The 111543-nt window shown below is 59.6% G+C and carries 109 protein-coding genes and 2 tRNA genes (2 of these 111 only partly in view); 53 read left to right on the top strand and 58 right to left on the bottom strand.

Annotation, left to right across the window (positions count from 1 at the left end; translation table 11 throughout):
* Positions 1 to 184, bottom strand: the 5' end (the start) of a protein-coding gene (gene rimA / locus PMI24_RS08125; RefSeq protein WP_007952688.1) for a S6 modification regulatory phosphodiesterase RimA. Its footprint begins 596 nt before the window's first position; the window shows 184 of its 780 coding nt (coding positions 1–184); the start codon lies at positions 182 to 184; its stop codon lies off the left edge, out of view.
* A 116-nt stretch (positions 185 to 300) separates the two neighbouring features.
* Between rimA and PMI24_RS08120 the strand changes: the two genes are divergently transcribed.
* On the top strand, positions 301 to 708 hold the full coding sequence (locus PMI24_RS08120) for an RNA-binding S4 domain-containing protein (RefSeq protein WP_007952687.1): 408 nt from the start codon (positions 301 to 303) through the stop codon (positions 706 to 708).
* Between the two features lie 68 nt (positions 709 to 776).
* On the opposite strand, the gene PMI24_RS08115 is transcribed toward PMI24_RS08120, so the two are convergent.
* The gene (locus PMI24_RS08115) at positions 777 to 1577 is read right to left on the bottom strand and encodes a phosphatase PAP2 family protein (protein ID WP_007952685.1); all 801 of its coding nucleotides are present in this window, start codon (positions 1575 to 1577) and stop codon (positions 777 to 779) included.
* A 104-nt stretch (positions 1578 to 1681) separates the two neighbouring features.
* Between PMI24_RS08115 and hslO the strand changes: the two genes are divergently transcribed.
* Together hslO and PMI24_RS08105 are read left to right on the top strand one after the other, a co-directional pair.
* Positions 1682 to 2584: an Hsp33 family molecular chaperone HslO gene (gene hslO, locus PMI24_RS08110; protein WP_007952683.1), complete on the top strand. Its 903-nt coding sequence runs from the start codon at positions 1682 to 1684 to the stop codon at positions 2582 to 2584.
* Positions 2585 to 2765: 181 nt separating this feature from the next.
* Entirely contained in the window at positions 2766 to 4307 is a 1542-nt protein-coding gene (locus tag PMI24_RS08105; RefSeq protein ID WP_007952682.1) for a phosphoenolpyruvate carboxykinase, read from the top strand.
* A gap of 170 nt (positions 4308 to 4477) precedes the next feature.
* On the opposite strand, the gene PMI24_RS08100 is transcribed toward PMI24_RS08105, so the two are convergent.
* The 5 genes from PMI24_RS08100 to PMI24_RS08080 form a co-directional block, all read right to left on the bottom strand.
* Complete coding sequence (locus tag PMI24_RS08100) at positions 4478 to 4750, bottom strand: type II toxin-antitoxin system RelE/ParE family toxin (protein ID WP_007952681.1); 273 nt, start codon at positions 4748 to 4750, stop codon at positions 4478 to 4480.
* The gene (locus PMI24_RS08095; RefSeq protein ID WP_007952680.1) at positions 4750 to 5193 is read right to left on the bottom strand and encodes a hypothetical protein; all 444 of its coding nucleotides are present in this window, start codon (positions 5191 to 5193) and stop codon (positions 4750 to 4752) included. Before PMI24_RS08095 ends, PMI24_RS08100 begins: the two co-directional genes overlap by 1 nt.
* A gap of 157 nt (positions 5194 to 5350) precedes the next feature.
* Positions 5351 to 5650, bottom strand: coding sequence for a hypothetical protein (locus PMI24_RS08090; protein ID WP_007952679.1), 300 nt, complete (start codon positions 5648 to 5650; stop codon positions 5351 to 5353).
* Positions 5651 to 5997: 347 nt separating this feature from the next.
* Entirely contained in the window at positions 5998 to 7125 is a 1128-nt protein-coding gene (locus PMI24_RS08085; RefSeq protein ID WP_007952678.1) for a hypothetical protein, read from the bottom strand.
* A gap of 102 nt (positions 7126 to 7227) precedes the next feature.
* Positions 7228 to 7509 carry a hypothetical protein gene (locus PMI24_RS08080; RefSeq protein ID WP_007952677.1) on the bottom strand — a complete coding sequence of 94 codons (282 nt, stop codon included), beginning with the start codon at positions 7507 to 7509 and terminating at the stop codon, positions 7228 to 7230.
* 304 nt (positions 7510 to 7813) lie between these two features.
* On the opposite strand from PMI24_RS08080, the gene PMI24_RS08075 reads away from it, so the two are divergent.
* From PMI24_RS08075 to PMI24_RS08060, 4 genes are all read left to right on the top strand, one after another.
* Positions 7814 to 8317: a hypothetical protein gene (locus PMI24_RS08075; protein ID WP_007952668.1), complete on the top strand. Its 504-nt coding sequence runs from the start codon at positions 7814 to 7816 to the stop codon at positions 8315 to 8317.
* A gap of 153 nt (positions 8318 to 8470) precedes the next feature.
* Positions 8471 to 10399 (top strand): RecQ family ATP-dependent DNA helicase, encoded by a 1929-nt coding sequence (locus PMI24_RS08070; protein ID WP_007952666.1) that lies wholly within the window; start codon positions 8471 to 8473, stop codon positions 10397 to 10399.
* A 108-nt stretch (positions 10400 to 10507) separates the two neighbouring features.
* Positions 10508 to 11731, top strand: coding sequence for a 3-hydroxyacyl-CoA dehydrogenase (locus PMI24_RS08065; protein ID WP_007952664.1), 1224 nt, complete (start codon positions 10508 to 10510; stop codon positions 11729 to 11731).
* Positions 11732 to 11762: 31 nt separating this feature from the next.
* Positions 11763 to 12194: an acyl-CoA thioesterase gene (locus PMI24_RS08060; RefSeq protein WP_007952662.1), complete on the top strand. Its 432-nt coding sequence runs from the start codon at positions 11763 to 11765 to the stop codon at positions 12192 to 12194.
* Positions 12195 to 12249: 55 nt separating this feature from the next.
* Here the strand turns inward: PMI24_RS08060 and PMI24_RS08055 are convergent, their stop codons facing one another.
* The 4 genes from PMI24_RS08055 to PMI24_RS08040 form a co-directional block, all read right to left on the bottom strand.
* Positions 12250 to 12732, bottom strand: a complete 483-nt coding sequence (locus PMI24_RS08055; protein ID WP_007952660.1) for a YMGG-like glycine zipper-containing protein — start codon at positions 12730 to 12732, stop codon at positions 12250 to 12252.
* A gap of 242 nt (positions 12733 to 12974) precedes the next feature.
* A complete protein-coding gene (locus PMI24_RS08050) occupies positions 12975 to 15323 on the bottom strand; it encodes an FdhF/YdeP family oxidoreductase (protein WP_007952652.1) in 2349 nt (782 codons plus the stop codon).
* Positions 15320 to 16159, bottom strand: a complete 840-nt coding sequence (fdhD, locus tag PMI24_RS08045) for a formate dehydrogenase accessory sulfurtransferase FdhD (protein WP_007952649.1) — start codon at positions 16157 to 16159, stop codon at positions 15320 to 15322. The genes PMI24_RS08050 and fdhD overlap by 4 nt, the downstream gene beginning before the upstream one ends.
* 92 nt (positions 16160 to 16251) lie before the next feature.
* Positions 16252 to 17139 (bottom strand): LysR family transcriptional regulator, encoded by an 888-nt coding sequence (locus tag PMI24_RS08040; protein ID WP_007952647.1) that lies wholly within the window; start codon positions 17137 to 17139, stop codon positions 16252 to 16254.
* Between the two features lie 139 nt (positions 17140 to 17278).
* On the opposite strand from PMI24_RS08040, the gene lysM reads away from it, so the two are divergent.
* Positions 17279 to 17728 carry a peptidoglycan-binding protein LysM gene (gene lysM, locus PMI24_RS08035; protein WP_007952645.1) on the top strand — a complete coding sequence of 150 codons (450 nt, stop codon included), beginning with the start codon at positions 17279 to 17281 and terminating at the stop codon, positions 17726 to 17728.
* Positions 17729 to 17821: 93 nt separating this feature from the next.
* On the opposite strand, the gene yrfG is transcribed toward lysM, so the two are convergent.
* Positions 17822 to 18484, bottom strand: coding sequence for a GMP/IMP nucleotidase (gene yrfG / locus PMI24_RS08030; RefSeq protein ID WP_007952643.1), 663 nt, complete (start codon positions 18482 to 18484; stop codon positions 17822 to 17824).
* Positions 18485 to 18572: 88 nt separating this feature from the next.
* On the opposite strand from yrfG, the gene nudE reads away from it, so the two are divergent.
* Positions 18573 to 19139: an ADP compounds hydrolase NudE gene (gene nudE, locus PMI24_RS08025; RefSeq protein ID WP_007952641.1), complete on the top strand. Its 567-nt coding sequence runs from the start codon at positions 18573 to 18575 to the stop codon at positions 19137 to 19139.
* A 5-nt stretch (positions 19140 to 19144) separates the two neighbouring features.
* A complete protein-coding gene (gene cysQ, locus PMI24_RS08020; protein ID WP_045121693.1) occupies positions 19145 to 19978 on the top strand; it encodes a 3'(2'),5'-bisphosphate nucleotidase CysQ in 834 nt (277 codons plus the stop codon).
* Positions 19979 to 19991: 13 nt separating this feature from the next.
* Here the strand turns inward: cysQ and PMI24_RS08015 are convergent, their stop codons facing one another.
* The 4 genes from PMI24_RS08015 to rfbC all read right to left on the bottom strand — a co-directional run bounded on the left by PMI24_RS08015 (position 19992) and on the right by rfbC (position 24333).
* A complete protein-coding gene (locus PMI24_RS08015; RefSeq protein ID WP_007952639.1) occupies positions 19992 to 20447 on the bottom strand; it encodes a thioesterase domain-containing protein in 456 nt (151 codons plus the stop codon).
* Positions 20448 to 20487: 40 nt separating this feature from the next.
* Complete coding sequence (locus PMI24_RS08010) at positions 20488 to 21876, bottom strand: sigma-54-dependent transcriptional regulator (protein ID WP_007952638.1); 1389 nt, start codon at positions 21874 to 21876, stop codon at positions 20488 to 20490.
* Positions 21873 to 23681: a sensor histidine kinase gene (locus PMI24_RS08005; protein ID WP_045121692.1), complete on the bottom strand. Its 1809-nt coding sequence runs from the start codon at positions 23679 to 23681 to the stop codon at positions 21873 to 21875. The genes PMI24_RS08010 and PMI24_RS08005 overlap by 4 nt, the downstream gene beginning before the upstream one ends.
* A 106-nt stretch (positions 23682 to 23787) precedes the next feature.
* The gene (gene rfbC / locus PMI24_RS08000; protein ID WP_007952636.1) at positions 23788 to 24333 is read right to left on the bottom strand and encodes a dTDP-4-dehydrorhamnose 3,5-epimerase; all 546 of its coding nucleotides are present in this window, start codon (positions 24331 to 24333) and stop codon (positions 23788 to 23790) included.
* Positions 24334 to 24512: 179 nt separating this feature from the next.
* Between rfbC and PMI24_RS07995 the strand changes: the two genes are divergently transcribed.
* The 3 genes from PMI24_RS07995 (at position 24513) to PMI24_RS07985 (ending at position 29168) form a co-directional block, all read left to right on the top strand.
* The gene (locus PMI24_RS07995; RefSeq protein ID WP_007952635.1) at positions 24513 to 27425 is read left to right on the top strand and encodes an aminotransferase; all 2913 of its coding nucleotides are present in this window, start codon (positions 24513 to 24515) and stop codon (positions 27423 to 27425) included.
* A 178-nt stretch (positions 27426 to 27603) separates the two neighbouring features.
* The gene (gene aguA / locus PMI24_RS07990; RefSeq protein ID WP_007952634.1) at positions 27604 to 28710 is read left to right on the top strand and encodes an agmatine deiminase; all 1107 of its coding nucleotides are present in this window, start codon (positions 27604 to 27606) and stop codon (positions 28708 to 28710) included.
* A 245-nt stretch (positions 28711 to 28955) separates the two neighbouring features.
* Positions 28956 to 29168 (top strand): hypothetical protein, encoded by a 213-nt coding sequence (locus PMI24_RS07985; RefSeq protein ID WP_007952633.1) that lies wholly within the window; start codon positions 28956 to 28958, stop codon positions 29166 to 29168.
* Between the two features lie 64 nt (positions 29169 to 29232).
* Here the strand turns inward: PMI24_RS07985 and PMI24_RS07980 are convergent, their stop codons facing one another.
* Entirely contained in the window at positions 29233 to 31320 is a 2088-nt protein-coding gene (locus PMI24_RS07980; protein WP_007952627.1) for a TonB-dependent receptor, read from the bottom strand.
* A gap of 255 nt (positions 31321 to 31575) precedes the next feature.
* Between PMI24_RS07980 and PMI24_RS07975 the strand changes: the two genes are divergently transcribed.
* The 6 genes from PMI24_RS07975 to PMI24_RS28770 all read left to right on the top strand — a co-directional run bounded on the left by PMI24_RS07975 (position 31576) and on the right by PMI24_RS28770 (position 36276).
* Positions 31576 to 32244 carry a DsbA family protein gene (locus tag PMI24_RS07975; RefSeq protein ID WP_007952625.1) on the top strand — a complete coding sequence of 223 codons (669 nt, stop codon included), beginning with the start codon at positions 31576 to 31578 and terminating at the stop codon, positions 32242 to 32244.
* 299 nt (positions 32245 to 32543) lie between these two features.
* Entirely contained in the window at positions 32544 to 33830 is a 1287-nt protein-coding gene (locus tag PMI24_RS07970; RefSeq protein WP_007952623.1) for an OprD family porin, read from the top strand.
* A gap of 233 nt (positions 33831 to 34063) precedes the next feature.
* Positions 34064 to 34810 carry a 2OG-Fe dioxygenase family protein gene (locus PMI24_RS07965; protein WP_007952620.1) on the top strand — a complete coding sequence of 249 codons (747 nt, stop codon included), beginning with the start codon at positions 34064 to 34066 and terminating at the stop codon, positions 34808 to 34810.
* A gap of 79 nt (positions 34811 to 34889) precedes the next feature.
* Positions 34890 to 35267, top strand: coding sequence for a GNAT family N-acetyltransferase (locus tag PMI24_RS07960; protein WP_007952618.1), 378 nt, complete (start codon positions 34890 to 34892; stop codon positions 35265 to 35267).
* On the top strand, positions 35264 to 35980 hold the full coding sequence (locus PMI24_RS07955) for an AzlC family ABC transporter permease (protein WP_007952616.1): 717 nt from the start codon (positions 35264 to 35266) through the stop codon (positions 35978 to 35980). Before PMI24_RS07960 ends, PMI24_RS07955 begins: the two co-directional genes overlap by 4 nt.
* Positions 35959 to 36276, top strand: a complete 318-nt coding sequence (locus PMI24_RS28770; RefSeq protein ID WP_007952614.1) for an AzlD domain-containing protein — start codon at positions 35959 to 35961, stop codon at positions 36274 to 36276. Before PMI24_RS07955 ends, PMI24_RS28770 begins: the two co-directional genes overlap by 22 nt.
* Here PMI24_RS28770 and PMI24_RS07950 read toward each other — a convergent pair.
* Positions 36193 to 37119, bottom strand: a complete 927-nt coding sequence (locus PMI24_RS07950) for a LysR family transcriptional regulator (protein WP_007952612.1) — start codon at positions 37117 to 37119, stop codon at positions 36193 to 36195. The two genes, PMI24_RS28770 and PMI24_RS07950, sit on opposite strands and share 84 nt — an antisense overlap.
* 627 nt (positions 37120 to 37746) lie before the next feature.
* Here PMI24_RS07950 and PMI24_RS07945 point away from each other — a divergent pair.
* The 3 genes from PMI24_RS07945 to PMI24_RS07935 are packed head-to-tail and all read left to right on the top strand — an operon-like array spanning position 37747 to position 39350.
* Positions 37747 to 37965, top strand: a complete 219-nt coding sequence (locus tag PMI24_RS07945; protein ID WP_007952610.1) for a tautomerase family protein — start codon at positions 37747 to 37749, stop codon at positions 37963 to 37965.
* A complete protein-coding gene (locus tag PMI24_RS07940; protein WP_007952609.1) occupies positions 37962 to 38606 on the top strand; it encodes a DsbA family oxidoreductase in 645 nt (214 codons plus the stop codon). The genes PMI24_RS07945 and PMI24_RS07940 overlap by 4 nt, the downstream gene beginning before the upstream one ends.
* A 33-nt stretch (positions 38607 to 38639) precedes the next feature.
* Positions 38640 to 39350: an SDR family NAD(P)-dependent oxidoreductase gene (locus PMI24_RS07935; protein ID WP_007952608.1), complete on the top strand. Its 711-nt coding sequence runs from the start codon at positions 38640 to 38642 to the stop codon at positions 39348 to 39350.
* 58 nt (positions 39351 to 39408) lie between these two features.
* Here the strand turns inward: PMI24_RS07935 and PMI24_RS07930 are convergent, their stop codons facing one another.
* A complete protein-coding gene (locus PMI24_RS07930) occupies positions 39409 to 39675 on the bottom strand; it encodes a DUF3077 domain-containing protein (RefSeq protein ID WP_007952607.1) in 267 nt (88 codons plus the stop codon).
* 515 nt (positions 39676 to 40190) lie between these two features.
* Here PMI24_RS07930 and PMI24_RS07925 point away from each other — a divergent pair.
* Positions 40191 to 40616, top strand: coding sequence for a type II toxin-antitoxin system HicB family antitoxin (locus PMI24_RS07925; RefSeq protein ID WP_007952606.1), 426 nt, complete (start codon positions 40191 to 40193; stop codon positions 40614 to 40616).
* Between the two features lie 317 nt (positions 40617 to 40933).
* Here PMI24_RS07925 and PMI24_RS07920 read toward each other — a convergent pair whose 3' ends face one another.
* A complete protein-coding gene (locus PMI24_RS07920) occupies positions 40934 to 41791 on the bottom strand; it encodes a DUF5677 domain-containing protein (protein ID WP_007952605.1) in 858 nt (285 codons plus the stop codon).
* 339 nt (positions 41792 to 42130) lie between these two features.
* Here PMI24_RS07920 and PMI24_RS07915 point away from each other — a divergent pair, with 339 nt between their 5' ends.
* From PMI24_RS07915 to PMI24_RS29205, 5 genes are all read left to right on the top strand, one after another.
* On the top strand, positions 42131 to 42448 hold the full coding sequence (locus PMI24_RS07915) for a hypothetical protein (protein ID WP_007952604.1): 318 nt from the start codon (positions 42131 to 42133) through the stop codon (positions 42446 to 42448).
* On the top strand, positions 42438 to 42722 hold the full coding sequence (locus tag PMI24_RS07910) for a helix-turn-helix domain-containing protein (RefSeq protein WP_007952602.1): 285 nt from the start codon (positions 42438 to 42440) through the stop codon (positions 42720 to 42722). Before PMI24_RS07915 ends, PMI24_RS07910 begins: the two co-directional genes overlap by 11 nt.
* Before the next feature lie 551 nt (positions 42723 to 43273).
* Positions 43274 to 43645 carry a helix-turn-helix domain-containing protein gene (locus PMI24_RS28555; protein ID WP_052026225.1) on the top strand — a complete coding sequence of 124 codons (372 nt, stop codon included), beginning with the start codon at positions 43274 to 43276 and terminating at the stop codon, positions 43643 to 43645.
* Entirely contained in the window at positions 43645 to 44202 is a 558-nt protein-coding gene (locus PMI24_RS28765; RefSeq protein WP_007952593.1) for an ImmA/IrrE family metallo-endopeptidase, read from the top strand. The genes PMI24_RS28555 and PMI24_RS28765 overlap by 1 nt, the downstream gene beginning before the upstream one ends.
* Positions 44203 to 44678: 476 nt before the next feature.
* Positions 44679 to 45263: a hypothetical protein gene (locus PMI24_RS29205; RefSeq protein ID WP_007952591.1), complete on the top strand. Its 585-nt coding sequence runs from the start codon at positions 44679 to 44681 to the stop codon at positions 45261 to 45263.
* Positions 45264 to 45364: 101 nt separating this feature from the next.
* Here PMI24_RS29205 and PMI24_RS29760 read toward each other — a convergent pair whose 3' ends face one another.
* The 15 genes from PMI24_RS29760 to PMI24_RS07835 all read right to left on the bottom strand — a co-directional run bounded on the left by PMI24_RS29760 (position 45365) and on the right by PMI24_RS07835 (position 59534).
* Entirely contained in the window at positions 45365 to 45943 is a 579-nt protein-coding gene (locus PMI24_RS29760) for an AAA family ATPase (protein WP_007952581.1), read from the bottom strand.
* A gap of 11 nt (positions 45944 to 45954) precedes the next feature.
* A complete protein-coding gene (locus PMI24_RS07895) occupies positions 45955 to 46608 on the bottom strand; it encodes a DUF7002 family protein (RefSeq protein WP_007952580.1) in 654 nt (217 codons plus the stop codon).
* Positions 46609 to 46626: 18 nt separating this feature from the next.
* The gene (locus PMI24_RS07890) at positions 46627 to 48237 is read right to left on the bottom strand and encodes an adenylosuccinate synthetase (RefSeq protein WP_007952579.1); all 1611 of its coding nucleotides are present in this window, start codon (positions 48235 to 48237) and stop codon (positions 46627 to 46629) included.
* A 30-nt stretch (positions 48238 to 48267) separates the two neighbouring features.
* The gene (locus tag PMI24_RS28755) at positions 48268 to 49575 is read right to left on the bottom strand and encodes an ImmA/IrrE family metallo-endopeptidase (RefSeq protein WP_007952578.1); all 1308 of its coding nucleotides are present in this window, start codon (positions 49573 to 49575) and stop codon (positions 48268 to 48270) included.
* A gap of 452 nt (positions 49576 to 50027) precedes the next feature.
* The gene (locus tag PMI24_RS07885) at positions 50028 to 50300 is read right to left on the bottom strand and encodes a hypothetical protein (protein WP_045121690.1); all 273 of its coding nucleotides are present in this window, start codon (positions 50298 to 50300) and stop codon (positions 50028 to 50030) included.
* Positions 50297 to 51277 carry an integrase domain-containing protein gene (locus tag PMI24_RS07880; protein WP_007952575.1) on the bottom strand — a complete coding sequence of 327 codons (981 nt, stop codon included), beginning with the start codon at positions 51275 to 51277 and terminating at the stop codon, positions 50297 to 50299. Before PMI24_RS07880 ends, PMI24_RS07885 begins: the two co-directional genes overlap by 4 nt.
* A gap of 894 nt (positions 51278 to 52171) precedes the next feature.
* Entirely contained in the window at positions 52172 to 52501 is a 330-nt protein-coding gene (locus PMI24_RS07875; protein ID WP_007952573.1) for a hypothetical protein, read from the bottom strand.
* A gap of 1 nt (position 52502) precedes the next feature.
* Positions 52503 to 53837 (bottom strand): tyrosine-type recombinase/integrase, encoded by a 1335-nt coding sequence (locus PMI24_RS07870; protein WP_007952572.1) that lies wholly within the window; start codon positions 53835 to 53837, stop codon positions 52503 to 52505.
* A gap of 172 nt (positions 53838 to 54009) precedes the next feature.
* Positions 54010 to 54085: transfer RNA gene (locus PMI24_RS07865), tRNA-Thr, on the bottom strand.
* 76 nt (positions 54086 to 54161) lie between these two features.
* On the bottom strand, positions 54162 to 54977 hold the full coding sequence (locus tag PMI24_RS07860; RefSeq protein WP_007952570.1) for an FkbM family methyltransferase: 816 nt from the start codon (positions 54975 to 54977) through the stop codon (positions 54162 to 54164).
* 344 nt (positions 54978 to 55321) lie between these two features.
* The gene (locus PMI24_RS07855; protein ID WP_007952569.1) at positions 55322 to 56557 is read right to left on the bottom strand and encodes a methyltransferase; all 1236 of its coding nucleotides are present in this window, start codon (positions 56555 to 56557) and stop codon (positions 55322 to 55324) included.
* A complete protein-coding gene (locus PMI24_RS07850; RefSeq protein WP_007952568.1) occupies positions 56538 to 57227 on the bottom strand; it encodes an ABC transporter permease in 690 nt (229 codons plus the stop codon). Before PMI24_RS07850 ends, PMI24_RS07855 begins: the two co-directional genes overlap by 20 nt.
* Positions 57224 to 57919: an ABC transporter permease gene (locus PMI24_RS07845; protein ID WP_007952567.1), complete on the bottom strand. Its 696-nt coding sequence runs from the start codon at positions 57917 to 57919 to the stop codon at positions 57224 to 57226. The genes PMI24_RS07850 and PMI24_RS07845 overlap by 4 nt, the downstream gene beginning before the upstream one ends.
* Positions 57920 to 57997: 78 nt before the next feature.
* Positions 57998 to 58747: an ABC transporter substrate-binding protein gene (locus tag PMI24_RS07840; RefSeq protein WP_007952563.1), complete on the bottom strand. Its 750-nt coding sequence runs from the start codon at positions 58745 to 58747 to the stop codon at positions 57998 to 58000.
* A 13-nt stretch (positions 58748 to 58760) separates the two neighbouring features.
* Complete coding sequence (locus tag PMI24_RS07835) at positions 58761 to 59534, bottom strand: ABC transporter ATP-binding protein (RefSeq protein WP_007897462.1); 774 nt, start codon at positions 59532 to 59534, stop codon at positions 58761 to 58763.
* 552 nt (positions 59535 to 60086) lie between these two features.
* Here PMI24_RS07835 and gabP point away from each other — a divergent pair.
* Positions 60087 to 61478, top strand: coding sequence for a GABA permease (gene gabP, locus PMI24_RS07830; RefSeq protein ID WP_007952562.1), 1392 nt, complete (start codon positions 60087 to 60089; stop codon positions 61476 to 61478).
* Positions 61479 to 61548: 70 nt separating this feature from the next.
* Here gabP and PMI24_RS07825 read toward each other — a convergent pair whose 3' ends face one another.
* From PMI24_RS07825 to PMI24_RS07815, 3 genes are read right to left on the bottom strand one after another with little or no spacing between them, the layout of a single operon-like run.
* Positions 61549 to 62001: a hypothetical protein gene (locus PMI24_RS07825; protein WP_007952561.1), complete on the bottom strand. Its 453-nt coding sequence runs from the start codon at positions 61999 to 62001 to the stop codon at positions 61549 to 61551.
* Between the two features lie 6 nt (positions 62002 to 62007).
* A complete protein-coding gene (locus PMI24_RS07820; RefSeq protein WP_007952560.1) occupies positions 62008 to 62421 on the bottom strand; it encodes a hypothetical protein in 414 nt (137 codons plus the stop codon).
* 20 nt (positions 62422 to 62441) lie between these two features.
* Entirely contained in the window at positions 62442 to 63392 is a 951-nt protein-coding gene (locus tag PMI24_RS07815) for an alpha/beta hydrolase family protein (protein WP_007952559.1), read from the bottom strand.
* Between the two features lie 263 nt (positions 63393 to 63655).
* Here PMI24_RS07815 and PMI24_RS07810 point away from each other — a divergent pair, with 263 nt between their 5' ends.
* Positions 63656 to 64105, top strand: coding sequence for a hypothetical protein (locus PMI24_RS07810; protein ID WP_007952558.1), 450 nt, complete (start codon positions 63656 to 63658; stop codon positions 64103 to 64105).
* Positions 64106 to 64110: 5 nt separating this feature from the next.
* Here PMI24_RS07810 and PMI24_RS07805 read toward each other — a convergent pair whose 3' ends face one another.
* From PMI24_RS07805 to PMI24_RS07785, 5 genes are all read right to left on the bottom strand, one after another.
* Positions 64111 to 64440 carry a hypothetical protein gene (locus PMI24_RS07805; RefSeq protein WP_007952553.1) on the bottom strand — a complete coding sequence of 110 codons (330 nt, stop codon included), beginning with the start codon at positions 64438 to 64440 and terminating at the stop codon, positions 64111 to 64113.
* Between the two features lie 136 nt (positions 64441 to 64576).
* Positions 64577 to 64652 (bottom strand) — tRNA-Phe (locus tag PMI24_RS07800).
* Between the two features lie 104 nt (positions 64653 to 64756).
* Positions 64757 to 65029, bottom strand: coding sequence for an oxidative damage protection protein (locus PMI24_RS07795; RefSeq protein WP_007952551.1), 273 nt, complete (start codon positions 65027 to 65029; stop codon positions 64757 to 64759).
* Positions 65026 to 66093 (bottom strand): A/G-specific adenine glycosylase, encoded by a 1068-nt coding sequence (gene mutY / locus PMI24_RS07790; protein WP_007952550.1) that lies wholly within the window; start codon positions 66091 to 66093, stop codon positions 65026 to 65028. Before mutY ends, PMI24_RS07795 begins: the two co-directional genes overlap by 4 nt.
* On the bottom strand, positions 66090 to 68315 hold the full coding sequence (locus PMI24_RS07785) for an AsmA family protein (protein WP_007952549.1): 2226 nt from the start codon (positions 68313 to 68315) through the stop codon (positions 66090 to 66092). The genes mutY and PMI24_RS07785 overlap by 4 nt, the downstream gene beginning before the upstream one ends.
* 355 nt (positions 68316 to 68670) lie before the next feature.
* On the opposite strand from PMI24_RS07785, the gene PMI24_RS07780 reads away from it, so the two are divergent.
* The 7 genes from PMI24_RS07780 to PMI24_RS07750 all read left to right on the top strand — a co-directional run bounded on the left by PMI24_RS07780 (position 68671) and on the right by PMI24_RS07750 (position 74667).
* Complete coding sequence (locus PMI24_RS07780; RefSeq protein ID WP_007952548.1) at positions 68671 to 70335, top strand: OFA family MFS transporter; 1665 nt, start codon at positions 68671 to 68673, stop codon at positions 70333 to 70335.
* A gap of 292 nt (positions 70336 to 70627) precedes the next feature.
* Positions 70628 to 71221, top strand: coding sequence for an imidazoleglycerol-phosphate dehydratase HisB (gene hisB / locus PMI24_RS07775; protein ID WP_007952547.1), 594 nt, complete (start codon positions 70628 to 70630; stop codon positions 71219 to 71221).
* A complete protein-coding gene (hisH, locus tag PMI24_RS07770) occupies positions 71221 to 71859 on the top strand; it encodes an imidazole glycerol phosphate synthase subunit HisH (RefSeq protein WP_007952546.1) in 639 nt (212 codons plus the stop codon). The genes hisB and hisH overlap by 1 nt, the downstream gene beginning before the upstream one ends.
* Positions 71860 to 72120, top strand: coding sequence for a DUF2164 domain-containing protein (locus PMI24_RS07765; RefSeq protein ID WP_007952545.1), 261 nt, complete (start codon positions 71860 to 71862; stop codon positions 72118 to 72120).
* 42 nt (positions 72121 to 72162) lie between these two features.
* Positions 72163 to 72900, top strand: coding sequence for a 1-(5-phosphoribosyl)-5-[(5-phosphoribosylamino)methylideneamino]imidazole-4-carboxamide isomerase (gene hisA, locus PMI24_RS07760; RefSeq protein ID WP_003220753.1), 738 nt, complete (start codon positions 72163 to 72165; stop codon positions 72898 to 72900).
* A gap of 9 nt (positions 72901 to 72909) precedes the next feature.
* Complete coding sequence (gene hisF / locus PMI24_RS07755) at positions 72910 to 73680, top strand: imidazole glycerol phosphate synthase subunit HisF (RefSeq protein WP_007909211.1); 771 nt, start codon at positions 72910 to 72912, stop codon at positions 73678 to 73680.
* Between the two features lie 231 nt (positions 73681 to 73911).
* Positions 73912 to 74667 carry a substrate-binding periplasmic protein gene (locus tag PMI24_RS07750; RefSeq protein ID WP_007952542.1) on the top strand — a complete coding sequence of 252 codons (756 nt, stop codon included), beginning with the start codon at positions 73912 to 73914 and terminating at the stop codon, positions 74665 to 74667.
* Here the strand turns inward: PMI24_RS07750 and PMI24_RS07745 are convergent.
* From PMI24_RS07745 to gpmI, 5 genes are all read right to left on the bottom strand, one after another.
* Positions 74648 to 76048, bottom strand: coding sequence for a Vps62-related protein (locus tag PMI24_RS07745; RefSeq protein ID WP_007952541.1), 1401 nt, complete (start codon positions 76046 to 76048; stop codon positions 74648 to 74650). The two genes, PMI24_RS07750 and PMI24_RS07745, sit on opposite strands and share 20 nt — an antisense overlap.
* Before the next feature lie 106 nt (positions 76049 to 76154).
* Positions 76155 to 76931 carry a divergent polysaccharide deacetylase family protein gene (locus tag PMI24_RS07740; protein ID WP_045121689.1) on the bottom strand — a complete coding sequence of 259 codons (777 nt, stop codon included), beginning with the start codon at positions 76929 to 76931 and terminating at the stop codon, positions 76155 to 76157.
* Between the two features lie 2 nt (positions 76932 to 76933).
* Entirely contained in the window at positions 76934 to 78253 is a 1320-nt protein-coding gene (locus PMI24_RS07735; protein WP_007952532.1) for a S41 family peptidase, read from the bottom strand.
* Between the two features lie 33 nt (positions 78254 to 78286).
* A complete protein-coding gene (locus tag PMI24_RS07730) occupies positions 78287 to 79573 on the bottom strand; it encodes a murein hydrolase activator EnvC family protein (protein ID WP_007952530.1) in 1287 nt (428 codons plus the stop codon).
* Positions 79574 to 79709: 136 nt separating this feature from the next.
* On the bottom strand, positions 79710 to 81236 hold the full coding sequence (gene gpmI, locus PMI24_RS07725) for a 2,3-bisphosphoglycerate-independent phosphoglycerate mutase (RefSeq protein WP_007952529.1): 1527 nt from the start codon (positions 81234 to 81236) through the stop codon (positions 79710 to 79712).
* Positions 81237 to 81388: 152 nt separating this feature from the next.
* Between gpmI and PMI24_RS07720 the strand changes: the two genes are divergently transcribed.
* From PMI24_RS07720 to secB, 3 genes are read left to right on the top strand one after another with little or no spacing between them, the layout of a single operon-like run.
* The gene (locus tag PMI24_RS07720; RefSeq protein ID WP_007952524.1) at positions 81389 to 81802 is read left to right on the top strand and encodes a rhodanese-like domain-containing protein; all 414 of its coding nucleotides are present in this window, start codon (positions 81389 to 81391) and stop codon (positions 81800 to 81802) included.
* A gap of 1 nt (position 81803) precedes the next feature.
* A complete protein-coding gene (gene grxC, locus PMI24_RS07715; RefSeq protein WP_007952522.1) occupies positions 81804 to 82058 on the top strand; it encodes a glutaredoxin 3 in 255 nt (84 codons plus the stop codon).
* Positions 82059 to 82115: 57 nt separating this feature from the next.
* Positions 82116 to 82601 carry a protein-export chaperone SecB gene (secB, locus tag PMI24_RS07710; protein ID WP_007952521.1) on the top strand — a complete coding sequence of 162 codons (486 nt, stop codon included), beginning with the start codon at positions 82116 to 82118 and terminating at the stop codon, positions 82599 to 82601.
* A gap of 65 nt (positions 82602 to 82666) precedes the next feature.
* Here secB and PMI24_RS07705 read toward each other — a convergent pair whose 3' ends face one another.
* Entirely contained in the window at positions 82667 to 83122 is a 456-nt protein-coding gene (locus PMI24_RS07705; protein WP_007952520.1) for a tRNA (cytidine(34)-2'-O)-methyltransferase, read from the bottom strand.
* Here PMI24_RS07705 and PMI24_RS07700 point away from each other — a divergent pair.
* On the top strand, positions 83121 to 83561 hold the full coding sequence (locus PMI24_RS07700; RefSeq protein WP_045121688.1) for a hypothetical protein: 441 nt from the start codon (positions 83121 to 83123) through the stop codon (positions 83559 to 83561). The two genes, PMI24_RS07705 and PMI24_RS07700, sit on opposite strands and share 2 nt — an antisense overlap.
* Before the next feature lie 410 nt (positions 83562 to 83971).
* Here the strand turns inward: PMI24_RS07700 and ntrC are convergent, their stop codons facing one another.
* The 6 genes from ntrC to glnA form a co-directional block, all read right to left on the bottom strand.
* Positions 83972 to 85408 (bottom strand): nitrogen regulation protein NR(I), encoded by a 1437-nt coding sequence (ntrC, locus tag PMI24_RS07695; protein ID WP_007952518.1) that lies wholly within the window; start codon positions 85406 to 85408, stop codon positions 83972 to 83974.
* Positions 85405 to 86490, bottom strand: coding sequence for a nitrogen regulation protein NR(II) (gene glnL / locus PMI24_RS07690; protein WP_007952516.1), 1086 nt, complete (start codon positions 86488 to 86490; stop codon positions 85405 to 85407). Before glnL ends, ntrC begins: the two co-directional genes overlap by 4 nt.
* 230 nt (positions 86491 to 86720) lie before the next feature.
* Entirely contained in the window at positions 86721 to 87344 is a 624-nt protein-coding gene (locus tag PMI24_RS07685; RefSeq protein ID WP_007952513.1) for a DUF4124 domain-containing protein, read from the bottom strand.
* Positions 87341 to 87850 (bottom strand): DUF4124 domain-containing protein, encoded by a 510-nt coding sequence (locus PMI24_RS07680; protein ID WP_007952511.1) that lies wholly within the window; start codon positions 87848 to 87850, stop codon positions 87341 to 87343. Before PMI24_RS07680 ends, PMI24_RS07685 begins: the two co-directional genes overlap by 4 nt.
* A gap of 25 nt (positions 87851 to 87875) precedes the next feature.
* Positions 87876 to 88298, bottom strand: a complete 423-nt coding sequence (locus tag PMI24_RS07675; protein WP_007952509.1) for a cupin domain-containing protein — start codon at positions 88296 to 88298, stop codon at positions 87876 to 87878.
* Between the two features lie 182 nt (positions 88299 to 88480).
* Entirely contained in the window at positions 88481 to 89887 is a 1407-nt protein-coding gene (gene glnA / locus PMI24_RS07670; RefSeq protein WP_007952507.1) for a glutamate--ammonia ligase, read from the bottom strand.
* A 327-nt stretch (positions 89888 to 90214) separates the two neighbouring features.
* Between glnA and thiI the strand changes: the two genes are divergently transcribed.
* Entirely contained in the window at positions 90215 to 91669 is a 1455-nt protein-coding gene (thiI, locus tag PMI24_RS07665; RefSeq protein WP_007952504.1) for a tRNA uracil 4-sulfurtransferase ThiI, read from the top strand.
* A gap of 139 nt (positions 91670 to 91808) precedes the next feature.
* Entirely contained in the window at positions 91809 to 93629 is a 1821-nt protein-coding gene (gene typA / locus PMI24_RS07660; protein ID WP_007952502.1) for a translational GTPase TypA, read from the top strand.
* A gap of 113 nt (positions 93630 to 93742) precedes the next feature.
* Here the strand turns inward: typA and PMI24_RS07655 are convergent, their stop codons facing one another.
* Complete coding sequence (locus tag PMI24_RS07655) at positions 93743 to 94180, bottom strand: YkgJ family cysteine cluster protein (protein WP_007952500.1); 438 nt, start codon at positions 94178 to 94180, stop codon at positions 93743 to 93745.
* A gap of 258 nt (positions 94181 to 94438) precedes the next feature.
* Here PMI24_RS07655 and PMI24_RS07650 point away from each other — a divergent pair, with 258 nt between their 5' ends.
* The 5 genes from PMI24_RS07650 (at position 94439) to PMI24_RS07630 (ending at position 103755) form a co-directional block, all read left to right on the top strand.
* Positions 94439 to 96889 carry a glycogen/starch/alpha-glucan phosphorylase gene (locus PMI24_RS07650; protein WP_007952498.1) on the top strand — a complete coding sequence of 817 codons (2451 nt, stop codon included), beginning with the start codon at positions 94439 to 94441 and terminating at the stop codon, positions 96887 to 96889.
* A gap of 102 nt (positions 96890 to 96991) precedes the next feature.
* A complete protein-coding gene (locus PMI24_RS07645) occupies positions 96992 to 100582 on the top strand; it encodes a DUF2339 domain-containing protein (RefSeq protein WP_007952496.1) in 3591 nt (1196 codons plus the stop codon).
* Positions 100579 to 101943, top strand: a complete 1365-nt coding sequence (locus PMI24_RS07640; RefSeq protein WP_007952494.1) for a DUF3999 domain-containing protein — start codon at positions 100579 to 100581, stop codon at positions 101941 to 101943. Before PMI24_RS07645 ends, PMI24_RS07640 begins: the two co-directional genes overlap by 4 nt.
* Positions 101944 to 102138: 195 nt before the next feature.
* Positions 102139 to 103149 (top strand): class 1 fructose-bisphosphatase, encoded by a 1011-nt coding sequence (locus tag PMI24_RS07635; protein ID WP_007952492.1) that lies wholly within the window; start codon positions 102139 to 102141, stop codon positions 103147 to 103149.
* A gap of 3 nt (positions 103150 to 103152) precedes the next feature.
* Positions 103153 to 103755: a DUF924 family protein gene (locus tag PMI24_RS07630; RefSeq protein WP_007952490.1), complete on the top strand. Its 603-nt coding sequence runs from the start codon at positions 103153 to 103155 to the stop codon at positions 103753 to 103755.
* Between the two features lie 62 nt (positions 103756 to 103817).
* On the opposite strand, the gene PMI24_RS07625 is transcribed toward PMI24_RS07630, so the two are convergent.
* A complete protein-coding gene (locus PMI24_RS07625) occupies positions 103818 to 105710 on the bottom strand; it encodes a methyl-accepting chemotaxis protein (RefSeq protein WP_202949242.1) in 1893 nt (630 codons plus the stop codon).
* Positions 105711 to 105992: 282 nt separating this feature from the next.
* On the opposite strand from PMI24_RS07625, the gene PMI24_RS07620 reads away from it, so the two are divergent.
* Together PMI24_RS07620 and PMI24_RS07615 are read left to right on the top strand one after the other, a co-directional pair.
* Positions 105993 to 106247 (top strand): hypothetical protein, encoded by a 255-nt coding sequence (locus PMI24_RS07620; RefSeq protein WP_007952486.1) that lies wholly within the window; start codon positions 105993 to 105995, stop codon positions 106245 to 106247.
* A gap of 31 nt (positions 106248 to 106278) precedes the next feature.
* Positions 106279 to 106848, top strand: coding sequence for a lipocalin family protein (locus PMI24_RS07615; protein ID WP_007952485.1), 570 nt, complete (start codon positions 106279 to 106281; stop codon positions 106846 to 106848).
* Positions 106849 to 106896: 48 nt separating this feature from the next.
* On the opposite strand, the gene PMI24_RS07610 is transcribed toward PMI24_RS07615, so the two are convergent.
* Entirely contained in the window at positions 106897 to 108261 is a 1365-nt protein-coding gene (locus PMI24_RS07610) for a formimidoylglutamate deiminase (RefSeq protein ID WP_007952482.1), read from the bottom strand.
* 146 nt (positions 108262 to 108407) lie between these two features.
* Here PMI24_RS07610 and hutC point away from each other — a divergent pair, with 146 nt between their 5' ends.
* From hutC to hutU, 3 genes are all read left to right on the top strand, one after another.
* Complete coding sequence (gene hutC, locus PMI24_RS07605) at positions 108408 to 109118, top strand: histidine utilization repressor (protein ID WP_170844914.1); 711 nt, start codon at positions 108408 to 108410, stop codon at positions 109116 to 109118.
* A 9-nt stretch (positions 109119 to 109127) separates the two neighbouring features.
* Positions 109128 to 109697 carry a HutD/Ves family protein gene (locus tag PMI24_RS07600; protein WP_007952479.1) on the top strand — a complete coding sequence of 190 codons (570 nt, stop codon included), beginning with the start codon at positions 109128 to 109130 and terminating at the stop codon, positions 109695 to 109697.
* A gap of 420 nt (positions 109698 to 110117) precedes the next feature.
* Positions 110118 to 111543, top strand: partial view of a urocanate hydratase gene (gene hutU / locus PMI24_RS07595; RefSeq protein WP_007952478.1) — the 5' portion only. 257 nt of this gene lie beyond the right edge of the window; the window shows 1426 of its 1683 coding nt (coding positions 1–1426); it begins with the start codon at positions 110118 to 110120; its stop codon lies off the right edge, out of view.

Raw genomic sequence — 111543 nt, 5'->3', positions numbered from 1 at the left:
ACACGGTTAAAGCGCCTTCACCAGCCGCACCACGAACCAGTGCCTCGTAGGCGTACACCGACTCGTCACGCAGATCCACGATGGGCTGATACGCGAAGGAAAAGTCGAAGCCCAGCGGCTCGCTTTGCTGGCAGCCCAGGCACCCGGATTTGGGCGAGGTCAATGAAGACGGAAATTTGGTCACTCGATCACTCCATGCCGTTGAACCGGCGAAGATCACAGTTTATCTGGAGGGCTGGATTCTTGCGCCCGACAGAATCGGTAGTACAGTTCCGACTACTGGCTGAACGAGGAATTCATATGGCGCAAAAACAGGAAGAGGACGACAAGGTCCGTCTCGACAAGTGGCTGTGGGCCGCGCGTTTTTTCAAGACTCGCGCCTTGGCTAAAGCTGCCATCGAGAGCGGCAAGGTGCATTGTCGGGGAGAGCGCTGCAAGCCTGGCAAAGAGCCACGCATTGGCGATGAGTTCGAGATTCGCACCGGCTTCGACGAGAAGACCGTTGTGGTTCAGGCCCTGTCGATCGTGCGTCGCGGTGCACCTGAGGCGCAGACGCTGTATGCCGAGACCGAGGCGAGTATTGCCAAACGTGAAGCGGCTGCGGCGATGCGCAAGGCGGGCGCTCTGGGCGTGACCACCGATGGCAAACCGAGCAAGAAGCAGCGTCGGGATCTGTTTAAATTTCGTGGGAACAGTAGCGGCGAATAAAAAAAACGCAGCCTGCCGGCCTGGGTTCAAGACCCGCCGGCGGCTGCGTTTTTTTCAGTAACCGTTGATTACTGCGCGGACACCACACTCATCCGCGAAACCATCGGGAGTTTGCCCAGCAGCCGGAAAACCGGCGCTGTGACCTTCAGCCAGAAGTTCGCCGCGTGATAAGCAAACGGCGTGTAGTAACCCCAGCCCAGTGCCCACACTGCCAGCAGCATGCCGCCGATGTAATCGTCCTGGCCCCAATGTGCACCGGCGACCAGGCGCGGCAGCATGAACAGCAGCGCCAGGCCCCAGATCACCAGGAACTGGCCGACCGTGCGGCTGAACACGCCCATGAACAGCGCCCAGATCAGCAGCACCGAAGCATGGTCACCAGGAAAGCTCTGGCTCGAGCGATCCTTCAGTTCCCAGGTCTTCTCCAGATGCGGGAAGTAATCGCTGATATGCACCGCGCCTTCAAGCACCATCGACGGGCTGCTGTGCTGCCAGCCCATGTGATCGGCGAACTTGGAAAACAGCGCGCGGATCACCACCATCAGCAGCAGGATCGAAAAAAATCCGAAAAAGGCGCGACGCACGTCAATCGCCCTGAACACCCAGTCGCCCTTGATCAGCAGCGTCAGCAGAATCAGGCCGACGACGATGTCGAACGGTCGCAGACTTGCAATTGCCCAGATGTGGAGCCATATGGGGTTGCTGGCCAGCGGTGCATTGAGTGTGCGGAACAGCCACTCGTCGAAAATCACACACAGCATCTGACCCGTAGGCCATAACCAGAAAGCCAGTAGTGCCAATGGCACGATGTTGCACAGAACCAGCCGGCCGAGGTTCCACCTTGATTGGAACAAACCCGGATTGTTCATAAAATGCCTCCCGTGGCTGAACATCGGCATCAAAAAGGATGCCAGAAGCGCGGGATTTTCATTCTTTGTAACCATTTTGTCATCACATTCAGATACCCAGACCTATGACCGATTTCCTCGATACCGATTACACCCAACGCTTCATCTTCGATGACAGCGACACGCGCGGCGAACTGGTGTCGCTGGAGCGCAGCTATGCCGAAGTGCTCGCCAAGCACCCGTACCCGGAGCCGGTTGCGCAATTGCTGGGCGAACTGATGGCTGCCGCGTCGTTGCTGGTGGGCACCCTGAAATTCGATGGCTTGCTGATTCTTCAGGCGCGCTCCGAAGGCCCGATCCCGCTGCTGATGATCGAATGCTCCAGCGAGCGCGAAATCCGTGGCCTGGCGCGCTATCACGCCGAGCAGATTCCGGCCGACGCGACCCTCGGCGACCTGATGCCGAACGGTGTCCTGGCCTTGACCGTCGACCCGATCGCCGGACAGCGTTATCAGGGCATCGTCGACCTCGACGGCGAAACCCTGTCCGACTGCTTCACCAACTATTTCGTCATGTCCCAGCAGGTCGGCACCCGCTTCAAGCTCTGCGCCGACGGCCGTCGTGCCCGTGGTCTGTTGCTGCAGCAACTGCCGGCCGATCGCCTGAAAGACGAAGAAGAACGCGCCGCCAGCTGGCAGCACATCACCGCGCTGGGCACCACCCTGACCGCTGATGAACTGTTGAGCCTGGACAACGAAACGGTTCTGCATCGCCTCTACCATGAAGAGCAGGTTCGTCTGTTCGATGTGCAGAAACTGCGCTTCCACTGCAGTTGCTCCCGCGAGCGTTCGGGCAATGCACTGGTCAGCCTGGGTCTGGAAGATGCGCAGGCGCTCGTGGCCGAGCAAGGTGGAAAAGTCGAGATCGATTGCCAGTTCTGCAACCAGCGCTACCTGTTCGATGCGGCAGATATCGCTCAATTGTTCGCTGGCGCGGGCGTCGAGACGCCGTCAGATACCCGGCACTAAAACGGTTCAGCGCAGGTAAATTCACTGCTCAACGACGGAATAACGCCGTTACGACGGGAGGGCCCTACTCTTTTTGGGCTTTTCTGGCATAATCCGGCCCACTTTTTTCGCGGTAGTAGTGCACGACTTTCTACTACAAAACGTTTGGAGCACACTCGGCCACTGGCCGACGGGGAACCTCATGACGCAAGCCAATAACGCCGTGTACACCGATCTGAGTGTTGATGATCTGGTAAAAGAAGCCCTGAACCGCGGTGAAGGCGAGCTTGCCGATACCGGCGCTCTGGTAGTTCGCACCGGTCACCGCACCGGCCGTTCGCCAGTCGACCGTTTCATCGTTGAAGAGCCTTCCACCCAGGCTGCCATTGCCTGGGGCCCGATCAACCGCAAGTTCCCGGCCGACAAGTTCGACGCGCTGTGGGCTCGTGTTGAAGCATTCAACAACGCGCAAGAGCATTTCGTTTCCCACGTGCATGTAGGCGCGGCCGAAGATCACTACCTGGCCGTGAAGATGACCACCCAGACTGCCTGGCAGAACCTGTTCGGTCGTTGCCTGTTCATCAACCCGGCTCAGTACAACCCGGCCGGTCGCGAAGAGTGGCAAGTGCTGAACGTCGCCAACTTCGAGTGCGTGCCTGAGCGTGACGGCACCAACTCCGACGGTTGCGTGATCATCAACTTCGCTCAGAAGAAAGTGCTGATCGCCGGCATGCGTTACGCCGGTGAAATGAAGAAAGCCATGTTCTCCGTGCAGAACTTCCTGTTGCCGGCCGCTGACGTGCTGCCAATGCACTGCGCTGCCAACATCGGCGAAGAAGGCGACGTGACCCTGTTCTTCGGTCTGTCGGGCACCGGCAAGACAACCCTGTCCGCCGACGAAAGCCGTTACCTGATCGGTGACGACGAACACGGCTGGGGCGAAGGCGTTGTCTTCAACATCGAAGGCGGCTGCTACGCCAAGTGCATCGACTTGTCCGAGAAGAACGAGCCGGTCATCTGGAAAGCCATCAAGCACGGCGCGGTACTGGAAAACGTCGTGATCGACGATGCCAAGCACGCCGACTACGCCGATGTCAGCCTGACCCAGAACAGCCGCGCGGCCTACCCGCTGGAGCACGTTGCCAAGCGTTCCGAGAAGAACCTGGGCGGCGAGCCTAACGCTGTGATCTTCCTGACCTGCGACCTGACCGGCGTCCTGCCGCCAGTATCGATCCTCAACGAAGAACAAGCGGCCTACCACTTCCTGTCCGGCTACACCGCTCTGGTGGGCTCGACTGAAATGGGTTCGGGCAGCGGCATCAAGTCGACCTTCTCCACCTGCTTCGGCGCACCGTTCTTCCCGCGTCCGGCCGGCGAATACGCTGAACTGCTGATCAAACGCATCCGCGGCTTCGGCTCCAAGGTCTACCTGGTCAACACCGGCTGGACCGGCGGCGGCTACGGCGTCGGCAAACGCTTCAACATCCCGACCACTCGTGCAGTGATCGCAGCGATCCAGAGCGGCGCGCTGATCGGTGCAGCCACCGAGCACCTGGACACCATCAACCTGGACGTGCCACTGGCCGTACCGGGCGTCGAAACCAACCTGCTCAACCCACGCAACACCTGGGCTGACAAGGCTGCGTACGACGAAGCTGCAAAAGCACTGGCCGGTCTGTTCATCGAGAACTTCAAGAAGTTCGAAGTGAGCGACGCGATCAAGGCTGCCGGGCCTAAGTTGTAAGACTTAGTTCTGGTGAATGAAAAGCCGCCTCTTGAGGGCGGCTTTTTTGTGGGTGACGGGTTGGATTTCATTGTCAGATCAACTGCCATTATTCCCGCACAATCCGCGTTAAACAGCCAGAATAATGCTACTTAAGGAGGCGCGAACTCCTAGCATTTTCTCTCCAGCCATCATGGCCATTGCCGTCTGGTATGCAGCACTCGTAGCATTTCCACAACATCAACTTTGACTGTGTAGATGATGACGTAGTTTGGAGTGACGACGATTTCGCGGGTACCTCCCGCGATACCTTTTCGGTACAGGGCTGGGTGGTGCCGAGCGCTTTCTCCTTTCAGTTCGAAGGCCTCATCTAGTTCAATCGCTGCAGCGGGATTTTCCTGGCCGATACGCTCCATGATGTTGTCTCGGTCATCCAGCGCCTCTTGGCGCCAGACCAACCTCATCAACGTACTCGCTGACGCAGGGCATCCCGCTTGGCGGCAAATATCCTGCGAGCGTCTTCATCGCTGACGCTGGGTCTTGGGTCATCAATGCTGATTTGTACCTGTTGCTTGACCCATTCCTCATACGCAGCTGCTTCATGAGCTTGTTTCATCGCTTCGGCGCGATCAGGGCGGGCATAGGTTTTTATCTGAAGAGGGTCATAACTGGAGGTGTCCACATCGAAGTGATTGATGCCCACTCCTTGCAGGTAGGTCACCAGTGTTTCGAACCGCTTGAACAGACGTACCTGGCCACTGCGTTGTGCGGTCAGTGAGTATTCTTTGCTTCCTTGCTGAATCTGAATTGACCAGCCACCGGGTTTGGCGACGATATGTGCGCTACTGATCGAACCGTTCTCAAACAGTCGCGTGAGAGTGCTGTGATCAATGGTTTCAGTGGTCATGAAGGCAAGCCCTTGGTTGAACAATGGCTCCCATCGTACGCAATCAATAATAGTTTGCAAAATTCTGATCCTTAAGTTTCGCGCCGGAGATGTCAGCGTCAGTGTTCGAGATAGGGGCAGGCAGTTCTAGCTGTGAACACGCCTGCCGAGGAGTTCGTCAGGCCGGCGCTTTCCAGTTGAGCATTCGTTGCTGGGCGACCTGGAGCAGGTCATAACCGTCTTTGGTGAGAAGGTAGAGCGCGTGGGTGATGTGCGGGATGTCTTCGACATCAGCGTGTTTGAAGCAGAGGCAGTAGAGGGTTTGCAGCAGGTCGCTTGAGGCGCGCAGGCGCTGGACGGCGCATTCGAGGATGTCTTGCGGGTTGGCTTCGGTGTCGATGACGAGGGGCTTGGTGTCGGTGAGGTTGGAGTCGAGTGGGCGGTAGCGATCGGAGTGGAGCTCGTTCCATGATTTCATTTTTTAGATCCTCAATTGCTTCGAATGAAGCCACCACATCGTGACCAAGCGACTGGAGGCGACTGTGTTCGGGTTGGTCAACCGGTGAGGATCATGCACATACCCGGCACGCTCGAAAGCGTCCCAAACACAGCCACCATAACGCTGCTGGCAATTGAGTGCCGGCAGCATACAGCGGACGCGAATGCATGATCCATTCGGGTGACCAAGCCCGAGCCGCTGAATTGGCAGCGACAGTCACAACTATAGGTTTTGGCCCACCGGCGCCGATAGAAGACAAGGCGCCGCTGCGTGTAGGAACGGGATGCAGATTCCGGCAGGTCGTTCCTACAGATCAATCACGGTTTTCAACGAATCGCCCGATACCCCTCAACATCCAGCACACTCGTGGTCAGCCCTGTCGCCGGGCTGAAGATCGTGCCTTTCACCGTCGAAAACGGAACGCCTTTGCTGCCCAGCGAAACGTAGCGTTCGCCCTGATCCAGCTCGGTGAACCAGGTGTAGGAGCACTTCTCCATCGCCTTGTATTTCGCTGCCGCGTTGACGATGGCGGCGGTGTGGTTGCGAAGGTCGGCGTCGGTGAGGTTGAGGTTTTTGTCGAGTACGGTGCCCCAGCGTTTCAGGCAGACCTCGGCAAAGTGGCGGACGATGAGGCCGGGTTCTGCCAGCACTTTTGGACCACTGTTGCCGTCGGCGGAGGCGTTGCCGACCAGGGTGGCGTGACGGCCGGGCATGGGGAAGATGCTGGTCTTGGTGCCGGTCGCAGTTTGTGGGATGGCGCAGCTGAAGCCCTTGGAGCGCTCATCCCGCGCATAGAAACCCACATACTCTTTTACGTTGGCGTTGAGCTTTACCCGTTGTTCCTGAAAGTTACCGATGCCCGGCACCGGGTCGATGGCAAAGATATTCACTGGAATGTTTTTCAGTGCACTGTCGCTGAACATGGCATTGGCCAGCATATGACAACTGATACCGCCGCGGCTCCAACCCACCAGATTGACTTTTGTTGGAATAACACCGTCCTTGCGAAAGGTTTTAATAATCTGTTCCTGTAACTTCTGTTGCGTGACGCTGCGATCGCCATAGTTATATTTACGCCACAGCCAGGAGCCTTCGACTTTTACTTCTTCAATCGGGATGCCGGCGGCTTTGAGGCGGTTGTATTCCGCTTCGGTCAGTTGCTCGCGCTGCCAGTCGCACTTGCCTTTGATGATGTTCATCGCGTGCAGGACGTTTTCCTCCCAGCCCTTGCCGAACAAGGTCCCGCTGAGGCCGTAGTCCTTGGATTGGGTGAACAGTTCATCGGCTTGCAGGTTGCTGGTGCCGGGGCCATCGACCACGATCCATTCGGCGAACTCGCGACCGACGTGATGAGAGGCAAGTGTGGAGACCAATTCACCGTCCCAATAGTTTTCGTGGGCGTTATCAAACTTTGTCGAACCTGTACCGCAAAAGAAAATAGTCAGCGTAGTCATGTTATTGCTCTTGGTTGATGTAAGAGCAAACAGGCTAGTTCCAATCTTTGTTGTAATGGAAGTGAGGGGTTGTTGCGAACTTTGTAAGTTGGTCAGCTGGCGTTAACTATTTATTCGTTGTCTGGCAACTTCCAGCAAGTCACAGCCGTCCTGCGTCAACAAATAAAGCGCATTGACGATGTTGGGGATATCTTTCACGTCGGCCTGTTTGAAACACAAACAGTAAAGAGTTTCCAGCAGATCACTGGCGGCACGCAGGCGTTGATCGGCGGCATTGAGCAAATCACCCGGTGCTGCTGCGGTGTCGATGACCATTACCGGGTTGTCGCCGTCGCAGGTCTTGAGAGGGCGAAAACGAGTATTCAGCGGTGTGAACATGTTCATGATTGAGGCGTGTCCTTTACGAAGTCGCTTCGGCGGGCCGACACAGTGTTTTCAGTCGCGCCGGCCACTATAGAAGGGTGCCGTCGAGTGGGACAAGACAGCCACAATGGACAGAATTCGTAGGGGTTTTTCCGGGGTCCGGGCATTTGCCCTACGCGTTTTTGCGGCTTTTTCACAGCCAAACCCTGATGGGCGAAATTTCCTACGTGTTTGTCGGGCGATTCCCGTTAAAGATCTGTATGGTGCGCGCCAGAATCCGTGGGGTGTTTCCAAACGTCCGACACAGACTTAAAGGGAATTAGGTATGCAGTGGCTACGAATGGCCTCGATCGTTTTGCTATGGGCCAGTGGTTGTCGTTTGGCGTTGGCCTCCGAGGCGGGCAATGGACTGGTGCTCACCCAAGTGGAGCGCACCGAATGGCCGGATGCACTCACGACCCAGGCCAGCATCGACACGGCGTCCCGCGCCGAAGTGCTGATGTTCGGCAAGGCACTGCTGGCCAGCGAAGGCCTGGATGAATCCGGGCTGAAACAACGTCTGGGTGTGCCGCATGTGCAGCTCAAGTCGATCCGCCAGGTGCGTGACGGCCTATGGGATCGTTTGCTCACCACCTATCGCAACGCCAGCCAGAACTGCGATGAGCAAGCGTTCTGTCCACGGGTGCGCAGTGTCGCCGACCTGCGTCAGTTGGCGGCGGCATTCACCGGTGATATCAGCCCGGCCCATGCGCTGTGGGCCAGCAAAAGCCAGGGCGTGCATGAGCAGCTATTGAACGAGCAATTGCGAGTGGCGGTGTTGCAGCCGTAGCCCCACTGTTACAGTCCCGCCGTCACGACGTTGGCCAAAGGCTGGAGGTCGTCGGGTATCATCCCGTATCGATTTGACCCCCGACCTTTTCTCGACTCGCTGCGATCGCCCGCTAGGCTGTTGGCATCACAGCGGTCAACGGAGTGACAGCGAATGCACAACACCCTGGAACAGGTTTTCGGTTATCCACAGTTTCGACCCGGCCAGGAGACCGCAATCAGCGCCGTTCTCGCCGGGCGCTCGGCCGCCGCGATATTTCCCACCGGCTCCGGCAAGTCCCTTTGTTACCAGGTCCCGGCACTCTTGCTGCCACACCTGACTTTGGTGGTCTCGCCGCTGCTGGCGCTGATGCAGGATCAGCTCGAGTTTTTGCGACGACACGGGATTTCGGCAGGCAGCATCGATTCGGCGCAGAGCCGCGAAGACGCCAACGATGTGATGGCTCGCGCCCGTTCGGGCGAACTGAAGATCCTGATGATTTCCGTGGAGCGCTTGAAGAACGAGCGCTTTCGCAACTTTTTGCAGCAGGTGCCGATCTCGCTGCTGGTGGTGGACGAGGCGCACTGCATCTCCGAATGGGGCCACAACTTCCGCCCCGACTACCTCAAGCTGCCGGACTACCAGCGCCAGTTCAACATCCCGCAGACCCTGCTGCTGACCGCCACGGCAACGCCGAAGGTCATCGCCGACATGCAGGCGAAATTCGCCATCGCGGCAGAAGATGTGGTGACCACCGGTTTCTATCGACCCAACCTCAATCTGCTGGTCGAGCCGGTGCGTGGGCAGGACAAGCGCCGACGGCTGGTGGAGTGGATGAGCGAGCGCGCGGGGCAGCCGAGTATTGTCTACGTCACCCTGCAGAAAACCGCCGAGCAGATTGCCGAACATCTTGAGCGCAATGGCATTCAGGCGGAGGCTTATCACGCCGGTTTTCCCCATGAGCAACGGGACGGGATCCAGAAGCGCTTCATGGGCGGGCAGTCCAATTGCATCGTCGCCACCATCGCGTTCGGCATGGGCATCGACAAGAGCGACATCCGCAACGTGGTGCATTTCGACCTGCCCAAATCCATCGAAAACTACAGCCAGGAAATCGGCCGCGCCGGGCGTGACGGACAGCCGTCCGACTGCCTGGTGCTGGCCAACCGCGACAGCCTCAATGTGCTGGAAAACTTCGTGTATGGCGACACGCCGGAACAGGACGGCATTCGTCATGTGCTGGACGAGTTGCAGGCCGCCGCGCCCGAAGGCCAATGGGAATTTCTGCTCGGGCCGCTGGCAGACCAGAGCAACATTCGTTCGTTGCCTTTGAAGACGTTACTGGTGCAGCTGGAGCTGCGAGGGCTGATTGCCCCGCGCTACGCGTACTACGCCGAATACCGTTTCAAATACTTGCTGGAGCCCGAGGCGTTGCTTGAGCGTTTCGAGGGCGAGCGAAGGGATTTCGTTACCGCGATCATCCAGACCTCAAGCCGCGCGCGCACCTGGGCCACGGTGAATTTCGAGGCGATGTACGAGCAGTATTCCGCCGAGCGCAATCGGGTGGTGAAGGCGCTGGATTACTTTCAGGAAAAGGGCTGGGTCGAGCTTGAGAGCAAGCAGATGACCGAGGTCTACAACGTCCTGCGCGGCGATTTCGACAGCCAAGCCCTGAGCGCTGAACTGCATGGGTATTTCACCCGCCATGAGCAAGCCGAAGTGGCGCGGATTCACGCCATGCTCGAGCTGTTCGCCACCGAGCGATGCCTCGGATATCGGCTGGCCGAATATTTTGGCGATCACAATGCGCCGCAGCAGTGCGGACATTGCTCGGTGTGTCACGGGCACGTCGCCCGGTTGCCGGCGCCTCCGGAACTGCCGGCGCTTGTGGATAAAAATTTTGCGGCGTTGTGTGGCGATTTTATCCACAGGCATCAGCAGCACGCTGGCAGTGCTCCGTCGGCGGAGCGATTGACCCGATTCCTGTGCGGAATCAGTGTGCCGTTGTTTACCAAGCTCAAGGCGCGGGCCATTTCCGGGTTTGCGGCGCTGGAGGAATATCCTTACGCCGAGGTTCGGGCCTGGGCTCAGGCGCATCTTTGAGCCTCGAATCCATCTGCTGAATGTCGATCATCACGGCAATGAACTTCAAAAATGCCCGATGGCTGACTATGGTGATGGCTGTCTTCGGATCGCCAACAAGAGAACAACATGAGCCAGACATCCTTCGCTATTCAGCAGGCCGCCGTGATCGGCGCCGGCACCATGGGCCGCGGCATCGTCATGTGCCTGGCCAACGCCGGCGTGTCAGTGCAGTGGGTCGATAACAATCCACAGATGCTCGAGCAGGCGCTGTCCACCGTGGCCGATACCTACGCGCACAACGTGCGGCAGGGGCGGATCGACCAGGCCGAGGCCGATGCGCGGATTGCCCGTGTCAGTGCGGCGGCAGACTATGTGGCGATCCGCAACGTCGACCTGGTGATCGAAGCGGTGTACGAAAACCTCGAGCTCAAGCAGAAGATCTTCCGCGAACTCGATGGCGTGCTGAAGCCCGAAGCGCTGCTGGCGAGCAATACCTCGGCGCTGGACATCGACGCCATTGCCGCCGCGACACGACGCCCGACTCAAGTGCTGGGTCTGCATTTCTTCAGCCCGGCGCACATCATGAAGTTGCTGGAAATAGTCCGTGGCGCGCAGACCTCGCCGGCGGTGCTCGAAGCCGCGCTTGAGCTGGGCAAGCGCATGGGCAAGGTCAGTGTGGTGTCGGGCAACTGCCACGGTTTTATCGGCAACCGCATGCTCCATCCGTATGTGCTCGAAGCACGCAAGATGTTGCTCGAAGGGGCGTATCCGCATCAGGTCGATGCGGCGTTGCAGAGTTTCGGTTTCGCCATGGGGCCGTTTCGCATGTACGACGTGGTCGGCATCGATCTCGAGTGGCGTGCCCGCGAACTGGCCGGCAAGGGGCAGGACGCGCCCGAGGTTCAGGTGGATAACCGTTTGTGCGAAATGGGTCGGTTCGGTCAGAAATCCGGCAACGGTTATTACCACTACGAGCCGGGCAGCCGTCAGGCCGAGCATGATCCCGAGGTCGATGCGCTGGTGTTGAGCGTCAGCGAAGGGTTGGGGTTTCATCGGCGGGATATCGGCTCGGAGGAGATCCTTGAGCGGTGCTTGCTGGCGTTGGTCAACGAGGGCGCGAAGATCCTGCAGGAAGGGATTGCAGAATCGGCGCATGACATCGATCAGGTCTATCTGAATGGCTATGGCTTCCCGGCGGAGCGAGGCGGGCCGATGGCCTGGGCGGACGATCAGGGGCTGGCCGACATTCATAAACGGTTGCTGGCGCTGGAGACCCGGCAGGGCGATCACTGGCGTCCGGCGCCATTGATCGGCGAGCTGGCGACGCGAGGCAAGGGTTTTTACCTTTAGACTGGGCAGATTACTCCAGGAATCGACACTGATGTCCAACCCGATGCCGCAACGCAGCGATTACCCGCACTTCCAGCCGATCACCACGCGCTGGCATGACAACGACGCCTACGGCCACGTCAACAACGTCACCTATTACAACTACTTCGACACGGCGGTGAACACGTACCTGATCCAGGTCGGAGGGCTGGATATCCATGACGGCGAGGTGGTGGGGTTTGTGGTGAGTTCGTCCTGCGACTATTTCGCGTCGATCGCTTTTCCGGATCGAATCGAGATCGGTCTGCGGGTCGGCAAGCTGGGCAACAGTTCGGTGCAATACGAACTGGCGGTGTTCAAGGAAGGAGAGGTGGAAGCCTGTGCCGCCGGACGTTTCGTGCATGTATTCGTCGACCGGGCATCCAATCAGCCGGTGTCGATTCCGGCCCCATTGCGTGATGCGCTGGAACGCCTGACGGTGTGACAGGCAAAAAAAATCGCAGCCCGGGGGAGCTGCGATTTTTCTTCAAGCCTTCGCCTCAGCGGTGGCGATAGTACTTGTGATGCTTGCGATGGCCGTAGGCATGACCGCGACCACGGTGGTCGTCACGGTAGTAGCGACGGTCATCATGGCGACGATCGTAACGACGATCATCGTCATCGCTCTTGTTACCCATGTAGTTGCCCAGCGCGCCACCCGCGCCGCCGCCGGCTGCTGCGCCGATCAGGCTGCCGGTGGTACCGCCCATGCTGCGGCCAACCACGTTGCCGCCAGCTGCGCCCAGCGCACCGCCGATGGCTGCTTCGCCACGGCTGCGCTTGTCGGCGCCGACCGCACTACCACCCGCGCCGCCAAGGGCTGCGCCAATGGTTGAACCTGTACTGCCGCCTAACGATTGACCGACGACCGAGCCAAGAACCCCGCCCAATGCGCCGCCCACACCTGCTTCGGTGGTGCCTCCGGCAGAAGCGAAGCCACTGACCAGGCCAAGGGACAACAAGAGAATCGAGGAGAACTTCATAGAGGAGCCTCAAAGGGATGACGGCGCGATCCTGAGGCTCTGGAATGGGTGTGACAATCGAAATCCGACGAATAACACGACTTGTATACAATTCTGCAAGTTACTGATTTTTGGGCGGAACTTAACGGTTTTTCGCCGGTCTTTAGCTACTTCGGACAGGCCGCTTTGATCACAAAGCGGCCTTTTTTGTGGGCGTTTGAAAAGTGTCTGCGCTCCCACGCAGAGCGTGGAAGCGATCAGGATCAGGCCGACCTGGCCATGATCAGTCCCGTCTCACTCGCCGCTTCCAGGCGAATGGCAATGAACTTCGATGTCGGCGTATGGCTGCCATCGCCGGTGCTTTCCAGCGGCACCAACGGGTTCACCTCAGGGTAATAAGCCGCCGCCTGCCCCGCCGGAATATCGAACGCCAGCAGCGTGAAGCCCTTCACCCGACGCTCGCGGCCGTCGTCCCACAGGGACACGATGTCAGCCTTCTGCCCCGGCTTGAAGCCCAGGCGGATGATGTCTGCCTCGTTGGCGAACAGCACATCTCGTTGCCCCTTCACGCCGCGATAACGATCGTCGAGACCATAAATCGTGGTGTTGTACTGATCGTGGGAACGCATCGATTGCAGAATCAGATCCGGCAGTTTGCCAGTAGCGCGAGTGCGCTCGTGGATCAGATCCTTGGGCAGCATGTTCGGCTTGAAGTTGGCCCGGCCTGACGTGGTGTTCCACTTGCGCGCGCCGGCGCTGTTGCCGAGGTAGAAACCGCCCGGGTTCTTGACCTTCTCGTTGAAATCCTTGAAGCCCGGGATGGTGTCGGCGATCAGCTCGCGGATGCGCCGGTAGTCGGCCACCAGCCAGTTCCAGTCCACCGGTTTGCTGCCCAGGGTCGCGGCGGCGATGCCGGCGATGATCGACGGCTCCGAGCGCATCTGGTTCGACAGCGGCTGCAACTGACCGTTGGAGGCGTGCACCATGCTGAACGAGTCTTCCACGGTGACGGCTTGCGGGCCTTCGGTCTGGATGTCGATGTCGGTACGGCCCAGGCACGGCAGGATCAACGCGTCCTTGCCGTGAGCCAGGTGGCTGCGGTTGAGCTTGGTGCTGATCTGTACGGTCAGGTCGCAGTTGCTCAGGGCCTGGAAGGTGCGCGGGCTGTCCGGCGTGGCTTGGGCGAAGTTGCCGCCCAGACCGATGAACACCTTGGCGCGACCTTCAGCCATCGCGTGAATCGCTTCGACCACGTTGTGCCCGTTGTGACGCGGCACCTTGAACTGGAAGCGACGCTCCAGGGAATCGAGGAACGCCACCGGCGGACGCTCGTTGATGCCCATGGTGCGGTCGCCCTGCACGTTACTGTGGCCACGCACCGGGCACAGACCGGCGCCGGGTTTGCCGATGTTGCCGCGCAGCAGCATCAGGTTGGCGATTTCCTGGATGGTCGGCACCGAGTGGCGATGCTGAGTAATGCCCATCGCCCAGCACATGATCACGTTCTTGCCTTTGGCGTACATGCGCGCCGCTTGCTCGATTTCCACCAGGGTCAGGCCGGACTGCGCGACGATCTGCTCCCACGGCGTGTCATCGACGACGCCCAGATACTCGAGCACGTTGACGCTGTGTTCATTGAGGAAGTCGTGATCGAACACTGCCGGCGCACCGGCCTTCTGCGCATCGCGTTCCCATTGCAACAGGAATTTGGCCATGCCACGTAGCACTGCCATGTCACCGCCCAGCGCCGGGCGGAAGTACGCGGTGTTGGTCGGCTTGTCGCCGTTGGTGAGCATTTCGATCGGGTGCTGCGGATGCTGGAAGCGTTCCAGACCACGCTCTTTCAGCGGGTTGATGCACACCACCTGGGCCCCGCGTTTCACCGCTTCACGCAGCGGCTCGAGCATGCGCGGGTGGTTGGTGCCCGGGTTCTGGCCCCAGACGAAAATCGCATCGGCGTGTTCGAAATCGTCGAAGGTCACGGTGCCTTTGCCGACGCCGACACTTTGCGCCAGCGCCACACCGCTGGCCTCGTGGCACATGTTCGAGCAGTCGGGGAAGTTGTTGGTGCCGAAGGCGCGCACGAACAGTTGATAGAGGTACGCCGCTTCGTTGCTGGCGCGGCCCGAGGTGTAGAACTCGGCCTGATCCGGACTCGACAGCGCTTGCAGGTGTTTGCCGACCAGCGCGTACGCATCGTCCCAGCTGATCGGTTTGTAGCGATCGGTTTCCGCGTCATACACGACCGGCTCGGTCAGGCGACCCTGATATTCCAGCCAGTAGTCGCTCTGCTCCAGCAACGCAGTGACGCTGTGTTTGGCGAAGAATTTGCCGTCGACCCGACGCTTGGTCGCTTCCCAGTTCACCGCTTTGGCGCCGTTCTCGCAGAACTTGACCATGCCGCTTTCCGGCGAATCGCCCCAGGCGCAGCCCGGGCAGTCGAAGCCGCCGTTCTGGTTGGTCTTGAGCATCATGCGCAGGTTTTTCAGCGCGTTGTCGCTGGTCAGCCAGGCCTGGGCCACGCTGATCAGTGCGCCCCAGCCGCCGGCTGCGCCCTTGTAAGGCTTGTAGCGCGGGACGGGCTTCTGGTCGGCTTGATGGTGTTGGCTCACGAGTGTTTCTCCATTTCTGGGCTATACACCCGCGGCGCGTTTTTCTGCGGCAGGTGGATGAGATTGAGGTTGTGGCGCCGGGCCCATTGCACGGCGAGGCCGGTGGGCGCGGACAGGCTGACCAGGGTCTGAATCCCGGCCCGCAAAACTTTCTGGATCAATTCGAGGCTGCAACGGCTGGTGACAATCGCCAGCCCGCCGGCTGTGGATATCTTTTGCCGGATCAGGCCGCCGATCAGCTTGTCGAGGGCGTTGTGCCGGCCGATGTCTTCGCGGCCCAGCAGCAATTCACCGCTGGCGTTCATGAACACCGCCGCGTGCACCGCGCCGCAGTGTTGGCCCAGCGGCTGGAACGCGCCGATGCGCTGACGCAGACCGTCGAGCCATTCGATGGGCGGCAAAGGGGCGCCGGGCAAGACCTTGAGATCAGGCAGCGCCTGCTCGACTGCTTCCACGCCGCACAATCCGCAACCGCTGGTGCCGGCCAGTTGCCGACGCTGCTGTTTGAGGTTCCAGAAGGCGCGGTTGGCGATGGTCACTTGCGCGTATTGCGCCGAACCCGAACCGGTCAGTTGCAGGTCGTAGATGTCCGAGGCGTCTTCGATGATGCCGCTGCCGAGGCTGAAGCCGACGATGAAGTCTTCAAGGTCGGTCGGGGTGACCAGCATCACGGCCTGGCTGATGCCGTTGTAGGCAATCGCCAACGCGACTTCTTCGGCCAGCGCGGTGCTGGCCGATTCCGCGAGGGGAAGATCGCTGTAGCTGTAGGTCTGACTGGCGGCAGGCGCGGGCGTTTCGAGAGCAGGCGCCGCGCAGGCCGGGCGCTTGGCGTTCATGGCATCACCGACGGATTGATCAACGTTAAGACTAGGCGCGGCAAGTTGTCGCGTCTAATCGCTAGTGTCGATCCCTCGATAGATGCCGTCGATCAAGCGTCCGTTGGTGATTTCTGATAAAGCGCGAAACAGGCCTCGGCCAGCGCCGAACGTGGTGCCCCGCGACGCATGATCAGCCCCAGTCGGGCGAGGGTCTGGGCGTTTTCGATGGGTTGCAGGCGCAGGTTATCGGTGAGGTTTTCCAGGCCGCCATCCAGCGGCATCACCGCGCAGCACAGCCCGCCGTGCACAGCTTGCAACAATTGGTGAACGGCGTCGGTTTGCAGCAAGGGTTGCGGGGTCAGACCACGGCTGTGGAAGTTATGGTCGATGGACTGGCGAAAGTGCATGCCGCTGGTGAGCATGCCCAGGGGCAGTTCGATCAGTGATTCCCAGCTCAGCGGCGCTTCGCCAAAGCTGAAGAACCGCTGGTCGTAGAGCAGGCCCATCTGCGTTTCACTGAACGCCAGGGATTCGAAACGCTCGCCGTCGAGGCGATCCAGGTAAGACACGCCAATATCGATGCGATTGTTCGCCAGTTGCTCCAGAACCTGTTCCGAGCTCAGCGAGGACAGTTCGAAACGCAGGTTCGGGTGTTGCCCGTGCAGGCGTTGCATCAAAGGCAGGGCATCGAAACTCGACAGCGGCACCACGCCCAGCCGCAGGGTGCCGATCAGATTGCCGCGACAGGCCGCCGCTTCCGCCTGCAAACCGTCATAAGCCGCCAGCACCGTGCGCGCCCAGGCCAGCACCCGTTCGCCCGGCGCAGTGAATCCTTCGAAGCGCTGGCCACGGTTGACCAGCGGCAGGTCGAGTTCTTCTTCTAGGCTGCGCAGGCGCATCGACAAGGTCGGCTGGGTGATGTGGCAGCGGGCCGCGGCCTGGCCGAAATGGCGGGTTTCGTCGAGGGCGATGAGGAATTTCAGCTGCTTGATGTCCATCTTCGCTCCGGGGCGCTGGCAGGGGTGGGCGATTCTACCGCTTGCGCGGGGGCAGGGTCATTGGTCGGGCCGGAACCGGGGTTGTCCGGGGTGGTCTAGGCTTTGTCGACTGACCCTTTATTCCATGGAGAGAAACGCAATGAGCCTTTTCAGCTTTCTGAAAGAAGCAGGTGAAAAAATCCTCGATGCGCTGACGCCGGACAAGGCTGAAGCCAATGGCGAGGCATTGACCAAGCACGTGCAGGACGCGCTGACCGGCATCGACACCTCGAAGATCCAGGTCAAGGTTGAAGGCGAGAAGGTCATCGCCACTGGCGAGGCGGCTACTCAGGAGGAAAAAGAAAAAATCCTCCTGGCGCTGGGCAACGTGGCCGGCGTCAGCGGCGTGGACGATCAGATCACCGTGACCGGTGGCGTTGCCGCTGCTGCAAAATTTGTCACGGTCGAGAAGGGCGATACGCTAAGCGCGATTTCCAAGCGTGTGTACGGCGACGCCAACAAGTACAACAAGATTTTCGAGGCCAACAAGCCTCAGCTCAAGCATCCGGACAAAATCTATCCGGGGCAGGTGCTGCGTATTCCTGAGTAATCGCAGATACCGCTACCGCGAGCAGGCTCGCTCCCACATTGGAATGCATTTCAGTTGTGGGAGCGAGCCTGCTCACGATGGGGACGATGCGGTCTACAGGCCCGCAATCAAATCCCGATAATCCTCGACCGCCGCAAACTCCCCGGTGTCCTTCGGCCCTTTGCGGCTGTCCGGTTCCTTCACGGCCAACAGATGCGCCACGCCGAAATTCCGCGCACTGCGCAGGATCGGCAAGGTGTCGTCGATGAACAGGCTGCGTGCCGGGTCAAAACCGATGTCGGCCTGCAAGGCGTCCCAGAATTGCGGGTTTTCCTTGGGGAAACCGTAATCGTGGGAACTGATCAGCCGTTCGAAGTACGGCGCGAGTTCGATTCGTTCCAGTTTCAGCGACAGTGAATCGCGGTGCGCGTTGGTGATCATCACCACGCGTTTGCCGGCTCGCTTGATCGCCTCCAGAAAGGTGTCGGCGTCCGGGCGCAGGGCGATCAGGTGGGCGGTTTCCAGTTTCAGTTCACGCACCGACAGCTTCAGTTCCGCGCTCCAGAAGTCCAGGCAGTACCACTGCAATTGACCGGCATGGCGCTCGAACAGCGGCTGCAATTCCATTTCCGCCATGGCCCGGCTCACGCCATGCAGTTCGGCGTAGCGTTGCGGCAGGTGTTCCAGCCAGAAGTGGTTGTCGAAGTGCAGGTCCAGCAACGTGCCGTCCATGTCGAGCAGAACGGTATCGATGTCGGACCACGGTAATGAAGGCATGGCAACGTCTCGAACGGTAGAAAGATATCCGACGCAAACAATCGGAAAAGCCGCGTTATAGTAGCGCGTTCACGCCAAGGAGCTTTGCATGCGCCAGAAACCCACCGTACTCGCCCGCGAGATCGTCGCCACCAGCCGGCTGTTCTGCGTCGAAGAGCTGAAGCTGCGTTTCTCCAACGGCGTGGAACGCACCTACGAGCGGCTGGTCGGCAAGGGCGCCGGCTATGGCGCGGTCATGATCGTGGCGATGCTCGATGCCGAGCACGCGGTGCTGGTCGAGGAATACTGCGGTGGCACCGACGAGTATGAACTGTCGCTGCCCAAAGGCCTGATCGAACCCGGCGAAGACGTGCTGGCTGCCGCCGAACGCGAACTCAAGGAAGAAGCCGGTTATGGCGCGCGACAGCTGGAGCATCTGACCGAGCTGTCGTTGTCCCCCGGTTACATGAGCCAGAAGATCCAGGTGGTGCTGGCCACCGACCTGTACGAAGAGCGCCTCGAAGGCGATGAGCCCGAGCCGATGCGCGTGGACAAGGTCAACCTGCGAGAACTGTCGACGCTTGCGCAAAATCCGAATTTCAGTGAGGGACGCGCCCTGGCGGCGTTGTACCTGACCCGCGACCTGCTGACCCAGCGCGGATTTTTCCAGTCATGAGTGAGATGCCGATGAATTTTCCCCATCCGTTGATGGCGCCGGTGGTCGAGCTGGCATTGCGAGCAGGTGAGGCGATCCTGCCGTTCTGGCGTGCCGATGTGGCGGTCACCGCCAAGTCCGATGATTCGCCGGTGACGGCGGCGGACATGGCCGCGCATCACGTGATCTTGGCCGGCCTGACAGCGCTGGATCCGAGCATTCCGGTGCTGTCCGAAGAGGACGCCAACATCCCGCAAAGCGTGCGCGCCGGCTGGCAGCGCTGGTGGCTGGTGGACCCGCTGGATGGCACCAAAGAGTTCATCAGCGGCAGCGAAGAGTTCACCGTCAACATCGCGCTGATCGAGAACGGCCGGGTGGTGTTCGGTGTGGTGACGATGCCGACCAACGGTCGCTTATACGTCGGCGGAGCGGGGCTCGGTGCCTGGCGCGGCGACACGGGCGGCACGCCGGTGGCGATTCAGGTTCGTGACGTACCGGGGCCGGGCGAAGCATTTACCGTGGTCGCCAGCCGTCGTCATTCGAGCCCGGAGCAGGAACGCTTGCTGGCTGGATTGAGTGCCAGCCTTGGCGAGTTGCAGCTGGCCAACATCGGCAGTTCGCTGAAGTTCTGTCTGCTGGCCGAAGGGGCGGCCGATTGTTACCCGCGACTGGCGCCGACTTCGCAGTGGGACACGGCAGCCGCGCAGGGTGTTCTAGAAGGGGCCGGCGGCGAGGTGCTCGACCTGAGTGGCGAAGCGTTCTGTTATCCACCACGAGAGTCGTTGTTGAACGGTTTCTTCCTGGCGTTGCCAGCGAAAGCCGCGTGGCGGGCGAAGCTGCTCGAACTCGCCCGCTCGTAAGCTCCCTCAGTCTTCAGCGGTGCAGGACGTACTGCCCGCTGAACGTCACTGCATCCTCATCGCTTCCCGTATTGACGACCCGCGTGTGCAGGGTCAGCCGCGCCCGCCCGTAGCGTTGATACATCGCCAGAAATTTCTTCCACACCGCAGCGCTCGGTGACGGGCAGATCGCAATGGCATCGCCGGTGACCGGCAGTGGATAACTGATCTGCCCTTCCTGAATCACGATGTGCCCGTCTTCGATGCCTTCTTCTTTCAAACGCAAATGCAGCCAGCCCCAACCCGCCAGCACCGCGCCGCAATACAGGCTGCCGCCGAACATGGTGCTCTTGTGATTGACGTTGGCGTCCAGCGGCAGGTGCAGGCGTAGTTGCTGTTCCTGCCAGTCGAGCACCTTGAGGCCCATGTCCCGGGTCAGCGGGATGTCGTGGTGAAGAACGGATTCCAGATAACGACTGTCGTGCTTCATGCCCGGACCTCTTGCGGCAGAAAAGTGAATTGAGCGTGCTTCATTCGGATTCGTCGGAATGGCCGCCGCTGCCAGCGAAATTCAGCCCGTGCTTGCGCAGTTTGTCGTGCAGGGTCTTGCGCGGAATGCCCAGGGCTTCGGCGAGACTGCGCACGGAACCGTGAGAGCGGGCCAGTTCGGCGGCGATCAGGGATTTCTCGAAGTTTTCCACTTGCTCGCTGAGCCCGCCCGCCGTGATTTCGACGGTGGTGCCGGGGCTGCCATCGGGCTGCGTGTTGTCCAGTGCCAGTTCCAGGCCGAGGGCAAAACGCTCCGCCGCGTTCTGCAATTCCCGCACGTTGCCCGGCCATGAATGCCGCAGCAGCAACGCCCGTTGCGCCGGTTGCAGTTCATGCGGTGGCAGACCATGTCGCGCGCTGGCTTCGTCGGCGTAATGCTGGAACAGCATCAACGCATCTTCGCCCCGTTCACGCAGTGGCGGAATGCGCAGCGGCGCCACGTTGAGACGGTAATACAAGTCCGCCCGGAAACGTCCCTGATCGGCGGCCTGGCGCAAGTCTTCCTTGGTGGCGGCGATGACGCGGATGTCCAGCGGGATCAACTGATTGCCGCCCAGGCGCTCGACCACGCGCTCCTGCAGCATGCGCAGCAGTTTGACCTGCACATCCATGCTCATGCTTTCGATTTCGTCGAGGAACAGCGTGCCGCCATTGGCAAATTCAAACTTGCCGATCCGGCGCTTTTGCGCGCCGGTGAAAGCGCCGGGCTCATGGCCGAACAGTTCGCTTTCGACCACCGACTCGGCCAGCGCTCCGGCGTTGATCGCCACGAACGGGCCGTTACGCCGGCTCGACAGATCGTGCAGGGCGCGGGCGACGACTTCCTTGCCGGCGCCGGTTTCGCCGAGGATCAGCACGTCGGCTTTGGTCGCCGCCAGTGCGCCGATCTGCTCGCGCAGGCGTGACATCGGCGCCGACTGACCGACCAGCCGCGCGCTCAGTTCGTTGCGGTCACTCAGGGCCATGCGCAGGCTGCGGTTGTCCAGCACCAGACGGCGCAGGGCCAGGGCGCGGCGCACGCTGTCGAGCAGGGCGTCGCTGGCGAAGGGTTTTTCAAGGAAGTCATACGCACCGGCGCGCATGGCCTGCACGGCCAGTGGCACGTCGCCGTGGCCGGTGATCAGCAGCACCGGCAGTTCCGGATCCTGGGCGTGCAGTTCGCTCAGCAGTTCCAGGCCATCCATGCCGGGCATGCGGATGTCGCTGACCACCACGCCCGGCCAGTCGCGCTCCAGTTGCGCGGCCAGGCCCTTGGCTTCGGACAGCGGAAGAATTTTCAGGCCGGCCAGATCCAGGGTCTGGCCGAGGGCCTGACGCAGGTGCGGATCGTCGTCGATCAGCACCACCTGAATGCGGTTGTCGATGGTCATGCGCTTCGATCCTCGGACGGTTGCAGGCTGACCCCGGGCGCGCCGGCGCGCAGCCGCAGGGTGATCAAGGCGCCACCTTGCTTGTGGTTGGCGAACGACAGTTCACCGCCGAAGGCGCGCATCAGGGTTTCGCAGATGGCCAACCCCAGACCCAGACCCTGAGTGCGGGTCTTGGTCGTGTAAAACGGTTCGCTGGCGCGGCCCAGGGCTTCCATGCAGAAACCCGGGCCATTGTCGCGAATGTACAGGTTGACGCCTTCGTCGGTGGATTCGGCACTCAGCCACAATTTGCGCGGCGGGCCTTTCTCGGTCAGGGCGTCGAGGGCGTTGGCCAGCAGATTACCCAGCACCTGGCGCAGACGGGTTTCCCCGGCCTCGACCCACAGGGTGGCGGCGGGCAGGTCACGGATCAGTTCGACGTCCATGCTGCGGCGACGTTTGGCCAGCAAGGCGAGCGCGTCGTCCAGTGCCGGTTGCAGGGCAACGCTTTCCGGAGCGTGGCGGTCGCGGCGGGCGAAGGCGCGCAGGTGGGCGATGATCGAGGCCATGCGCCCGGTCAGCTCGCTGATCAGCTTGAGGTTGCCTCGGGCGTCTTCGGTACGCTCATGGTCGAGCAGCACTTCGGCGTTCTCGGCATAGCTGCGGATCGCCGCCAGCGGCTGGTTGAGTTCGTGACTGATGCTCGCCGACATTGTCCCCAGCGCCGACAGTTTGCCGGCCTGCACCAGATCGTCCTGGGCGCGCACCAGTTCCTGTTGGGCCTGTTCGCGTTCAAGCACTTCCTGTTTCAGGCGGCGGTTGAGGCCTTCGAGATCGCTGGTGCGTTCGGCGACCCGTCCTTCGAGTTCCCGTCGGGCCTTGGCTTCGAAGGCGATCCGTTCCAGGTAATGACGACGACGCTGCATCATCAGGCCCAGCAATAGCATCACCACCAGCAAGGTGGCGCCGCCGATCGCCACCACCGTGCGCACCGGTCGGTCGATCAACGTGCGCGGGGCAAGAATGCTGACGCTCCAGCCGGTTTCCGCGATGTCCTGGGTCTGCGGCAGCCACGCGGTCGGGCTCAGGTTCAAGGGGCGTGGCTCGCGGGTCGGGTAGGGCTGAATTGCGGTGATCGCCGCGCGCTCGGCATCACTCAGGGTGCGGGTCGCGCGAAAGCGCCATTCCGGGCGCGAGGTAAGGATGACCACGCCGTTGTGGTCGGTCACCAGCAGTTGTTCCGGGGTTTTGCCCCACAGGCTTTCGGTGTGGTCGAGATCAACCTTGATCACCAGCACGCCGATGATTTTTTCGCCGCTGCGCACGGCAGCGGCGAAGAAGTAGCCGCGCTTGGCGGAGGTGGTGCCCAACCCGAAGAAGCGGCCGAGGCGGCCGGCCATGGCCTCGCTGAAGTACGGCCGGAAAGAGAAATTGCGCCCGACGAAACTGTCGTGCTTGTCCCAGTTCGACGCCGCGAGCGTCTGGCCGCTGGTGTCCATCAGGTACATGACTTCGGCGCCGGTCTGCGCGGCGATGTTCTTCAACAGGCGGTTGGCGTTGCCTTGGGTCACGCCGTCGTCCGGCGCCCCGAGCACCGCGCGCAGGGCCGGCAGGTCGCCGAGGATTTGCGGCAGCACTTCATAGCGATGCAGCGTGCCCAGCAGGTTGGCGACGTAGAGGTCGAGGGTCTGGCGGTTCTGGCCGGCCAGTTCGCTGCGGTAATAGCGCTCGGCCAGATGTTCCAGCGGCCACAGCAGCGGTGCCAGGCACAGAGCCAGCAGGGCAAGACTGCGCCAGCGGGGGCGGCGGGGAAGGGTCGGAGTCATGAGCATCGAGCGCCTGTGGGTACAGGCGCATTATGCCTAGGCTTGCCGGCGCAGTCTGCGCACCCGTGGCCGGGTGTGCAGCGGCGCTGAAAATTCACACAGGACTTCAGGAAAAGACGTCGGCGTCCTTGAAGAAGGCGGCTGCCTGATCCTTGGCCGACAGTTTTGGCGCTTCGTCCAGCTGCCAGTCGATAGCCAGATCCGGGTCATCCCAGCGAATGCTGCGCTCGGCCGACGGGGTGTAGTAGTCAGTAGTCTTGTAGAGGAATTCGGCGAACTCGCTCAGCACCACGAAACCGTGGGCGAAACCTTCCGGTACCCACAGTTGGCGATGGTTGTCGGCGGACAGGCGCACGGCCACCCACTTGCCGAAATGCGGCGAGCTGCGACGGATATCCACGGCGACATCGAGGACTTCGCCGACGGTGACGCGGACCAGTTTGCCCTGGGTGTTTTCCAACTGGTAATGCAGCCCACGCAGAACGCCTTTCTGCGAGCGCGAATGGTTGTCCTGCACAAACTGCGTGTCGAGGCCGGTCGCGTCCTGAAACGCCTTGGCATTGAAGCTTTCGTAAAAGAACCCGCGCTCATCACCAAACACCTTGGGTTCGATGATCAGGACACCAGGCAGGTCAGTGGGGATTACATTCATGGGGATATTCCAGTGGCAGGTTTGAATGGCCGACATTCTTGCGCAAAGTGCCGGAGGGTGCGAGGGGGGCATGCAAATCCACTTGCCTCGCAGGGCGTCGGGGGACGGATGGTCGGGGGTTGCTTATCGCCCGTAGCAATGGCGATATAGGCGCCTAATAAAATTTCAGGGGTCGTTCCATGTCGTTCGCCACGTTGATTCATCGCGCCAGTTTGCCCAGCCCTCAGGTTTCGCTGGAGCAGGCCCGGCATCTGCTGGCGCAGCATTACGGCTTGAACGGCACGTTGCAGGCCCTGGGCAGCCAGCAGGATCTCAATTACCGGGTCGACAGCGAGCGTGGGCGGTTCGTGCTGAAGATCTGTCGGGGCGACTATTCGCTGGTCGAACTGCAAGCCCAGCATGCTGGCCTGAAATATTTGGCTGAACACTGCGATGTCCACGTTCCCCGGGTCATCCCGGCCAATGACGGCCAAGACCTGCTGACCCTGGACGTCGGTGGAGAATCGGTGCATGTGCGGCTGCTCGATTACATCGAGGGGCAGCCACTGACGGCTCTCGATCATCTTGGCCATGAGGTTGTTGCCGGGTTCGGCCGGCTCTGCGGCGAAATGGATCTGGCCCTGGCCGGGTTCGACCATCCGGGGCTCGAGCGCACGTTGCAGTGGGACGCGCGCCACGCCAGCGCACTGATCGAGCACCTGCTGCCGGTCATCGAAGACGAACGCCAACGCACGCTGATCGCCGAGTCTGCCGAACAGGCCAGGCTTCGTTTGCAGCCGCTGCTGGAAAAACTGCCGGTGCAGGCGATCCACATGGATATCACCGATGACAACGTGGTCTGGCAGCGTGACGTCCGGCGGCACTGGCAATTGCAGGGCGTTATCGATTTCGGCGATCTGGTGCGCACCTGGCGCATCACCGATCTGTCGGTCACCTGCGCCGCGCTGCTGCATCACGCCGCAGGCGACCCGTTCGTGATTCTGCCGGCCGTGCAGGCCTATCACGCGGTCAATCCGCTGCAACACGAAGAACTGCTGGCGCTGTGGCCGCTGATCGTGGCACGGGCGGCGGTGCTGGTGCTCAGTGGCGAGCAACAGGTCAGCATCGACCCGGGCAATACCTACAGCCGCGATAACCTGACCCACGAGTGGGAGATCTTCCGGGTCGCCACTTCGGTGCCGCTGGCATTGATGGAAGCGGCAATTCTCACGGTGGTCAGCCAGACATTGCCAGCCATCGACAGTGAAGGCTTTGCGCCGTTGTTGCCCGATCTGGTCGGGCGCGAATTCGCGTTGATCGATCTGGGGGTGTTGAGCGCGCACTTCGAGGCGGGCAACTGGGAGCAACCTGGCATCGATCAGCGCCTGTTGAACGAGGCCGCCGCGATCCACGGTCTGGCGGCCAGCCGATACGGGCAATACCGGTTGTCGCGCACCCGGCCTGACAGCGCCGATGAGCCAGAGACATTCCCGCTGCACGTCGAATTGCACGTGCCCCAGGGTTCGACGGTGGAAGCGCCGTTTGCTGGCGTACTTCACCTGTCGGCCGACGGCGCGCTGCGACTCGACGGCCCGCAACTGAGCCTGCGCTTGCTGGGTGTGAAACCTTCGTTGCACAGCGGTGCAGCGCTGGTCAAAGGTCAGGTGCTCGGCTCGGTGGACGGTCCGTTGATCGTGCAATTGACTCGTGGCGCACAGCTTGAAGCGCCGCTGTTCTGCACGCCGACCCGCGCGGCTGCTTGGCAAGCACTTTCCCCATCACCGGCCGCGCTGCTGGGCCTGGCCTGCGACGCCGAACCCGAGCTGGACGCGGCAACCCTGCTGGCGCGCCGCGACGCCAGTTTCGCCCGCACCCAGAAACACTATTACGTCGACCCGCCGCGCATCGAGCGCGGCTGGCGCAATCACCTGATCGACATGCAGGGCCGCTCCTATCTCGACATGCTCAACAACGTCGCGGTGCTCGGTCACGGCCATCCGCGCATGGCAGCGGTGGCGAGCCGGCAGTGGTCGTTGCTCAACACCAACTCGCGATTCAACTATGCGGCGGTCGCCGAGTTTTCCGAACGCTTGCTGAAACTGGCGCCGGAGGGCATGGATCGGGTGTTCCTGGTCAACAGCGGCAGCGAAGCCAACGATCTGGCGATTCGCCTGGCGTGGGCTGCCAGCGGTGGACGCGACATGATCAGCGTGCTGGAGGCCTATCACGGTTGGACGGTGGGTGCGGATGCGGTCTCGACCTCGATTGCCGATAACCCGAAAGCCCTGAGCAGCCGTCCGGACTGGGTGCATGCGGTGACCGCTCCCAACACTTATCGCGGCGAATTTCGCGGCCCGGATTCGGCGCCGGATTATGTACGCAGCGTCGAACATCATCTGGCGAAGATCGATGAGCAGAAACGCCAACTGGCCGGGTTCATTTGCGAGCCGGTCTACGGTAACGCGGGCGGGATCTCGCTGCCGCCGGGTTACCTGAAAAAGGTCTATGAAATGGTGCGCGCCCGTGGCGGCGTGTGCATTGCCGATGAGGTACAGGTCGGTTACGGGCGCATGGGCCACTTCTTCTGGGGTTTCGAGGAGCAAGGCGTGGTGCCGGACATCATCACCATGGCCAAAGGCATGGGCAACGGCCAGCCGTTGGGCGCCGTGATCACCCGCCGGGAAATCGCCGAGGCGCTGGAAGCCGAGGGCTATTTCTTCTCGTCCGCCGGCGGTAGTCCCGTGAGCTGCCAGATCGGCATGGCGGTGCTCGATGTCATGGAAGAAGAAAAACTCTGGGAAAACGCTCAGGTGGTCGGCGCTCATTTCAAGGCCCGGCTGGAGGCGTTGATCGATCAATATCCGCTGGTCGGCGCGGTGCACGGTTCCGGGTTCTATCTGGGGGTCGAGCTGATCCGCAATCGGGAAACCCTGGAACCGGCGACCGAGGAAACCACGCTGCTGTGTGATCGCCTGCGGGAGCTGGGGATTTTCATGCAGCCGACCGGCGATTACCTGAACGTCCTGAAGATCAAACCGCCGATGGTCACCTCGCGTCAGAGCGTGGATTTCTTTGTCGACATGCTGGCGAAGGTGCTGGAAGAAGGGCTCTGAGGCGATCCGGAACCGACAAATGTCGATTTGTATCGGTATTTTCCGCGTTAAATTGAGAATGTTTTTTCTTTATGGCTTCTAAAGCCGATATTTATCGTTTATAAAGTCGCCATAGTCCGTCGTCCAACCCTGTACGGCGCGTTGAAAACCCTCGACGGTTCCCTGGAGTCTGATCGACATGACCACATTGAAAAGTACACCACGCGCCGATGGCTTCTACATGCCGGCCGAATGGGCACCGCAAACCCAGACCTGGATGATCTGGCCGGAACGTCCGGACAACTGGCGCCTGGGCGGCAAGCCGGCGCAGGCCGCTCACGCCGCCGTGGCCAAAGCCATTGCGCGTTTCGAACCGGTAACCGTGGCGGTCTCCGCCGGCCAGTATGAAAACGCTCGCGCTCGCCTCGACGTGCCGAATATCCGCGTGGTCGAGATGTCCAGCGATGACGCCTGGGTTCGCGACAGCGGCCCGACTTTCGTGATCAACAACAGCGGCGAAGTGCGTGGTGTGAACTGGGACTTCAACGCCTGGGGCGGCTTTGACGGCGGTCTGTATTCGCCGTGGAACCGCGACTCCCAGGTCGGCGGCAAGATCCTCGAAATCGAACGCAGCCCGCGCTACCGCACCGAAGGCTTCGTGCTCGAAGGCGGTTCGATTCACGTCGACGGCGAAGGCACCCTGATCACCACCGAAGAATGCCTGCTCAACCGCAATCGCAACCCGCACCTGGGCCGCGAAGAAATCGAAGCGGTGCTCAGCGAAAACCTGTCGGTGGACAAGATCATCTGGCTGCCGGATGGCCTGTTCAACGACGAAACCGACGGCCATGTGGATAACTTCTGCTGCTACGTGCGTCCGGGCGAAGTGCTGCTGGCGTGGACCGACGATCCGCAGGATCCGAACTACCCGCGCTGCCAGGCCGCGATGAAAGTGCTGGAAAGCAGCACCGACGCCAAGGGCCGCCCGTTCACGGTGCACAAGATGCCGATTCCGGGGCCGCTGTTTGCCACTGAAGAAGAGTGCGCGGGCGTGGATCCGGTGGACGGTACTCAGGAACGTAACCCTAGCGTGCGTCTGGCCGGTTCCTACGTGAACTTCCTGATCGTCAACGGCGGCATCATCGCGCCGAGCTTCGACGATCCGATGGACGCTCCGGCCCGGGAGATCCTGCAGAACCTGTTCCCGCAACACGAAGTGGTAATGGTGCCGGGTCGCGAACTGTTACTGGGGGGCGGCAACATTCACTGCCTTACCCAACAGCAACCCGCGCCGCACAAAGAGTGAGTGCGGATGTAACAGCTTGAGTTGATTGGAAAATCGACCGGGCAGTCATTTGTTGCCCACGCTTGAAGAGAAACCCGCAGCCCGTCAGGACTGCGGGTTTCTTTATGTCCGCCGGTCGACAATTTCACGACATTGGCATAGCTCTTGTATCGCTCATGGCGCACTAGGGAGGGGGGAGAACTTCAACAGTTCTGTCATAAACCTTGGATAACGTAGCCGCTCACGAACGGGGAGAGAGCGCTGAAATGAACGCCGAAGTGAACGTAATCAGCGAGCGGACGTTGCATCCCATGGCTGTAAATAGTGAGTCGCTCCAGATTGTCGCGCACTGGTTGAAGTCCAATGGAACGCGTCAGATCAGGGAACCTGATCCGCGCCGGATGATGATCGAGCGTTACCCCGCTGGCCTGTTCAGCGAGGCCGAACTGGAAGCACTTTGGGATGTGATGGAAGGATAAGAAGAACAAACAAGGATTGTAAAAAGCGCTGCCGGGATGGCAGCGCTTTTTTTATGGGCGCGAATCAGAAGCTGTAGGTGCCGGTGACCACCAGGCTGCGCGGAGCGCCCGGCTGGATCTGGAACGCGCTGGTGGCCGACGAGTAATACTCGCGGTCGGTGATGTTGTTCAGGGCGCCACGCAGGTCCCAGTCCTTGTGGCGGTAGCCGACCAGTGCGTCCCAGCGACCGTAGCCCGGCAGCACGGTGGTGTTGGCGTTGTCGGCATAACGCTGGCCGACCAGGGTCAGGCCGGTTTCGGCGTACCAGCCCATTTCCGGTTTCCAGGTCAGGAACAGGCTGCCGTTGCGCTTGGCCACGTTGTTCACGCGTTTGCCTTCCAGGCCGTTGTTGTCCTTCTCGATGGTCGCGTCCTGCACACCGACGCCGCCGCGCACATACCAGTTGCCGACGATCTTGCCGGTACCGGTCAACTCGATCCCGCGCGAGCGTTGCAGACCGCTGAGCACGGTCAGGGTCGGATCGTTCGGATCGGTGGTGCGACGGTTGTAGAGTTCCAGCTCATAGACGGCGAGGGTGGTGCTCAGGCGATCGTCGAGCCAGTCGCTCTTCACGCCGATTTCTTTCTGCTTGGTCAGCTCCGGGCTCAGGTCATTGGTGTTGCCGGCCGCGCCCGGGGTGATGCCGATCAGACCGCCGCCGACCGGCGAGAAAGTCTTGGTCCACGAGGCGTAGAACGAGTGGTTCTGCAGCGGCGTCCAGACCACGCCGAAACGCGGGCTGGTGCTATGGCTGTCACGGTCTTCGGAGATGTTGCGCAGCTTGTTGGTCGACTCGATATCGAAGGTGTCGTAGCGCAGACCGGCGAGCAGTTGCCATTGATCGTTGAGGCGCAGTTGATCCTGAACGTAGATTGCGCGGCTTTCGACTTCGGTGTGGCTGCTGCTCGACACCTGCATGCGCCCGGTGTGGCGCAGGTCGCGGTTGGGGTTGTACAGATCCAGCGACGGAACCGGTTGAGTACCACGGCCGGTGGCGGCGTTGTACAGCGTCGGGTCGCGGCGCTGGCTGCCGGTTTCGAGGCCGGTCAGCAGGCGGTGCTCGAGGCCGAAGGTTTCGAATCCGCCTTCCAGCTCAACGTTGTTGAACACGTTGCGGGTGGTCAGATCCTGTTGCCAGTGCTGGCGGGTGACCTTCTTGGTCGCCGGGGTGTAACCGGTGAGGTAGGTGTTGTCGAAATCGCTGTCGAGCTTGAACACGCCGAGTGTGTGGCGCAGCTGCCAGTTGTCGTTGATTTCATAAGCCAGTTTCGAGCGCAGGGATTGCGTCTTGTCGTCGATGAAATCGTGATCGTTGCCGTAGGTCGTGTCCCGGCCGACATCTGCCGGACGTCCATTGACGCCGGGAATGCCGCGATCCGGCGTGCGGTTGTAGCGGCTGTATTCGTATTGCACCAGCCAATTCAGGTCAGGGGTGAGTTGCCAGCTCATCGACGGTGCGAACAGCTGGCGATTGCCGCTGACGCCGTCGCGGAAGCTGTTTTCGTCCATGTTGCCCATGTTCAGGCGCAGGCTGATGTTGTCGCTCGGGTCGGTGCTGAGGTCGGCGTACAGGCTGCGCAGATCTTCGCTGCCACCCTGGGCCTCGATGGTCGAGCGGCGACCGAACTCGGGTGCCTTGCTCACGCGGTTGACGATCCCGCCCTGGCTGCCACGGCCGTACAGCACAGCGGCTGGGCCCTTGAGCACTTCGACGCGTTCGATGTTGTGCAGGTCGCGCTTGTACTGGCTGTCGTCGCGGATGCCGTCCAGATAGAAGTCATTGCTGGCGTCGAAGCCGCGGATGCGCAGGCTGTCGAAGCGCGTGTCGCCGCCGCTGCTGACGTTGGGCATGCCGCTCAAGGCGTCGCCCAGGTCATTGGTGCCGTAGTTGGCGAAGTTGGCGGTCTTGACCGAGTCGATTGCCTGGGGCACGTAACGCACGGGTGTTGAAGTACGGGTCGCGGTATTGCTGACCTTCACACGCGGGTCGTCGGCCTGGGTTTCGGCACTGATCGAGGTGGCGGGCAGTTCGGTCGCGGAGTAAGCGAAACCGGAAGACAAAAAGGCAGAAAGCCCAAGCGTGACGGGCGTGAGACGGAACGGGGCAGGCATTGAAAAGCGCATCCGAAAGGGTAGAAGAATTCGAGCGCGCGAATGGTAATGCTTTGCATTTGCTTCCGTTAATTATTCCTGAAAGGTTCCGTGGTTTGATTGTGTCAATTTATTTCAGATTTGTATCGGAGCGGACAACGAGTGCATTTGACCGATTGCCGAAACAGACTGAAAGCCATTCCGGCGTTTTTCCGCAACGACCGAGGGACTAATGTGCCGACATCATTTTTCCCACCTTCCGAGCGGAGTTTTCCGATGACACTTCATTACATTTACGACCCGCTGTGCGGCTGGTGCTATGGCGCCAAACCACTGGTGCAAGCCGCACAGCAAGTGCTGCCGGTGATCGCCCACGCAGGCGGCATGATGACCGGTGCCAACCGCCAGAACGTTTCACCGCAACTGCGCAATTACGTAATGCCACATGATCGGCGCATTGCCGAATACACCGGTCAGCCATTCGGCGACGCCTACTTCGAAGGCTTGTTGCGCGATCACTCGGCGGTGTTTGATTCGGCACCACCGATTGCTGCTGTGATGGCAGCGGAAAAAATCGACGGTCGTGGCCTGGAACTGCTTGGGCGTTTGCAGACTGCGCACTATGTCGAAGGGCGGCGAATTGCCGACGAAAGTGTGCTGTTGGAATGTGCGGTGGAGTTGGGCTACAACGCCGATATTTTCTTGAACACCGTGCAGTCCGTCGACACCGAACAACATATAAAGAACAGCCGCGCCCTGTTGGCAAAAGTTGGTGGGCAGGGTTTTCCAACTTTTGCACTGGAACAGGACGGTCAGTTCACACTGGTTGATATCGGGCCGTGGCTGGGCAAGTCCGAAGCCTTCGCTCAATGGCTGAGCGAGTCGTTTACACCCGCGCCAGGGACTGAAACCCTGCAGGTCTGTGGCCTCGATGGTTGCGCGTAATCCCGCATCAAAATCCCTGACTGCGAGCAATTCCGTGCACGAAGCCATCGCAAAATTTACTTTTTTTAGACGTTTTTCGCCTATTTAAAGACGATTCTTGAAATTGACACATTGTTGAGGGCGCGGCTACGATTCGGCCCAACGCCTGTGGCTAACCGCCATGACTCAAAATTAGGAGCAGGCCCGCCATGACATAGTCTTGAGCGGGTCTTTTTGTTTCGGGGTGAATAAAAGAGTGCAATAAGCGCCGTTTCAGCCGTTCGACACAGCGCGTTTCAACCCGTAATAAGGAAAACAAAATGTTGAACAAGCGAATCAGTCTGATCGCACTGGGGATGTTGAGTGCCACTTCGGCCATGGCTAATGACCAGGCCGAGTCCAAGGGTTTTGTGGAAGACAGCAGCCTCAAAGTGCTGCTGCGCAATGCCTACATCAATCGTGACTACAAAGACGGTAACGACGATAAAGCCGAGTGGGGCCAAGCGGCTATCGGTACGTTCTCGTCCGGTTTCACCCAAGGCACCGTCGGTGTAGGTGTGGACGCGTTCGGTCTGTACGCGCTGCGTCTGGACGGCGGCAAGGGCCGCAGCGGCGCTGGCGGTATCGACTTCTTCAAACAGGGTGACAGCGGCAACGCGGCTGACGACCTCTCCAAGGGCGGCGCAGCGGTCAAATTCCGTCTGTCCAACACCGTACTGACCTACGGCGACCAGATGCCGGCCCTGCCGGTGCTGAACTACGACAACTCGCGTCTGCTGCCGGAAAGCTACACCGGTACCTTGATCACTTCCAAAGAGATCAAAGGTCTGCAACTGGATGCCGGTCGTTTCACCGCCGAATCGCGTAAAAGCGCTGAAGGCCGTGACAGCGGTGGTCTGAAGTCGATCAACGTGTTGGGCGGTAGCTACCAGTTCACCGAACAGTTCAAGGCTGCGCTGTACGCATCCGACGTCGAAGACGTGCTGAAGAAGCAATACGTGAACGCCAACTACGTGTTCCCGATCGACAAGGATCAGTCCCTGACCCTGGACTTCAACGGTTACCGCACCAAGCTGGACAACTCTTACGTCCGCGAAAACGGTGTGACCGGCGACGACAACAAGATCTGGAGCCTGGCAGCGACCTTCGCCACCGGCCCGCACTCGTTCACCGTGGCGCACCAGCGCTCCACCGGCGACAGCAACCTGGGTTACGCCTATGGCGGTTACCAGAAAGGTCAGGGTCGCGTGGGTGACGGTGGCAACACCATCTACCTGGCCAACTCCTACTGGTCCGACTTCAACGCTGAAGACGAGCGCAGCTGGCAGTTGGGCTACGGCCTGGACTTCAGCGCTTTCGGCGTACCGGGTCTGAGCTACAACTTCGCGTACGTGCGTGGCGACAACATCACCACGTCCACCAGCGAAGGCGGCACCGAGCGTGAGATCTTCAACCAGTTCAAGTACGTCGTGCAAAGTGGCCCGGCCAAAGACCTGAGCATCAAGCTGCGCAGCTCGATCCTGCGTGTTTCGCAGAAATCCAGCGAATACAACGTCAGCGGCAACGAACTGCGTGTGTTCGTGGACTACCCGATCAACATCTTCTGATGATCGGTTGAACCCGCGAAACGCGACAGAAAAACCCCGACTCGTTCGGGGTTTTTTTTTGACGCTTTTTGAAAAAACAGCATAAAAACCCGTGTTTTTGTCATTTGAAATGCACTTTCAAGCCGTTTCAAATCGCGTTTCAAACAGGGCTTTAAATGCCTGAAATTCTTTCTCATGGACGCAAATTCTCCACCTAATAGATTAGGCCGCTCAATGCAGCGGAGAATTTGGTAATGATCGTTTTAACCAGAGAAGTGGGCGAATCGCTACGGCGCGACAAGTACGCCAATGTGCAGGGTGCTGACTTCAATCTCTACGGTCATTTCGCCGACTTCGTCAGACTGACCAAAAGTTGGGAAAACATGGAGCCTGACAGTTACTACGGTCAGGCCGAAGCCGGCATGCGTTACCGTCGTTACAGCGACTTTGAGTACAACCCCAAGACTCGCGAACTGAAGCAACTAGAACATCGCGCGTACGTGCAGTCCAAGGCCAACAACAGCTATGTGGGCGGCGTTGTGCGGCACTTCCAGGACTTCTCGGACGAAGTCATCAGCTCGCCGGTAATGCGCAGCCTGATCGACACCGATTTTGAAGTGTACAAAAGCGTGTTGCCGGAAGAGCTGCACGATGAAATCTGGCAGTGCCAGATCCATCAGATCCGTATCGAGATCAAGCCCGGCAAACAGCTGGAAATCACTCCGGAAGGTATTCACTGCGACGGCTACCCGTTCAGCGGCGTGCACTTCTGGGGGCGCAACAATGTCGAGGGTGCGGAGAGTCGTCTGTACGACATCCACGAGCATCAACTGGCGTCGACCACCTACCAGGAAATTCTCGACACCACTTACTTCCTCGATCGCGACATGCGTCACTACGTGACACCGGCACGCAACACTCACTCCCACGCCATGGCGTACCGGCAGATCCTGGCAATTTCCTTCTCGCGGCCCGGGACCGCTTTCGACATTGTTCGCTAATCAGATCACCCAAATAGACGGTGTCGAGTGCTCGACACCGGTGGTGCTGCGGCGCGCGACGGCCAAGGACGCGCAGCGCATGGAGCGCTTCTTCCGCCAGTTCGACGAAGTGTCGTTCTGCGAATGGCAGGACGCCAAATGCCTGCGCGGCGTGCTGATCCAGAAAACCACCACGGCCTATCTTGCCTTCGACGTTGAAGGCGAAATCGTCGGCGCGGTGCTGGGTGGCATGCTCGGAAGTCGCGGCACCATCAACCATCTGGCGGTCAGCCTGCGCTATCGCAGCCAGGGTGTCGGCCAGCGGCTGGTGGAAGCGGCGTCGGCCGACATGAAACGGGTCGGTGTGCTGCGGATGTTTCTGTTCGTCGACGATGCTAACCTCGCGGGCAAGCGTTTCTGGACGGCCCAGGGTTTTTGCGAACCTCACGGCGAGCGGACATTTGAGAGGGATCTATGAATGAAACATCCGGCAGTGCGCCGCTGATGGTCGACCGTCAGCCATCGCGCACCTTTGCCGAAGCCAGCCCGGTGGTGGCCGGTTACTTCACCGTGTCGTTCGTGTTCGGGCTGATGGCGGTCAACGCGGGGCTGCCGCTGTGGCTGCCGGTGGCCATGTGTCTGTTCGTGTATGCCGGGGCTTCGCAATTTGCGGCGCTGGCGCTGATCAGCAGCGGGGCATCGCTGACCACCATCGTGCTGACCACGTTTCTGATCAACGCGCGGCACATGCTGATGTCGGTCTACATGGCGAAAGCCCTGCGGGCGCTGGGTCTGAGCCGCATGGAGCGCTGGTGTTACGCCGGCGGCCTGACCGATGAATCGTTCGCCTTCCACAGCGTCAAACTGGGCACTGGTGCGCCGGTGAACATCCGATATCTGATCGGCTTCAACCTGTTCTGCCACACCTCTTGGGTGATCGGCGGATTGCTCGGCGCTCTGTGCGCGCAGTACGCGTCGCACCTGATCAAATACCAGCTCGATTACGCGCTGACCGCGATGATGCTCTACGTGCTGGTCTCGCTGTGCAACACCCGCAACAAACTCATCGCCGCTATGGCCGCAGTCGCCTGCATGGGCGCACTGAGTCTGGTGGGCAGCTCGCCATTCAACGTTTTCATCGCCACGTTTGTGGGCTGCGGAGTGGGTGTATGCCTGACCAAACGTTCCTGATTCTGGTGGTCGCGCTGATGATGGCCGTGACCTTCCTGCCACGGGCCTTGCCGCTGCAGGTCAACACCGAGCACTGGCCGCCCTTCGTCGCCCGGGCGCTGGAGTACCTGCCGGTGGCGATCGTCGCTGCGATCAGCCTGACTCCCTTGTTGATCAAGGATCAGCACATACAGCTCGATCGCCCGGAATTCTATGCAGCGATTCCGACGTTGTTATGTGCGTATTTCAGCAAAAACCTCTTTCTCAGTGTGGCGGTTGGGACGGCTGCGTACATTGCGCTCGGCTCGTTCATGTAGCGGCAGATCGACCACGTCGTTCAACGCCTGGCCGGACAGATCCGGGTTGTTCACCGCCAGGCGCACTTCGAGGAAGTCCTCGAACCCGGGGAAAATCGTCAGGCCGTTCTTCTGCGCGGCCTCGCGGGAGACCATGCCGACCGCGTCCATCTGGGTGATGAGCGACAGGGTCAGCGTTTCGCTGCAGGAGTAGATCGTCCGCTGACTGTTCTCGTGATTGCCCAGCCCCGCGTCGAGAAAACGCAAAAAGCTGTGGGAATACGGACAATCTTCTGCGGGACGCACCTGAAATTTGTTGCCGAGCAACGTCAGCGGATCGTTCTCCTGACCGCAGTGCGCGCCGACCACCTGCACCTGCACTTCCGGCAGGACAATGCTCGGCAAGCCCGGGCGCTGCGGGCCGATCAACACCGCAAGGTCGAAGTCTTCGTTCTTCAGCTTGCTGAGGTTTTCCATCGACTCGGCGTAGCTGAATTCCATCTGGTAGTCGGGAAACACCTCGATCAGGCGTCCGATCAATCGCCGGTTGAAATCCGGGTCCAGCGTGGTGTTCAACGCCACTTTCAACGTGCGCTGTCCCGGCACCTTCAAGGTTTCGACTTTCTCTTCCATTTGCCGCGTGGCAATCAGCACTCTGTCCATATAGGGCGTCAGCTCCGTGCCTTGCGGCGTCAGCGTCAGCCCCTTGTTGGATCGTCTAAACAAGCGGAAACCGAACTGCTCTTCGACCTTGTTCAACTGTGCGGCCAGGGCCTGCACGGTGAGGCACGAATGCTCGGCTGCGGCCGACAACGAGCCGGTCTGCACGATGCGCATGAGGTTGCGTAAGGTTCTGCTATCCATGGGTAATGCCCTCTGAAGTGGGCTGGGTATTGTTGTGTACGTGACGACCTGAACGGCGCCATTTGCCGGCTATATTCCTGCACCTGAGCATAGTTGTCGCGCAATTAGTAGCGAATTGATGTCCCCGCCGATGGCTGGAGGCTGACACAGGATCGGGGGTTTTGGTGACGTGGGGGTGATTGGGGTCAAAAAAAGTGCACGGTTTGGGTGCGTTTACGGGGATATTCAGAGGGAAACGACTGACAGGGTCGGCGCGTTATGCCAGCAATTGAGCAGGCGTATCTCAAGGGAAGTTTAAATAACGCTCATAAAAAAGCCGGCATCGCTGCCGGCATTTTTCAAAGAGGCTTGATATTTTTCTCCCTCAAGCAGGGGAGAAGAGGTCTCACCCGAACGCTGATTTTCAGGTCATCAACGGGGTTCCTAACGCCGGCTATCGCCACCTGATGGCAGCCGGTTTCGCGCTCTTGGGGGGGATTCTCTGTCACTGAACTTTGGATTGTCAATTCATTACACCACCTCACAAATGAAGTTCCCCACCCCTACTTTTTCCCCTCCCGGCACACGCCTACATTGAGCTCCAACACCTGACCATCATCCCGAGGGCAGGTCACTGGAGTAGTCGTCATGCCATTTGTCAGCGTACGCATCACCCGCGACGGTGTTACCCGCGAGCAGAAAGCTCAGGTGATCGCCGAAATCACTGAAACCCTGGAACGCGTCCTCAACAAACGCCCGGACCTGACCCACATCGTGATCGAAGAAGTCGACACCGATAACTGGGGCTACGCCGGCATCACCACCACCGAATACCGCCGACAGCTGGCGGAGCGGGGCCAGTCATGACCCCGACCGTGACCATCGATTTCGTTTCCGACGTGGTGTGCCCCTGGTGCGCACTCGGGGCGACAGCGCTGGAGCAGGCGATCGGCAATCTGGCCGGCGAGGTTTCGGTGGAGCTGACCTACAAGCCCTTCGAACTCAACCCGGACATGCCCGCCGAAGGTGAACCGGCCGTGCAGCACCTGATGCGCAAATACGGTCGCACCGCCGAAGACGTCGCCGCCGGCAAGAAGATGCAAATCGAACGTGGCCAGGCCATCGGTTTCGAGTTCGACCTGGAGAAACGCACGCACTTTCACAACACCTTCGACGCCCATCGATTGCTGATGTGGGCGGCGCAGGAAGGGCGGCAGATCGTGCTGAAAAAGATCCTGCTGCGCGCTTACTTCCGCGACGGCGACAACCCCAACGATCACCCGACGCTGATCCGTCTGGCGACCGAAGCGGGACTGGATGCGGCGAGGGCCCGCAAGGTGCTGGTCAACGACGAATTCGCCAGCGAAGTGCGGCAACTGCAGGCGTTCTACCGGCAGCACGGGATCAACTCGGTGCCCGCGCTGATCCTGAACGGCAAGCACCTGGTGTCCGGTTCGCAATCGGTCGAGTACTACGAACAAATGCTGAAACAACTGGCTACAGCCTGATTCAACACCTACTTATTGATTGAGGATTTCATCATGAGCAACTCGAAAAAAACCGTCGTTATCACCGGTGCTTCCCAAGGTCTGGGCGAAGGTATGGTCAAGGCCTTCCGTGAACTGGGCTACAACATCGTCGCCACCTCGCGCTCGATCAAGCCGTCGAACGATCCGCAGATCCTGACCATCGCCGGCGACATCGGCGATCCTGCCACCGCACAGCGCGTAATCAGCGAAGGCGTGGCACGCTTCGGCCGTATCGACACCCTGGTCAACAACGCCGGCATCTTCGTCGCCAAACCGTTCACCGCCTACACCCCGGAAGACTACGCGGCGGTGCTGTCGGTCAACCTCAACGGCTTCTTCTACATCACCCAACTGGCCATCGCCGAGATGGAAAAACAGGGCAAGGGCCACGTGGTCAACATCACCACCAGCCTGGTCGACCACGCCATCGACGGCGTGCCCTCGGTCCTCGCTTCGCTGACCAAGGGCGGCCTCAACGCCGCCACCAAATCCCTGGCCATCGAATACGCCAAACGCGGAATACGGGTGAACGCGGTCTCGCCGGGCATCATCAAGACGCCAATGCATGGCGAGGAAACCCACGCGGCACTGGGCGCGCTGCATCCGGTTGGGCACATGGGCGAAATCGACGATATCGTGCAGGCCGTGGTGTATCTCGATAACGCGAATTTTGTGACGGGGGAGATTCTGCACGTGGATGGCGGGCAGAGCGCTGGGCATTGATTGATGCGGTAGTACAAAGCCCTTGCAGCGATACGAGGGCTTTTTTGTGCGCGACGGTTTATGGATCTGGACTCAACACTTTGACCGCGTCATCGACCAGCGCCTTGCTCAACTCCTGCAAATATTGCGAGGCACTGGCGTGGAGTTCCGGGTCGTTGGCGGCAGAGGTATCTGACGTGAGCAGTTTGGAAATGTGGAGCAGATGCGAGGCGTGGGAGAGGGCGGTGACGACCGGGACGCCGGAGTTGGTACGGAAGAGTGCGTGGTTGGACTGGAAGGAAAAATGGGTGAGGCCGAGGGTTTTCAGATCGTAGGGATTGGTCATGGCTTCACCTACCGTTTGCTGGAAGGTGAAAAGGGCAGACTTTGGACGGATCGATGCTAATCATTTGTGAAACTCCCTGTATCAAATGAGCGCTGCCAATTCGTTATCAGGCGAATGGGTGGCAGCTATGCGCAGGCTGATAAACCGGAGATACAGGAACCCGGCAGGTCCGAAGACCTCCCACGCACAGCCGCCATTACACGGAATTGCAGGCATGAAAAAGCGCCGACAAACGTGGGTTGGGGCGCGCTGGTGCGCCTGTATCTTACGCGGGTTATCAGGCCCGGTCGCTGAGTTGGTAGCGACGGGTTTGACGGTAGCTTGAGGGAAGGGGGGAGCGCAATCGTGGCCAGGTTGTGGCGAGGTGGCCGACATACTCGCATGCAACACTTACGTTGCATGGGTAACAAATATGTTGCACGTTCGATCTACCGAAGCGACGAGTGATGTGCGCGAGCGACATCGAGTTTCGGCATGCAGTTGGACCCAGTTGTACCCCCATGAGAGGAAGCGTGATGTTCGAATATGCGTTGGAAGTCCACGAGGAGCCGAGCAGTGTCTGGTTGTCCTGCGCAGAAATTCCAGAGATGCACGCCGCAGGCGACACCCTCGAGGAAGCACTCGACGGCGCCATTGATGCGATGGAAACGGCATTGTCGATTTACGTAGATGATCGCCGGTTGATTCCGACAGGTGATGCGGGAGAGCAGGAAAGTGACGCGGTGTTGCGTCTGCCTGCACTGACTGCCGCAAAGGTTGGGCTGTGGAATACGCTTTTGGAGTCTGGGGTCAGCAAGGCTGAACTTGCACGTCGCTTGGGGGTGCAACGACCCCAGGTAGATCGGTTAGTCGGTTTCCTGCATCATTCCAAGATCGAGAATGTCGAGCGTGCGTTGCAGCAGCTTGGGCGGCGGATTTTGCTTTCGGTTGAAGCTGCTTAGGATTGGAGAAAAGCCCCCCCCCCCCGACAGCGATCGCTGTCGGGGGCTTTTTCATTTGACGCGGAAAACCCAAGCCCCAGAAACAACAAAGCCCCTGCATTTCTGCAGGGGCTTCGTCTTTGTATGGTGCCGGCACCAGGAATCGCCCCCGAGATCTATTGATTACGGAAAGGTGCTTTAAACAATAAAAACAATGTCTTATGTGAATTTTTGTTGCGTGCGGACACACCAAAGCCCGCATGCTTCGCGGGCTTCGGTTCGCTTGTTACGTGGGTGTTGGCCCAGACGTCGGACGAATAGGACCTTATTCGGAAAGTTCATTCACGCGGCTGGTAAAGGAAATCCATATCGTCGGCCCGAAGATTCCACTTTTCCGCGATCACGCGTGCCTCACCCGCACCATGCAAAACGTTCCTGGCAGGGGGGAATACGCCCGCATAATGATGTGCGAAGTGTCCAAGCAGCATGACGATAACCATTAGATGGCCCGATCCCAGCATGTACTGATCTTGCAAGTTGTTCGCTTGGCCGTTCTGAATTGCCCCGATGAAATCACTGTGCACATGGCCGCTCAAAAAAGGATAGATCGAGGTGAAGTAGGTTCTGTGCAAACCCGCCTCTAATGCTAAGTCGTTCCAGTTCCAGCCAACGCCCCAGTCACCCTTACGAAGGCTTTTTTGTTGGGCTTCAGTATAGTTTTGGAAGTGCGGAGAGCCTTGGATCTCAGGCCACAAAGCGACAGCATCGTCTTCGGCTGCCTGTCTGACTGTCCGAGCATCATTTGTGGTGGCAGCCATTTTGCTCCGTTTTTTCCACCCACAATACTCCCAAACATTATGTCGGAACTCTTGTAGGGATTGGTTTCCACCGCTGAGGAGCCACGTCATCACCAGATAGTTCTCAAGCGACGAACGAGTCAGAACCGCTATTGAAGAGTGGTCAATAAAGCTGCGTGATGGGATGGTTTGATTTTGAAACGGAGAGGGTTCCAGTAAGGTTCGCGCGGAACACATATGACGGAACAGCTTCTTTGCCAGATCATGCTGACTGAACATCCACCCAGGAACTTCCGCTTTCGGATCATGCTGCGTTGCCTGCGCAGTTATCATGTCTGCCATCAGTGCGATCAGAAGACCGAATGCCCTCTCAAGCTCTTCCTCTCGTTGATACGGCATCCACTGATCCCCCTCGTTTTTATTATGTTCGTTCAGTGTATCAGTCAGCCAGTCATCGCTGATCAGGCGCGCTCGCGCTTCTTTCTCGCCCGCGGTCTAGACGTGTCGTTGAGTGTGTTTCACTCAGTCTGAGGAGAAAAGGTGACAGAGAAAAGGTGACAGATCTATTTTTCGAATACTCATCCGATACTGGGGAAGCTCCTGTGTATTGAACGTGGTTTGAGCAACGTGCATCGGTACACACAGGTCGTCTAAACCCTGCCCTCCCAAAGCTGCCAAACTCTTCATCAGACAAACGTGCATTGCCCATCTATACGGCAAAGCCGTATAGTTCCGCCCATGTATACCATTATCGAAACCGAAATTTTCAAGCGCTATGCTGACGGTATCTGGGCCGATGGTGAGCGGCATGAATTCATAAACTGGCTTGCCGCAAACCCGCTGGCTGGTGACGTCGTGCCGGGTAGCGGAGGCCTTCGCAAGGTTCGCTGGTCTCGTAGCGGAATGGGCAAGCGAGGTGGTACACGTGTCATTTATTACAACACGCTTTCCGAAGGCTCAATTTGGTTGCTGATTGCCTACACCAAGGCCAAATTTGACAACCTGCCCGCAGCCTTCCTTAAGCAACTGAAGGAGGAAATCAGCGATGGTCAATGAACTGGAGCAATTCCAGCAGGACTTGCTGGACTCTGTCCGCCAAATGAAGGCGGGAAAAGCAGCTCGTGTGACAGAGGTGCCACTTTCGGCGGCTGCTGAAGCGCGGGCCAAGGTGGGCGTTTCGCAAAGTGCGTTCGCCAAGTTGATCGGTGTGAGTCTGCGGACGTTGCAGGATTGGGAGCAGGGTCGCAGGCAGCCGACTGGGGCGGCACAGACATTGTTGCGTGTTGCTAGCCAGCATCCGGAAGCATTGCGGGATTTGCAGCCAGCCTGAGGTGAAATCGTCTACGGATTGTTGCGACTAGAAACTGGCAACACGGTTGCCGATGATCGGAAATGTGGACACTCCAGAAACAACAAAGCCCCTGCATTTCTGCAGGGGCTTCGTTTTGTATGGTGCGGCACCAGGAGTCGAAAAACAAAAATAATTACAATAATATCAATAAGTTGTGGTTATTTAGAGCTCTTGTCTACCCCTATTTCTATCCTTAAGCGCTTGGTTTTCACCTTACGTTTCCGCCGAAGCCCTCAGCGGAAGCTGCGTGGCCAATGATCGTTTGAGAGAGATATCGCCCCAGAACGAATACTGAACTATTAAATCCTACTGCCCCCCATTCCTAAGGATTGTTCAGGAAAACCACCGCTGGGGCCTTCTTCCGCGAACAGTGGCGTGCCAAGCACCGAAGAAACCTAGGCTGGCAGAAAATCTTCCTTTTAGGTTGTTTTTCCGTTCTTTAGGGTGTATATTCCCTACAAGTATCAAAGCAATGCTCTGTAGTCCTTCCCGCCGGGGAGGTCATGGAGACTAACAATGGAGGGGAAAACATGAACCTGACGCCTTTCGGCCAAAAAGTGCGTGAATTACGCATTCAGGCCAGAGTAAGGCTGAATGCAATGGCAGAGGCTATAGGCTACTCAGAAGCCTACCTTTCCGCCGTGGAGACCGGTAGGAAGCCAGTGAATGATGAACTACTAGAAAAAACTATTGAATATTTTTCGGCTACTAACAGTAACTTTAATAAAGATGATCTTGTAAGAGCGGCTGACGAAAGTAAATCGGCAATAAATGTGGAAAAACTTGAGGATTTAGAGAAGGGAGTTCTGGGAGCTTTTGCCAGGAAGCTGCCTGGCGTTACAGACCAAGTACGATTAGAAATTTTGGATCGTTTGAATAAGGTACTAGAGGATGTGAGTTGATGGAGAAATCGAAGCCGCGAGGGGTTAGGGTCGCCCCTTTGAGTAGCCGTAAAATTAGGGAGGTGGCTGAGGAGTTTAGAGTTATATTCTCTTTGCCACCCGGTAACGTAGATATTATTGAACTCTATGAGTTTGGTTTGCAGTCGAAAGGATGGGACTACGATATTCAGGAGGATAACTTATTCCCTTCAGATGTCCTTGCCCTCGCTTTTCCCGATAGGCATCTGATTCGAGTGAAACAGTCAGTATGGTCTGGTGCGGTACGGGGGGATCGAATGTCTCGATTCACGTTGGCTCACGAACTAGGTCATCTAATTCTGCATAATTCTGACAGGCTTGGCTTCGCGAGACATCATCCCTCTTCTCCGCGAATTCACAATTTTTACGAAGACTCTGAGTGGCAGGCAGATAGATTTGCTGCGGAGCTGCTTATTCCTGCAAGTGAGCTTTCGGGTATGAGACTAAATGCCTCTCAAATTGCAGTTAAATATGGAGTATCAAAAAAATCCGCAGGGATTCGAATTTACTCTTTAAGGAAAGAAGGCTACCTGGAATGAAAAAGGACCACAGAAGTTGGCGCTTCGAGTGGCCCTTATCAAATAAAAGCGATGGAATGGCTACCATCGCTCTGTTCCGCTGATTTCAAGTTCGCGTGCGAAATTTAGCAGCCTACCAGCGCCAGCGCAAGGAAACCTTGTGCCCGCTGGTCGGTAAGAGCAGTTCTCCGGCCTAACACAGCAAGGAGATCTGACCAAAATGGCGTCAGTCCGTAAGTACCGCCGCTCGCCGGCACACCGCGTCAAAACTGTTTACGTCCATCGCTATCCTCGCTTTCGCTTTGGGAGGTGGGAGGACGTCACTGATCACTATCGTAGCCCCCCAGGGCAACTCTCGTTCGACTTCTAGCAAGGTGGATTTTGGGGAGACGTTACGTCTCCCTGGCTAGCTTTTCCCAAAATAATGTCCAAGCTCTATTTCTATGGTGGCGAGGGCTTCGTGTATCACTAAGATAATAATTAATTCAAAGGATAATATGTATAAAGTTAATATTTCAACCTTTACGAAGGTCTCAGTGGCAGTATCAACCGTTGTTGGAGGAGTATTTGCGGTTTTAGCTGTAGTTCTTCCATCAGCGCCGAGTGAGCCAAGAAATCCTGGTGTCTATGGCATTTGGTCTAGCAGGTATTCCTATCCTTCCTCCAACGGTACGGTGGAGATTAATGGTACGACAGAGTACTTGAAGAATGGAAGCTATAACTTCAGCGGCCAAATGAAACTTGAGGGGTTAGTGAATAAGCAAGAGTTTCGTATCCTCTACGATGTAGATGGCGCCGGCGAGTGGTCTGCGGACTCGAAGAGTATCATTATTAAACTAATGGATATAAAGTCTCATCCGAAGTTTATTGAGATTGACTCTAAGAGAATTGACCCGAAAATGATCGTTGCTATCACAGGTAAAGACTTTCCTGCTCTCAGCGACGCAATACCTAAGGGAACCTCGGATGAGTTTACTATCGTCCAACTTGAAAAGGATTCGATGGTACTTCAGGCGGATGATCCAAAAGGGCATTTGCTTGCAATTCAAATGAACAGAGAAACTCATCGTTTTCAACGATAGCGCTCTACTTCTTGTATGCTATATTAGCCCATACCAATTTTAGGTATGGGCTTCGTTCTGACGTGTGCGCTTAACTTCCGTTAAAGTGAGTATTTGAAAGTTTAGTTTATTGTATTTATTTTGAGTCTTTTGCAGATATGGTTGGCTGCTTCTAACGGAGATAGCTTTGATGTGTCTATAACTATATTGGCTAAAGTTATTAGACTGCGTGAACACTGCTCGTTTGGATGTGAGGTTACTTCGTTGTAAGGGATGTTTCTGTCACTGCTATCTTCTGATTTTTTCCGTGCGTTGTAGCGAGATTCGAGAATCTCTTCCGTAGAGGTTAGATGAACATGTAGAACGCTATCCCCGAACGCGTCGCGAAAATGCTCGACTTGCTCAGGTTTTCGGACGGCATCAATGATCCATCGCGAATAGCTAGGATTTGAACTTATTAGCGGCAATGCGACGTTGTCTACAATCCATCGAAAGTTGCTTTCCCTGTCCAGAGAGTCACCAAGCTCTTGAAGGTTGTGTCTAGTTGCGTCAATTTTTCGTGTTGTTGCCAGGTCTTTAAGGTAAGTGCTCGATTGAATTGTGTGAAAATCAAAGTCCGAAATCAATTTTTCGCGCAACGATGTCTTTCCGACAGCGATTGGACCGCTTAAAAGAACTATTAGTTTCTTTGTGGTCGTCATGGTCACCAACCTTACAATGCAATATTTCCAAGAATGTTTTTGCCTTGAATTGACCTGACTTCGACTACAAAGTCAGCAATGTTAGGGATGTGGTAATCCACAACAACTTCGACTACTTTTTTTGCTGGCGCTTCAGATCTTTTTTTTGTTGGATAGTTCGCAATTCTTTTGAATGTATCCATTCCACGCGCATGCCACATTGGGAACGTGTTACCTGAGTTCATATGGCATAACCAAACTGCGTTCTCGTACTGAGCCATCAAGGCAGCAGTATCAATAGTCAGCACGTCGTGGGTTAGCTTTCCATAGCCACGAGCATTCAACAGCTTAAAAAGCCGCGTTTCCTCAGCCCACATGAAAACCTTCGAGTTCAAAAATTTGTACCATTCAGCTGGAGTCGTTCCATCGGTCAATGCCCGTGCCAAGCGGGATGGCTCCATAGGTTTTTGATCTCGTAATACGATAAAATCTGCGGGAGCTCCGACTTTAACTTTCTCCGCGCGATGTCCCTCTTCGAGCGTTAGCCGGCTCGCTCCCTGTATGGAATAGCGATCTAAAGCCGCGGCGGTGCTCAAAAGACCGTGCTTTTTGATCGATGGCCAAGAACCTTCTTCCGCCATGTGGAAGAGTCGAGGGTAGTTATTAATAAGTGCGGCGACATCCATATTAAATCTCCGAATCGATTACCACATTCTGCGGTCGATGATATTTCTTTCGTTGAATGCAGTTGAAATCATAGACACAGGAATGCCGCTGACTTTCTCAATTTCTTCAATAAAACGTAGGGTTTGGTCCGTCAGTTGCTCGTACCGATACGCACGGCGATTAGACACACCTAAATAGTCTGCAAAAGTCAGAGCTATGTCTGTAGGTCCATTCAGTAGTAGCGACTTCCGTAGCTGCGCCCAATCAAACTCAGCCACCTTACGAGGACGATGAGAAACCGATCCGACTTCGGCTCCAGTTAGCTCTTCAAGCTTTATTCCTGATCGTTGCGCGATTTCTGCGAAATCGATGAACTGGCTCATAAAGCCAGAGGTTTGTCCTGTAACCGAGTCGCCCACCCTTATTGGATAGGTTCGACACACCATAACGATTCGTCTTACATGACGAGGCGAAAGACCCGCTTCAGCCAAACAAGCAGCTGCAGTGGTAGCACGTGATGTTACATGGGGGTAATGTCCATGATGTAGGCTCAACGATGTTCCTTGAGTCCCCTCCAGCATGACTCTTTTTCCGCCGGATAAGCATCCTGCAAAAAACTCAACCGTGTCTCTAAGGTAATGTTTTAGCGCCGGGATATCTTTCGCCATTTTAACGCTACTACCAGGTGTTCGTCCCAGGATTTTTCTAGCCGTTGCACGGCCGATCCCCTGTGCCGTCGATCCAATAGCGTTTTTGAGAATTTTTTCTTCCCACCTAATATCATGGGCGTTAATGATCATGGCCTGAGGATCAATCAACAGTTTGTCGTAACTGATGGAGAGCTCACTGATCTCCCTAAGAAGTACATCAAGTCCGATTACGGCACCTGCGCCGATGACAAGTGTTGCATCTTTGTTTCCTAGGGCGCCGGATGGGAGCTGACGAAATGTATAAGGCTCCTCATCGAAGCGGTACACCTTGTGTCCCGCGTTAGGCCCACCTACTCGCACCAAAACGTCATATTCAGGTGCCATAAAATGAGCAATATTTCCTTTTCCCTCGCTTCCATATTGTCCCCCGACAAGCACATCAATAATGGGAGAGGTCAGTAGAGGGCGGGTCTCTATACGTGCGATCACGCGTGCATAGACGTCGTCGGCGTTGCACCGATCCGAGTCTATTAACACGTCTGCGACCCTGGCTAGATCTGCCGCATGTTTTTCAGTGGGGATATTGGCAACTTGTGCGTAAGTCAATCCCTCCTCGTTGGCAGGGCGAGAAGAGAATCGACCTGCCAACGTATTGGGGGTGGCGTCTAGATGAACATGCGTGACAATCCATCCGCTGTGCCTCAAATACTCGATTTGTGCAGCAGTGCGAACAGAGTCAACTACGATCAGGCCTAATTCCTTCTCATTCATTAGCCGTTCGTTCAATGCATCAGAAATCCAGCTACCTTTGCTGTCTCGATCCAGTCGTACTCCCGCACTATGACAGGCTCGCCTTGTATGTTTAGTCTTCGGTAAAAATTGGTAAATCAAGTCTTTCGTCTTGATCAAAGTCGCGTTCGCGCGAGCTGTAAGTAGGCTGGCAAGTGTTGACTTACCTGCGCAAACTCGACCCGACAACACAATCGCTCTATGCTTCATCCGTCATCCCTGTCGGCCGACTTGTTAAGGTTATACCGGCAGCCGGTAAATCGTCGTAGGAACGCCCTTATCAACAAGCTCTTCAGTGATAAGTTCTCTGACTATTTCCCAGTTAGCTCCCCCGTGGCCTGTCCCAACTCTTGGCATATGCACTGTGGCGCCCATTTCAAGGGCTTTTACGCGCACTTCAGACAAACACTTTGCAAAAGCTTCATAGCCGAGTTGCTGACCTTTCGATGCCCCGTAGCCTCGCTGTGCGACCATATGGGCGACGCTGATACCTTCTCCCATTCTGGCAACGAAGACTTGTCCAAGCTTAGGCGTTTTATCTAGTGCGCAAGTCTCACTACGAAATTGTTCCCATACGTGAGGGAATTTCTTGCGGACCTGAGAAGCGAAACCATTTCCTCCCCAAGTAGAGCTAGTGTCTGGAATCACGTGAGCTACCAATTTGGGGCCACTACCCCGCGGGACGAGGGCGTCCCCGTCTACCTCAGTAACCACGAGAGCTTCGTAGTCTGTCGGTTGTGATGGAGTCAAAAAACCGACGACACGTGGTACTACTTGTCCTGGGTAGGGAGCTAGCCCAACACATTCAACTCGATAGTTTGAGCCCAAAACTTCTTCTTGGCCTACAGAGGTAAAACCAATTGCACTCGCTTCGGCCACTGGGCCGTCGTGTGAAAAGGATTGTCCCACTGGCAGGGGGCAGTCCCATCCTGTCGCAGGGATGATGTAGTCGATGCGATAAGTTTCATGATCGTGCATGGACGCACAGAAAGCAGCACACGGGGTGCGTGCAAGTTTTATTAAGCGAATAAGACAGGCTTCAACTGATACGTCAAAAGACTTCCTGACATCCATCACCTTCTGGATGGATAACTCTTCGCCTGCTAATTCCGTAAAACTTCCTAGCGGCATTAAGAGCTCAGCAGCACCGATGTTGCATAGAACTTCGAGCTGCCAGTTGTCTTTCTGAGTAGCAGTATCTCCATTACGGTGACGAACCTCGTGATCCCAATCATCAAAAAGCGTGTGAGCGATTTCGTGAGCGATCGAAAATCGAAGTCTGCCTCGTGGTCTCATGGGGTTGTACTCGAGATGCCTTCCACCGTCCTCTGAAGCTAATAGACGGGCATCAGGTATGTCGCCTCGCGCCTCGGTTCGGATACCTAGCCATTTCGCCAGAGCTAACGGATCAAAAGGGGGGCCGCCCCACCCATCATCCATAGCGCGGAGCACCAAATTCCTGGCTTTTGTTTCCATAGCCTCAACTGGGCTAACACCCTCGGCAAAAGACAGCACCGATGCGTTGGTCCACTTAAATTTTCTGGTCATAGGAAATCGTTTCCGAAGAGAAATTGCCGGTCGTGCTGATTTCCCATTGTCCCTTGCCCTCCTGGCCAGGTGAAGTGCTCAACGTGCATTTCGCAGGTGCCATTGCAGCAACCCAAGGTACCGGTTAACTCAAGCAAACCCGCTAAGCTCAACGTCTCTAAGGCTGGTCGCCTCTCACTATGAAGGTTACACCTTGTGATTCGCCAGACGAGCGGTAACTCAACAGTAGCGAATTTTGTGTGAGCGTACCATCACCATTTCGTGGACGAAGAAATCCTGCTCGTATGGTTCGATGGACGTTATTGAGTGCATTGGGTGTAACCTCATCGATAGCTTACTGTGCAGCATATTGGCCGGGACTCATCGGGCATCTGCGCGCTCAAGAATGGATAGCCAATGACTTGAGGGGCAACTGAGTAACGCGGCAAAACCAGCCGCGCCTCAATCTTGCTCTAAGGTAACGACCACGACTTTCCGAGCCGGTAGATCAGCCGCTTGATCGTTAGCTTGTAGTAATACCGCGTGGCTTCACTCCTGTCCCCTACGTGGTTTTCCAGAAACCATGCGAGATGCTTTTGCTGCCAGGCCCATGGATTGTCGCGTTGCCAGCGATCAGCTATTGCTGTTTGGATAGCCTTCGCCTGACGCAGGTGGCGTTGGCGTGTGGTATGAGATCCAGTTAGGACGCTCGCCAGGAACAGCTCTATATCGAATGCCTTACTCATGCTCGACCCCCGATGTAAGCCGAAACTACGTCGGTACGACGGTGCCCCAGCTCATAGCTGATTTGCACCCGGGCCTCCTGATCGAGGTGTCGGTCGAGCTGGTAGTAACGGCCACCGTTGATGGGCGCAGGATGCTGGATGATTTGCTCATAGCGTTCGCACGCATAGGCTGCCCGCAACTCGTGGAAGCCTTCGAGGTTGTGCTTATGGAGGATGTCCCGTGCGGGTCGGACGATTCCCTGCAAGAAATCGAGGTAGCGTTCGTTCGGTGCAAGCAGGTTGCGACTACCGTCGGGCGAGACCTGTTCGGCAAGCCTCAATGCGTCACGAATATGATCATCTACCGTAATCCAACGAGGTGCTGACGCGCCTGAACGACCACCTTTGGTACCGTCCTGGATGTTGATCTTGCCGAATTGCTCTGCTTCACGTTTTAGACGGGGAAGGTCGGCCAAAATCGTCTCGCGTAAGCGCATACCGGTGGCTCGGGCCAACAATGCGATAGCGGCTGCGCGCGACTGCCGATGTCCATAGAGCGCCTCTACGACCCGCTTCACATGTTCGCGGTCTTGGCCTTGCGGCGGCACGATCCGGATACTGGTGCGCCGCATTCCCAGCGCCTTGCTCGGGTTCGGCACTTTCATATATTGATCACCGCGAAGCGCGGCCATGGTTCGGTTCACGCTGGACAGCCGGTTTTGCGCGGTGGCGATGGCGAGTTCACCTTGGTCAACTTGTTGGCGCAGATGTCCGGCGTAGTCCATCAAGGTCTGCCGATCAATCTGCCGCGCATCATTAAACCCCGGCCCATCCTCCGACCGACACCAGCGCACAAAAGCCTGCCAACGATCACTGTGCGCCTTGACCGTCCCGTAGTGCCCGCCGCCAAACAGATCTTTCAGCGCTTGCGGCCCGGCATAGCTCAACTGCCGACCATAGCCAAAATTTCGCCCATCCCGTCTACCTACCAATGCCATGATCACACTCCTGTTGAAACCAAACCGTTGAAACTTTCCCCACGTCATCCCGCCACGAATGTTGAGTGTTATCAGGGATCGAGGCCCCTGCGACCTGTGAGGGTTGTCCACTAACGCAGGACTGGCGGCTCTTTACGACCGGGAGCTTGGGCATCTCATGATCTGGCCTCCTGAACACCTCCGAAGAGGTGGGCGGGTGGGGGCTGCACTGGCTGACGAGACCAACGCCGCGAGATCCTGAGTCGGGTGAAGGCAGTAATGCGATGACCGGGGCATGCCTGACTGTCAGTCAGGTGCAGTCCATTCCGTAGGCTGCGGCACCATCATCTGCATCGCTGTTGCTGGTGACGTCGGTGTTTGTCACGCCGATTGTCACGAGGGGGAATGCCGCAAAGCCTTGTACGAGTTGGGCTGCAGCAGCGGTAGGAGCGCCCGTCTCTTTCCGGGAGAAAGAGACGGGCGCAGGTTGGCGCAAGGAAATGGCCAAGCGGATAGGTTGCTGCAAGGCAGCTATGAAAGGGGGAAGTTGCCGCAGTGGGCACACTGGTAAAAGTAGGCATCCATCACATCGCTGTGACCGTTCGAGCCGCCGGACGCTAATCGCACTTTGGGAGAACCACCACGGTGTGGCGTAGCCTTAAAGGTTCTGACTACCTGGGCTGCTGTCAACGACAGCGCTTGCCCGATCTTTTCTACGCCTGTGGATAATTTGGGTCAAGGCTCGAGTTTTCGGGAATTCTGCGGCTGTGGATGAAATTATCCACCGGTGGAAATCAGTGGTTTTCCACAGACAGTTGCGTGGGCTTTAGATTTTTTAAGTGAGGTCCATCCAAGCAGGGCGGCTTTGCAGCCCTGTTTGGATGGACCCGCATGGCAGAGCAGATTGCGAGAGTCTTACGGATGTACGCTTACTTTACTGCGGCACTTTAAAAGCCAAAGCAGTGTTAGCACCGTCGGCCAAAACAACGTGTTGAGAACATCGTGAGCGCTTGCCTGCCAGCGCCAGTATCCGAAGCTTCCAATATCATCTCGCCGATCTACCCACTCGCCTGCACACGCAATGATGAAAACAACCAGCCAGCCAAGGTATGGTCTGAATCGTCGGGTGCCAACGGTCAGCGTTAAATAGACCGCCATGCCCAAATAGATATGCAACGCGTCTTTTGACAGTCCGGTTGCCGACACAATGGCGAGCTTGATGCTTTGTGCGGTTGAGATATCCATATCAACTCCTCCTGTCTGCGCCAATACCAGGCTTCGCCTTTATCCGAGTAACGTTATCTCCAATCTGGTTGGCGAATTCGTGTGGAGTGACATGCTCCTGCCGGTTGGCCTCCAGGTACCGGCTCCACCAGTTCATGATCAGCCTGCGCTCCTCGATGAACTCGGCCTTGTGGATGTAAGCGGCGCGGACGTTGTTGCGCTCCTTGTGGCTCATCTGCCGTTCAATAGCTGTCTCCGACCACAATCCTGACTCGATCAGTGCGCTGCAGGCCATCGAACGAAACCCATGTCCGCAGATATCGGTTTTGGTGTCGTATCCCATCGTCCGTAGCGCGTTGTTCACGGTATTTTCGGACATGGGTTTCCAGGGCTTGGCATCGCCTGCAAACACCAGGTCGAATTTGCCGGTGAGGGCGTGGATCTGTTCAAGCAGGGCCACGGCTTGCGGCGATAAGGGTACAAGGTGGATATCCCCTGCCATCTTCGTACCCCTTGTGGAAAAGGGTACTCCCTCCAACGCGGGTCGAGTGTCCGGTATCTCCCAGGTGCCGCGCTTGAGGTCGAACTCGCTCCAGCGGGCGAAACGCAGTTCGCTGGATCGTACAAACACATGCAGCGACAGCATCACCGTCAGACGGGTAAGTGCTCGGCCTTTATAGGTGTCGATCCGCTCCTGCAGTTCCGGCAGTCGCGATAAGGGTAGAGCCGGGCGATGGACCACACGCGGGGCCTTGATCGAGCCTTCGAGGTCATAAGCAGGGTTTATGGTGATAAGCCGGAGGCGTTTTGCTTCGCGCATGATGCTCTGCAGGTAATTCTGTACCCTTAAAGCAACGTCTATCGTTCCGCGCTTCTTGATCGCTTCCAAGGGCTGCATGAGGTCATGGGTGTCGAGGTCGACAATGGCGCGGGCGCCGATCAGCGGGAATACGTGGGTTTTGAGGCGGCTCATCACAGTCTTGGAGTGGCCCGGCGCCCACTTGGCCGACATTTCCGTGTGCCAGTCCAGCGCAACGCTTTCAAAGGTTCTGCCTTTGATCACGGCTTCCGCCTTGGCTTGGTGCTTGGTCTCTATTGGATCAATGCCATCCGACAGCATTCGCTTGACCTCCAAGCGCTTGCGGCGCGCATCGGCGAGGCCAATGACGGGGTAGTTGCCGAACGAGGTCAGTCCTTCGCGTCCGTCAGGTTTGACGTAACGGAGCCGCCAGCCTTTGCGGCCATTGGGTTGGACTAGGAGGTAGAGGCCATCGCCGTCGAAAAGCTTGTAGGCGCGGTCTGTAGGTTTTGCCAAGCGGCAAGCTGCGTCGGAGAGCGGAGCTGTAGTGCGCGACATAAGGGTACTCCCTTTTATCGAAGTGACCTGTATCCCAAACTCTACCCTTAAAACGGTTGGAAACCACAAGTTTCTGACGGAAACCGATGGAACTCCAAAACGAAAAAACCCGCCAGAAGGCGGGTTTTTCGGGGGTTCCAGAGATTTTGAAAGCCTTCTCTGGAACCTTGTATGGTGCCGGCACCAGGAATCGAACCCGGGACCTACTGATTACAAGTCAGTTGCTCTACCATCTGAGCTATACCGGCGTGTGGGCGACGATTATAGCGACTCGGGTGCTTCTGTAAACCCCTGAATTCAGACTATTTTTGCGCCCTCTGCGAATCACGCCCGGCGCAGGACGTTGCGCAGTTTTTGTACAGTGCGCCAGGCGCGGCTGTTTTGCATGGCGTGCAGTTCGGCTTCGGCTTGTTCGGCGCGTTGCAGGGCGGTTTCCAGTGCCGGGTTTACCGGGTGGGCGAGGTTGTGGCCTTTGCATAGCTGGAAGTTGTCGAGGTTGCACGGTGGCAGGTCGAACGCGGGTTTGAGATTGATGTGTTCGTTGGCCAGGAAGAAGCTGTTGAGGCCGTCGAACAGGACGTTGGTGTAGCCGGCGTCGGTCACCAGGTGTTCCCAGGTGTGGTCGCGCTCCCATGGGGTTTCGATGAGGATGATCCATGGGCGGAAGCGGCTGAAGTCCATGCCGCGCAGGACGGTTTCTTCATGGCCCTCGACGTCGATTTTCAGGAAGTGGATCGGTCGCTCGGCGGCGTGCTCTTCGCAGATCGAGGTCAGTGTGCGTGCGTTGACGGTGAGGCTTTGCACGTCCATGCCAAGGTTTTTGCGTTCTTGCGCAACGACCGGGTCAGCGGTGGACAGGCCGGTGTCGGGAATGCCGTAGAAGGTCAGTTCGCCCGGCTGGTCGCTGGCTACGCATTGCAGCGTGGTGTCGCGGGGGCGATGTTTGCGAAGTGCGTCGTGGTAGTTCTGCATCGGTTCGACATTGATGCCTTGCCAGCCGCGATCGTAAAAGGCCTTGGTGACCGAGTCGTGGATCGGGTCATTGGCGCCGACGTCGATATAAAAACCGTTTTCAAAATACTGCAGGGCGCGCCAAAGGCGAACGTCCTCGAAATTCTGTGCGTAAGAAATGAACGTCACGGTCGCTTCCTGTCGGTCAGATTTTTCTTGTTCGGGCGTGCGCTACCTGCACGGCGTAAGTCTGTATAGCAAGGGCGGATGGCAGGCGCAATTGCCCGTTGCCGGCGTCCGCGATTCGGCGGTTATGTCCTTTTGGTCGAGGGCTTATGCACAACAGGCTCTGAAGAGGGCGGGCTTAGGCAGGTTTTTGTGGACGGGTTCTCATTTGAGTCGCAAATCCCTGTTTTGCCGGTTTTTTATTTATGTGAACAAAAAATGACCAGCGCTGTTAATGGCCTGAAACAGCCGTGGATATTGGATCCACGATAATTCCATCAACAGAGTTATCCACAGGCTGTGAAAGATTAAACGCGTTCGGCCAGCAACAGGAAATTGCGCGGTGTGAGCGGCGTGTCGCAAAAGGTGCCGAGGCGTACGGCGTATCCCTGTTCGGAGAGGAAAAGTGCCCGATCCAGATTCAGCCAAAGCTCCAGCGGCCGTCGGAACAGTCCGCGCAGCAATTCCAAGTTGCGAACTTCGGCCAATCGCTGCCAACCGGCGGCTTCCAGTGCTACCCAGTCTGGCGAGCCGACTGTGGATAACTCTTTCAACGCTGCCAGGTCGCAGCAGTAATCGGCGAACGATTTGTCCAGCCAGGCGGTTGGCAGAGAAGGCGTTGGCAGGTATTCGTCGACGCCGCGCACTTGCCGTTGCAGGAGGTCGAAGGCCAGTCGCCGGGCCATGGAGGTGTCACGCTGACGTCGGACGCGGGCACCAGCGGTGACGGTTTCGCTCATTGGCAGTGAAAGATCTTCCAGCGAGAGCTGTAAGTCTGATCGCGAACCTGCGGAGGACAACGCCTGATATTCAGTGCGACTGATCCGGTTATAGCAGCACGGTGAAACAGCCAATTGTCGGCAACCGGCGGCACTAGCCAGATACATCAGCCGCATATGCAGATCGCCGCAAGCGTGCAGGGCAACAGGCGTGTGTTCGGCGCTCAGCAATAAAGCGGTGTTCGCCGCGAGCACATTCTGCTCCACATGCAGCGCATGCAGGTGATGCCGCTGACTCAGCGCCTGACCGCTGGCAACCAGCGCCGGGTCATATTCCAGGCAGGTGAGTTGCTGGCCAGCGCCGAGCAGACGCCGTCCCAAATGCCCTTTGCCCGAACACCAATCCAGCCAGTGCTTCGGTTGCGAGGCAAACGACAAGCGGCTGGCGAAGGCTTCGATCTGCTGCCATTTGCGCCCCGGTACATCGACATTCAGACGATGCCCGGCGGCTTCCAGCGTATGTGCAGGCAGCTCACCGACCGAACTCAACTCAAGCGACAACGCCGCCAATGAAGCAAACGGCTCCGGCGCATCCAAGAGTTCAGCAGTTTGGTTGTGGGCGTTTTCCGCATCTTCCAGCGACCGCCTGCGTAGCCACAAGGCCAGCTCCGCGTAGGACGCTTCCCAAGGCAGTTGCAGATGAGTGAACGGGCGAGGCTTCCACAGCGCCTGATGCGTTGTGAGAAATGTATCCAGTGCCGTGAAACGGGCGAGTAGGGCCTCGCCCGTCAGCACGTCAGAAGAATTAGCGTCCCTGGCACGCATCGACGCGCAGCCAGCGTTCCAGCAGTTTGAAGCCGCGAACCAGCACGTAAGCCATCACCAGATAGAACACGCCAGCAGCGAAGAAGATCTCCACCGGCAAGTAAGTGCGGGCAATGATGGTGCGCGCCATGCCGGTCAGTTCCAGCAAGGTCACGGTGCTGGCCAAGGCGCTGGCCTTGAGCATCAGGATCACTTCGTTGCTGTAGGCCGGCAGGCCGATGCGCGCGGCACGCGGCAGGATAATGTAGAACAGCGCTTTAGGTCGGGACATGCCCAATGCCCGCGCCGCTTCGATCTCACCCGGCGGAATCGCCTGAATCGCGCCGCGCAGGATTTCGGCGATGTACGCCGCCGTGTGCAGGGTCATGGTCGCTGTGGCGCACCAGAACGGATCGCGCAGGTACGGCCACATCGAGCTGTTACGCACCGCATCGAACTGCGCCAGGCCGTAGTAGACCAGGAACAGTTGAACCAGCAACGGCGTGCCACGGAAAAAGAAGATGTAGGCGTAGGGCAAAGCGCGCACATACCACAGCTTCGAAGAACGGGCGATGCCCAGCGGAATCGCCAGCAGTAAACCGGCGATCACGGCGATGGCCACCAGTTCCAGTGTCAGCGTCGCGCCTTGGGCCAGTTTCGGCAGCCACTTGATGATGACTTCCCAATTCATTGAGCGCTCCTCGCGAAGCCGCGTGCGGCGCGTTTTTCCAGCAGGTGCATGCCGATCATCGCCAGCACGGTCAGGCACAGGTACATGAGCGCCGCCACCATATAGAAGGTGAATGGCTGCTTGGACACGGTCACGCCGATCTGCGCGTGGCGCATGATTTCTTCCAGGCCGATGACCGACACCAACGCGGTGTCTTTCATCAGGATCATGAACAGATTGCCCAGGCCGGGCAGGGCGATACGCCACATTTGCGGCATGATCAGTCTGGTGAAGATCCGCCATTTCGACAGGCCCAGGGCCACGCCGGCCTCACGGTGGCCTTTGGGAATGGCGAGGATCGCGCCACGAAACACTTCCGTGGCGTAGGCGCCGAAGCACAGACCCAGCGCGATGACGCCGGCGGCGAAGGCGCTGAGTTCCAGTTCGGGATTGCCGAGGAACTCACCGAGCGCGCGCATCGCGTTGACCGTACCGAAGTAGATCAACAGCACCCAGAGCAATTCCGGGACGCCGCGCACCAGTGTCGAATAGGTTCCGCCAAGCCATTGCAACGGCTTGTACGGGGAAGTCTTGGCCAAGGCGCCGAGCAGACCGAGCACCAGCCCCAGGCACAGGGCCGAGAGTGCCAGTTTGACGGTCATCAGCGCGCCGGCGAAGAGCGCCGGGCCGAATCCGTAGAGGTCGATAATCATGGATTTCTTTTCAAATCGCGGCAGGCAAGGCCGGGGATCGGCGCCGTCATGTAACGGCGCCGATCCGGCAGGTCAGGATCAGTAGATGCTGAACGGGAAGTACTTGTCGTTGATCTTCTTGTAGGTGCCGTCGGCAACGATTTCCTTCAGCGCGGCGTTCAGCTTCTCGCGGATCGGGTCGCCTTTACGTACAGCGATACCGATCTTGTCGCTTTCTTCCACCGGGTCGCCCTTGAATTCATAGGCTTTGCCGGCGTCGCTTTTCAGCCACTCGTAGTTGACGTATTTGTCGGCGAGGATGCCGTCCAGACGACCGGAAGTCAGGTCGAGGTAGGCGTTTTCCTGGGTGTCGTACAGCTTGACGGTGATGTCGTCACCGAAGTTGTCTTCCAGGAAGGTGCCGGCCAGGGTCGCACGCTGGGCGCCGATCACCTTGCCTTTCAGCGCAGCCTTGTCGGTCTTGAAGTCGACGTTTTTCGGCGCGATGAATTGCAGCTTGTTGGAGTAGTACGGGTCGGTGAAGTCCACCGCTTGCTTGCGCTCGTCTGTGATCGACATCGAGGAGATCAGGAAGTCGAACTTCTTGGCGTTCAGGGCCGGGATGATGCCGTCCCAGTCAGAGGTCACTACGGTGCATTCAACTTTCATCTTGGCGCACAGCGCTTCGCCGACGTCTTTGTCGAAGCCGACGACGTTGCCGCTGGCGTCTTTATTGTTGAACGGCGGGTAAGCCGCTTCGATGCCCATCTTCAGGGTCTCGGCCATGGCACCGGCGCTGAACGCGAGGGTGACGGCGGCGGCCAGGAAGACCTTTTTGTAGTTCTGCATGCGGGTAGCTCCGTTAGCGGTTGCTGGACATGAATTGTTTGCAGCGCGCCGAAAGCGGGTTTTCGAACACCTGCTGTGGCGATCCTTGCTCTTCTACCAGGCCCTGGTGGAGGAACACCACTTCGCTGGAGACCTGACGGGCGAAGCCCATTTCATGGGTCACGAGCAGCATGGTGCGGCCTTCTTCGGCCAATGCGCGGATGACATTAAGTACTTCCTGGACCATTTCCGGGTCAAGGGCGGAGGTGGGTTCGTCGAACAGGATCACCTTGGGCTGCATCGCCAGCGTGCGGGCAATCGCCGCGCGTTGTTGCTGGCCGCCGGACAGTTGCGCCGGATACGCGTGGCGCTTGTCGGCGATGCCGACCTTGGCCAGCAGCGCTTCGGCGACTTCGATGGCTTCGGCCTTGCTCTGGCCGAGCACGCGGCGCGGCGCTTCGATGATGTTGTCGAGCACGCTCATGTGCGGCCACAGATTAAAGTTTTGAAACACAAAACCAATCTCGGAGCGCAGGCGATTGATCTGCTTGCCATCGGCGGCAACCAGTTCGCCATTCTTGGCGGCCTTGAGCTTGAGTTCTTCCCCGGCCACCAGGATCTGGCCCTGATGCGGGTTTTCCAACAGGTTGATGCAACGCAGGAACGTGGACTTGCCGGAACCGGAGGAACCCAGGATCGAGATCACATCGCCGTCGCGGGCGGTCAGCGAGATGCCTTTGAGCACCTCAAGCTGTCCGTAGCGTTTGTGCAAGTTGCGGATTTCAAGCGCGGGCGTGGCCTCAGCCATGTGCGTTCCTCATATATGTTGCGCTCCTGCTGTTGGTTGGCCTTCCTGGCGAGGCGGCCAAGCTAGCATAGCGTTTCAATGGCAGCCAACAGCGCTACGAGCGGTAAACGGATGGCGTGTGGCAGGTTGTCGCATCGGCGCAGCAGACTGTCGCCCCATCAACAACCGAACGGGTGTTTGAACGTGGATTCCCGTGGGTGTCGCGTAAAAAAAGGCGCGATGTTGCCACCTTTGGCGGGGTGTTGGAAGCGCTAACCGGCCGAACGTTCCTCATTCGCCCTTTTATTGTGCATCCCGTACTTTTTCAGTGTGTTTCTGGTGCGCTGATTCGTTTGAAAAGTGAGTCGCAGGGTAACGCTTTGGCGAAAGGCCAGTATTCTCAAGGACTTGCGATGACTGTCCGGTCGCGCTGAAAACCGCAGGCCAGAAGAGTTTGAAACATTTTGGCGCAATTATTGCGTGCAGAATCTGGAACGCCCCGTTGGTTTCTTTTTACGAGAAGGAAAACCAGACGGGACGGACTGAATCGCTTTCCTCGCAAAGGTAGTTTCAATGAGCAGTACCCAAAGCTCCAATGGCCTCGAACAGGGGCTCAAACCGCGTCATGTGACCATGCTGTCGATCGCCGGGGTGATCGGTGCAGGTCTGTTCGTAGGCTCCGGCCATGCAATCGCCGCCGCTGGTCCCGCTGTTCTGCTGGCTTACGCCGCTGCTGGCGCGCTGGTTGTGCTGGTGATGCGCATGCTCGGCGAAATGGCTGTTGCCTCGCCTGACACCGGCTCCTTCTCGACTTACGCCGACCGCGCCATCGGTCACTGGGCCGGTTTCACCATCGGCTGGCTGTACTGGTGGTTCTGGGTTTTGGTGATTCCGCTGGAAGCCAACGCCGCCGCAACCATCCTGCACGCGTGGTTCCCGGGTGTGGATATCTGGGCGTTCGCGCTGATCATCACCATGCTGCTGACGGTGACCAACCTGTTCAGCGTGAAAAACTACGGTGAGTTCGAATTCTGGTTCGCCCTGCTCAAAGTCGTGGCGATCATCGGTTTCATCATCCTCGGCGTCGCGGCCATTTTCGGCTTCCTGCCGAACAGCCAGGTCAGTGGCGTTTCGCACATCTTCGACACCCAGGGTTTCCTGCCGAACGGCATGGGCGCAGTGCTGGGGGCGATCCTGACCACCATGTTCTCCTTCATGGGTACAGAGATCGTGACCATCGCGGCCGCGGAATCGAAGAACCCGGGCAAACAGATCTCCAAGGCCACCAACTCGGTGATCTGGCGTATCGGCCTGTTCTACCTCGTTTCGATCTTCATCGTTGTGGCCCTGGTGCCATGGAATGACCCGGTTCTGGCCAGCGTCGGTTCCTACCAGACCGTGCTTGAGCGCATGGGCATCCCGAACGCCAAGATGATCGTCGACATCGTGGTTCTGGTTGCTGTGACCAGCTGCCTGAACTCGGCGCTGTACACCTCTTCGCGCATGCTGTTCTCCCTCGGCAAGCGTGGCGATGCTCCGGCCATGGCGACCCGCACCAACAAGAGCGGCACGCCTTACTGGGCGGTGATGCTGTCCACCGGCGCGGCGTTCCTGTGCACCTTCGCCAACTACGTGGCCCCGGCTGCGGTGTTCGAGTTCCTGCTGGCGAGCTCCGGCGCCATCGCGTTGCTGGTGTACCTGGTGATCGCGATTTCGCAACTGCGCATGCGTAAACAACGCATGGCTCGCGGCGAGAAAATCGTCTTCAGCATGTGGCTGTTCCCGGGCCTGACCTACGCGGTGATCGTATTCATCGTCGCGGCCCTGACCATCATGCTGTTCCAGGACGCCCACCGCGTGGAAATCCTCGCGACCGGCCTGCTCAGCCTGCTGGTGGTTGCTGCCGGTCTGCTGGTAGCCCGCCGCCGCAATCTGGAAAAGCGTGGCGCAGCGGTTCTGAACTGATCCGGATCGCGTAATGCAAAACGGCCGCTGTCAGTGATGACAAGCGGCCGTTTTTGTTACTGCGAGCGGTTTATTCGCTCTTTTCTTCCTGCTCTTCGAGCGACTGGCCGTAGGTGTCCAGCGCAATCCCGAAATCGCTGATGAACTCTGGCTCGCTTAGCCAGGCCTGGGCGGTCTCGCGATCCATGCCATCGGCCCACATGCGGTAGTCGATCAGCATGTCGGCGGCCAGGTGAGTGGCGGCCATGCCTTCGTTCTCGGCGTTTTCCATGTCCAGCAGTTCAGGATGATCGACGATGATGAACGCCAGCTCGCGCAGCAGCGTCAGCAGCATTTCGTTGCGGCTGACGGCTTCGGCGTCGCGCATCTTGCTGAACATCGCCAGGGTGTATTCCGGGATCGGCTCGGCGAGGTGACCGAGGTCATCGTCCTGCGCCAGAGGTTTGCGACCGACCATGCGGATTTGCTTGGCTTTGGCCTTGGCGCGTTTGGCGCGTTTCTGTTGTTTGTTCAGGGATGCCATGGGAACTCAGTTTTTCTGTTGGGTTTGTGCGGCGATTGCGTCGGACGCGGCCACATAGTCTTTCTGGAAGTCCGGCGATTCGATCCACGCCAGAGCGCCGGCCTCGTCGGTCTCGGTGGACCACTGGCGGTACTCGATCAGCGCGGCGAGGATGAAATCCATCGCGCCTTCTTCGCCTTCCTGCTCGTACACCAGCTCCAGCAGAGGGTCTTCGAGGAACGCGGTGCACAGGGCCTGCTGGCTGATCTTCTCGGCGTCGATCATTTTCTTGAACAGTTCGGTCAGGTCCACCGACTCGAAATCGATGCGGTCGTCGTTCGGGTCCAGCTCGACCGGCGCTTCCGCACGTTTGGTGCGGTTCTGCTTGGCCTTGGTCTTGGCCCGGGCGGCGCGTTTTTGCTGCTTGTTGGCGGAAGCCATGGTGTGTGTTCCGTGGTGCGTTAAAGGGCTTGGCTGCGTGGGATTTCGCCCCCCGGTGTGTCGGAGGCCAGTTCGCCGGTCTGCAGCCAGGTCAGAGCGATGGGCCATAGTGTGGCTTGGTATGCGCTGCGAAAAAAGGCGAAATGTCCGACTTGCCGCTCACCGATGTCCTGCGGCTCGATTCGCAGGTGAGTCTTTTGCGCGTTGTGGAAGTAAGCGAGCAGGCGTTCGATGGCGGGAATCGTGCCATAGGGATCGTCGCTGATGCTGATTGCCAGGGCTTTGGCCCGGACGTTGGCGAAGGGCAAGTCGGCCATGGCTCTACCGCTCGGGCGCCGCTCATAACGCGCGGCCGGCGTGCTCCAGTCGCGCACCACGCCGGCGGGCGTGTCTTCCAGCCAGCCAAGTCGTTTGCCCGGAAAGTAGCCACAGAGCAGCGTGACCAGCGGCATCAGCAGATGCCATTTGCCGAACATCCGCCAGCGGTGCTCGGGCGCGTAATCGCGCCAGTAAGCGAATTGCGCGCCGACCGTCACCAGTCGTCGGATTATCTTTCCAGAGGCCCCCAGACCCGCTGCGCAGCCGCCGAAGCTGTGCCCGACCACATCGATCGGCTGCCCGGGAAACTCTCGCTGCGCGCGTTTGAGCATCGCCTCGAAGTCCAACGCGCCCCAATCCGTCCACGAAGCCTGCAAATGCCTCATCGACTTCGGCCGCGACTCGCCAATGCCCCGGTAGTCGTAAATGATCACGTCGAAGCCGTTGGTGAACAGATACGCCGCGAAGCGCGAGTAGTGGCGGCAGCGGACGGATGTGGCGGCGTTGATGATCACCACCGGGCGTTGTGGATCCGGTGAGGCGTGACGCCAGGTGAAACCGCCGAGCAGATAGCCGTCGGCGGCGGGCTCGTGGAAGGGCTCGCTTTCTGCTGAAAGCTGACCGAGTGGCGGTGGCGCGCTTTGTAGGTTCATGGCGATCCAGACTTTCGGGGACGGGTCGAGGATGAACTTCAAGCGGGTGGGGATGCAATGAATTGAAGCGCAGTGAATTCCAGATTCGCAGGTTGATCAGGTTTCACTAATTCGAGACGCAGCGCGGCGCGAATCGTTGGAGAGTTTTTCCGTAGTCCTTTTCGTATCAACCGCAACTCCCAATCGTTCTAAAACCCACCCCGCAAGACAAAATCTAAAAAGAGGTAACGATTGGGTTCCGTGAGAGCCCGGGAGTCGTCCTCATGAAACGCGTTCTTTCCTTCGTGCTGCCCGTTGCCGCTGCGGCGGTGCTGCTGTTTCCGCTCATGGCGCAGGCTGCGAGTCTGGAGCCGATCGACAGTTCCGCTGTGCAGGTTCAACAGCAAGAGCAAAACGGCGTTCGCTATCTGGCCGGCGGGATTGGCGAAGATGAGTCGAAAGCCATTCAGCAATCCGCTGGCTACAACCTGCATATGACGTTCGCCGTCGGCATGCAAAACCAGTACACCGCCGATGTCGACGTGATGATTCAGAAAGCCCCCGGCCAGACCCTGCTGACGCTGAATCAGACCGGGCCATTGGTGTATGTGCAGTTGCCACCCGGCAAATACACGGTCGTCGCGACCCGCAATGGTGAAACGCGCCGGGATGCGGCGGAAATTGGCGGCGGTGCTGCGCGCAATCTGGTGTTCCACTGGAACGACAACAGTTAGTGGCGTTACCGGTCGCGTCTGGATGGCGCGACCGTTGCCGTGCGGCCCAGCCAGATCAATACCCACGCGGCGCCCGACAGGAAGAGGGCGAGGAGGCAATGCGCGGCGACGGCAAACCAGAAGCTGGTGGGTTGTGCGGTCAGCGAATACACGGCGAACCGTTTGCCGCGTGCCATGTTGCCGATGCGTCCCTGAATCAGGCCGTCCACGGTTTCATAGGCGATCAGGCCGATACACAGGATCAGCACCAGGCCGAGCGCGATCATCAACCAGTCGGTTTGTTTTACGGGCGGCGCGGGGTGGGGCAGGGGAACGCGGGTTCTTTTCTGGTTCATCGTGGGGATGACCCTCTTCCGTAAGGGTTGAGCAACGTATCGCGAATTCCGGCCTGCAAGAAGGGCGGGATCGGGCCGTCATCAAATCGCAGGCAAAAAAAAACCCTGAATCTTGCGATTCAGGGTTTTCGGTATTTGGTGCCCAGAGACGGAATCGAACCGCCGACACGGGGATTTTCAATCCCCTGCTCTACCGACTGAGCTATCTGGGCAACGGGGCGCATTAAAAGGGTTTTTCGGATTTACGTCAAACACTTTTTTAAAATTTCTTAAATTAATTCCGTCGCTTACGATCCGACCCCCGATTTCGCGGGGTTTACTCTGCAGGCGGAACGTAGCCTTCGGCCTGAGCGTATTCCTCGCCGGAGAAGTACTTGTCCATTTCGCCCTGAAGAAATTTGCGGTCTTCGGCGTTCATCATGTTCAGGCGTTTTTCGTTGATCAGCAGGGTCTGGTGTTTCTGCCAGTCAGCCCAGGCCTTGGCCGAGACGTGTTCGAAAATGTCCTGGCCCTTGGCGCCCGGGTACGGTGGGCGTTCCAGACCTTCGAGTTGTTCTTTGTATTTGCGGCACATTACGGTGCGGGTCATGTCGACTCTCCTGCATTCAAGACGGCGGCCGCGCGTTCGAGCAAGGTCTTGACCGGGGCGGCGAGGCCCAGGCGCGGCGGGGTGGCGAGGTTATACCAGAGCCAGTCGGCCTCGGCCACGTGACCGCCGGCTTCCTGTACCTGAACCAGCCAGGGTTCGATGGACAGCTGGAAGTGGCTGAAGGTGTGGACAAGGCTCGGCAGCGCCTGCTGCTCGCCCAGTTCCAGCGAGTGCTGCGCGGCGAGGTGTTGCAGGTCGTCGAGGTCGTCGAGTTCCGGCAGGCTCCACAAACCGCCCCACAATCCGCTGGACGGGCGGCGATAAAGCAGGATCGCGCCGTCCTCGTTGGCCAGCAGCGGCATCAGCGTGCGTTTCTGCGGGATGGCCTTGCGCGGCTTGGGGATCGGGTAACGCGTCTCCAGGCCGAGCATGTGCGCTTCGCAGCCCTTTTCCAGCGGACACAGCAGGCAGCTCGGCTTGCTGCGGGTGCAGAGCGTGGCGCCCAGATCCATCATCGCCTGGGTGTAGGCGTTGACCCGATCCTGCGGCGTGAAGCGCTCGGCGTTGGCCCACAGCTGTTTGGCGACCTTCGGCTCGCCGGGGTAGCCCTCCTGCGCGGTAAAGCGCGCCAGCACCCGTTTGACGTTACCGTCGAGGATCGGCGCGCGCAGGCCCATGCTGATGCTGGCGATCGCGCCGGCAGTCGACAGGCCGATGCCCGGCAAATCCGTGAGCTTCTCGACATCCCGGGGAAACTCGCCGCCGTACTGGCTGACGACAATCTTCGCGGTCTTCTGCAGATTGCGCGCACGGGTGTAGTAACCCAGCCCGGTCCACAGGTGCAGCACTTCGTCCTCCGGCGCTTCGGCCAGGGCTTCGACCGTCGGCAGCGCGGCCATGAACCGGTCGAAGTAATTGAGCACGGTGCTGACCTGGGTCTGCTGCAACATGATCTCGGACACCCACACCCGGTACGGGTTGATGTTCTGTTGCCAGGGCAAATCATGGCGGCCGTGGCGGTCGAACCATTCCAGCACCGCCGTGGAAAACTGCTCCGCTCTCATCGCTTGAACAGCCCCTTCAATGCGTTTTTCAGTTCCGGGCTGACTTTGTCGCCCAGTTTCTCGTCGATTTTTTCGCTGATTTTGTCGCCGGCCAGTTTGGTCGCGACCTGGCCCATGCGTTCGTTGTCCACGCGGCAGGCCTTGGCGCCCAGTTCCAGCGGGCCACGGCAGCGCAGCGGCCATTCGATGCCGACGAATTTGTCGCCGACCTGACAGGCCGGATCCGGCATGGCGCTGGTGTCGCCTTCGACGATGATGCCGACGCGATAGTCCATGCCCAGCACCTTGAGGTCGATATCGCCGTCACCGTTGACGCTCATGCCGGGTATGCGCACTTTCAGGTCCGGGTTGCTGGCCACGCCGTTGCGGAAGGTCAGGTTGCCCTTGAGCTCCTGGAACGGCGTGTCCTTGCCGCGCGGCTCACCGCTCAGGGATTTGCGGTTGAGGGTGGCGATGCCCTTGCACAGTTGTTGCTCAAGGTTGGCGTTGAGCAGCACGCCGTTGTTGATCACGAAGCTGGCGTTGCCGTTGAGGGTTTCGATCAGCGCCTGCTGGCTGTTGCCGCTGCCGGTGACGGTGCTGGTGAGATTGACCAGACCCTTGACCGGCGGATTCTTGCCCTGGCTTTCGAGGATTTTCTCCACCGGCACCCGGTTGATCCGGGTTTGCAGGTTCAGTACCGGCGCGGTCTGGCGTACGTCCAGCGTGCCCTTGGCTTCGAAGTCGCCGTTGTACAGCTCGCCGCGCAGGTTCTCCAGGGTCAGCAGGCCGCCCTGGCCGGTGGCTTTCAGTGCGGCGTTCTGGATCGGCAGCTTGTCGAGGGTCAACTGGCCGAAAGTCAGGTCGGCGTTTACGTCGAGCTTGCTCAGGCGCTCGACAGGGAACAGGCGCTCGGTGCTCCAGGCGCTTTTGCTCGGTTTCTCGGGCAGCGGTGTGCTGCCGGCACCGGCCATCGCATCGGCCTCGGTGCTGGCGACTTCGGCCTGGCGGACCTGCGTGGCGTTGTTGGCTTTTTCCGATTTCGGCGGCAGGTAACGGTCGACGTTGAAGGTGTCGGCCTTGAGGGTCGCCCGCAGCGATTGCTTGGCGAAGTCTTCGACGGCGATGCGGCCGCTGAAGCTGCTGTCGTCGAGTTTCAGGTTGATGTTGTCCAGCGCCACGCTAGTCGGCGTCGCGGCGACACGGCTGACCAGTTCAACCTTGCTCAGGCTGCCTTCGGCCATGGCCGGCAGGGTCTGGCCGATGCTGTCGACGAATTTCGCCAGGTCGAACTGGGCGATGGAAATCCCGCCGGTGATCTGTGGCGTCTTGTCCAGGTCGTTGGCTTTCAGCTCGCCGAGGGCACGCAGCTGATTGACCGAGAGCTTGATGCCGGTCCATTCGGCGACGTTGGCAGCCTTGTCCAGCAGCAGTTGGCCTTGGGCGGCGAAGGTCACGGTCTTGCCTTGCAGCGGATCGCCGGCAACTTCGCCGGACAGCTTCAGGTCTTCGAACTTGTAGCGTTGCAGGGCGCGTTCGAAGCGCAGCTCGCCGTTGAGCTCGGTGCGCACCCGCAGCACTGGCTGGTTGGTGCCGAGGAACGCGGTGGCCTTGACCGGGATGTTGGTCGAATCGTGAACCGCGCCGGTGCTCAGCTGGATGCTTTCGGCGCTGAATTGCTTGCCGGTCAACTCGTCGTTGTATTCCACGCGGGCGTTGTTGACGGTCAGGCTGTCGATGTCGAGGCGGATCGGCTGGGCCGGTTTTTCCGGTTGCGCAGGGGCCTCGGGGGCGGTTTCGGCCGTGGTGGTTGGCGCTGGTGTGGTGCCGGCCTTGGGCGGCACCTTGCCGATGTCTTCCCAGTTGCCGTGACCATTCTTGTCACGGTTCAGGCGCAGGTTCAGGCCTTCGACGCGCACGTCGCTCATCTGCACTTCGCGGCGCAGGAGCGGCAGCACGCGCACGGACAGGCCGAGCATCTGCAGGTCGGCGAATGGTTCGGCAGGCTTGGCCAGGGTCGCGACGCTGGCCTCGTGCAGTTCCAGGCCGAGCCACGGGAACAGGCTCCAGCCGATGTCGCCATTGAGCGTCAGCTCGATGTGGGCCTTGTCGCGGGCTATCTGGCGGATCTCGTCTTTGTAGTCGTTGGGATCAAACAGGTGGGTCAGGGCGAAGCCCGCCGCCACAATGATCAGCAACAGCCCGAGAAGTACCAGACCCAGGATTTTGCCGAACGCTTTCATGGGCGAGTCCTTGTAAGTAGTCGAATTCGTAATTTAGCCGGGGAGTATAGCGCTGCATCACCCCGCGCTGTTGCGGTGTCCCGTGCAGCCTGCTGAACCGTGATGTACAGCGCTTCGACAACGATCGGCATCGGGGTTCCCCGGCATCAGGAGATCAGATGACTCAAAAAAGGTGATATCAGTTTGGTTTTTCTGTCACGTGCAAATGGTAACCTTCGCCCGTTCGTCCGCCCATCTGCGACTTAACGTCGCGCTTTCAAGGAGCTTCACCCGCAAAAAACGGTCATGCCTGCGTGCATAAAGGCCGGGGGTGAGCAGTGGCTGGCGAACCATACTAATAATTGGGGGATACACAATGAGCACGACCATTACGGCGGACGGCCTCAAAGCCGATCAGCCCGGGTTCCTGTCCAAGGAACGCATCATCGCCAAGCCCGGTTTCAACCGTTGGCTGGTCCCGCCGGCCGCTCTGGCCATTCACCTGTGCATCGGCATGGCCTACGGCTTCTCGGTGTTCTGGTTGCCGCTGTCCAAGGCGCTGGGCGTGACCGCTCCGGTGGCTTGCGCACCGGACATGAGCTTCATCGCACAAGTCTTCTCGTCGCAATGCGACTGGCCGATCTCCATGCTCGGCTGGATCTACACCCTGTTCTTCATCTTCCTCGGCTGCTCGGCAGCGATCTGGGGTGGCTGGCTCGAACACGCAGGCCCGCGCAAGGCCGGTGTTGTATCGGCACTGTGCTGGTGCGGCGGTCTGCTGATTTCCGCACTGGGTATCTATACCCACCAGATCTGGCTGATGTGGATCGGCTCCGGCGTGATCGGCGGTATCGGTCTGGGCCTGGGCTACATTTCGCCGGTGTCGACCCTGATCAAGTGGTTCCCGGACAAACGCGGCATGGCGACCGGCATGGCGATCATGGGCTTCGGCGGTGGCGCGATGGTCGGTGCTCCGCTGGCAACCGCTCTGATGAGCCATTTCGCTTCGCCGGCTGGCGTGGGCGTGTGGCAGAGCTTTGTGGCCATGGCCGCGATCTACTTCGTGTTCATGATCGGTGGCGCACTGGCGTACCGCGTACCGCCAACCGGCTGGAAACCTGAAGGCTGGACCGCTCCGGCGAAGAAAGCCTCGAACGCGATGATCACCCACCGTCACGTGCACGTGAATGTGGCGTGGAAAACCCCGCAATTCCGTCTGGTGTGGCTGGTGCTGTGCCTGAACGTGTCTGCCGGTATCGGCATCCTCGGCATGGCTTCGCCACTGTTGCAGGAAGTGTTCGGCGGCAAGCTGCTGGGTAACGATCTGCCGTTCGGTCAACTGGACGCCGGTCAACTGGCTTCCATCGCTGCGATCGCGGCCGGCTTCACTGGTCTGCTGAGCCTGTTCAACATCGGCGGTCGTTTCTTCTGGGCGTCGTTCTCGGACTACCTGGGCCGCAAGAACACTTACTTCGTGTTCTTCGCGCTGGGTTTTGCGCTGTACGCACTGATCCCGAACCTCGGTCACCTGGGCAACGTTGCGCTGTTCGTGGCGGCGTTCTGCATCATCCTGTCGATGTACGGCGGTGGTTTCGCGACCGTTCCGGCGTATCTGGCCGACCTGTTCGGTACGCAGATGGTGGGCGCGATCCACGGTCGTCTGCTGACTGCCTGGGCCGCCGCTGGCGTGCTGGGTCCGGTGCTGGTGAACTACCTGCGTGAGTATCAGCTGAGCATCGGCGTCGAGCGCGCCGCCGCTTACGACATCACCCTGTACATCCTCGCCGGCCTGCTGGTGCTGGGTTTCCTGTGCAACCTGCTGGTGCGTCCGGTGGCCGACAAGTACTTCATGACCGACGCCGAACTGGCCGCCGAACAGGCGCTGGGCCACGACAAGGGTGCTGACGCCAGCACCGTGCTGGAGTGGAAAGCCGCGCCGGGCAGCAAGCCATTGGCGATCGCTGCGTGGCTGGTGGTAGGGATTCCGTTGGCGTGGGGTGTGTGGGTGACCCTGCAGAAGACGGCGGTTCTGTTCCACTAAGACGCTGAAGTTGCCGGTCTGAGATCTCAGGCCGGCACCAACACCTGTGGGAGCGAGCTTGCTCGCGAAGAGGGTAGATCGGTCGACATTGCTGTCGGCTGACCCACCGCTTTCGTGAGCAAGCTCGCTCCCACATTTGTTTTCAGGCTGCCTGTAATGGCTTGTATGGACATGTCTACCCGCGACAGTCGGGGCTTCTATCCGTCTGTCATATCACCTCTCGTGTTTCTGTTTCGGCCCCGCGCCCCTATAATGGCTGCCTTTTTCGCCCAATGATTTTGCGGAGCTGGTGATGGCCGAACGTAAGGCGTCTGTCGAGCGCGACACTCTGGAAACCCAGATCAAAGCCTCGATCAACCTTGATGGCACCGGAAAGGCCCGATTCAATATCGGTGTTCCTTTTCTTGAGCACATGCTGGATCAGATCGCCCGTCACGGGTTGATCGACCTGGATATCGAATGCAAGGGCGATCTGCATATCGACGATCACCATACGGTGGAAGACGTCGGTATCACCCTCGGCCAGGCCTTCGCGCAAGCCATTGGCGACAAGAAAGGCATCCGTCGCTACGGCCACGCCTACGTGCCGCTCGATGAAGCGCTGTCGCGCGTAGTGATCGACTTCTCCGGCCGCCCGGGCCTGCAGATGCACGTGCCGTATACCCGCGCCACCGTTGGCGGCTTCGACGTCGACCTGTTCCAGGAATTCTTCCAGGGCTTCGTCAACCACGCGCTGGTCAGCCTGCACATCGACAACCTGCGCGGCACCAACACCCACCACCAGATCGAAACCGTGTTCAAGGCATTCGGCCGCGCGCTGCGCATGGCCGTCGAGCTGGATGACCGCATGGCCGGCCAGATGCCTTCGACCAAGGGCGTCCTGTAATGCAGACGGTTGCAGTTATCGATTACGGCATGGGCAACCTGCACTCGGTGGCCAAGGCCCTCGAGCACGTCGGTGCCGGCAAGGTGCTGATCACCAGCGATGCAGCAGTGATCCGCGAAGCCGACCGCGTGGTTTTCCCAGGCGTCGGCGCGATTCGCGATTGCATGGCGGAGATCCGTCGCCTCGGTTTCGATTCGCTGGTGCGTGAAGTCAGCCAGGATCGTCCGTTCCTCGGCATCTGTGTCGGCATGCAAGCCTTGCTCGACAGCAGCGAAGAGAACGACGGCGTCGACTGCATCGGCCTGTTCCCGGGCGCGGTGAAGTTCTTCGGCAAAGACCTGCATGAAGACGGCGAGCACCTGAAAGTCCCGCACATGGGCTGGAACGAAGTGAAGCAGGCGGTGGATCACCCGCTGTGGCACAACATTCCGGATCTGGCGCGTTTCTACTTCGTGCACAGCTACTACATCGCCGCCGGTAATCCGCGTCAGGTAGTCGGCAGCGGTCATTACGGCGTCGATTTCGCTGCGGCGCTGGCCGAAGGTTCGCGTTTCGCCGTGCAGTTCCACCCGGAGAAGAGCCATACCCATGGCCTGCAATTGCTGCAGAACTTCGCTGCGTGGGACGGTCGCTGGTAAATGGCCGCCAAGAAATCCAAGCCGCCGATCCTGACCCTCACTCCCGAGCAGGAGAGCGAGGCCAATCGCAAGATTCAGCGGTTCATGGAGGATCGTTTCGAACTGGACCTGGGTTCGTTCGAGGCGGCGGAAATTCTTGAGCTGTTTACCCGCGAAATTGCTCCGCACTATTACAACAGGGCGATTTTCGATGTGCAGACCCACCTCAAAGAGCGGTTTGAAAGCATCGAAAGCGACCTGTGGGCGCTCGAGAAAAACTGATTTCCGAGCCAAGCTGAACATTCAAATTTGAAGGTTTGCCAGATGCTGATTATTCCCGCTATCGATCTTAAAGATGGTGCCTGCGTACGTCTGCGCCAGGGCCGCATGGAAGATTCCACAGTGTTCTCCGATGACCCGGTGAGCATGGCTGCCAAGTGGGTGGAGGGCGGTTGCCGCCGTCTGCATCTGGTCGACCTGAACGGCGCTTTCGAAGGCCAGCCGGTCAACGGCGAAGTGGTGACTGCGATCGCCAAGCGCTACCCGACCTTGCCGATCCAGATCGGCGGCGGCATCCGTTCGCTGGAAACCATCGAGCACTACGTCAAGGCGGGCGTCAGCTACGTGATCATCGGCACCAAAGCGGTGAAGGATCCGGCGTTTGTCGCTGAAGCCTGCCGCGCGTTCCCGGGCAAGATCATCGTTGGTCTGGATGCCAAAGACGGTTTTGTCGCCACCGATGGCTGGGCTGAAATCAGCACCGTGCAGGTCATCGACCTGGCCAAGCAATTTGAAGCCGACGGCGTGTCCTCGATCGTTTATACCGACATCGCCAAAGACGGCATGATGCAGGGCTGCAACGTTCCGTTCACCGCTGCGCTCGCTGCTGCCACCAAGATCCCGGTGATCGCTTCCGGCGGTATTCACAACCTGGGTGACATCAAATCGCTGCTCGACGCCAAGGCACCGGGCATCATCGGCGCCATCACCGGCCGGGCGATCTACGAAGGCACTCTCGACGTCGCCGAAGCGCAAGCTTTCTGCGATTCGTACCAAGGCTGAGGACTGACCATGGCGCTGGCCAAACGCATCATCCCTTGCCTGGACGTGGACAACGGCCGGGTCGTCAAAGGTGTGAAGTTCGAGAACATCCGTGACGCCGGTGACCCGGTGGAAATCGCCCGTCGCTACGACGAGCAGGGTGCCGACGAGATTACCTTTCTCGACATCACCGCCAGCGTCGATGGCCGTGACACCACGCTGCACACCGTCGAGCGCATGGCCAGCCAGGTGTTCATCCCGCTGACCGTCGGTGGTGGCGTGCGTACCGTGCAGGACATTCGCAACCTGCTCAACGCCGGTGCGGACAAGGTGTCGATCAACACCGCTGCCGTGTTCAACCCGGAATTCGTCGGCGAAGCGGCGCAGCATTTTGGCTCGCAATGCATTGTCGTCGCCATCGACGCGAAGAAGGTTTCCGGCCCGGGCGAAACCCCGCGCTGGGAAATCTTCACCCACGGCGGTCGCAAGCCGACCGGCCTCGACGCGGTCGAGTGGGCGAAGAAAATGGAAGGCCTGGGTGCCGGTGAAATCCTCCTGACCAGCATGGATCAGGACGGCATGAAAAACGGTTTCGACCTCGGCGTGACCCGCGCCATCAGCGATGCGCTGGGCATTCCGGTGATCGCCTCCGGCGGCGTCGGCAACCTGCAGCATCTGGCTGACGGCATCCTTGAAGGCCACGCCAGCGCAGTATTGGCGGCGAGTATTTTTCACTTCGGCGAATACACCGTTCAAGAAGCCAAGGCTTATATGGCCAAACGCGGCATCGTAATGCGTTAGGCTCTGCGCGAAACCTGCCTGCGCGACGATCATGCTGCGTTAAAAACAGGCTCGGAATGCTCATGTAGGTCCCCTACAGTCGAGCGCGACCCCGGCCGTTCCTCGCCTGTTTTTGCCTTGCCTGATCGCCGCTCGGCTAGTTTTCACGCAGACCCAAAACAATACAGGCCAGTGGACAGCATGGCGTACCCAAGGCACTCTTGGGCACGCCATGGATTTCGGTAGCCCGACATGATCAAACGCCTGCTTCTCGCCCTCGCCAGTGCCTCCGTGTTGTTGATCAACACCGGCCACGCCGAAGAAAGTCCCGACACCGATCTGGTGCTCCTCACCGAAAACTTCCCGCCGTACAACATGGCGAAGAACGGCAAGAATTTCGCCCAGGATGAAAACATCAACGGCATCGCCACGGACATCGTGCGCGAGATGTTCAAGCGTGCCGGCATCACCTACAGCCTGACCCTGCGCTTCCCTTGGGAACGGGTCTACAAGCTGGCGCTGGAGAATCCCGGTTACGGTGCGTTCGTCATGGCGCGTCTGCCGGATCGCGAAAAACTCTTCAAGTGGGTCGGCCCGATCGGCCCGGACGACTGGGTCATGCTGGCCAAGGCCGATAGCAAGATCACCCTCGAAACCCTCAATGACGCTCGCAAGTACAAGATCGGCGCCTACAAGGGCGATGCGATTGCCGAAACGTTGACCAAGCAGGGTCTGAAGCCGGTGGTGGTGCTGCGCGATCAGGACAACGCCAAAAAACTCGTCAGCGGCCAGATCGATCTGTGGGCCACCGGCGATCCTGCCGGCCGTTATCTAGCGCGGCAGGATGGCGTGACCGGGCTGAAAACCGTCCTGCGTTTCAACAGCGCCGAGCTGTATCTGGCGCTGAACAAAGACGTGCCGGACGAAGCCGTTGCCAAGCTTCAGGCGGCGCTCGATCAGATGCGCAAGGATGGAGTGGTCGACGAGATCATGGGGCGGTATCTGTAACTATCGCTGAACCTGTCATTGGTTGCGGATCAGCCTGGGGCTCTGCAGCCGGCAGCTTTTCAGGTTCCTGTTCGGGCGCAACGGCTGTCTGTTTCTCGAGTTCCTTCTTCGTGTCCTTTGCCGGCTCCAGCTCGGCGGGGTAATCCGCCAGATGCAGGCTATCCATATCGGTAAAGCTGAGGTGGCCCTCCACTTGTGAGCCATCTTCGCGCAGTAATCGGTAGTCGCTTTGCATCAGATACACCGCGGCGAACCGGTTTTTTCCAACCAGCGCAATAACTTCTGCCTCCGAGGAATTCACCCATTCATAGGGTGCCGATCCGGTGTTGCAGAAGCTGTCGCCCAGCCTGGCTGAGCAGGTGATGGCCGACCGAGGCGCAGACATTGCCGAAGGCCATTGGTTGCCGATGTCGAGGCCCGTATTGCGGGTGAATGTGCGCACCATCTCGAATGACTGGGCTCGGCTGGCTCTCCACCTGAAAGGGCGATGCATGTCAGAGCTGTTCCGGCCTTCGCCGACGAGCAAGTAGTGATCAGTTCTTTCCAGGCGGTAAAACGGTGAAGTCTTCAGCTGTACGAGGCTTGGCATCAGCGGGTCGCTGACGGCGAACCACGGCAATCTGACAACCTGTGTGATCCTGGATGGCGTCAGGGCGGCGGAGGCATCGTGCCCGGTCAGTACGGGAGCCGCCGGTGGAGTCTGGACCTGAAGCGGAATCGGCATCCGCAAGGCGTATGCGGTGATGGGAGCTGTAGGTTTGCTGTAGCCGTTAGCGCCGATAAAGGTGCCGGGGGCAAAGTAGATCTCCCCGGCGGGGGCGCTCGGGGGGGAGACGGTCCAGGTGCTGAAGTCGCGGTCGGCTCCGCTGCCCTTGTCGCTCCAGATCAGGGTGCTGGCACTTGAGGCTACCACCAGGTCGGCGCGTACGCAGCGAACGGCGTTGAAGGACGGTTTGCTGCTGTCGTTGGAACATACCAGCCCGAGTGCCACATAACCCTCGGGTGGGATCGGTCGCCAGATAGAACAGTCACCGTTGGCCCGCGAGCCGGTATCGCTCCAGACCCATTGATAGTCATTGGGCCTGCTCAGTGCAGGGCCTTTGCCGGCCTCGGCATTTTGCAAGTCTCCTTCACGGACAACGGCCATTACCCGTTTTTCGTTGATATTGTCCCGTCCGGAGATAACGAGGTCGCCCAAGGGGAAATAGCCGGGCAGCAGGTCGGGAGCCGGAGTGGGGCGCCAAAAGCTGCCGGGTTTTGACTTTGAGCCTGTGTTGTCCCAGATCCTGTGAAATTCGGTGGTGAAATTGATCAGCAGGTTTTCAACCGCTATGGGCTCCATTTGCCGAGTCGGTGATATGAGAAGGGTTTGGGTGTTCATGATTGATCCTGAATAGAGAAAACGGCACGGTGGCCGCGACGGGTCTCAATATCCGGGTCTGGAGGTGGCGTCCTGCGGTATCTATTTATTGCTTGGTGACAACTTGTTACCGGTAAACGCCGTCTTTGCCATGAGCGGCTGTCGCACGATTACTGCGTACGCTGATCATTTGCTTGATGTCGATCCACTCGATGCCCTGAGCCTTCAACTTCGGCAACTCACGCTCCAGCACAGCCAGAGTCTGTGGATACGGATGGCCGATCATCACGGCCGAACCCTGTTTGTGCGCCAGGCTGATCGCCGTCTGCAACTGCGTCAGGATCGCCGCTTCGGTGCGTTCGTCATCGAGAAACACATCCCGCGAAACGCTCGCCAGATCGATTTTCTGCGCCTGTTGCGCAGCGACGGTCTGGGCGCTGGTGCGGCTGTCGACGAAGAACTTGTGGCGGCGCTGCAACTCGCCCATCAACCACGCCATCGCCACTGGTTGTGCAGTCATGCGACTGCCCATGTGGTTGTTGATGCCGGCGGTGTAGGGGACCATTTTGAACGCAGCGTTCAGGCGTTTTTCCAGTTCTTCGATGGGCAGTTCGGGATGCCAGGCGAACGGGCCGGTGGCCGGGTCCATCGGCATGTGCAGGATCACGACCTTGCCGGCGCGATGGGCTTCGCGGGCGAATTCGGTGGCGTGCGGGGTGTCGGGCATGATCGCTGTGGTCACCGGCCCGGGGAGGGCCAGCACGCGGCGATCCCGGGGCAGGTTCTGCCCCAGGTCGTCGATGATCAGCGTCAGGTAGGCTTTTTGAGGTGTTGGTCTGGCTGGTTCCGCGTGAGCAGCACCCGCCAGACAGCACAGCAGGACAAAGACGAAACGCAAAGACATCCTCAACGGCCGGACGTGATGCTCAGGCCTTTGAGCAGGCTCAGGGCCTGGGCCAACTGGTAATCGTCATCCTGCGGCATCGCCTTGGCCTTGCCGCCGGAACCGGTCGGTTTGTCCGCGCCGCCGTTGCCGTTGCCCAGGTGACCTTGCAGATCGGCTTCCTTGAAGTAGTCGTTGTCCGCCTCGTTGGTGATCTTGGCACGGCGTACTTCGATGTCCGGGACGATGCCCTGGGCCTGGATCGAGCGGCCGTTCGGCGTGAAGTACAAAGCGGTGGTGATCTTCAGTGCGCGGTCGTTGTTCAGCGGCAGCACGGTCTGCACCGAGCCCTTGCCGAAACTGGTGGTGCCCATGACCACGGCGCGTTTCTGGTCCTGCAAGGCGCCGGCGACGATTTCCGATGCCGAGGCACTGCCACCGTTGATCAGCACGACCATCGGCACGGCTTCGCTTTCGTCCTTGCCGGTGGCGGAGAAGCGCAGTTCGGAATTGGCGATCCGGCCCTTGGTGTAGACGATCAAGCCTTTGGTGATGAAGTGGTCGACCACTTCCACCGCCGCCTGCAACACGCCGCCCGGGTTGTTGCGCAGGTCGAGGATGATGCCGTTGAGCTTCTTGCCGTTGTCCTTGCGCAGCTTGGCCAGGGCCTTGGAGACCTCTTCGCCGGTCTTGACCTGGAACTGGGTGATGCGGATCAGGCCATAACCCGATTCCAGCAGTTGCGCCTTGACGCTCTTCACCTGAATCACGGCGCGAGCGAGGGTCACGTCGAACGGCGTACCACCGTCGCGCACCAGGGTCAGGGTGATTTTCTGGCCGATCTTGCCGCGCATCTTGTCCACGGCTTCGGTCATGGTCTGGCCACGGGTCGGCGCGCCGTTGATCTTGACGATGAAGTCGCCGGCCTGGATGCCGGCCTTCGATGCTGGCGTATCGTCGATCGGCGACACGACCTTGATGAAGCCGTCTTCGGCGCCGACTTCGATACCCAGGCCGCCGAACTCACCGCTGGTGCTTTCCTGCAACTCGGTGAAGTCTTCAGGGCCGAGGTAGGCGGAGTGCGGATCGAGGTTGCTGAGCATGCCCTTGATCGCGTTTTCCAGCAGGGTCTTGTCGTCCACCGGCTCGACATAGGCCGCCTTGATCCGGTCCATGACCTCGGCAAAGGTGCGCAGCTCTTCCAGCGGCAACGGTGCCTTGCTGGTGGCGGCAGTGCCTGCCGGAGCGACAGCCGGGGCCGGTTGAGCGGCAAACGCCAGAGGCGCGCCGATCACCAGGGCGATCGTCAGGGCCAGCGAGGTAAGACGGGACAAATGCAGCATGTCGAACGAACTCCTAATATCGGTAACTCACGCCTATCCTTGCGCGCGGCACCATTGCGCCGGATCACTCGGGTGACCCTGCTGACGAATTGCGAAATACAGCGCTGGTGTGTCCTGGCCACCACTGTTACCCACAGTGGAGATGGACTCACCGGCTTTTACCACGTCACCTGCCGACTTCAGTAGCGTCTGGTTGTGACCGTAAAGACTCAGAAAACCGTTGCCGTGATCGAGGATCACCAGCAGCCCGGCACCACGCAGCCAGTCGGCAAACACCACGCGCCCGCCGTGTACGGCATGCACCTGGCTGCCGGCGGAGGCGCTGATCATCACGCCGTCCCACTTGGTACGGGCATCGTCGCCACGGGTTTCGCCGAAGCGTGCCAGCAGTCGACCATCAACCGGCCACGGAAGTTTTCCCCGACTTGACGCAAAAGGGCCACCGAAGGTCTCGCCGCTGCTGGACACCAGGGCGCCAGGCGTTGATCTGACCGGTTTGCGTGGGGCGTCGGTGTTTTCCGCCTCGGCCTCACGCAAGCGCTTTTTTTCGGCTTCCTGCTGGGCAATGAGCGCTTTCTGTCGCGCTTCTTCTGCCTCACGAGCCTGACGGGCCAGGGTTTCTTCAATGGTTTTAAGGACTTTAGACAGGTCTGCCTGATCCTGCTCGCGGGCGGCCAGTTTCTGGTCCCGGGCTTTCACGTCGTCATTGAGTTTGGCAAGGGCCTGCTGGCGTTCCTTGCGGACCTTGTCGAGCGCTTCGCGCTGAGTGTCGAGATCGCTTTGCTGCACCAGCAACTGTGCTTGCTGCAAGCCGATGTCTTTTTCGACATTGGCCAGTTGGCGCAGGGTTTCGTTGAAGTTTTTCAACTGCTCCAGGCGAGCCTGGCTCAGATAGTCGTAATAGGTGAGGGTGCGGGCGAATTTCTCGGGATTCTGCTGATTGAGCAGCAGCTTGAGGTATTCCTGGCGACCGTTCTGGTAGGCGGCGCGGGCCTGGACCGCGATCAGTCGCTGCTGTTCAGTGCGCGCGCTCTGGAGTTTTTTTTTCTCCGCATCGAGCCGCTGCAGCTCGGATTCGCTCTTCTTCAGCTCTTTCTGCAGGGCTTCGACCTGTTTCTCGAGCTTGCCCATCTCGGTTTCGGTGCCTTTGAGCTCTTTTTGCACGCCGGATTTTTCTTCCTGGAGCTTGCCCAGCAGTTTTTTCAGCTCGGCAATGTCCTGGCGCGTGGCGTCCAGTTGCTGTTGGGTTTGCGCGCGCTCATCCGCGAAGGCCGGTTGGAGCAGGCATGTCAGAGCGAGGGCGATCAGGACGCGAAGCATAGAGGCGGGCGGCACCAGGGTAAGGGACGGCCTAGTATGCCCGCCCGACGCGGCAAAAAAAACGCCTCAAAGCCAACTGCTTTGAGGCGTTCGTCATAAAAAGCCGTTTCAGGCTGATTACAGGGCGTTTTTGATATCAGACCAGAATCGAAGTGCCAGTCATTTCCGCCGGTTTTTCCAGGCCCAACAGTTTCAGCATGGTCGGCGCCACGTCCGCGAGTACGCCGCCTTCGCGGACTTTCAGGTCACGCTTGCCGACATAGATGAACGGCACCGGCTCGGTGGTGTGCGCGGTGTGTGCCTGACCAGTGGATTCGTCGGCCATCTGCTCGACGTTGCCGTGGTCGGCGGTGATCAGCGCCTCGCCGCCCACCTTTTCCAGTGCCTCAACGATGCGACCCACGCAGGTGTCCAGGCATTCCACGGCTTTCACCGCGGCTTCGAACACGCCGCTATGGCCGACCATGTCGCCGTTGGCGTAGTTGACCACGATCACGTCGTAGCGCTGATTTTCGATGGCCTCGACGATGCGGTCGGTGACTTCCGGCGCGCTCATTTCCGGCTGCAAGTCATAGGTGGCGACTTTCGGCGACGGGATCAGGATGCGCTCTTCGCCCGGGAACGGCTCTTCACGGCCGCCGGAGAAGAAGAAGGTCACGTGGGCGTATTTCTCGGTTTCGGCGATGCGCAGCTGGGTCTTGCCGTTTTTCGCCAAATAGTCGCCGAGCACGTTTTCCAGGCTGCCCGGCGCGAAGGCGGCGGGGGCCGGGATGCTGGCGGCGTATTGGGTCAGGCCCACGTACTGCACTTTTGGCTGGCGTGCGCGCTCGAATTCCTTGAAACCGTCTTCGACAAAAACGCGGCTCAGCTCGCGGGCGCGGTCGGCGCGGAAGTTCATGAACACCACGGCGTCGCCATCTTCGACTTTCACCGGCTCACCGATGCTGGTGGCTTTGACGAATTCGTCGCTCTCGCCACGGGCGTAAGCGGCTTCCAGACCTTCCTGGGCGGTGGCGGCGTTGAATTCGCCGTTGCCATCAACGATCAGGTTGTAGGCCTGGGACACTCGGTCCCAACGGTTGTCACGATCCATGGCGAAGTAGCGGCCGATCAGGCTGGCGATACGGCCCTTGCCGAGGGCCTGGAAGGTCGCGTCGAGCAGTTCGATCGACGAGGCAGCGCTTTTCGGCGGGGTGTCACGACCATCGAGGAAGGCGTGCAGGTAGATTTTTTCGGCGCCGCGCTTGAAGGCCAGTTCGGCCATGGCGATCAGGTGATCCTGGTGGCTGTGCACGCCGCCATCCGACAGCAGGCCCATGAAATGCACGGCCTTGCCGGCGGCCACGGCCTTGTCCACGGCGGCGCAGATGGTCGGGTTCTCGAAGAACTCGCCATCGCGGATCGCTTTGGTCACGCGCGTGAAGTCCTGATACACCACGCGCCCGGCGCCGAGGTTCATGTGGCCGACTTCGGAGTTGCCCATCTGGCCGTCCGGCAGACCGACGTCCATGCCGCTGCCCGAGATCAAGCCGTTCGGCACGGTGGCCCACAGGCGATCCAGCACAGGCTTTTTGGCCGCATAGACGGCGTTGGATTCGGGGCTGTCGCTGTGACCGAAGCCGTCGAGAATCATCAGGACCAAAGGTTTAGGCGTGGTAGTCATGGAATCCACTCGTGGCTAATAAGAAGAGGGCGATGGAAAAGGGAGTTGGAGTTTAAAGCGAAGTTCCGGCGGCGTCACCGCCGGACGGGGTTTGGCCGACCATAGTGGCTGTGTATACTGGCCGACATTTTAACGCCCTGGAACCTCCTTCGATGGTTGCTCACCTGATTGAATTTGCCACTAACCACTACATTCTTGTCGGTATCTTCGTCGTACTGCTGGCTTTGCTGCTGGCGCATACGGTGCAGGGCGGCGGTAAAAGCCTGAGCACGGGCGAGCTGACCGCACTGGTCAACAAGGAAGCCGGCGTGGTGGTGGATATCCGTCCGAGCAAGGACTACGCCGCCGGTCACATCGTTGGCGCGGTGAACATTCCCCAGGACAAACTGGCCGCCCGTATCGGCGAGCTGGAAAAGCACAAGGCCAAGACCATCATTCTGGTCGACGCCCTGGGCCAGACCGCCGGCACCCACGCCCGCGAACTGATGAAGGCCGGCTTCACCGCCGCCAAGCTGTCCGGCGGGATTTCCAGCTGGAAAGGCGACAACCTGCCGTTGGTGAAGTGACATGAGCGACGTCATCGTCTACTCCAGCGATTACTGCCCTTACTGCTCGCGCGCCAAGTACCTGCTCGCGAACAAAGGCGTGGCCTTCGAAGAGATCAAGGTCGATGGCAAGCCGCAGGTGCGCGCCGCCATGGCCCAAAAGGCCGGACGCACGTCCGTGCCGCAGATCTGGATCGGCGACACCCACGTCGGCGGATGTGATGATTTGTATGCCCTGGAGCGCGCCGGCAAGCTCGACGCGCTGCTCAAGGCCTGAACTGCTGCACCTGCAAACCAAGAACCCTAAAAGACCCAAGATCAGAAAGGATCTGAGATGACTGACCAACAGAACACTGCAGCCAGCGAAGAAGAAACCGCACCGCAATTCTCCTTGCAGCGCATCTACGTACGCGACCTGTCCTTCGAAGCCCCGAAAAGCCCGGCGATCTTCCGCCAGCAGTGGGATCCGGCGGTCGCTCTGGATCTGAACACCCGCCAGAAAGCCCTGGAAGGTGATTTCTACGAAGTCGTGCTGACCCTGTCCGTCACCGTGAAAAACGGTGAAGAAGTGGCCTTCATCGCTGAAGTGCAACAGGCCGGTATCTTCCTGATCAAGAACCTGGACGCGGGTTCGATGAGCCACACCCTGGGTGCGTTCTGCCCGAACATCCTGTTCCCGTACGCTCGCGAAACCCTGGACAGCCTGGTGACCCGCGGTTCGTTCCCGGCCCTGATGCTGGCCCCGGTGAACTTCGACGCCCTGTACGCGCAAGAGCTGCAGCGCATGCAGGAGTCCGGCGAGACCCCGACCGTTCAGTAAGCGGTCGATGCAACAACGAAAAAAGCGCCGTTACAGGCGCTTTTTTCTTGGGCGATCGAGTGGCATTACTTGAAGTCGTTCTGCCGCCACGCTTCGTACACGGCGACTGCCACAGTATTGGACAAGTTCAGGCTGCGGCAGCCTTCGCGCATCGGCAGGCGCAGGCGCTGTTCGCCGGGCAGGGCGTCGAGCACTTCCGGCGGCAGGCCACGGCTTTCCGGGCCGAAGATGAACGCATCCCCCGGGACGAACGCGGCATCGTGAAACGGCCGCGAACCCTTGGTGGTGAAGGCGAACAGCCGTGGATGACCGAGGCTTTCCAGGCAGCTGGCGAGGTCGGCATGGCGCTGCAAAGTGGCATACTCGTGGTAGTCGAGACCGGCGCGGCGCAGGCGTTTGTCGTCCATCTCGAAACCCAGCGGTTCGATCAAATGCAGGTGGCAGCCGCTGTTGGCGCACAGCCTGATAACGTTGCCGGTGTTCGGCGGAATTTCCGGTTGAAAAAGGATGACGTGAAACATGCACGGCTCCGAAGGTAAAGATGACGCGCATTCTACGCCGCAAGCGGATCCGCGTTCGAAACTATTCCCGCGGGTGATGGCTTCACTGGCGATCGTCGGTGTGATGGTCGGGATGATGATCGGCCGTTTGACCACGCCAGACCCAACCGTGTTGCAGCAGGTCGAGGTGATTGATGATGGTCTGGCGGTCTGGTTCAACAACGAGCCAAAGCTGCACGGCGAGATCGTCGATGGCAGCCTCGCGTTGCTGTTCGAAGCCGAAGGCAAGGCGCAGAAAGGTCAGCTCAAGTTCAACGGCAAGGACGTGAACTGGCGGACGCGTTTGAGTGACGGGGGATTGTTGCTGACGCTGGTGGCGGCGCGGCCGCTGCAGGGCGACTGGGCCGGCCAGGCGGTCGATGACCGCTGGCGGCTGGAGATCCATCTCCGGGAGCAATAAAAGAGGGAATCCCCGGCCTGCCTGTACCAAGGTTCCCGAAACGGGCGGGCTCATCGCATCGCGTTCTGAGCCGGTGTAAAGAAGGAACCCCTGACCTGCCTGTATCAAGGGCCCCAAAAGGGTGGACTCGCTGAGTCCGGTGTAAAGAGGGGAATCCCCGGCCTGCCTGTACCAAGGCCCCCGAAAGGGTGGGTGAATCGAATCACCTGTAGGAGTTATTGCAGGGGGCGTGCCAGGTTTTCGCGTTTTGAAACAAAAAAGCCCGACACAACGACGAAGGCCCCGTAATACGGGGCCTTCGTCTTTTCATAGGATGGGAATTTCAGCGGTTTACAGTGCAAGTCTGAGCCAGTGGCTGTGCCCGATTAAGGGTCACGGTGCCTTGCGGCGGTGCAGGCTGGCGCTGAATCTCAGCCTTCATCGCCCTCATCGTCATCCCCACCATCGACCTTCATGCCGAGTTCCTTGATCTTGCGGGTCAAGGTATTGCGGCCCCAGCCCAGCAGCACCGCAGCGTCACGACGACGTCCGGCGGTGTGCTTCAGCGCCGTCTCGATCATGATCCGCTCGAACGCCGGCACCGCGCTGTCGAGCAGGCTCGACTGACCGCGTGCGAGCGCCTGATCGGCCCACTGACGCAGCGCCTGTTCCCAGTTGGTCACGGGCGCCGAGTCCTGCGGCAGGCTCAGCAGTTCCGGCGGCAGGTCGCTGATGTGCACCTCGCGCCCGGACGCCATCACGGTGATCCAGCGGCAGGTGTTTTCCAGCTGGCGCACGTTGCCCGGCCACGGCAGGTTCTTCAGGTATTCCTCGGTCTCGCTTTTCAGCAGCTTCGGCTCCACCGCCAGTTCTTGCGCGGCGCGGCTGAGGAAGTGCTTGGCCAGGGTCGGGATGTCTTCGCGACGGTCCGACAGGCGCGGGATGTGGATGCGGATCACGTTGAGGCGGTGGAACAAGTCCTCACGGAATTTCCCGGCGTGAACCAGGGTTTCCAGATTCTGGTGCGTTGCGGCGATGATCCGCACATCGACCTTGACCGGCACGTGCCCGCCGACGCGATAGAACTCGCCATCGGCCAGTACCCGCAGCAGTCGGGTCTGGGTATCCGCCGGCATGTCGCCGATTTCATCGAGGAACAGCGTGCCGCCGTCGGCCTGTTCGAAACGTCCGCGACGCAGGTTGGCCGCGCCGGTGAAGGCGCCTTTCTCGTGGCCAAACAGCTCGGATTCCATCAGGTCTTTCGGAATCGCCGCCATGTTCAGCGCGATGAACGGTGAGGCCGCTCGTGGGCTGTGGCGGTGCAGGGCGTGGGCCACCAGTTCTTTGCCGGTGCCGGATTCGCCATTGATCAGCACGGTGATGTTGGAGTGGCTCAAGCGCCCGATGGCGCGAAACACTTCCTGCATCGCCGGCGCTTCGCCGATGATTTCCGGGGTGCGGGTCAGGGTCGGGGCGACTTCCAGGCCCTGTTGTTCCTGGGCGTGCTGATTGGCGCGCTTGACCAGCGACACCGCCTCGTCGACATCGAACGGCTTGGGCAGGTACTCGAACGCGCCGCCCTGATAGGAGGCGACAGCGCTGTCCAGATCGGAGTGAGCGGTCATGATGATCACCGGCAGCCGCGGGTGCTGCTCGCGGATCCGCGCCAGCAGGTCCAGGCCGCTGGCACCCGGCATGCGGATATCGGAGATGATCACGTCCGGCTGCTGGCGCGCGAGGCGGCTCATCACGCCATCGGCACTGTCGAAGCTCTGGGTGGTCATGCCTTCCTGTTGCAGGGCTTTTTCCAGAACCCAACGGATAGAACGGTCGTCATCGACGATCCACACGGTTTCACTACGGCTCATGTCGATGTGGCTCCTTGTTCCAGTGGCAGAAAGATCGAAAACGTGGTGTGGCCGGGGTGGCTGTCACACTCGATCAGGCCCTGGTGCTGGCTGATGATGTTCTGGGTGATGGCCAGGCCCAGCCCGGTACCGTCCGGACGGCCGCTGACCATGGGAAAGAAGATGGTTTCCTGGAGTTCCGCCGGAATGCCCGGGCCGTTGTCGATGATCTCGATCTTGGTCACCAGACGATGGCGGACGTGGCCGATGGTGAATTGGCGCATGGCGCGGGTGCGCAGGCTGATGCGGCCCAGGCGCAACTCGTTCTGGCTGCTGATGGCCTGCATGGCGTTGCGCACGATGTTCAGAACCGCCTGAATCATTTGTTCGCGGTCGATCAGGACGTCGGGAATGCTCGGGTCGTAATCGCGCACCAGCGTGATGCAGCCCTGGCTTTCGGCCTCGACCAGTTGGCAGACGCGCTCCAGCACTTCGTGGACGTTGCACAGGGCCAGCGACGGCAGTTTGTTCGAACCGAGCATGCGGTCGACCAGATTGCGCAGGCGGTCGGCCTCTTCGATGATCACGTTGGTGTAGTCGCGCAGGCTGTCTTCCGGCAGCTCCCGGGCCAGCAGTTGCGCAGCGCCACGAATGCCGCCGAGCGGATTCTTGATCTCGTGGGCCAGGCCGCGCACCAGCATCTTGCTGGTTTCCTGCTTCGACAACTGGGCCTCTTCCTTGGTGATGCGCAACAGGCGATCACGGGGATGGACTTCCAGCAGCAGCAGGGTCGCGCCGTTGCTGAGGATCGGCGTCACCGCGTAATCCACGGTCAGTGTCTGGCCGGTGAGGGCAGTGAGCATCGCTTCGCGCTTGGTGAACGGGTGCGCCTGCTCCACCGCCTGGCGCAACGAGTTGAGCGCCTCGGTGGACTCGGTGAACAGCTCGCTGATGAACTGCCCATGGCTGCGCTGACCGCTGATGGCCAGCAGCATCTCCGCCGCCGGGTTCATGTACTCGAGGCGCAATTCGCTGTCGAGCAGGATGGTGGCGGTGGTCAGGTTGTCGAGTAGCAAGCGATGCAGTGCGTCACTGATGGTCATGAGGACCTCTTTTGGAGCATGGCGCGCGCAGGGATACAGCGCTGATGCGAGGAAAATGCAAAAACCAAACCAAGGCTCCGAAAAGAAGCGTTCAACCCCTGAAACGGGCGTTTGACGCTCGTTTGCGTGGCAGTCAAACCGCTCTGGCGGGTACTTTCGAACCAAAATGGGTTGGAATGTGAGTGCGGTGCAGCGTATTGCACCAATATAGTGCGCAAAGCTGAACGGCGTTAGAAGAAACGCAGGAAAGGATTTTTCGGTTCGGCGGGTTTGTCTTTCAGCGGGCATTCCGGGCGCACGCCGTAGTCGGCGCTGACGCACGGTTTGACTTGACGCTTCTGTGCCAGGGAAATGCGCTGCATGTGGAACGGCTGGTTGGCGGTTTTCTCCACGGTTCGGCCCTGAGCGTCGAGGATCTCCACCGACAGGTTGTGGCTGCCTCGATCGATGTTGCTCAGCGGGAACACCGGACTCAGGCCGGGTTCGCCGACGGCCTGGCCATCCAGCAGCAGGCGATACAGATGACCTCTTTGCAGGCCCGGCTCGCTGGTGACGCTGACGATCAGCTCGCCGGCGCTGCTGCGAATGGTTGCGTCAGGCTCGGGGATCAGCACGCGCAGCATGTCGTAGTGGAACAACGGCGGCTCTGCTGATTTTTTCGAAGTCGTGACCGGTGCAGCGGCGGTCGGATTCGAGGCCATGCGATTGCTGGTAGCCAGCGGCACACGCTTGGCGTTGCCGCGCGGTTGATCGGTGTAGACGCGATTACCCTGTGCATCGATGTAAGTGAACACCTCGGCCGATGCGCCAAACGCGATCAGCAACAGGCACAGGGCAATCAATCCCCGCGTCATGGCTTGTGCACCCGCTGCACGGTGAACACCACCGCCGGACTCTGCTGAATGATCGCCTCGCCATTGATGACCTGCACCGCCAGCCGATGTTCGCCCCGGTCAACGTTCACCAGTTGCAGGATCGGCACGTTGCTCGGCTGGCCATAGGGCGCATCATCGAGCAGCAGACGCAATTGATGCGGCGGTTGCAGGCGCGGCTTGATCAGCACGCTGACCGTGAAGGTGCCGTTGTTGGCGCGCAGGGCCTCCTCGGTGGGCAGGCCGGTCAGCTCCAACACTTCATAGGCATTGCTCGCAGGCTCACGGCTGGCCGTGCCTGACGACGGCGCACTCGCTGCCTGAGGCTGGACGCTGTTGAGCGGCGGCAACTCCACCGGCTGCGCCTGCACGCCGTCCGGCGCGTGATCGCTGTACACCGTGTTGCCGCTGGCGTCGGTGTACTTGTAGATCTGCGCTGATGCGGTACACGCGCAAACCAGCATCAGAATTAACAGCAATGACCGCATTCGGACGTCCTGTGAGCAGCGGATATCACTCCGACAATGGAATACCCTCGCCGCCAGCATAGAACACAACCAGCTCCACGGGTTCATCCCCGGTGATGCCGCGGTGACTGCGGTCGACCATCTCGGCAACGGCCTCTCCCTGCTTGAAACGCTGGCTGCGGCCATCGTCCCGGCTTTCGATTGTCAGTTCGCCGGAGAGAATATAAGCGGCGTTGGGGATCGGGTGGGTGTGCCACTGAAGCTGGGTATTGGCGGGAATCCTGAGTTTGAGCACCGACAGCTCGGGAGCGGCGTCGGGGTAACGTAGGTAGGGCGTTCCATCCCATGACGTGCGGCTTTCAAGCAAGAGCTTGCGTTCTATCTGCTCCGGTTTGTCGGGAGAGGTGCAACCCAGCAGGGTGAGAGCGGCCAGAGTGGCCAGCAGTGTCTTGAAGGGGGAGTGCTTCATCGCGTTATTCCTCGAATGGTCGTAGGAGGAAAAGGCTACGGACCGTTCACAAGGATTGATGCCGGACGATGCGCAAGTTGCTCGTGGATTTGTGGATTGAGGCTGTCGGAATTTGCCCCAAAAAAAGAGGCCTCCCGAAGGAGGCCTCTTTTTGTCACGCCGCGTAGCGCGGCGCTACCGGATCAGCAGCTGTAGTACAGCTCATATTCCAGTGGGTGTACGAAGGTGCGGACCTTGATTTCTTCTTCGGATTTCAGCGCGATGTAAGCGTCGATGAAGTCGTCGGAGAACACGCCGCCCTTGGTCAGGAACGCGCGGCCCTTGTCCAGCTCTTCCAGGGCTTCTTTCAGGCTGCCGCAAACTTGCGGGATCTCTTTAGCCTCTTCAGGCGGCAGGTCATACAGGTTTTTGTCAGCTGCGTCGCCTGGGTGGATCTTGTTCTGGATACCGTCCAGACCGGCCATCAGCAGTGCTGCGAAAGCCAGGTACGGGTTGGCAGCCGGATCCGGGAAGCGGGCTTCGATACGACGGCCTTTAGGGCTGTTGACGTAAGGAATACGGATCGAGGCGGAGCGGTTGCGAGCCGAGTAGGCCAGCATTACCGGAGCTTCGAAGCCTGGCACCAGACGCTTGTAGGAGTTGGTGGCCGGGTTGGTGAAGCCGTTCAGGGCCTTACCGTGTTTGATGATGCCGCCGATGAAGTACAGGGCGGTGTCGGACAGGCCGGCATAACCTTCACCCGCGAAGGTGTTCTTGCCATCTTTGGAGATGGACATGTGAACGTGCATGCCCGAACCGTTGTCGCCGTACAGTGGCTTCGGCATGAAGGTCGCGGTGCGGCCGTAGGCGTCGGCAACGTTGTGTACAACGTATTTCAGAGTCTGAACTTCGTCAGCTTTCTTCACCAGGGTGTTGAACTTGACACCAATTTCGTTCTGACCGGCAGTTGCCACTTCGTGGTGGTGAACTTCAACGGTCTGGCCCATTTCTTCCAGCGCGTTGCACATGGAAGTACGGATTTCGTGGTCGTGGTCGAACGGCGGAACCGGGAAGTAGCCGCCTTTCACGCCTGGACGGTGGCCTTTGTTGCCGCCTTCCACGTCCTGGTCGGACATCCACGAGCCTTGCTCGGAGTAGATCTTGAACATCGAGCCGGAGATGTCGGACTTGAACTTCACTTCGTCGAAGATGAAGAACTCAGGCTCTGGACCGGCGAATACGGTGTCACCGATACCGGTGGTCTTCAGGTATTCCTCGGCGCGGTGGGCAATGGCGCGCGGGTCGCGATCGTAACCTTGCATGGTCGAAGGTTCGATGATGTCGCAGACCAGGATCAGGGTCGGCTCTTCGGTGAACGGGTCCAGAACGGCGGTTTCGTCGTCCGGCAGCAGGATCATGTCGGAGGCTTCGATGCCTTTCCAGCCAGCGATGGAGGAACCGTCGAACATCTTGCCAACTTCGAAGAAGTCGTCTTCCAGCGCATCGCGAGCCGGCATGGTCACGTGGTGCTGAGTGCCTTTGGTGTCCGTGAAGCGCAGATCAATCCACTTGACGTCATGATCTTTGATGAGTTGAACCGACTTCGACATAGTGTCCTCCGGGTGAATTAGGGCGGGTAGTGGATGCCCTTAATAGTGGTGATGCCGGCGCGAATACTCTGCCAAGGCAACCTGCCTCACAAGGGAGCAAATTGCATGCCAGTGCCCCAGCATGGGTTTTTTGCCCCAAATTCACGCTTCTAAAGGTCGAAAGCGCCTTAAAGGCGAAAATCTCGCCCTCTAATGTAGCGCTCAAATCGAAAAATGACCCGTTTTGGTGCGTGCAAAACCTTCTGCACATTAACTGGTTAAACCTTGAGCAATTTCCGCTATAATCCGCGCCCCCCTTTTTCGGCTGGCCCTGCGCGCGCTGTTTTCATGAAACTAATCGTAAAAGTCTTCCCCGAGATCACCATCAAAAGCCGACCTGTCCGGACGAAATTCATCCGCCAGCTGGCCAAGAACATCCGCACCGTGCTCCGCGACCTGGACCCGGCCGTGGTGGTGAGCGGTGTGTGGGACAATCTCGAGCTGGAAACCCGCGTCACCGATCCCAAGGCCCTGAAAGAGATGGGCGAACGCCTGACCTGCATGCCGGGCATCGCGCACTTTCTGCAGATCGACGAGTACCCGCTGGGTGACTTCGACGACATCACCGAGAAGTGCAAGCAGCACTACGGTGATGCGCTGGCCGGGAAGATTTTTTCGGTGCGCTGCAAGCGTGCGGGCAAGCATGCGTTCAGCTCGATGGACGTCGAAAAATACGTCGGCAGCAAGCTGCGCCGTGAGTGCGGTGCCGCCGGAATCGACCTGAAACAGCCGGAAATCGAAGTCCGCATCGAAGTTCGCGACAAACGGTTGTTCGTGATCCACAGCCAGCACAATGGCATCGGCGGCTACCCGCTCGGTGCGCTGGAGCAGACGCTGGTACTGATGTCCGGCGGCTTTGACTCGACCGTTGCCGCGTATCAGATCCTTCGTCGCGGCCTGATGACGCACTTCTGCTTCTTCAATCTGGGCGGTCGTGCCCACGAATTGGGCGTAATGGAAGTCGCGCATTTCATCTGGAAGAAGTACGGCAGCTCGCAACGCGTGCTATTTGTCAGTGTTCCGTTCGAGGAAGTATTGGGCGAAATTCTCGGCAAGGTCGACGACAGTCATATGGGCGTCGTATTGAAGCGTATGATGTTGCGCGCAGCGTCGAGCATTGCCGAACGCCTGCACATCGATGCGCTGGTTACCGGCGAAGCGATTTCCCAGGTATCGAGCCAGACGTTGCCGAACCTGTCGGTCATCGATTGCGTCACCGACAAGCTGGTGCTGCGACCGCTGATCGTCGCCCACAAGCAGGACATCATCGACACGGCCGACCAGATCGGTACCGGTGATTTCGCCCGGCACATGCCGGAATACTGCGGCGTCATCTCGGTCAACCCGAAGACCGCCGCCAAGCGTGGCCGGGTCGAGCACGAAGAGCAGGAATTCGACATGGCGGTGCTCGAGCGTGCGCTCGCAAACGCCAGACTGGTGCCGATCGATCGGGTGATCGACGAATTGGGCCAGGATTTGCAGATCGAAGAAGTCAGCGAAGCGCTGGCCGGTCAGATCGTCATCGACATCCGCCACCCGGATGCCGCCGAGGATGACCCGCTGGAACTCGCCGGCATAGAGGTACAGACGATGCCGTTCTACGCAGTGAACGCTCGTTTCAAGGAACTGGACCCTACTCGCCAGTACCTGCTGTATTGCGACAAAGGCGTGATGAGTCGCCTGCATGCCCACCATTTGCTCAGTGAGGGGCATGCCAATGTGCGCGTTTATCGACCGAGCTAAGTGCCCGGGGCTGTTTGCCTGTGGCCTGCGTCACCGGCCCCCCGACACCGCCGTCAAGCTGTAACGGCCATGCCGGACACTACTGTCAATCGCTGCCAAGACTTGTCAGCAAACCGAATCCTCTGATCGAGATACACAAGTGATCGAAAATCTACGCAACATCGCCATCATTGCCCACGTTGACCATGGTAAGACCACCCTGGTAGACAAACTCCTGCGTCAATCCGGCACCCTGGAGCGCAACGAGCTCAACGACGAGCGCGTGATGGACTCCAACGACCAGGAAAAAGAGCGCGGCATTACCATTCTGGCGAAAAACACCGCCATCAACTGGAACGGCTACCACATCAACATCGTGGACACCCCGGGCCACGCCGACTTCGGCGGCGAAGTTGAGCGCGTAATGTCCATGGTTGACTCCGTGCTGCTGCTGGTCGACGCTCAAGACGGCCCTATGCCGCAAACCCGTTTCGTGACCAAGAAGGCTTTCGAAGCCGGCCTGCGTCCAATCGTGGTCATCAACAAGGTTGACCGTCCGGGCGCGCGTCCTGACTGGGTTCTGGACCAGATCTTCGATCTGTTCGACAACCTGGGCGCTACCGAAGAACAACTGGACTTCCAGGTTGTTTACGCTTCGGCCCTGAACGGCATCGCCGGTCTGGACCACACCGCCATGGGCGAAGACATGACCGCGCTGTACCAGGCGGTAGTCGACCACGTTCCGCCTCCGGCTGTTGACCGTGACGGTCCGTTCCAGATGCAGATCTCCGCTCTGGACTACAACAGCTTCCTGGGTGTTATCGGTGTTGGCCGTATCGCTCGTGGTCGCGTCAAGCCGAACACCCCGGTTGTCGCTATCAGCGCCGACGGCAAGCGCCGCAACGGTCGTATCCTGAAGCTGATGGGTCACCACGGTCTGCACCGCGTTGACGTTGAAGAAGCTGCAGCTGGCGACATCGTCTGCATCAGCGGTTTCGACGAGCTGTTCATCTCCGACACCCTGTGCGACATCAACAACGTCGAGGCGATGAAGCCTCTGACCGTTGACGAGCCAACCGTTTCCATGACCTTCCAGGTAAACGACTCGCCATTCTGCGGTAAAGAAGGCAAGTTCGTGACCTCCCGTAACATCAAGGATCGTCTGGACAAAGAGCTGCTGTACAACGTTGCACTGCGCGTTGAAGAAGGCGACTCGGCTGACAAGTTCAAGGTATCCGGCCGTGGTGAGCTGCACCTCTCGGTACTGATCGAAACCATGCGTCGCGAAGGCTTCGAGCTGGCCCTGGGCCGTCCTGAAGTGATCATCCGTGAAGTTGACGGCGTGAAGCAGGAACCGTTCGAAAACGTGACCATCGACATCCCTGAAGAATCCCAGGGCAAGGTCATGGAAGAAATGGGTCTGCGTAAAGGCGACCTGAGCAACATGGTGCCGGATGGCAAAGGCCGTGTTCGTCTGGAATACAACATCCCTGCTCGCGGTCTGATCGGTTTCCGTAACCAGTTCCTGACCCTGACCAACGGTGCTGGCATCCTGACCTCGATCTTCGACCGTTACGCTCCAGTGAAGTCGGGCCACATGTCCGGCCGTCAGAACGGCGTTCTGGTTTCGGTTGAAACCGGCAAGGCACTGACCTACTCCCTGGAAACCCTGCAGGCTCGTGGCAAGCTGTTCGTGGAACACGGCCAGGAGATCTACAACGGTCAGATCGTTGGTCAGAACTCCCGCGACAACGACCTGGGTGTGAACCCGACCAAAGGCAAGAAGCTCGACAACATGCGTGCTTCGGGTAAAGACGAAACCATCGCTCTGGTCCCACCTGTTCGCTTCACCCTGGAACAGGCTCTGGAATACATCCAGGAAGACGAGCTGTGCGAAGTTACTCCTAAGTCCATCCGTCTTCGCAAGAAGATCCTGGACGAAAGCGAGCGTACCCGCGCTGCCAAGAAAGCCAAGGCATAAGATTTAGCCAGGCTTGAAAAAAACGCCCCCGGTCGAGAGACCGGGGGCGTTTTTGTTTGTCTGGCTTTTGGAAGTATTGTTCCCACGCAGAGCGTGGGAACGATCAAGCGGGATCAGAATCGTTCGATCGACCGCGAATTCTGCACCCGCTCCACTTCCTTCGGCTTGTACGCGCAGTAACCCGGGCGCGGGCCGATCTTCGGGTGGTTGCGGCAGGTGTCCGGGCGCTTGTCATAAATGGTGCACAGGCGGCTCTTACGATCCAGGTAGTAGCAATCGTTGTTGCTCATGCGCTGCAGGGTGAAGATCCCCGACTTCTGGTTGAAACGCTCGACCAGACCTTCTTTTTGCAGACGCTTGGCGATGTTCTTCGGCGGGTCGCCCAGTTCGAACTCGTCGACCACACCGATGCGCACCAGATCCTTGATCTTGACCTCGACCGGCAGCGTGCAGCAGCTGGAAACGCACGAGCCGCACATCGGGGCCGAATATTTGGCCCAGGTATCGAGACGGTCGATCTCGGCTGCGGCGATCAGGTTGGGCTTCATCATCGGTGTTTACCAGGCGTGTGCATCAGGGCGCGCGATCATACCGGGACTGGTGGATTTTTGAACAACCTTTCGCCAGATTTTTTCTTCATGAACCCGCATCGTCCGACAATTCGGCACGGCCCCTGCATTCATTACCGCATTCGCCAGGGTATTGCCGGACGAAGTCTCACTCTCAGGAAAAACTGCCGAACCAGAGCCCCTACCGTCGGTCAGACCGTCTAGGCTCTGACAATTCCCCGCTCGCTCGAGGTCCTATCGATGACTCAAGAACCACTAGTTCGCGAAGCAGAGGTGGCCGCATTCCGCGACGCCGTCCTGACCAAACTCACCTACGCGGTGGGCAAAGACCCGGATCACGCCTTCGACCATGACTGGTTCGAAGCCATCGCCCTGGCGGCGCGCGATCACATGGTCGAGCACTGGATGGATCACACCCGGCAGATCTACCGCAAAGGCCAGAAGCGGGTGTATTACCTCTCGCTGGAATTCCTCATCGGCCGCCTGCTGTACGACAGCCTGAGCAACCTCGGTCTGCTGGACGTCGCCCGTGAAGCGCTGACCGAACTGGGCGTCGATCTTGAGCGCATCCGCATCCTGGAGCCGGATGCGGCGCTGGGCAACGGTGGTCTCGGACGTCTGGCGGCGTGCTTCATGGAAAGCATGTCGACCCTCGGCATCGCCGGCCACGGCTACGGCATTCGTTATGAGCACGGCCTGTTCCGCCAGGCCATCGTCGACGGCTGGCAACAGGAGCAGACCGAGCACTGGCTGGATTTCGGCAACCCCTGGGAGTTCGAGCGGCCAGAGGTGGTCTATCCGATCGGCTTTGGCGGCAGCGTCGAAACCGTCACCGACGCCAGCGGCAAGTCCCGGCAGGTCTGGCACCCGGCGGAAACCGTTCGGGCGATTGCCTACGACACCCCGGTGGTCGGCTGGCGCGGGGCGAGCGTCAACACCTTGCGCCTGTGGCGGGCGAGGGCCATGGAAGATCTGCACCTGGAGCGCTTCAACGCCGGTGACCACCTGGGCGCCGTCGCCGAAGTGGCCCGAGCCGAAAGTATCTCCCGCGTGCTTTACCCGGCGGACAGCACCGAAGCCGGGCAGGAACTGCGCCTGCGTCAGGAATATTTCTTCGTCGCCGCGTCGCTTCAGGACTTGCTGCGCCGTCATCGCAACATGCACACCTCGGTGCTGACCCTCGGCGATCACGCGGCGATCCAGCTCAACGACACGCACCCCTCGATCGCCGTCGCCGAACTGATGCGCCAACTGGTCGATGTTTACGATGTGGCCTGGGACGCGGCGTGGCAAGTCACCGTCGATACGCTGTCGTACACCAACCACACGCTGCTCCCCGAAGCGCTGGAAACCTGGCCGGTGGGGCTGATGGAACGCATGCTGCCGCGGCACATGCAGATCATTTACTTGATCAACGCCCAGCACATCGATTCGCTGCGGGCCAAGGGCATCCACGATTTCGACGTGCTGCGCGCAGTCTCGCTGATCGAGGAAGACAACGGCCGTCGGGTGCGCATGGGTAACCTCGCGTTCCTCGGTTCTCACAGCGTCAACGGCGTGTCCGGGCTGCACACGCAGCTGATGCGCAAAACCGTGTTCGCCGAACTGCACAAGCTGTATCCGGAGCGGATCAACAACAAGACCAACGGCATCACCTTCCGCCGCTGGCTGTACCAGGCCAATCCGGAACTGACGTCGATGCTGGTCGATTCCCTCGGTGCGGATGTTCTGGATAACCCCGAACAGCGACTGCTCGATCTTGAGCCGTTCGCCGAAAAACCCGCCTTCCGCAAAGCCTTCGCCGAGCAGCGGTTGCACAGCAAAAAGGCCTTGGCTTACCTGATCCATGAACGGCTGGGGATCGCGGTCAACCCGGCGGCGATGTTCGACGTGCAGGTCAAACGGATCCACGAATACAAACGTCAGTTGCTCAACCTGATGCACACCGTCGCGCTGTATCAGGCGATCCGTGCCGAGCCGGAAATCGACTGGGTGCCACGGGTGAAAATCTTCGCCGGCAAGGCAGCGGCGAGTTATCACCAGGCCAAGCTGATCATCAAACTGACCAACGACATCGCCCGGGTGGTGAACAACGACCCGACCGTGCGCGGCCTGCTGAAAGTGGTGTTCCTGCCTAACTACAACGTCAGCCTGGCGGAAAGCATCATTCCGGCGGCGGACCTGTCGGAGCAGATCTCCACCGCCGGTTTCGAGGCCTCGGGCACCAGCAACATGAAGTTCGGCCTGAACGGTGCGCTGACCATCGGCACCCTCGATGGCGCCAACGTCGAGATGTGCGAAAACATCGGCGCCGAGCACATGTTCATCTTCGGTCTCAGCGCCCAGCAGGTCGAGGCGCGCAAGCAGAACCACGAGTTCAGCGCCTTGCCGGACATCGCCGCCTCCCATCGCCTGAACGATGTGTTGCAGGCGATCCGCAGCGGGGTGTTCTCGCCGGATGACACGTCGCGCTACACCGGGCTGATCGATTCGCTGGTGGATTACGACCGGTTCTTCGTCTGCGCCGATTTCGACTCCTACTGGGATGCGCAGATGCGTGTCGATGCGCATTGGCACGACGCCAACAACTGGTGGCGCTCGGCGGTGTTGAACACTTCGCGTATGGGCTGGTTCTCGTCCGACCGGACGATCCGCGAGTACGCCACGGATATCTGGAAGGCACTGGAGTAACTTTTAGCGACAAATGTGCGCCCGGCCCCACGATTGTTGGGCCGGGCCGATATACTGAGCCTTGGTTCCGCCCCGCCACGGGGCTGCTCAGGGATATCGACCATGCAATGGATGTTCATGTTGATCGGGCTGCTGCTCGGCTGGCTGCTCGACGAGTCGTTCAGCGATGCGCTGTTGGGCGCGTTGCTGGGGCTCGCCATCGGGCAGGCGATGCGCATTGCCCGGCTCGGTTCGCAGGCTGCCGAGCAACAGCGTCAGCTGGATCACGCGAAGATCGCGTTGCAGGGCGTCGAACAGCGACTGTTTCTGCTGGAGGGCGCTCCGGTGCATTCGCCAGCGCCGCCGAGTGTCGCGCCGGCCAGCGAAACGGTCGTTGAGCCCGTCACGGTATTTGAACAACCCGCTGCCGCAGAACCCGAGCTGGTCTGGGAACTGCCACCCGAACTCGAACCTGTCGCCGTCGCCGCCAGCGAACCGAGCCAGCCGCTGCCGGTCGATGTCTGGCGCCCGGAGCCCGTCACCCGCGAACCACAACCGCCCGCCGAACCTCGTGGCCCGAACCTTATCGAGCGCGGCATCAGCGCTGCGCGTAACTGGCTGTTCGGTGGCAATACCGTGCTGCGGGTCGGCGTGGTGCTGTTGTTCTTCGGTCTGGCGTTCCTGCTGCGCTACGCCACCGAAGGCATGGTGGTGCCGATCGAATTGCGTTACGCCGGGGTTGCGGCGGCAGCGCTGGGATTACTGGCGCTGGGCTGGTGGTTGCGCCATCGCAACAACAGCTACGCCTTGATGCTGCAAGGCACCGGGATCGCGGTGTTGTACCTGACGGTGTTTGCGGCGATGCGCCTGCACCCGCTGCTCGATCCGTCTGCTGCGCTGGGCTTGCTGGTGGCGGTGACGGTGTTTTCGGCCATTCTGGCCATCACCCAGGATTCCCTGGCCTTGGCCTGCGTCGCCGCGCTGGGCGGTTTCGCCGCGCCGATCCTGACCTCCACCGGCGCCGGCAATCATGTGGCGCTGTTCAGTTATTTCGCGCTGCTCAACGCCGGCATTCTGGCCATCGCCTGGTTCAAGGCCTGGCGCCTGCTTAACCTGATCGGCTTCGTGGGCACCTTCGGCATCGGTTTCGCCTGGGGCCTGCGCTGGTACACGCCGGAGTTGCTGTGGAGCACCGAGCCGTTCCTGATTCTGTTCTTCCTGATGTACCTGGCCATCGGCCTGCTGTTCGCCCGGCGCAAGTTGCTGGACATGCCGGACGCCCCGGCGGACGACGACCGCGAGGCGTTGCTGCACTGGTCGGCGCGCAAGGGCGACTACGTCGACGGGACGATGCTGTTCGGTCCGCCGCTGGTGGGTTTCGGTCTGCAATTCGCGCTGGTCCAGCATCTGGAATTTGCAGCGGCGTTCAGCGCACTGGCGCTGGGCATGATCTACATGGCCCTCGCCAAAGTGCTGATGGGTGGCCGCGCATTGTTGCTGGGCGAGACTTGCCTGGCACTCGGGGTGATTTTCGCCAGCCTGGCGATTCCGCTGGGGCTGGATGCGCGCTGGACCTCCGCCGCCTGGGCGGTGGAGGGCGCAGGGATTTTCTGGCTGGGCTTGCGTCAGCAACGGCCGTTGGCCCGGGCCTTCGCGTTGCTGCTGCAACTGGGCTCGGCGCTGGCGTTTCTCAGCCAGTTACGTGTCGGCGAAAGCAGCCTGCTCGACGGTGCGCCGTTGGGCGCATTGATGCTCGGCGCGGCGTTGTTGTTCAACTTCTATCAATTGCGCAAGGCGTCGCCGGAGCAAACTTCACCGTGGGAGCGTCAGGGCTTGCCGGTGCTGGCGTGTTTGGGGCTGACCTTCCTGTATCTGCTGGCGCCGCTGTTTTTCTTCACCCACGGCACGGCGATCAGTTGGGCGCTGGCCGGTCTGGTGACCTTGTTCGTCGGCTTGCGCCTGCAATCGCGCACGTTCCTGTTCACCGCGTTTGCCGTGCAACTGCTCGGCGGAGCGTTGTTCCTGTTGCGCCTGCAAGGGGCGGGCGAGGATTCGGCGGCCGTGTTCAGCGCTGGCTGGAGCGGTCTGCTCAGCGCATCGCTGATCGGTCTGGCGTTGATCGCCGGCATGTTGCTGGCGGCACGTGACGAGATGGTGCGCAGCGATGTGCGTCTGCTGCGCGGTTTGTCGGTGGTGCTGCTGGCAGGTCTGGTGCTGATCAATCTGGCGGTGTTGTTCGTCCTGCCATGGCAGACCGCGAGCGCGGTATGGGCGGCCAGTGGCTTGCTGATCATCTGGCTCAGTCTGTACCTCAAACAGCGCGTGAGTTTTGTTTTCGGTCTGCTGTTGCAACTGATCGGCGGCGCAGCGTTTTTGCTGGCCGGCCCCGAGCTGTTCGGGCCGTTGTCCAGCGAAGGTCTGCGTCCGCTGGCCCATGGCGGATTCTGGACGCCGCTGGTGCTGGGCCTGGCGGCGATGATCGGGGCGTGGCGGCTGCAACTGGGCAATCACGCTTCGGCGTTCGATGTGCTGAGTTTGCAGCGATTGTCCGAAGTGTTGCTGGTGTGGGGCGCCGGTTGGTGGGCGTTGGCGTGGGTCAGCGAAGCGCTGCGTTTTGCGCCGCTGAATCTGCAGGCAACGCTGTTGCTGCTGGTCGCCGCGCTGAGCGTCGCGTTGTGGACGCTGTTGGCCTTGCGTCTGAAATGGCCGTCGCTCGGGTTGCTCTGCACCGTGCTGATTCCGGCGGCCGGACTGGTGTTGCTCGGGGCGTGGCACTCGCGTTATCACCCGGCGGCGGATTTCGGCTGGCTGGCCTGGGCGGCGGTGTTCGTCGTGCATTTCATCAGCCTGCGGCGTCTGGCGCCGATGTTGCCGGCGCGGTCTTTGAGCACGGCGCATGTGCTCGGTTGCTGGCTGCTGATCGGCGTGCTGGCGCTGGAGTTGCGCTACGGCCTGCTGCTGTTGTCCGAGCAGTACAACGCCTGGCGCTGGCTGGGCTGGGCGATTCTGCCGAGCGTGTATCTGTTGCTGATGGCTGCGCCGCGTCAGTGGCCGTGGCCGGTGGCGGCGTTCCCTCGCGAATATCGCCTGTACGCGGCGGCGCCGCTGGCAGTGCTGATGCTGGTCTGGTTCTGGCTGGCCAATGGCGTCAGCGATGGCAACGCCGAGCCACTGCCTTATGTACCGCTGCTCAACCCGCTGGAATTGGGTCTGCTGTTTGCGCTGTTCGGTGTCTACGTCTGGTCGCGCAGCGCCGTGGCCGAGCTGTCGATCCGCCAGGATTACGCGGCATACGCGACGCAACTGATCGCCGGTGTTTCGCTGTTCGCGTTCTGCACCGCGCTGGTGACTCGCGCCGCGCACCATTGGGCGGGGATTCCGTTCGAGCTGGATCTGCTGCTCGAATCGATGCTGGTGCAGGCCGGTCTGTCCATCGTCTGGACGCTGATGGCGCTCGGACTGATGATTGGCGGGCACCTGCGTCATCGCCGCGAAGTGTGGCTGATCGGCGCGGCGCTGATTGCGCTGGTGGTGGCCAAACTGATTTTTGTCGAATTGAGCAACCGTGGCGGACTGGCCCGGATTGTCTCGTTCATCGGCGTCGGCGTGTTGCTGCTGGTGGTGGGCTACTTTGCGCCGCTGCCGCCCAAACGCGTCGAAGCTGTACCGGCGGCGGACAAACCGGCCCCGGAAACCGAAGGAGTGTCGTCTTGAGTCGCAAGCTTAATCTCGGGTGGCTGTTGCTGGGCGTGGCCATGACGGCCGGCGCCCAGGAAAAACCGGCGGACTTCGCCGCGCAGGTGCCGTTGTCGGTCAGCGGTTCCGGCCCGTGGTATCGCCTCGAACTGCCGCTGAGCGTGCAGTTGCAGGCTCGCCAAACCGATCTCAGCGACCTGCGGGTGTTCAACGCCGCCGGAGAACCACAGGCCTATGCGCTGGCCCGGGAATCGGCGCAGACCCGCGACGACGGCCAGTTGCATGAGGTGAAGTGGTTCCCGCTGTACAACTCGGCGGATGCCACCGAACGCGCGCCGAGCGTTCGCGTGCAATCCACCACCACCGGCACGCTGGTGGAAGTGCAGCCGTCCAGTCAGCTCGAAGCCGGTGAAGAAGTGCTGCGCGGCTGGCTGCTCGACACGAGTGCGATCAAGGCGCCGTTGCAGCAACTGATCCTCGACTGGACCAGCGAGCGCGACGGCTTCCAGCGTTTCAGCATCGAGGCCAGCGACGACTTGCAGCACTGGCAGGCCTGGGGTGAAGGCCAGGTCGCGCGCCTGACCTTTGCCGACGAGCGGGTCGAGCAACATGAAGTGGCGCTGCCGGGGCAATCGGCGCGGTATCTGCGTCTGCTCTGGGATTCGCCGGCCTCGGCGCCGGTGCTGACGTCGGCGCAACTGAAAAGCAGCGACCCGCGCAACCTGCCGCTGCCATTGGTCTGGTCGCCGGCGCTGGCCGGCAGCAGCGGCAAGCCCGGGGAATACACCTGGCAGTTGCCGATGGGGCTGAACATCGAGCGGGTGCAGGTCGAACTGAAACAGGCCAACAGCCTGGCGCCGGTGACACTGTCGGGACGTCGCGAAAGCAGTCTGCCGTGGCAACAGCTCAGTAGCGGCTTGCTCTATCGCCTGACCCAGAATGGCCAGGACGTGGTGCAGAACGAATTGCAGCTCTACGGCCAGACCGTGCAGCAGTTGAAACTGACGGTCGACGAACGCGGCGGCGGTCTCGGCGAACAGGCGCCGAGTGTGAAATACGCGGTGCGCGCCACTCAGGTGATCTTCCTCGCGCGCGGCGAAGGACCGTACAGCCTGGCGCTGGGCAATCCGACCGTGAAGACGGCGAACCTGCCGCTGACCACGCTGATCCCCGATTTCAAACCGGAGAAACTGGCCACGCTGGACAAGGCCACGGTGCAGGGCGAAGCGCTGGCGACCCAGACTTCGACGGCCACCACCTCGGCCACGGCGGACACCAACTGGAAGAAGTTCGGCCTGTGGGCGGTGTTGCTGCTCAGCGTGCTGTTTCTGGCGGCAATGGCTTTCAGTCTGCTGCGCAAGCCGCCGGCCAAGTCCTGAATATGACGGGTGTGGCCTCTACACCCGTCGGGTTTCCAACTACGCTGAATCCGGTGCCTGAACTCTCTCGGTTCGATCACGTCTGATAGCAGGAATTGCACCCGACGCACGTTACCGGGCGTCATTGCTCGCTACGGTTTCAGACTCCCTGTAAACTGCGCGGGTTTTTAGCCCCCCATTCCACCGGAGCCGTCCATGTCCCGCGTTACCCTGAGTCGCTATTTGATTGAGCAGACCCGCAGCAACAACACTCCTGCCGATCTGCGTTTCCTGATCGAAGTGGTGGCGCGCGCCTGTAAAGAAATCAGCCACGCCGTGTCCAAAGGCGCCCTGGGCGGTGTTCTGGGCAGCATGGGCACGGAAAACGTGCAAGGCGAAGTGCAGAAGAAGCTCGACGTGCTGTCGAACGAAATCCTGCTCGAAGCCAACGAGTGGGGCGGTCACCTGGCCGGCATGGCGTCCGAAGAAATGGACAACGCCTACCAGATCCCGGGCAAATACCCGAAAGGCGCCTACCTGCTGGTATTCGACCCGCTGGACGGTTCGTCGAACATCGACATCAACGCCCCGGTCGGCACCATCTTCTCCGTGCTGCGTTGCCCGAACGAATACCTGAGCCAGAACGAAGCGCTGGATGAAAAGGCCTTCCTGCAGCCAGGCACTCAGCAGGTTGCCGCCGGTTACGCCATCTACGGCCCGCAAACCATGCTGGTGCTGACCCTGGGCCACGGCGTCAAAGGCTTCACCCTGGACCGCGAAATGGGCAGCTTCGTCCTGACCCACGAAGACATCACCATTCCTGAGTCCACCCAGGAATTCGCCATCAACATGTCCAACCAGCGTCACTGGGAAGCTCCGGTACAGCGCTACGTTTCGGAATTGCTGGCCGGTGAAGAAGGTCCGCTGAAAAAGAACTACAACATGCGCTGGGTCGCGGCGATGGTTGCCGACGTGCACCGCATCCTGACCCGTGGCGGTCTGTTCATGTACCCGCGCGACAGCCGCGAGCCGTCCAAACCGGGCAAACTGCGCCTGATGTACGAAGCCAACCCGATGTCGTTCCTGGTGGAACAGGCGGGCGGCGCTTCCACCGATGGTCACCAGCGCATCCTCGACATCAAGCCTGAAGGCCTGCACCAGCGCGTAGCGGTGTTCCTCGGCTCGAAAGAAGAAGTCGCCCGCGCCACGGCTTACCACAAGGAATAAACCATGAACGCGCCCTGGCAGCCGTTGCTCGATTGGTGGTTCGGTCACTCCGAATCGGCTACTGAAGTGACGGCGCAACAGGGCGGGTTGTGGTTCGGCAAGAAAGACAGCCAGGACCTCGAAGCGCGTGAGCGTTTCGGGGTCTTTGTCGATCAGGCCCTCGCTGGCGAATTGACCGAGTGGACGCAACGTCCCGAAGGTTGGCTGGCGGTGGTGTTGCTGCTCGATCAACTTCCGCGAATGATCTTTCGCGATACGCCCAAGGCTTTTTCCGGTGATCTACGGGCCCAGAAACTGGTTGCTCAGGGGATTGCTGCAGACTTCGATCGGCAGTTGAAACCGATCCAGCGACTCTTCATCTACCTCGTCTTCGAACACTGCGAAAACCTCGCGGTGCAGAATGAAGCCGTCTCGCGATTCATCGAACTGGTGGCTGAACAGCCGGAGGCGGAGCGTGGGGTGTTTGCCGACAACCTGGATTATGCCGAGCGGCATCAGAAGGTGATTGCGCGGTTTGGACGGTTTCCGCATCGCAATGCGGTGTTGGGGCGGGAGTCTACGGCGGAGGAGTTGGTGTTTCTTTCGCAACCAGGGTCGAGTTTCTGAATCAGTATCAAGACGACTGACCTCTTCGCAGAAAGGCCCGCGAAGAGATCAGTGAGAGCGCCTTAAATCCTGAAGCTGCCTACCAACTGCTTCAACCGCGCAGCCTGCTGCTCCAGATCCGCACAAGCCCGCAACGTCGCCTGCAAGTTCTCCACACCTTCCTGGTTCAGCGTGTTGATCTCATTGATATCAACGTTGATCGACTCGACCACTGCCGTCTGCTCCTCCGTCGCGGTCGCCACCGACTGGTTCATGCCGTCGATCTCGCCGATACGCTGGGTCACGCTGCCCAAGCGTTCGCCGGCCTGGTTGGCGATGCCGACGCTGCTTTCGCTCTCGCGCTGGCTCTCGGTCATGATGCCGACCGCCTGACGCGCGCCGACTTGCAGCTCTTCGATCATCTTCTGCACTTGCTGCGCCGAATCCTGGGTGCGGTGCGCCAGGTTGCGGACTTCGTCGGCGACCACGGCGAAACCGCGACCGGCCTCGCCGGCACGGGCCGCTTCGATGGCGGCGTTGAGCGCCAGCAGGTTGGTCTGCTGGGAGATGCTGGTGATCACTTCCAGAATCTGTCCGATGTTCACGGTGTTGCTGTTCAGGGTTTCGATGTTGCCGCAGGAGTCGCTGATCTTCGCCGACAGTTGCTGCATGGCGTGGATGGTTTTATCCACAACCTGCTGGCCGTCTTCGGCCAGGCTGCGCGCATCGCTGGAGTGTTGCGAGGCGAGGGCGGCGTTCTGAGCGATTTCCTGGGCGGCGGCGCCGAGCTGGTTGATCGCGGCGGCCACGCTGTTGGTGCGTGAGGCCTGCTGGTCGGAGTTGAACATCGACGAGTTCGACGCCGCGACCACGCGCAGGGCGACTTCGTTGACCTGGCCGGTGGCCGAGGACACTTCGCGGATCGAGGTGTGAATGCGCTCGACGAAACGGTTGAACGACAGCCCCAGCGCGCCGAATTCATCGTGGCCGTGGATGGTCAGGCGTTTGGTCAGGTCACCTTCGCCTTCGGCGATGTCGTGCATGGCGCGGCCCATGGTCAGCAGCGGCTGCATCAGCACGCGGATCAGCATGCCGAGCAGGGCGATGATGATGACTACGGCGATGACCATGGCGATCAGCGCCGAGGTGCGGAATTCGCTGAGCATCGAGAACGCGGTGTCCTTGTCCAGCACCAGCGCCACGTACCAGTCGGCCGACGGCACGCCGTTGACGTGGGTGAAGGAGATCAACTGGGTCTTGCCGTCGAACTCGACTTCTTTCAGGCCCGGGCTGACTTTCGGCGCACCGTTGGGGTAGGCCTCGGCGAGGGTCTTGAGCACCAGTTTGCTGTCCGGGTGGATCAGGATCTTGCCGTCGGCGCCGACGATGAACGCGTGACCGTGGCCGCCGAAGTTCAGCGAGTTGATGATCGCGCTGACGCTCGACAGGTCAATGTCGGCGCCGGCCACACCGATCATCTGGCCTTGGCGCTGCACCGGGGTGGCGACGGTAATCACCAGTTTGCCCGACGAGGCCGCGATGTACGGTTCGGTGACGATGGTCTGCTGGCCGCTGTTCGCGGCCTTGTACCAGCCACGGGCGCGCGGGTCGTAATCCGGCGCGCGGTTGCCGGCCGGAACCGAGAACATCACACCATCTGCACCGCCGAAGTAGCTGAGCTGGAAATTGCCGGTGTAGGCGGGCAGGTCGATGATGCGTTTCAGGCTGGCCGGGGCGTTGCCGTCGGCGACAACCTGTTGCGCCATCGATTGCAGCAACTGGATGCGGCTTTCCAGCCAGGTCTGGATGTTGCTGGTGGTCAGGCTGCCCAGTTCCTGCATCGACGCTTCGGTACTGCTTTGCAGGGCTTCGCGCTGGCGATAGTCGTTGAACAAAATGAAACAGGCGAACGCAACGGCCACCACGAGGGCGGCAGCCAACAAGATCTTGTGGCTGAATTTCATGTTTCTGGTCATTAAGTGAGCTACCGCGAAGGGGCTGGTCAAGAAAGGGCGGCAATTTGCCACACTATCGGGCTTTGCGCTGCTCTTATTTCGACCGCGGCGCGCCAAAGATTAGGCGCCTTTTGCGAAATACGACGAAATGCTCAATAGCCCTACAAAGTGTCTGATTTACCGATGAATGCCGGACGAGCGGGCTAACAAATAGCCAGCCTCCCAGGGAACCAGACAGGGGTTTTCTCTTCTAAGCTTCTGGTTGGCGCCATGCCATCCCCCTTCCGTTCCAGGAGTTACACCATGTCGCTGCGATCTATCGCCCTGCTGTCGTTTTGCGTGCTGTTGGCCGCATGCAGCAAGGTCAATCAGGAAAACTATTCGAAGCTCTCGGCCGGCATGGCCAAGGCCGAAGTGGAGACGCTGCTTGGCAAGCCCACCGATTGCTCGGGCGCGCTCGGCATGTCCAGTTGCACCTGGGGCGACAAGAACAGCTTTATCAGCGTGCAGTACGCCGGTGACAAAGTGCTGATGTTTTCCGGCCAAGGCCTGAAGTAAACCGGGGCTACGCGCCCACGGGAGAAAAACAATGAAGCGGTTATTGCTTGTCCTTTTGGCCGGCCTGGTATTGGCCGGCTGCGCCACGTCCGGTGAAGATCCGCTGGCGCCGAAGACGGTCAACAGTGTCAATCTCAAGCGTTACCAGGGCACCTGGTACGAACTGGCGCGTCTGCCGATGTATTTCCAGCGCAATTGCGCGCAATCCGAAGCCCGTTACTCCCTCAAGCCCGACGGCAATGTTGCGGTGTACAACCGCTGCCTGACGGCGGACTGGCAGTGGGAAGAAGTCAAAGGCACGGCTTATCCACAGGTGCCGGGCAAGACCGACAAGCTGTGGGTCGAGTTCGATACCTGGTTCTCGCGCCTGATTCCGGGTGTGGCGAAGGGGCAATACTGGGTGCTGTACGTCAGCGATGACTACAAGACCGCGCTCGTGGGCGACCCTAGTCGTCGCTATCTGTGGCTGTTGTCCCGCACGCCGACCGTCAACGGTGTGGTGCGTGAGGAACTGCTGAGCAAGGCGCGTCAGCAGGGTTATGACACCACGCGCCTGATCTGGCGCACGTCGGATCAGCAGATGGCCAAGACGTCCAACTGACGCGCAACAAAAAACCTGTGGAGGTTGCCCTCCACAGGTTTTTTTGTGTCAGCCCAAAAGGTCTCGCAGAACTTGGGTGAAGGCGCGATTGCTGTCTTCCTCCCCGGCATGTCGCCCCTCGCGAACGACCCATTGACCATTGACCAGCACATCGCGCACCTGACGATCGCCGCCAGCAAACAGCCAGCGATTGAGAATCCCGTCACCGCTGGCCGTGGCCAGATACGGATCGCTGCCATCGAGCACGATCCAGTCGGCACGCTTGCCGACTTCCAGCGCGCCGATCGGCTGGCCCAGGGCCTGAGCGCCGCCATCCAGCGCCGCGTCATACAATGTGCGGCCGACCATCGGCTGATCCGCGCCATACAAACGGTTGCGCCGCTGATCGCGCAGACGCTGGCCGTATTCCAGCCAGCGCAGTTCTTCCACCACGCTCAACGACACATGGCTGTCGGAGCCAATGCCCATGCGTCCGCCCTGAGCGAGGAAATCCACCGCCGGGAAAATCCCGTCGCCGAGGTTGGCCTCGGTGGTCAGGCACAGGCCGGCGATGGCGCGACTCTTGGCCATCAGCGTGACTTCTTCCGGATTGGCGTGAGTCGCGTGCACCAGGCACCAGCGCTGATCGACTTCGGTGTTTTCGTACAGCCATTGCAGCGGGCGACGGCCGCTCCAGCTCAGGCAGTCGTCGACTTCCTTCTGCTGTTCGGCAATGTGGATGTGCACCGGGCATTGCTGGTCGCTGGCTGCCAGCACTTCGCTGATCTGTTGTGGCGTAACCGCGCGCAACGAGTGGAAGCACAGGCCCAGCGACTGCGCCTTTTGCTGCGCCAGCAGGGGTTGCAGGCGTGATTGCAGCTTCAGGTAGTTTTCGGTGCTGTTGATGAAACGGCGCTGGCCTTCGTTCGGCGTCTGGCCGCCGAAACCGCTGTGGCTGTAGAGCACCGGCAACAGTGTCAGGCCGATGCCGGCGGAGCTGGCCGCCTGGCTGATGCGTAACGCCAGTTCGGCCGGGTCGGCGTAAGGCTGGCCGTTGTGATCGTGGTGGACGTAATGGAATTCGGCGACCGAGGTGTAACCGGCCTTGAGCATTTCGATGTACAGCTGACGGGCAATCACACCGAGCTGGTCGGGGCTGATTTTTCCGACGAGCCGATACATCAGATCGCGCCAGGTCCAGAAACTGTCGTTGGGATTGCCGGCCACTTCCGCCAGTCCCGCCATCGCTCGCTGGAACGCGTGGGAGTGCAGATTCGGCATCCCCGGCAGCAGCGGACCGCTCAGCCGTTCGGCGCCATCTGCGGTGGAATCGGCCTGGATTCGGGTCAGCACGCCATCGGCGCTGACCTCGAGACGTACATTGTTGGCCCATCCGTTAGGCAGCAGCGCGCGTTCGGCAAAGAAGGCGGACATGGTTCAGCACCCCATCGTGTGTTATTTGTATATACATATACAGACGTTTGCCTGCCCGGTAAACTCCGGCAAGCTAGCAACTTTCATCCAATGAACAGGGATCCACCGTGCCGACTCCGCCTCCAGTCTCCCCGTTGGCCGCGAACATGGGCGACAGTCCGGCGCCCTTGTACGCCCGCGTCAAACAGATGATCACCCAGCAGATCGACAGCGGTAACTGGCCGCCGCATTACCGCGTGCCGTCGGAAAGCGAGCTGGTCAGCCAGTTGGGCTTCAGCCGCATGACCATCAACCGCGCGCTGCGGGAAATGACCGCCGACGGTCTGCTGGTGCGCATGCAAGGCGTCGGCACTTTCGTTGCTGAACCGAAGAGCCAGTCCGCGCTGTTCGAAGTGCACAACATCGCCGACGAAATCGCCTCCCGTGGCCATCGCCACACCTGTCAGGTAATCACCCTGGAAGAAGAGGCCGCCGGCTCCGAGCGCGCGCTGGCGCTGGACATGCGCGAAGGACAGAAGGTCTTTCACTCGCTGATCGTGCATTACGAAAACGACATTCCGGTGCAGATCGAAGACCGCTTCGTCAACGCGCTGGTCGCCCCGGAATACCTCAAGCAGGACTTCACCCTGCAGACGCCTTACGCCTATCTGAACCAGGTCGCACCGTTGACTGAAGGCGAGCACGTGGTCGAAGCGATCCTCGCCGAAGCGTCCGAATGCAAATTGCTGCAGATCGAAAAAGGCGAGCCATGCCTGCTGATCCGCCGCCGTACCTGGTCGGGTCGTCAGCCGGTGACGGCGGCGCGCCTGATTCACCCCGGTTCCCGTCATCGTCTGGAAGGTCGGTTCCATAAATAGAGAGCAGAAATGAAAGAGTTGAAGGTATTACGCGCTGAAGGCTACCCGCGCATGCCGTGGAAAAACGGCGGCGGCAGCACCGAGGAAATCACCCGTGACGCCGGCGCCGGCCTCGACGGTTTTGGCTGGCGTCTGTCGATTGCCGACATCGCCGAATCCGGCGGCTTCTCGACCTTCGCCGGTTACCAGCGGGTCATCACGGTATTGCAGGGCGACGGCATGACCCTGTGTGTCGACGGCGACGATACCCGGCCGTTGTTACCCCTCGATCCGTTTGCCTTCAGCGGCGAAAGCCAGGTGTCCTGCACCTTGCTCGGTGGCGCGATCCGCGACTTCAACCTGATCTACTCGCCCCAGCGTTACAGCGCACGCCTGCAATGGCTGGACGGCGAACAGCGGTTTTTCAGTTCGGCGAGTACCGTGCTGGTCTTCAGCGTCAGTGAATTGCTGGAGGTCACGGTCGGTGACAGTGCATCGCAACTCGGACGCCATGACTGCCTGCAACTGGACGGTAACACCGGGCTGACCGAGATCGCCGTCAATGCCGGCTGCTGCGTGATCGAACTGTCCCCGCGCTGATTCCTTCACACGCTCTGCGTGGGAACGATCAAAAACCGCTGCTTTGAAAGCAGCGGTTTTTTTTCGTCCTGACGTTCCCGAAATGCGCACCAACTTGTTACCGAACGCCCCAGCGTGGCGCAAAACCAAGCTTCCGTAACAATCTCTCGCCGCGCTCAACACACCCCGCGAAAAAATTCATGAACGCCAGAGCCCTTGATTCAGGCGCTCTCCAGCCCTGTCCGGGATTTTTGTTGAACGACCCTCCAACAAGTTGGCCGCTCGATTGCATATGCTTGTATGTACAAGTAAAGACGTATGCGTATGAGTCGATCGAGACTCTCCGCAGCGTCCACTGATTCGCTTGTCGCGCACTGATGCGCACAGGCTGCTTGCCCACTGCCAGGGTTGGTTTGAATTGATCGCTGAGGAGTCTTTTTCGTGACTGACAACAAAACCACTAAGTTTCGTGACGTCGAAATCCGTGCCGCCCGCGGCAACAAGCTGACCGCCAAGAGCTGGCTGACCGAAGCGCCGCTGCGCATGCTGATGAACAACCTCGACCCGGAAGTCGCCGAGAACCCGAAAGAGCTGGTGGTCTACGGTGGCATCGGTCGCGCTGCGCGTAACTGGGAGTGCTACGACAAGATCGTCGAGAGCCTGACCAACCTCAACGAAGACGAAACCCTGCTGGTGCAATCGGGCAAGCCGGTCGGCGTGTTCAAGACCCACAGCAACGCCCCGCGCGTGCTGATCGCCAACTCCAACCTGGTGCCGCACTGGGCGACCTGGGAACACTTCAACGAACTCGACGCCAAAGGCCTGGCCATGTACGGCCAGATGACCGCCGGCAGCTGGATCTACATCGGCAGCCAAGGCATCGTCCAGGGCACCTACGAAACCTTCGTTGAAGCCGGTCGCCAGCACTACAACGACAACCTCACCGGCAAGTGGGTACTGACCGCCGGTCTCGGCGGCATGGGCGGCGCCCAGCCACTGGCCGCGACCCTTGCCGGTGCCTGCTCGCTGAACATCGAATGCCAGCAGATCAGCATCGATTTCCGCCTCAAGACCCGCTACGTCGACGAGCAGGCCAAAGACCTCGACGACGCGCTGGCCCGCATCGCCAAATACACCTCCGAAGGCAAGGCCGTTTCCATCGCCCTGTGCGGCAACGCCGCTGAAATCCTCCCGGAACTGGTCAAGCGCGGCGTGCGTCCGGACATGGTCACCGACCAGACCAGCGCCCACGACCCGCTCAACGGTTACCTGCCGGCCGGCTGGACCTGGGACGAATACCGCGCCCGCGCCAAGACCGAACCTGCTGCCGTGATCAAGGCTGCCAAGCAATCGATGGCAGTCCACGTCAAAGCGATGCTCGAATTCCAGAAGCAAGGCATTCCGACCTTCGACTACGGCAACAACATCCGTCAGATGGCTCAGGAAGAAGGCGTCGAAAACGCATTCGATTTCCCGGGCTTCGTACCGGCCTACATCCGTCCGCTGTTCTGCCGTGGCATTGGCCCGTTCCGTTGGGCTGCGCTGTCGGGTGATCCGCAGGACATCTACAAGACCGACGCCAAAGTCAAAGAGCTGATCCCGGACGACGCCCACCTGCACAACTGGCTGGACATGGCGCGTGAGCGCATCAGCTTCCAGGGTCTGCCGGCGCGTATCTGCTGGGTCGGCCTGGGCCTGCGCGCCAAGCTCGGTCTGGCATTCAACGAAATGGTCCGCAGCGGCGAGCTGTCGGCTCCGATCGTGATCGGTCGCGACCACCTCGACTCCGGCTCGGTCTCCAGCCCGAACCGTGAAACCGAATCGATGCAGGACGGCTCCGATGCAGTCTCCGACTGGCCGCTGCTGA

It is taken from the genome of Pseudomonas sp. GM25, assembly GCF_000282255.1.
GTDB classification, from domain to species: domain Bacteria; phylum Pseudomonadota; class Gammaproteobacteria; order Pseudomonadales; family Pseudomonadaceae; genus Aquipseudomonas; species Aquipseudomonas aphyarum.
The sequence above is the reverse complement of the archived record's forward strand: the minus strand, read 5'-3'. Positions and strand labels throughout refer to the sequence as shown.

Excerpts from the sequence above, each read along its gene's own strand:
- PMI24_RS07615 (WP_007952485.1), top strand. The coding sequence starts at position 106,279 with ATGAAGCGGTTATTGCTTGTCCTTTTGGCCGGCCTGGTATTGGCCGGC.
- PMI24_RS07610 (WP_007952482.1), bottom strand. The coding sequence starts at position 108,261 with ATGTCCGCCTTCTTTGCCGAACGCGCGCTGCTGCCTAACGGATGGGCC.
- PMI24_RS07705 (WP_007952520.1), bottom strand. The coding sequence starts at position 83,122 with ATGTTTCACGTCATCCTTTTTCAACCGGAAATTCCGCCGAACACCGGC.
- PMI24_RS08090 (WP_007952679.1), bottom strand. The coding sequence starts at position 5,650 with ATGAAATCATGGAACGAGCTCCACTCCGATCGCTACCGCCCACTCGAC.
- PMI24_RS07960 (WP_007952618.1), top strand. The coding sequence starts at position 34,890 with ATGGAGCGCTTCTTCCGCCAGTTCGACGAAGTGTCGTTCTGCGAATGG.
- PMI24_RS07925 (WP_007952606.1), top strand. The coding sequence starts at position 40,191 with ATGTTCGAATATGCGTTGGAAGTCCACGAGGAGCCGAGCAGTGTCTGG.
- PMI24_RS07655 (WP_007952500.1), bottom strand. The coding sequence starts at position 94,180 with ATGATGAAGCCCAACCTGATCGCCGCAGCCGAGATCGACCGTCTCGAT.
- PMI24_RS08085 (WP_007952678.1), bottom strand. The coding sequence starts at position 7,125 with ATGACTACGCTGACTATTTTCTTTTGCGGTACAGGTTCGACAAAGTTT.
- PMI24_RS07795 (WP_007952551.1), bottom strand. The coding sequence starts at position 65,029 with ATGACCCGCACCGTAATGTGCCGCAAATACAAAGAACAACTCGAAGGT.
- PMI24_RS07935 (WP_007952608.1), top strand. The coding sequence starts at position 38,640 with ATGAGCAACTCGAAAAAAACCGTCGTTATCACCGGTGCTTCCCAAGGT.
- PMI24_RS07965 (WP_007952620.1), top strand. The coding sequence starts at position 34,064 with ATGATCGTTTTAACCAGAGAAGTGGGCGAATCGCTACGGCGCGACAAG.
- PMI24_RS07950 (WP_007952612.1), bottom strand. The coding sequence starts at position 37,119 with ATGGATAGCAGAACCTTACGCAACCTCATGCGCATCGTGCAGACCGGC.
- PMI24_RS28765 (WP_007952593.1), top strand. The coding sequence starts at position 43,645 with ATGGAGAAATCGAAGCCGCGAGGGGTTAGGGTCGCCCCTTTGAGTAGC.
- hisH (WP_007952546.1), top strand. The coding sequence starts at position 71,221 with ATGCAGACGGTTGCAGTTATCGATTACGGCATGGGCAACCTGCACTCG.
- PMI24_RS08075 (WP_007952668.1), top strand. The coding sequence starts at position 7,814 with ATGCAGTGGCTACGAATGGCCTCGATCGTTTTGCTATGGGCCAGTGGT.
- PMI24_RS08040 (WP_007952647.1), bottom strand. The coding sequence starts at position 17,139 with ATGGACATCAAGCAGCTGAAATTCCTCATCGCCCTCGACGAAACCCGC.
- thiI (WP_007952504.1), top strand. The coding sequence starts at position 90,215 with ATGAAACTAATCGTAAAAGTCTTCCCCGAGATCACCATCAAAAGCCGA.
- PMI24_RS07895 (WP_007952580.1), bottom strand. The coding sequence starts at position 46,608 with ATGGATGTCGCCGCACTTATTAATAACTACCCTCGACTCTTCCACATG.
- grxC (WP_007952522.1), top strand. The coding sequence starts at position 81,804 with ATGAGCGACGTCATCGTCTACTCCAGCGATTACTGCCCTTACTGCTCG.
- PMI24_RS07995 (WP_007952635.1), top strand. The coding sequence starts at position 24,513 with ATGTCGTTCGCCACGTTGATTCATCGCGCCAGTTTGCCCAGCCCTCAG.
- PMI24_RS07910 (WP_007952602.1), top strand. The coding sequence starts at position 42,438 with ATGGTCAATGAACTGGAGCAATTCCAGCAGGACTTGCTGGACTCTGTC.
- PMI24_RS08060 (WP_007952662.1), top strand. The coding sequence starts at position 11,763 with ATGTCCAACCCGATGCCGCAACGCAGCGATTACCCGCACTTCCAGCCG.
- glnL (WP_007952516.1), bottom strand. The coding sequence starts at position 86,490 with ATGACCATCAGTGACGCACTGCATCGCTTGCTACTCGACAACCTGACC.
- PMI24_RS07885 (WP_045121690.1), bottom strand. The coding sequence starts at position 50,300 with ATGAGTAAGGCATTCGATATAGAGCTGTTCCTGGCGAGCGTCCTAACT.
- PMI24_RS07650 (WP_007952498.1), top strand. The coding sequence starts at position 94,439 with ATGACTCAAGAACCACTAGTTCGCGAAGCAGAGGTGGCCGCATTCCGC.
- glnA (WP_007952507.1), bottom strand. The coding sequence starts at position 89,887 with ATGTCGAAGTCGGTTCAACTCATCAAAGATCATGACGTCAAGTGGATT.
- PMI24_RS07740 (WP_045121689.1), bottom strand. The coding sequence starts at position 76,931 with ATGTCTTTGCGTTTCGTCTTTGTCCTGCTGTGCTGTCTGGCGGGTGCT.
- PMI24_RS07745 (WP_007952541.1), bottom strand. The coding sequence starts at position 76,048 with ATGAACACCCAAACCCTTCTCATATCACCGACTCGGCAAATGGAGCCC.
- PMI24_RS07920 (WP_007952605.1), bottom strand. The coding sequence starts at position 41,791 with ATGCCGTATCAACGAGAGGAAGAGCTTGAGAGGGCATTCGGTCTTCTG.
- hisA (WP_003220753.1), top strand. The coding sequence starts at position 72,163 with ATGCTGATTATTCCCGCTATCGATCTTAAAGATGGTGCCTGCGTACGT.
- secB (WP_007952521.1), top strand. The coding sequence starts at position 82,116 with ATGACTGACCAACAGAACACTGCAGCCAGCGAAGAAGAAACCGCACCG.
- hslO (WP_007952683.1), top strand. The coding sequence starts at position 1,682 with ATGACCGATTTCCTCGATACCGATTACACCCAACGCTTCATCTTCGAT.
- gpmI (WP_007952529.1), bottom strand. The coding sequence starts at position 81,236 with ATGACTACCACGCCTAAACCTTTGGTCCTGATGATTCTCGACGGCTTC.
- PMI24_RS08010 (WP_007952638.1), bottom strand. The coding sequence starts at position 21,876 with ATGACCATCGACAACCGCATTCAGGTGGTGCTGATCGACGACGATCCG.
- PMI24_RS07805 (WP_007952553.1), bottom strand. The coding sequence starts at position 64,440 with ATGAACCAGAAAAGAACCCGCGTTCCCCTGCCCCACCCCGCGCCGCCC.
- PMI24_RS29205 (WP_007952591.1), top strand. The coding sequence starts at position 44,679 with ATGTATAAAGTTAATATTTCAACCTTTACGAAGGTCTCAGTGGCAGTA.
- PMI24_RS28555 (WP_052026225.1), top strand. The coding sequence starts at position 43,274 with ATGAACCTGACGCCTTTCGGCCAAAAAGTGCGTGAATTACGCATTCAG.
- nudE (WP_007952641.1), top strand. The coding sequence starts at position 18,573 with ATGCGCCAGAAACCCACCGTACTCGCCCGCGAGATCGTCGCCACCAGC.
- cysQ (WP_045121693.1), top strand. The coding sequence starts at position 19,145 with ATGCCGATGAATTTTCCCCATCCGTTGATGGCGCCGGTGGTCGAGCTG.
- PMI24_RS07915 (WP_007952604.1), top strand. The coding sequence starts at position 42,131 with ATGTATACCATTATCGAAACCGAAATTTTCAAGCGCTATGCTGACGGT.
- PMI24_RS07875 (WP_007952573.1), bottom strand. The coding sequence starts at position 52,501 with ATGGATATCTCAACCGCACAAAGCATCAAGCTCGCCATTGTGTCGGCA.
- PMI24_RS07835 (WP_007897462.1), bottom strand. The coding sequence starts at position 59,534 with ATGGCTGAGGCCACGCCCGCGCTTGAAATCCGCAACTTGCACAAACGC.
- lysM (WP_007952645.1), top strand. The coding sequence starts at position 17,279 with ATGAGCCTTTTCAGCTTTCTGAAAGAAGCAGGTGAAAAAATCCTCGAT.
- hisB (WP_007952547.1), top strand. The coding sequence starts at position 70,628 with ATGGCCGAACGTAAGGCGTCTGTCGAGCGCGACACTCTGGAAACCCAG.
- PMI24_RS28755 (WP_007952578.1), bottom strand. The coding sequence starts at position 49,575 with ATGACCAGAAAATTTAAGTGGACCAACGCATCGGTGCTGTCTTTTGCC.
- PMI24_RS07620 (WP_007952486.1), top strand. The coding sequence starts at position 105,993 with ATGTCGCTGCGATCTATCGCCCTGCTGTCGTTTTGCGTGCTGTTGGCC.
- PMI24_RS07945 (WP_007952610.1), top strand. The coding sequence starts at position 37,747 with ATGCCATTTGTCAGCGTACGCATCACCCGCGACGGTGTTACCCGCGAG.
- ntrC (WP_007952518.1), bottom strand. The coding sequence starts at position 85,408 with ATGAGCCGTAGTGAAACCGTGTGGATCGTCGATGACGACCGTTCTATC.
- PMI24_RS08105 (WP_007952682.1), top strand. The coding sequence starts at position 2,766 with ATGACGCAAGCCAATAACGCCGTGTACACCGATCTGAGTGTTGATGAT.
- PMI24_RS28770 (WP_007952614.1), top strand. The coding sequence starts at position 35,959 with ATGCCTGACCAAACGTTCCTGATTCTGGTGGTCGCGCTGATGATGGCC.
- rfbC (WP_007952636.1), bottom strand. The coding sequence starts at position 24,333 with ATGAATGTAATCCCCACTGACCTGCCTGGTGTCCTGATCATCGAACCC.
- PMI24_RS07820 (WP_007952560.1), bottom strand. The coding sequence starts at position 62,421 with ATGGCTTCCGCCAACAAGCAGCAAAAACGCGCCGCCCGGGCCAAGACC.
- PMI24_RS07600 (WP_007952479.1), top strand. The coding sequence starts at position 109,128 with ATGAAAGAGTTGAAGGTATTACGCGCTGAAGGCTACCCGCGCATGCCG.
- PMI24_RS08005 (WP_045121692.1), bottom strand. The coding sequence starts at position 23,681 with ATGACTCCGACCCTTCCCCGCCGCCCCCGCTGGCGCAGTCTTGCCCTG.
- PMI24_RS07680 (WP_007952511.1), bottom strand. The coding sequence starts at position 87,850 with ATGCGGTCATTGCTGTTAATTCTGATGCTGGTTTGCGCGTGTACCGCA.
- PMI24_RS07675 (WP_007952509.1), bottom strand. The coding sequence starts at position 88,298 with ATGAAGCACTCCCCCTTCAAGACACTGCTGGCCACTCTGGCCGCTCTC.
- PMI24_RS07870 (WP_007952572.1), bottom strand. The coding sequence starts at position 53,837 with ATGTCGCGCACTACAGCTCCGCTCTCCGACGCAGCTTGCCGCTTGGCA.
- PMI24_RS07645 (WP_007952496.1), top strand. The coding sequence starts at position 96,992 with ATGCAATGGATGTTCATGTTGATCGGGCTGCTGCTCGGCTGGCTGCTC.
- aguA (WP_007952634.1), top strand. The coding sequence starts at position 27,604 with ATGACCACATTGAAAAGTACACCACGCGCCGATGGCTTCTACATGCCG.
- gabP (WP_007952562.1), top strand. The coding sequence starts at position 60,087 with ATGAGCAGTACCCAAAGCTCCAATGGCCTCGAACAGGGGCTCAAACCG.
- PMI24_RS08080 (WP_007952677.1), bottom strand. The coding sequence starts at position 7,509 with ATGAACATGTTCACACCGCTGAATACTCGTTTTCGCCCTCTCAAGACC.
- PMI24_RS07765 (WP_007952545.1), top strand. The coding sequence starts at position 71,860 with ATGGCCGCCAAGAAATCCAAGCCGCCGATCCTGACCCTCACTCCCGAG.
- PMI24_RS07955 (WP_007952616.1), top strand. The coding sequence starts at position 35,264 with ATGAATGAAACATCCGGCAGTGCGCCGCTGATGGTCGACCGTCAGCCA.
- PMI24_RS07780 (WP_007952548.1), top strand. The coding sequence starts at position 68,671 with ATGAGCACGACCATTACGGCGGACGGCCTCAAAGCCGATCAGCCCGGG.
- PMI24_RS07720 (WP_007952524.1), top strand. The coding sequence starts at position 81,389 with ATGGTTGCTCACCTGATTGAATTTGCCACTAACCACTACATTCTTGTC.
- PMI24_RS07730 (WP_007952530.1), bottom strand. The coding sequence starts at position 79,573 with ATGCTTCGCGTCCTGATCGCCCTCGCTCTGACATGCCTGCTCCAACCG.
- PMI24_RS07700 (WP_045121688.1), top strand. The coding sequence starts at position 83,121 with ATGCACGGCTCCGAAGGTAAAGATGACGCGCATTCTACGCCGCAAGCG.
- PMI24_RS07850 (WP_007952568.1), bottom strand. The coding sequence starts at position 57,227 with ATGAATTGGGAAGTCATCATCAAGTGGCTGCCGAAACTGGCCCAAGGC.
- hutC (WP_170844914.1), top strand. The coding sequence starts at position 108,408 with ATGGGCGACAGTCCGGCGCCCTTGTACGCCCGCGTCAAACAGATGATC.
- PMI24_RS07855 (WP_007952569.1), bottom strand. The coding sequence starts at position 56,557 with ATGCGTGCCAGGGACGCTAATTCTTCTGACGTGCTGACGGGCGAGGCC.
- PMI24_RS07625 (WP_202949242.1), bottom strand. The coding sequence starts at position 105,710 with ATGACCAGAAACATGAAATTCAGCCACAAGATCTTGTTGGCTGCCGCC.
- PMI24_RS07750 (WP_007952542.1), top strand. The coding sequence starts at position 73,912 with ATGATCAAACGCCTGCTTCTCGCCCTCGCCAGTGCCTCCGTGTTGTTG.
- PMI24_RS07985 (WP_007952633.1), top strand. The coding sequence starts at position 28,956 with ATGAACGCCGAAGTGAACGTAATCAGCGAGCGGACGTTGCATCCCATG.
- PMI24_RS07880 (WP_007952575.1), bottom strand. The coding sequence starts at position 51,277 with ATGGCATTGGTAGGTAGACGGGATGGGCGAAATTTTGGCTATGGTCGG.
- yrfG (WP_007952643.1), bottom strand. The coding sequence starts at position 18,484 with ATGCCTTCATTACCGTGGTCCGACATCGATACCGTTCTGCTCGACATG.
- PMI24_RS07735 (WP_007952532.1), bottom strand. The coding sequence starts at position 78,253 with ATGCTGCATTTGTCCCGTCTTACCTCGCTGGCCCTGACGATCGCCCTG.
- PMI24_RS08055 (WP_007952660.1), bottom strand. The coding sequence starts at position 12,732 with ATGAAGTTCTCCTCGATTCTCTTGTTGTCCCTTGGCCTGGTCAGTGGC.
- PMI24_RS07840 (WP_007952563.1), bottom strand. The coding sequence starts at position 58,747 with ATGCAGAACTACAAAAAGGTCTTCCTGGCCGCCGCCGTCACCCTCGCG.
- PMI24_RS07785 (WP_007952549.1), bottom strand. The coding sequence starts at position 68,315 with ATGAAAGCGTTCGGCAAAATCCTGGGTCTGGTACTTCTCGGGCTGTTG.
- fdhD (WP_007952649.1), bottom strand. The coding sequence starts at position 16,159 with ATGAACGCCAAGCGCCCGGCCTGCGCGGCGCCTGCTCTCGAAACGCCC.
- PMI24_RS07825 (WP_007952561.1), bottom strand. The coding sequence starts at position 62,001 with ATGGCATCCCTGAACAAACAACAGAAACGCGCCAAACGCGCCAAGGCC.
- PMI24_RS07980 (WP_007952627.1), bottom strand. The coding sequence starts at position 31,320 with ATGCCTGCCCCGTTCCGTCTCACGCCCGTCACGCTTGGGCTTTCTGCC.
- PMI24_RS07970 (WP_007952623.1), top strand. The coding sequence starts at position 32,544 with ATGTTGAACAAGCGAATCAGTCTGATCGCACTGGGGATGTTGAGTGCC.
- PMI24_RS07635 (WP_007952492.1), top strand. The coding sequence starts at position 102,139 with ATGTCCCGCGTTACCCTGAGTCGCTATTTGATTGAGCAGACCCGCAGC.
- PMI24_RS08070 (WP_007952666.1), top strand. The coding sequence starts at position 8,471 with ATGCACAACACCCTGGAACAGGTTTTCGGTTATCCACAGTTTCGACCC.
- PMI24_RS29760 (WP_007952581.1), bottom strand. The coding sequence starts at position 45,943 with ATGACGACCACAAAGAAACTAATAGTTCTTTTAAGCGGTCCAATCGCT.
- PMI24_RS07685 (WP_007952513.1), bottom strand. The coding sequence starts at position 87,344 with ATGACGCGGGGATTGATTGCCCTGTGCCTGTTGCTGATCGCGTTTGGC.
- PMI24_RS07630 (WP_007952490.1), top strand. The coding sequence starts at position 103,153 with ATGAACGCGCCCTGGCAGCCGTTGCTCGATTGGTGGTTCGGTCACTCC.
- PMI24_RS08095 (WP_007952680.1), bottom strand. The coding sequence starts at position 5,193 with ATGACCACTGAAACCATTGATCACAGCACTCTCACGCGACTGTTTGAG.
- PMI24_RS07975 (WP_007952625.1), top strand. The coding sequence starts at position 31,576 with ATGACACTTCATTACATTTACGACCCGCTGTGCGGCTGGTGCTATGGC.
- PMI24_RS07930 (WP_007952607.1), bottom strand. The coding sequence starts at position 39,675 with ATGACCAATCCCTACGATCTGAAAACCCTCGGCCTCACCCATTTTTCC.
- PMI24_RS08115 (WP_007952685.1), bottom strand. The coding sequence starts at position 1,577 with ATGAACAATCCGGGTTTGTTCCAATCAAGGTGGAACCTCGGCCGGCTG.
- PMI24_RS08065 (WP_007952664.1), top strand. The coding sequence starts at position 10,508 with ATGAGCCAGACATCCTTCGCTATTCAGCAGGCCGCCGTGATCGGCGCC.
- PMI24_RS07810 (WP_007952558.1), top strand. The coding sequence starts at position 63,656 with ATGAAACGCGTTCTTTCCTTCGTGCTGCCCGTTGCCGCTGCGGCGGTG.
- PMI24_RS07815 (WP_007952559.1), bottom strand. The coding sequence starts at position 63,392 with ATGAACCTACAAAGCGCGCCACCGCCACTCGGTCAGCTTTCAGCAGAA.
- hisF (WP_007909211.1), top strand. The coding sequence starts at position 72,910 with ATGGCGCTGGCCAAACGCATCATCCCTTGCCTGGACGTGGACAACGGC.
- PMI24_RS08120 (WP_007952687.1), top strand. The coding sequence starts at position 301 with ATGGCGCAAAAACAGGAAGAGGACGACAAGGTCCGTCTCGACAAGTGG.
- PMI24_RS08100 (WP_007952681.1), bottom strand. The coding sequence starts at position 4,750 with ATGAGGTTGGTCTGGCGCCAAGAGGCGCTGGATGACCGAGACAACATC.
- PMI24_RS07845 (WP_007952567.1), bottom strand. The coding sequence starts at position 57,919 with ATGATTATCGACCTCTACGGATTCGGCCCGGCGCTCTTCGCCGGCGCG.
- mutY (WP_007952550.1), bottom strand. The coding sequence starts at position 66,093 with ATGAGAGCGGAGCAGTTTTCCACGGCGGTGCTGGAATGGTTCGACCGC.
- PMI24_RS07890 (WP_007952579.1), bottom strand. The coding sequence starts at position 48,237 with ATGAAGCATAGAGCGATTGTGTTGTCGGGTCGAGTTTGCGCAGGTAAG.
- PMI24_RS08015 (WP_007952639.1), bottom strand. The coding sequence starts at position 20,447 with ATGAAGCACGACAGTCGTTATCTGGAATCCGTTCTTCACCACGACATC.
- PMI24_RS07940 (WP_007952609.1), top strand. The coding sequence starts at position 37,962 with ATGACCCCGACCGTGACCATCGATTTCGTTTCCGACGTGGTGTGCCCC.